101 protein-coding genes and 5 tRNA genes (2 of these 106 running past the window's edge) are annotated in these 115343 nt (G+C 71.6%); 74 read left to right on the top strand and 32 right to left on the bottom strand.

What is annotated here, in order from left to right:
* From AB5J54_RS27875 to AB5J54_RS27910, 8 genes are all read left to right on the top strand, one after another.
* Positions 1 to 719: the 3' portion of an ABC transporter permease gene (locus AB5J54_RS27875; RefSeq protein ID WP_369146648.1), read on the top strand. The gene continues 310 nt to the left of window position 1, outside the view; the window shows 719 of its 1029 coding nt (coding positions 311–1029); its start codon lies off the left edge, out of view; its stop codon occupies positions 717 to 719.
* A 109-nt stretch (positions 720 to 828) separates the two neighbouring features.
* Entirely contained in the window at positions 829 to 2592 is a 1764-nt protein-coding gene (locus AB5J54_RS27880; protein WP_369146649.1) for an ABC transporter substrate-binding protein, read from the top strand.
* A 113-nt stretch (positions 2593 to 2705) separates the two neighbouring features.
* A complete protein-coding gene (locus tag AB5J54_RS27885; protein WP_369146650.1) occupies positions 2706 to 3704 on the top strand; it encodes an ABC transporter permease in 999 nt (332 codons plus the stop codon).
* Positions 3701 to 4807 carry an ABC transporter ATP-binding protein gene (locus AB5J54_RS27890; RefSeq protein WP_369146651.1) on the top strand — a complete coding sequence of 369 codons (1107 nt, stop codon included), beginning with the start codon at positions 3701 to 3703 and terminating at the stop codon, positions 4805 to 4807. Before AB5J54_RS27885 ends, AB5J54_RS27890 begins: the two co-directional genes overlap by 4 nt.
* The gene (locus AB5J54_RS27895; protein WP_369149472.1) at positions 4777 to 5994 is read left to right on the top strand and encodes an ABC transporter ATP-binding protein; all 1218 of its coding nucleotides are present in this window, start codon (positions 4777 to 4779) and stop codon (positions 5992 to 5994) included. Before AB5J54_RS27890 ends, AB5J54_RS27895 begins: the two co-directional genes overlap by 31 nt.
* 77 nt (positions 5995 to 6071) lie before the next feature.
* Complete coding sequence (locus tag AB5J54_RS27900; protein WP_369146652.1) at positions 6072 to 6749, top strand: trimeric intracellular cation channel family protein; 678 nt, start codon at positions 6072 to 6074, stop codon at positions 6747 to 6749.
* 23 nt (positions 6750 to 6772) lie between these two features.
* Entirely contained in the window at positions 6773 to 7618 is an 846-nt protein-coding gene (locus tag AB5J54_RS27905) for a thioesterase family protein (protein WP_369146654.1), read from the top strand.
* A 440-nt stretch (positions 7619 to 8058) separates the two neighbouring features.
* Positions 8059 to 9222, top strand: a complete 1164-nt coding sequence (locus AB5J54_RS27910) for a cysteine desulfurase family protein (RefSeq protein ID WP_369146655.1) — start codon at positions 8059 to 8061, stop codon at positions 9220 to 9222.
* Here the strand turns inward: AB5J54_RS27910 and AB5J54_RS27915 are convergent.
* Complete coding sequence (locus tag AB5J54_RS27915; protein ID WP_369146656.1) at positions 9215 to 9889, bottom strand: N-acetylmuramoyl-L-alanine amidase; 675 nt, start codon at positions 9887 to 9889, stop codon at positions 9215 to 9217. The genes AB5J54_RS27910 and AB5J54_RS27915 overlap by 8 nt on opposite strands.
* A 61-nt stretch (positions 9890 to 9950) precedes the next feature.
* Between AB5J54_RS27915 and mnmA the strand changes: the two genes are divergently transcribed.
* Positions 9951 to 11096, top strand: a complete 1146-nt coding sequence (mnmA, locus tag AB5J54_RS27920) for a tRNA 2-thiouridine(34) synthase MnmA (protein ID WP_369146658.1) — start codon at positions 9951 to 9953, stop codon at positions 11094 to 11096.
* Here the strand turns inward: mnmA and AB5J54_RS27925 are convergent.
* Positions 11093 to 11638, bottom strand: coding sequence for a hypothetical protein (locus tag AB5J54_RS27925; RefSeq protein WP_369146659.1), 546 nt, complete (start codon positions 11636 to 11638; stop codon positions 11093 to 11095). The genes mnmA and AB5J54_RS27925 overlap by 4 nt on opposite strands.
* Before the next feature lie 77 nt (positions 11639 to 11715).
* On the opposite strand from AB5J54_RS27925, the gene AB5J54_RS27930 reads away from it, so the two are divergent.
* The 9 genes from AB5J54_RS27930 (at position 11716) to gatB (ending at position 22267) form a co-directional block, all read left to right on the top strand.
* Positions 11716 to 12255: a TIGR00730 family Rossman fold protein gene (locus AB5J54_RS27930; protein ID WP_369146660.1), complete on the top strand. Its 540-nt coding sequence runs from the start codon at positions 11716 to 11718 to the stop codon at positions 12253 to 12255.
* A gap of 7 nt (positions 12256 to 12262) precedes the next feature.
* Complete coding sequence (locus AB5J54_RS27935; RefSeq protein WP_369146661.1) at positions 12263 to 12961, top strand: SDR family oxidoreductase; 699 nt, start codon at positions 12263 to 12265, stop codon at positions 12959 to 12961.
* Between the two features lie 2 nt (positions 12962 to 12963).
* Complete coding sequence (locus AB5J54_RS27940; RefSeq protein WP_369146662.1) at positions 12964 to 13962, top strand: methionine synthase; 999 nt, start codon at positions 12964 to 12966, stop codon at positions 13960 to 13962.
* Between the two features lie 15 nt (positions 13963 to 13977).
* Positions 13978 to 16158 carry an NAD-dependent DNA ligase LigA gene (ligA, locus tag AB5J54_RS27945; RefSeq protein ID WP_369146663.1) on the top strand — a complete coding sequence of 727 codons (2181 nt, stop codon included), beginning with the start codon at positions 13978 to 13980 and terminating at the stop codon, positions 16156 to 16158.
* A 332-nt stretch (positions 16159 to 16490) separates the two neighbouring features.
* Entirely contained in the window at positions 16491 to 18605 is a 2115-nt protein-coding gene (locus AB5J54_RS27950; RefSeq protein ID WP_369146664.1) for a putative bifunctional diguanylate cyclase/phosphodiesterase, read from the top strand.
* Positions 18606 to 18698: 93 nt separating this feature from the next.
* Positions 18699 to 18995, top strand: coding sequence for an Asp-tRNA(Asn)/Glu-tRNA(Gln) amidotransferase subunit GatC (gatC, locus tag AB5J54_RS27955; RefSeq protein WP_015036350.1), 297 nt, complete (start codon positions 18699 to 18701; stop codon positions 18993 to 18995).
* A 6-nt stretch (positions 18996 to 19001) separates the two neighbouring features.
* On the top strand, positions 19002 to 20501 hold the full coding sequence (gene gatA, locus AB5J54_RS27960) for an Asp-tRNA(Asn)/Glu-tRNA(Gln) amidotransferase subunit GatA (protein ID WP_030693797.1): 1500 nt from the start codon (positions 19002 to 19004) through the stop codon (positions 20499 to 20501).
* A 5-nt stretch (positions 20502 to 20506) separates the two neighbouring features.
* Positions 20507 to 20740: a hypothetical protein gene (locus AB5J54_RS27965; protein WP_041662892.1), complete on the top strand. Its 234-nt coding sequence runs from the start codon at positions 20507 to 20509 to the stop codon at positions 20738 to 20740.
* A gap of 15 nt (positions 20741 to 20755) precedes the next feature.
* A complete protein-coding gene (gene gatB / locus AB5J54_RS27970) occupies positions 20756 to 22267 on the top strand; it encodes an Asp-tRNA(Asn)/Glu-tRNA(Gln) amidotransferase subunit GatB (protein WP_369146665.1) in 1512 nt (503 codons plus the stop codon).
* A gap of 121 nt (positions 22268 to 22388) precedes the next feature.
* Here gatB and AB5J54_RS27975 read toward each other — a convergent pair whose 3' ends face one another.
* Together AB5J54_RS27975 and AB5J54_RS27980 are read right to left on the bottom strand one after the other, a co-directional pair.
* Positions 22389 to 22832: a hypothetical protein gene (locus AB5J54_RS27975; protein ID WP_369146666.1), complete on the bottom strand. Its 444-nt coding sequence runs from the start codon at positions 22830 to 22832 to the stop codon at positions 22389 to 22391.
* Positions 22833 to 22900: 68 nt separating this feature from the next.
* Entirely contained in the window at positions 22901 to 23827 is a 927-nt protein-coding gene (locus tag AB5J54_RS27980; protein WP_369146667.1) for a hypothetical protein, read from the bottom strand.
* 130 nt (positions 23828 to 23957) lie between these two features.
* Between AB5J54_RS27980 and AB5J54_RS27985 the strand changes: the two genes are divergently transcribed.
* Positions 23958 to 24953 carry an ArsR/SmtB family transcription factor gene (locus tag AB5J54_RS27985; protein ID WP_369146668.1) on the top strand — a complete coding sequence of 332 codons (996 nt, stop codon included), beginning with the start codon at positions 23958 to 23960 and terminating at the stop codon, positions 24951 to 24953.
* Between the two features lie 10 nt (positions 24954 to 24963).
* Here the strand turns inward: AB5J54_RS27985 and AB5J54_RS27990 are convergent, their stop codons facing one another.
* On the bottom strand, positions 24964 to 25311 hold the full coding sequence (locus AB5J54_RS27990; RefSeq protein ID WP_369146669.1) for a hypothetical protein: 348 nt from the start codon (positions 25309 to 25311) through the stop codon (positions 24964 to 24966).
* Positions 25295 to 25840 carry a DUF6232 family protein gene (locus AB5J54_RS27995; RefSeq protein WP_369146670.1) on the bottom strand — a complete coding sequence of 182 codons (546 nt, stop codon included), beginning with the start codon at positions 25838 to 25840 and terminating at the stop codon, positions 25295 to 25297. The genes AB5J54_RS27990 and AB5J54_RS27995 overlap by 17 nt, the downstream gene beginning before the upstream one ends.
* A 164-nt stretch (positions 25841 to 26004) precedes the next feature.
* On the opposite strand from AB5J54_RS27995, the gene AB5J54_RS28000 reads away from it, so the two are divergent.
* The 7 genes from AB5J54_RS28000 (at position 26005) to AB5J54_RS28030 (ending at position 36213) form a co-directional block, all read left to right on the top strand.
* A complete protein-coding gene (locus AB5J54_RS28000) occupies positions 26005 to 26925 on the top strand; it encodes a hypothetical protein (RefSeq protein ID WP_369146671.1) in 921 nt (306 codons plus the stop codon).
* Between the two features lie 197 nt (positions 26926 to 27122).
* Complete coding sequence (locus AB5J54_RS28005; RefSeq protein ID WP_369146672.1) at positions 27123 to 29225, top strand: phosphocholine-specific phospholipase C; 2103 nt, start codon at positions 27123 to 27125, stop codon at positions 29223 to 29225.
* Positions 29226 to 29380: 155 nt separating this feature from the next.
* Positions 29381 to 31618 carry an MMPL family transporter gene (locus AB5J54_RS28010; protein WP_369146673.1) on the top strand — a complete coding sequence of 746 codons (2238 nt, stop codon included), beginning with the start codon at positions 29381 to 29383 and terminating at the stop codon, positions 31616 to 31618.
* Positions 31596 to 32153: a GNAT family N-acetyltransferase gene (locus tag AB5J54_RS28015; protein WP_369146674.1), complete on the top strand. Its 558-nt coding sequence runs from the start codon at positions 31596 to 31598 to the stop codon at positions 32151 to 32153. Before AB5J54_RS28010 ends, AB5J54_RS28015 begins: the two co-directional genes overlap by 23 nt.
* Positions 32154 to 32189: 36 nt before the next feature.
* Entirely contained in the window at positions 32190 to 32798 is a 609-nt protein-coding gene (locus AB5J54_RS28020) for a hypothetical protein (protein ID WP_369146675.1), read from the top strand.
* A gap of 162 nt (positions 32799 to 32960) precedes the next feature.
* Positions 32961 to 33149 carry a hypothetical protein gene (locus AB5J54_RS28025; protein ID WP_369146676.1) on the top strand — a complete coding sequence of 63 codons (189 nt, stop codon included), beginning with the start codon at positions 32961 to 32963 and terminating at the stop codon, positions 33147 to 33149.
* A gap of 7 nt (positions 33150 to 33156) precedes the next feature.
* Positions 33157 to 36213, top strand: a complete 3057-nt coding sequence (locus AB5J54_RS28030) for an AAA family ATPase (RefSeq protein ID WP_369146677.1) — start codon at positions 33157 to 33159, stop codon at positions 36211 to 36213.
* Here AB5J54_RS28030 and AB5J54_RS28035 read toward each other — a convergent pair.
* From AB5J54_RS28035 to AB5J54_RS28045, 3 genes are all read right to left on the bottom strand, one after another.
* Positions 36097 to 36399, bottom strand: a complete 303-nt coding sequence (locus AB5J54_RS28035) for a DUF6191 domain-containing protein (RefSeq protein WP_369146678.1) — start codon at positions 36397 to 36399, stop codon at positions 36097 to 36099. The two genes, AB5J54_RS28030 and AB5J54_RS28035, sit on opposite strands and share 117 nt — an antisense overlap.
* A 7-nt stretch (positions 36400 to 36406) precedes the next feature.
* Positions 36407 to 37519, bottom strand: coding sequence for a sorbosone dehydrogenase family protein (locus AB5J54_RS28040; RefSeq protein ID WP_369146679.1), 1113 nt, complete (start codon positions 37517 to 37519; stop codon positions 36407 to 36409).
* Positions 37520 to 37624: 105 nt separating this feature from the next.
* Positions 37625 to 38632, bottom strand: a complete 1008-nt coding sequence (locus AB5J54_RS28045; protein WP_369146680.1) for an aldo/keto reductase — start codon at positions 38630 to 38632, stop codon at positions 37625 to 37627.
* 75 nt (positions 38633 to 38707) lie between these two features.
* Here AB5J54_RS28045 and AB5J54_RS28050 point away from each other — a divergent pair, with 75 nt between their 5' ends.
* The 7 genes from AB5J54_RS28050 to AB5J54_RS28080 all read left to right on the top strand — a co-directional run bounded on the left by AB5J54_RS28050 (position 38708) and on the right by AB5J54_RS28080 (position 49211).
* Positions 38708 to 39673, top strand: coding sequence for a 2-hydroxyacid dehydrogenase (locus AB5J54_RS28050; RefSeq protein WP_369146681.1), 966 nt, complete (start codon positions 38708 to 38710; stop codon positions 39671 to 39673).
* Between the two features lie 575 nt (positions 39674 to 40248).
* Positions 40249 to 42981, top strand: a complete 2733-nt coding sequence (locus AB5J54_RS28055; protein ID WP_369149474.1) for a putative bifunctional diguanylate cyclase/phosphodiesterase — start codon at positions 40249 to 40251, stop codon at positions 42979 to 42981.
* Between the two features lie 222 nt (positions 42982 to 43203).
* The gene (locus AB5J54_RS28060; RefSeq protein ID WP_369146682.1) at positions 43204 to 45048 is read left to right on the top strand and encodes an acetolactate synthase large subunit; all 1845 of its coding nucleotides are present in this window, start codon (positions 43204 to 43206) and stop codon (positions 45046 to 45048) included.
* Between the two features lie 31 nt (positions 45049 to 45079).
* Positions 45080 to 45607, top strand: coding sequence for an acetolactate synthase small subunit (gene ilvN, locus AB5J54_RS28065; RefSeq protein ID WP_030222540.1), 528 nt, complete (start codon positions 45080 to 45082; stop codon positions 45605 to 45607).
* 119 nt (positions 45608 to 45726) lie between these two features.
* Positions 45727 to 46728: a ketol-acid reductoisomerase gene (ilvC, locus tag AB5J54_RS28070; protein ID WP_123455533.1), complete on the top strand. Its 1002-nt coding sequence runs from the start codon at positions 45727 to 45729 to the stop codon at positions 46726 to 46728.
* 237 nt (positions 46729 to 46965) lie between these two features.
* On the top strand, positions 46966 to 48555 hold the full coding sequence (gene serA / locus AB5J54_RS28075) for a phosphoglycerate dehydrogenase (RefSeq protein ID WP_369146683.1): 1590 nt from the start codon (positions 46966 to 46968) through the stop codon (positions 48553 to 48555).
* 77 nt (positions 48556 to 48632) lie between these two features.
* Positions 48633 to 49211, top strand: a complete 579-nt coding sequence (locus AB5J54_RS28080; RefSeq protein WP_369146684.1) for a TetR/AcrR family transcriptional regulator — start codon at positions 48633 to 48635, stop codon at positions 49209 to 49211.
* Here the strand turns inward: AB5J54_RS28080 and AB5J54_RS28085 are convergent.
* Positions 49183 to 50175 carry an NAD(P)-dependent alcohol dehydrogenase gene (locus AB5J54_RS28085; protein WP_369146685.1) on the bottom strand — a complete coding sequence of 331 codons (993 nt, stop codon included), beginning with the start codon at positions 50173 to 50175 and terminating at the stop codon, positions 49183 to 49185. The two genes, AB5J54_RS28080 and AB5J54_RS28085, sit on opposite strands and share 29 nt — an antisense overlap.
* Before the next feature lie 130 nt (positions 50176 to 50305).
* Positions 50306 to 51418, bottom strand: coding sequence for a PucR family transcriptional regulator (locus AB5J54_RS28090; RefSeq protein ID WP_369146687.1), 1113 nt, complete (start codon positions 51416 to 51418; stop codon positions 50306 to 50308).
* A 182-nt stretch (positions 51419 to 51600) separates the two neighbouring features.
* Between AB5J54_RS28090 and AB5J54_RS28095 the strand changes: the two genes are divergently transcribed.
* Both AB5J54_RS28095 and pruA read left to right on the top strand, forming a co-directional pair.
* Positions 51601 to 52527 (top strand): proline dehydrogenase family protein, encoded by a 927-nt coding sequence (locus AB5J54_RS28095; RefSeq protein ID WP_369146688.1) that lies wholly within the window; start codon positions 51601 to 51603, stop codon positions 52525 to 52527.
* Positions 52528 to 52557: 30 nt separating this feature from the next.
* On the top strand, positions 52558 to 54189 hold the full coding sequence (gene pruA, locus AB5J54_RS28100) for an L-glutamate gamma-semialdehyde dehydrogenase (protein WP_369146689.1): 1632 nt from the start codon (positions 52558 to 52560) through the stop codon (positions 54187 to 54189).
* A 66-nt stretch (positions 54190 to 54255) separates the two neighbouring features.
* On the opposite strand, the gene AB5J54_RS28105 is transcribed toward pruA, so the two are convergent.
* A complete protein-coding gene (locus AB5J54_RS28105) occupies positions 54256 to 55131 on the bottom strand; it encodes an alpha/beta fold hydrolase (protein WP_369146691.1) in 876 nt (291 codons plus the stop codon).
* Positions 55132 to 55224: 93 nt separating this feature from the next.
* On the opposite strand from AB5J54_RS28105, the gene AB5J54_RS28110 reads away from it, so the two are divergent.
* Positions 55225 to 55761 carry a GNAT family N-acetyltransferase gene (locus AB5J54_RS28110; RefSeq protein ID WP_369146692.1) on the top strand — a complete coding sequence of 179 codons (537 nt, stop codon included), beginning with the start codon at positions 55225 to 55227 and terminating at the stop codon, positions 55759 to 55761.
* A gap of 7 nt (positions 55762 to 55768) precedes the next feature.
* On the opposite strand, the gene AB5J54_RS28115 is transcribed toward AB5J54_RS28110, so the two are convergent.
* The 3 genes from AB5J54_RS28115 to AB5J54_RS28125 are packed head-to-tail and all read right to left on the bottom strand — an operon-like array spanning position 55769 to position 57893.
* Positions 55769 to 56494: a hypothetical protein gene (locus AB5J54_RS28115; protein ID WP_369146693.1), complete on the bottom strand. Its 726-nt coding sequence runs from the start codon at positions 56492 to 56494 to the stop codon at positions 55769 to 55771.
* Positions 56491 to 56832, bottom strand: coding sequence for a PadR family transcriptional regulator (locus AB5J54_RS28120; protein WP_369146695.1), 342 nt, complete (start codon positions 56830 to 56832; stop codon positions 56491 to 56493). Before AB5J54_RS28120 ends, AB5J54_RS28115 begins: the two co-directional genes overlap by 4 nt.
* A gap of 56 nt (positions 56833 to 56888) precedes the next feature.
* Positions 56889 to 57893, bottom strand: a complete 1005-nt coding sequence (locus AB5J54_RS28125) for a zinc-binding dehydrogenase (RefSeq protein WP_369146696.1) — start codon at positions 57891 to 57893, stop codon at positions 56889 to 56891.
* A gap of 103 nt (positions 57894 to 57996) precedes the next feature.
* Here AB5J54_RS28125 and AB5J54_RS28130 point away from each other — a divergent pair, with 103 nt between their 5' ends.
* From AB5J54_RS28130 to AB5J54_RS28145, 4 genes are all read left to right on the top strand, one after another.
* On the top strand, positions 57997 to 58866 hold the full coding sequence (locus AB5J54_RS28130) for a LysR family transcriptional regulator (protein WP_369146698.1): 870 nt from the start codon (positions 57997 to 57999) through the stop codon (positions 58864 to 58866).
* A 252-nt stretch (positions 58867 to 59118) separates the two neighbouring features.
* Positions 59119 to 59250: a hypothetical protein gene (locus tag AB5J54_RS28135; protein WP_256961924.1), complete on the top strand. Its 132-nt coding sequence runs from the start codon at positions 59119 to 59121 to the stop codon at positions 59248 to 59250.
* Positions 59251 to 59339: 89 nt separating this feature from the next.
* On the top strand, positions 59340 to 60380 hold the full coding sequence (locus AB5J54_RS28140) for a 3-isopropylmalate dehydrogenase (RefSeq protein ID WP_369146699.1): 1041 nt from the start codon (positions 59340 to 59342) through the stop codon (positions 60378 to 60380).
* Between the two features lie 258 nt (positions 60381 to 60638).
* A complete protein-coding gene (locus AB5J54_RS28145) occupies positions 60639 to 61751 on the top strand; it encodes a branched-chain amino acid aminotransferase (RefSeq protein ID WP_369146700.1) in 1113 nt (370 codons plus the stop codon).
* On the opposite strand, the gene AB5J54_RS28150 is transcribed toward AB5J54_RS28145, so the two are convergent.
* Positions 61752 to 63176, bottom strand: a complete 1425-nt coding sequence (locus AB5J54_RS28150) for a cytosine permease (RefSeq protein ID WP_369146701.1) — start codon at positions 63174 to 63176, stop codon at positions 61752 to 61754. It lies immediately after the preceding gene.
* Positions 63177 to 63324: 148 nt separating this feature from the next.
* Here AB5J54_RS28150 and ureA point away from each other — a divergent pair, with 148 nt between their 5' ends.
* The 7 genes from ureA to AB5J54_RS28185 all read left to right on the top strand — a co-directional run bounded on the left by ureA (position 63325) and on the right by AB5J54_RS28185 (position 72096).
* Positions 63325 to 64017 (top strand): urease subunit gamma, encoded by a 693-nt coding sequence (gene ureA, locus AB5J54_RS28155; protein WP_369146703.1) that lies wholly within the window; start codon positions 63325 to 63327, stop codon positions 64015 to 64017.
* Complete coding sequence (locus tag AB5J54_RS28160) at positions 64017 to 65699, top strand: urease subunit alpha (protein WP_369146705.1); 1683 nt, start codon at positions 64017 to 64019, stop codon at positions 65697 to 65699. Before ureA ends, AB5J54_RS28160 begins: the two co-directional genes overlap by 1 nt.
* A 10-nt stretch (positions 65700 to 65709) precedes the next feature.
* Positions 65710 to 66726, top strand: coding sequence for an agmatine/peptidylarginine deiminase (locus AB5J54_RS28165; protein WP_369146707.1), 1017 nt, complete (start codon positions 65710 to 65712; stop codon positions 66724 to 66726).
* Positions 66727 to 66858: 132 nt separating this feature from the next.
* Positions 66859 to 67404, top strand: a complete 546-nt coding sequence (locus AB5J54_RS28170; RefSeq protein WP_369149476.1) for a TetR/AcrR family transcriptional regulator — start codon at positions 66859 to 66861, stop codon at positions 67402 to 67404.
* Positions 67405 to 67479: 75 nt separating this feature from the next.
* Complete coding sequence (locus AB5J54_RS28175) at positions 67480 to 68799, top strand: MFS transporter (RefSeq protein ID WP_369146708.1); 1320 nt, start codon at positions 67480 to 67482, stop codon at positions 68797 to 68799.
* 282 nt (positions 68800 to 69081) lie between these two features.
* Positions 69082 to 70698 (top strand): citramalate synthase, encoded by a 1617-nt coding sequence (cimA, locus tag AB5J54_RS28180; protein ID WP_369146710.1) that lies wholly within the window; start codon positions 69082 to 69084, stop codon positions 70696 to 70698.
* Between the two features lie 42 nt (positions 70699 to 70740).
* Positions 70741 to 72096: a hypothetical protein gene (locus AB5J54_RS28185; RefSeq protein ID WP_369146711.1), complete on the top strand. Its 1356-nt coding sequence runs from the start codon at positions 70741 to 70743 to the stop codon at positions 72094 to 72096.
* A gap of 15 nt (positions 72097 to 72111) precedes the next feature.
* Here the strand turns inward: AB5J54_RS28185 and dnaN are convergent, their stop codons facing one another.
* Positions 72112 to 73215, bottom strand: coding sequence for a DNA polymerase III subunit beta (gene dnaN, locus AB5J54_RS28190; protein WP_369146713.1), 1104 nt, complete (start codon positions 73213 to 73215; stop codon positions 72112 to 72114).
* A 204-nt stretch (positions 73216 to 73419) separates the two neighbouring features.
* On the opposite strand from dnaN, the gene AB5J54_RS28195 reads away from it, so the two are divergent.
* Positions 73420 to 74247, top strand: coding sequence for a hypothetical protein (locus AB5J54_RS28195; protein ID WP_369146715.1), 828 nt, complete (start codon positions 73420 to 73422; stop codon positions 74245 to 74247).
* Positions 74248 to 74379: 132 nt separating this feature from the next.
* On the opposite strand, the gene AB5J54_RS28200 is transcribed toward AB5J54_RS28195, so the two are convergent.
* Positions 74380 to 74991: a YceI family protein gene (locus tag AB5J54_RS28200; RefSeq protein WP_369146717.1), complete on the bottom strand. Its 612-nt coding sequence runs from the start codon at positions 74989 to 74991 to the stop codon at positions 74380 to 74382.
* A 225-nt stretch (positions 74992 to 75216) separates the two neighbouring features.
* Between AB5J54_RS28200 and AB5J54_RS28205 the strand changes: the two genes are divergently transcribed.
* From AB5J54_RS28205 to AB5J54_RS28225, 5 genes are all read left to right on the top strand, one after another.
* A complete protein-coding gene (locus AB5J54_RS28205; RefSeq protein WP_369146718.1) occupies positions 75217 to 75726 on the top strand; it encodes a hypothetical protein in 510 nt (169 codons plus the stop codon).
* Positions 75727 to 75860: 134 nt separating this feature from the next.
* On the top strand, positions 75861 to 79706 hold the full coding sequence (locus AB5J54_RS28210) for an endo-alpha-N-acetylgalactosaminidase family protein (RefSeq protein WP_369146720.1): 3846 nt from the start codon (positions 75861 to 75863) through the stop codon (positions 79704 to 79706).
* Between the two features lie 107 nt (positions 79707 to 79813).
* Positions 79814 to 82132 carry a polysaccharide lyase 8 family protein gene (locus tag AB5J54_RS28215; protein WP_369146722.1) on the top strand — a complete coding sequence of 773 codons (2319 nt, stop codon included), beginning with the start codon at positions 79814 to 79816 and terminating at the stop codon, positions 82130 to 82132.
* 153 nt (positions 82133 to 82285) lie between these two features.
* Complete coding sequence (locus tag AB5J54_RS28220; protein WP_369146723.1) at positions 82286 to 83869, top strand: acyl-CoA carboxylase subunit beta; 1584 nt, start codon at positions 82286 to 82288, stop codon at positions 83867 to 83869.
* Positions 83870 to 83883: 14 nt separating this feature from the next.
* Positions 83884 to 84078 carry an acyl-CoA carboxylase subunit epsilon gene (locus AB5J54_RS28225; RefSeq protein WP_369146724.1) on the top strand — a complete coding sequence of 65 codons (195 nt, stop codon included), beginning with the start codon at positions 83884 to 83886 and terminating at the stop codon, positions 84076 to 84078.
* Between the two features lie 142 nt (positions 84079 to 84220).
* Here AB5J54_RS28225 and AB5J54_RS28230 read toward each other — a convergent pair whose 3' ends face one another.
* From AB5J54_RS28230 to AB5J54_RS28265, 8 genes are all read right to left on the bottom strand, one after another.
* The gene (locus AB5J54_RS28230; RefSeq protein WP_015036414.1) at positions 84221 to 84802 is read right to left on the bottom strand and encodes an ATP/GTP-binding protein; all 582 of its coding nucleotides are present in this window, start codon (positions 84800 to 84802) and stop codon (positions 84221 to 84223) included.
* Positions 84783 to 85334 (bottom strand): DUF742 domain-containing protein, encoded by a 552-nt coding sequence (locus AB5J54_RS28235; RefSeq protein ID WP_369146726.1) that lies wholly within the window; start codon positions 85332 to 85334, stop codon positions 84783 to 84785. Before AB5J54_RS28235 ends, AB5J54_RS28230 begins: the two co-directional genes overlap by 20 nt.
* A 92-nt stretch (positions 85335 to 85426) precedes the next feature.
* Positions 85427 to 85840 carry a roadblock/LC7 domain-containing protein gene (locus AB5J54_RS28240; protein WP_026057603.1) on the bottom strand — a complete coding sequence of 138 codons (414 nt, stop codon included), beginning with the start codon at positions 85838 to 85840 and terminating at the stop codon, positions 85427 to 85429.
* Between the two features lie 7 nt (positions 85841 to 85847).
* The gene (locus AB5J54_RS28245) at positions 85848 to 89099 is read right to left on the bottom strand and encodes a nitrate- and nitrite sensing domain-containing protein (protein ID WP_369146727.1); all 3252 of its coding nucleotides are present in this window, start codon (positions 89097 to 89099) and stop codon (positions 85848 to 85850) included.
* Positions 89100 to 89438: 339 nt separating this feature from the next.
* Positions 89439 to 90020, bottom strand: coding sequence for an ATP/GTP-binding protein (locus AB5J54_RS28250; RefSeq protein ID WP_116158662.1), 582 nt, complete (start codon positions 90018 to 90020; stop codon positions 89439 to 89441).
* The gene (locus AB5J54_RS28255) at positions 90001 to 90405 is read right to left on the bottom strand and encodes a DUF742 domain-containing protein (protein WP_017235980.1); all 405 of its coding nucleotides are present in this window, start codon (positions 90403 to 90405) and stop codon (positions 90001 to 90003) included. The genes AB5J54_RS28250 and AB5J54_RS28255 overlap by 20 nt, the downstream gene beginning before the upstream one ends.
* Before the next feature lie 165 nt (positions 90406 to 90570).
* Positions 90571 to 90984, bottom strand: a complete 414-nt coding sequence (locus AB5J54_RS28260; protein ID WP_030496942.1) for a roadblock/LC7 domain-containing protein — start codon at positions 90982 to 90984, stop codon at positions 90571 to 90573.
* A gap of 9 nt (positions 90985 to 90993) precedes the next feature.
* A complete protein-coding gene (locus AB5J54_RS28265; RefSeq protein WP_369146729.1) occupies positions 90994 to 94821 on the bottom strand; it encodes a nitrate- and nitrite sensing domain-containing protein in 3828 nt (1275 codons plus the stop codon).
* Positions 94822 to 95389: 568 nt separating this feature from the next.
* On the opposite strand from AB5J54_RS28265, the gene AB5J54_RS28270 reads away from it, so the two are divergent.
* The 10 genes from AB5J54_RS28270 (at position 95390) to AB5J54_RS28315 (ending at position 100790) form a co-directional block, all read left to right on the top strand.
* Positions 95390 to 95593, top strand: coding sequence for a hypothetical protein (locus AB5J54_RS28270; protein ID WP_369146730.1), 204 nt, complete (start codon positions 95390 to 95392; stop codon positions 95591 to 95593).
* A 128-nt stretch (positions 95594 to 95721) separates the two neighbouring features.
* Positions 95722 to 96516, top strand: a complete 795-nt coding sequence (locus tag AB5J54_RS28275; RefSeq protein ID WP_369146731.1) for a fumarylacetoacetate hydrolase family protein — start codon at positions 95722 to 95724, stop codon at positions 96514 to 96516.
* The gene (gltX, locus tag AB5J54_RS28280) at positions 96509 to 97984 is read left to right on the top strand and encodes a glutamate--tRNA ligase (protein ID WP_369146733.1); all 1476 of its coding nucleotides are present in this window, start codon (positions 96509 to 96511) and stop codon (positions 97982 to 97984) included. Before AB5J54_RS28275 ends, gltX begins: the two co-directional genes overlap by 8 nt.
* Positions 97985 to 98156: 172 nt before the next feature.
* On the top strand, positions 98157 to 99419 hold the full coding sequence (locus tag AB5J54_RS28285) for a hypothetical protein (protein WP_369149477.1): 1263 nt from the start codon (positions 98157 to 98159) through the stop codon (positions 99417 to 99419).
* 19 nt (positions 99420 to 99438) lie between these two features.
* A complete protein-coding gene (locus tag AB5J54_RS28290; RefSeq protein ID WP_369146734.1) occupies positions 99439 to 100161 on the top strand; it encodes an HAD family hydrolase in 723 nt (240 codons plus the stop codon).
* 95 nt (positions 100162 to 100256) lie between these two features.
* Positions 100257 to 100328, top strand: a tRNA-Gln gene (locus tag AB5J54_RS28295).
* Positions 100329 to 100369: 41 nt separating this feature from the next.
* Positions 100370 to 100442 (top strand) — tRNA-Glu (locus AB5J54_RS28300).
* A gap of 61 nt (positions 100443 to 100503) precedes the next feature.
* Positions 100504 to 100576 (top strand) — tRNA-Glu (locus AB5J54_RS28305).
* A gap of 22 nt (positions 100577 to 100598) precedes the next feature.
* Positions 100599 to 100670, top strand: a tRNA-Gln gene (locus AB5J54_RS28310).
* 44 nt (positions 100671 to 100714) lie between these two features.
* A tRNA-Glu gene (locus AB5J54_RS28315) sits at positions 100715 to 100790 on the top strand.
* Between the two features lie 135 nt (positions 100791 to 100925).
* Here the strand turns inward: AB5J54_RS28315 and ndgR are convergent.
* A complete protein-coding gene (gene ndgR, locus AB5J54_RS28320) occupies positions 100926 to 101642 on the bottom strand; it encodes an IclR family transcriptional regulator NdgR (RefSeq protein ID WP_005311436.1) in 717 nt (238 codons plus the stop codon).
* A 140-nt stretch (positions 101643 to 101782) separates the two neighbouring features.
* Here ndgR and leuC point away from each other — a divergent pair, with 140 nt between their 5' ends.
* From leuC to AB5J54_RS28340, 4 genes are all read left to right on the top strand, one after another.
* Positions 101783 to 103207 (top strand): 3-isopropylmalate dehydratase large subunit, encoded by a 1425-nt coding sequence (gene leuC / locus AB5J54_RS28325; protein WP_369146735.1) that lies wholly within the window; start codon positions 101783 to 101785, stop codon positions 103205 to 103207.
* 6 nt (positions 103208 to 103213) lie between these two features.
* Positions 103214 to 103807 (top strand): 3-isopropylmalate dehydratase small subunit, encoded by a 594-nt coding sequence (leuD, locus tag AB5J54_RS28330; RefSeq protein ID WP_369146737.1) that lies wholly within the window; start codon positions 103214 to 103216, stop codon positions 103805 to 103807.
* Positions 103808 to 103911: 104 nt separating this feature from the next.
* The gene (locus AB5J54_RS28335; protein ID WP_015036430.1) at positions 103912 to 104139 is read left to right on the top strand and encodes a hypothetical protein; all 228 of its coding nucleotides are present in this window, start codon (positions 103912 to 103914) and stop codon (positions 104137 to 104139) included.
* Between the two features lie 143 nt (positions 104140 to 104282).
* Entirely contained in the window at positions 104283 to 104975 is a 693-nt protein-coding gene (locus tag AB5J54_RS28340) for an HU family DNA-binding protein (protein ID WP_369146738.1), read from the top strand.
* 82 nt (positions 104976 to 105057) lie between these two features.
* Here the strand turns inward: AB5J54_RS28340 and AB5J54_RS28345 are convergent, their stop codons facing one another.
* Positions 105058 to 105267, bottom strand: a complete 210-nt coding sequence (locus tag AB5J54_RS28345; RefSeq protein ID WP_030551092.1) for a hypothetical protein — start codon at positions 105265 to 105267, stop codon at positions 105058 to 105060.
* A gap of 10 nt (positions 105268 to 105277) precedes the next feature.
* Entirely contained in the window at positions 105278 to 105943 is a 666-nt protein-coding gene (gene cofC, locus AB5J54_RS28350) for a 2-phospho-L-lactate guanylyltransferase (protein ID WP_369146739.1), read from the bottom strand.
* Positions 105944 to 106070: 127 nt separating this feature from the next.
* Here cofC and AB5J54_RS28355 point away from each other — a divergent pair, with 127 nt between their 5' ends.
* From AB5J54_RS28355 to AB5J54_RS28365, 3 genes are all read left to right on the top strand, one after another.
* Positions 106071 to 106823, top strand: a complete 753-nt coding sequence (locus tag AB5J54_RS28355; RefSeq protein ID WP_369146740.1) for a lysophospholipid acyltransferase family protein — start codon at positions 106071 to 106073, stop codon at positions 106821 to 106823.
* Positions 106820 to 107821: an NAD(P)H-dependent glycerol-3-phosphate dehydrogenase gene (locus AB5J54_RS28360; protein WP_369146741.1), complete on the top strand. Its 1002-nt coding sequence runs from the start codon at positions 106820 to 106822 to the stop codon at positions 107819 to 107821. The genes AB5J54_RS28355 and AB5J54_RS28360 overlap by 4 nt, the downstream gene beginning before the upstream one ends.
* 67 nt (positions 107822 to 107888) lie before the next feature.
* Positions 107889 to 109028, top strand: a complete 1140-nt coding sequence (locus tag AB5J54_RS28365) for a D-alanine--D-alanine ligase family protein (RefSeq protein ID WP_369146743.1) — start codon at positions 107889 to 107891, stop codon at positions 109026 to 109028.
* Positions 109029 to 109057: 29 nt separating this feature from the next.
* On the opposite strand, the gene AB5J54_RS28370 is transcribed toward AB5J54_RS28365, so the two are convergent.
* Positions 109058 to 109540: a DUF3515 domain-containing protein gene (locus tag AB5J54_RS28370; RefSeq protein ID WP_369146745.1), complete on the bottom strand. Its 483-nt coding sequence runs from the start codon at positions 109538 to 109540 to the stop codon at positions 109058 to 109060.
* A gap of 20 nt (positions 109541 to 109560) precedes the next feature.
* The gene (locus AB5J54_RS28375; RefSeq protein ID WP_017947604.1) at positions 109561 to 109794 is read right to left on the bottom strand and encodes an Lrp/AsnC family transcriptional regulator; all 234 of its coding nucleotides are present in this window, start codon (positions 109792 to 109794) and stop codon (positions 109561 to 109563) included.
* A gap of 233 nt (positions 109795 to 110027) precedes the next feature.
* On the opposite strand from AB5J54_RS28375, the gene AB5J54_RS28380 reads away from it, so the two are divergent.
* Together AB5J54_RS28380 and thiD are read left to right on the top strand one after the other, a co-directional pair.
* A complete protein-coding gene (locus tag AB5J54_RS28380; protein ID WP_116158650.1) occupies positions 110028 to 110990 on the top strand; it encodes a thiamine-phosphate kinase in 963 nt (320 codons plus the stop codon).
* On the top strand, positions 110987 to 111781 hold the full coding sequence (gene thiD, locus AB5J54_RS28385; RefSeq protein ID WP_369146747.1) for a bifunctional hydroxymethylpyrimidine kinase/phosphomethylpyrimidine kinase: 795 nt from the start codon (positions 110987 to 110989) through the stop codon (positions 111779 to 111781). Before AB5J54_RS28380 ends, thiD begins: the two co-directional genes overlap by 4 nt.
* A 130-nt stretch (positions 111782 to 111911) precedes the next feature.
* Here thiD and rpmB read toward each other — a convergent pair whose 3' ends face one another.
* Entirely contained in the window at positions 111912 to 112097 is a 186-nt protein-coding gene (rpmB, locus tag AB5J54_RS28390) for a 50S ribosomal protein L28 (protein WP_003957616.1), read from the bottom strand.
* A gap of 273 nt (positions 112098 to 112370) precedes the next feature.
* On the opposite strand from rpmB, the gene AB5J54_RS28395 reads away from it, so the two are divergent.
* The gene (locus AB5J54_RS28395) at positions 112371 to 114104 is read left to right on the top strand and encodes a DAK2 domain-containing protein (RefSeq protein WP_369146748.1); all 1734 of its coding nucleotides are present in this window, start codon (positions 112371 to 112373) and stop codon (positions 114102 to 114104) included.
* 59 nt (positions 114105 to 114163) lie between these two features.
* Positions 114164 to 115343 carry the 5' portion of an ATP-dependent DNA helicase RecG gene (gene recG, locus AB5J54_RS28400; protein WP_369146749.1) on the top strand. It continues 1013 nt past the right edge of the window, so only the first 1180 of its 2193 coding nucleotides appear in the window; the start codon lies at positions 114164 to 114166; its stop codon lies beyond the right edge, outside the window.

A 115343-nucleotide genomic window follows, 5' to 3' on the forward strand; every position in this document is an offset into this window, starting at 1 on the left:
GCGGCGCGAGCAAGGACTTCCTGTTCGGCGTCGAGCCCGTCAACGGCCGCGACGTCTTCAGCCGGATCGTCTACGGCGCCCGGATCTCGCTGCTCGTCGCCTTCCTGGCGGCGGTCTTCGCGGTCTTCCTCGGCACCGTCCTCGGCATCATCGCGGGCTACTTCGGCGGCTGGATCGACGCGGCCCTCAGCCGGGTCATGGACGTCATGCTCGCCTTCCCGCAGCTGCTCTTCACGATCGCCCTGGTCTCGGTGCTTCCGAACCAGTTCATGGGCCTGGACGGATCGGGCGTGCGCATCGCCGCCCTCGTCCTGGTGATCGGCTTCTTCGGCTGGCCGTACGTCGGCCGCATCGTCCGCGGCCAGACCCTCTCGCTGCGCAACCGCGAGTACGTCGAGGCCGCCCAGAGCCTGGGCGCCGGCCGGCTCTACATCCTGCGGCGCGAGCTGCTGCCCAACCTGATCGCCCCGATCATGGTCTACGCGACCCTCATGATCCCCACCAACATCCTCACCGAAGCGGCGCTCAGCTTCCTCGGCGCGGGTGTGAAGCCTCCCACCGCTTCCTGGGGCCAGATGCTGTCGACGGCCATCACCACCTACGAGTCGGACCCCCTCTTCATGGTGATCCCCGGCCTCGCGATCTTCATCACCGTTCTGGCGTTCAACCTCTTCGGCGACGGCGTGCGTGACGCGCTCGACCCGAAGGGCTCCCGCTGACCGTTCGCCGACGACACGCAAGACCCGCCCCTGCCGCTGGCGACAGGAGGCCCACCCCAATCGGCGGACCGCCGTAACGGCCGCCACTATCCCGGAGGTTGCTGGACCCATGCTGAAGAGCTCTCAGCGCAGAATCGCCGCGGGCGCGCTGCTTGCCGCGGCCACGATGGTCGTCACGACCGCCTGTGGCGGCGGCAGCGGCGACGGTGGCGGCAAGGGCACGTCGGGTGCCGCCGGCTTCAACGGCGCCGTGAACAAGGTCGCCAGCCCCTCCACGAAGAAGGGCGGCGAGCTGAAGTTCATCGGCTCGCAGGAGGCCGACTCGTGGGACCCGCAGCGCGGCTACTACGGCTTCGTGTGGGACTTCCAGCGCTACTACACGCGTCAGCTCGTCTCCTTCAAGTCCGAGCCGGGCGCCGCCTCCACCGAGCTGGTCCCGGACCTCGCCACCGACTCCGGCAAGGTCTCGGCGGACGGCCTCACCTACACGTTCACGCTGAAGGACGGCGTGAAGTGGGAGGACGGCAAGCCGATCACCTCCAAGGACATCAAGTACGGCATCGAGCGCATCTGGGCCCAGGACGTCATCTCCGGCGGCCCGATCTACCTCCAGCAGGTCCTCGACCCCAAGGGCGAGTACAAGGGTCCGTACAAGGACACCACCACGGACAAGCTCGGTCTGAAGGCCATCGAGACGCCGGACGACAAGACCATCATCTTCAAGCTGCCGGTCGCCAACGGTGACTTCCTGCAGATGCTGGCCATGCCCGCCGCCTCCCCGGTCCGCCAGGACAAGGACACCAAGGCCAAGTACGGCCTGAACGTCTTCTCCTCCGGCCCGTACAAGTGGCAGTCGTACACGCCGAACAAGTCCATGAAGCTCGTCCGCAACACGAACTGGGACGCCAAGACGGACACCATCCGCAAGGCGCTCCCGGACACCATCAGCGTCACGTTCACCACGAACGCCGACGACATGGACAACCGTCTGGTCGAGGGCGAGTACGACCTCGACATCAACGCGACCGGTGTCGGCGCCGCCGCCCGCCAGAAGGTCCTCCAGCAGCACAAGGACAACGTCGACAACCCGCAGACGGGCTTCATCCGCTACGCGGTCTTCCCGCAGACGGTCATCGACAACATCGAGTGCCGCAAGGCGATCATCTACGCCGCCGACTCGAAGTCCCTCCAGACCGCCCGTGGTGGCCCGCAGGCCGGTGGCGACATCGCCTCCAACATGCTGCCGCCGGCGATCAAGGGTGCCGACCCGAAGGCCGACCCGTACGGCAAGCTCGGTGGCGCCCCGGACCTGGCCAAGGCCAAGGAGGCGCTGAAGAAGTGCGGTAAGCCGAACGGCTTCAAGACCACGATCGCGGTCCGCAACAACAAGAAGATCGAGATCGCGACCGCCGAGTCCCTCCAGCAGTCGCTGAAGGCCGTCGGCATCGACGCCCAGATCGACCAGTTCGACGGCGCCCAGACCTCCGGCATCATCGGTTCGCCGAAGGTGGTCAAGGAGAAGGGCTACGGCATCATCATCATGGGCTGGGGCGCCGACTTCCCGACCGGTCAGGGCTTCCTCCAGCCGCTGGTCGACGGCCGCTTCATCCTCCAGAGCGGCAACAACAACTTCTCCGAGCTGAACGACAAGGCCATCAACGGCCTGTTCGACCAGGCGCTGAAGGAGACCGACCCGACCAAGGCCGGCGAGCTCTACAAGCAGATCAACACGAAGGTGTCGGAGGCCGCGGTCTACCTGCCCTTCACCCACGAGAAGAACATCATCTGGCGCAGCTCCCGGCTGACCAACGTCTACACGGCGGACGCCTACAACGGCCGCTACGACTACGCGTCGCTCGGCGTCGTCAAGTAATCCGACCCGCTTCACCGGCGCACCACCCGCCGCCAGGTCCGAAGGGCAGGTGATGGCCGCCCCGGCGGCCGGGGAATCCGATCGGGTTCCCCGGCCGCCGACCGGCCGACCGCATGCTTGCATACATAATCCGGCGACTCTTCGCGGTCGTCGTGATGCTGCTCGTCGTCACACTGGTGACGCTCAGCATCTTCTTCCTCATCCCCAAGATGACCGGCAGCGATCCTGCCGCGATGTTCGTCGGCAAGCAGGCGGATCCGGCTTCCATCGAGGCCATCCGGCAGAAGCTGGGCCTGGACGAGCCGATCCTGGTGCAGTTCTGGCACTTCGTCTCCGGCATCTTCGTCGGGCGTGACTACACCGGCGGCGGCGACACCATCCACTGCGCCGCGCCCTGCTTCGGCTACTCGTTCCGTACCGAGCAGGACGTCTGGACCATGCTGACCGACGCCTTCCCGGTCACCCTGTCCATGGTTCTCGGTGCCGCCGTGCTGTGGCTGGTCCTCGGTGTCTCCACGGGTGTGGTCTCCGCGCTCAAGCGGGGCACGATGATCGACCGCGCGGCGATGATCACCGCGCTGGCCGGCGTCTCGCTCCCCATCTTCTTCACCGCCATGCTCTCCATGCTCGTCTTCCGCACGCAGCTGGGCTGGCTCAAGTCCTCGTACACCCCGATCACCGATTCCTTCGGCGGCTGGTTCGGCGGCCTGCTCCTTCCCTGGGTCACCCTCGCCTTCCTGTACGCGGCGATGTACGCGCGCCTCACCCGCGCCACCATGCTGGAGGTCCTCGGCGAGGACTACATCCGCACCGCGCGGGCCAAGGGCCTGCCGGAGCCGGTCGTGCTCGGCAAGCACGCCATGCGCTCCACCATGACCCCCATCCTGACCATCTTCGGCATGGACCTCGGCGCCCTCGTCGGCGGCGCGATCCTGACCGAGACCGCGTTCAGCCTTCCCGGCCTCGGCCAGGCGGCCTTCCGGGCCGTCAGCGAGCGGGACCTGCCGCTGATCCTGGCGGTCACGCTCATCACCGCCGCCGCCGTGGTCATCGCCAACCTCGTGGTGGACCTTCTGTACGCGGTGATCGACCCCCGAGTGAGGCTCGCATGACGGACAAGCTGACGAAGACGGGCGCGGCGGTCGGAGAGCCCGTCGACACCGGGAAGTCCGCCCCGTCCGACGCCTTCCTCGACGTACGCGACCTGAAGATCCACTTCCCGACCGACGACGGTCTGGTCAAGTCGGTCGACGGTCTCAGCTTCCAGCTGGAGAAGGGCAAGACCCTCGGCATCGTGGGCGAGTCCGGCTCCGGCAAGTCGGTCACCTCGCTCGGCATCATGGGCCTGCACACCGTCGGCCAGTACGGCCGGCAGAAGGCCCGCATCTCCGGCGAGATCTGGCTGAACGGGCGCGAGCTGCTCTCCGCGGACCCCGAAGAGGTCCGCAAGATGCGCGGCCGCGAGATGGCGATGATCTTCCAGGACCCGCTGTCCGCGATGCACCCGTACTACTCCGTCGGCAACCAGATCGTGGAGGCGTACCGCATCCACAACGACGTCGACAAGAAGACGGCGAAGAAGCGGGCCGTCGAACTCCTCGACCGGGTCGGCATCCCCGAGCCCGCCAAGCGGTTCGACAACTACCCGCACGAGTTCTCCGGCGGTATGCGCCAGCGCGCGATGATCGCCATGGCGCTCGTCAACAACCCCGAGCTCCTCATCGCGGACGAGCCCACCACGGCGCTCGACGTCACCGTGCAGGCCCAGATCCTGGACCTCATGCGGGACCTCCAGAAGGAGTTCGGCTCCGCCGTCGTCATCATCACGCACGACCTCGGCGTCGTCGCCGAGCTCGCCGACGACATCCTCGTGATGTACGGCGGCCGGTGCGTCGAGCGCGGCCCCGCCGAGTCCGTCTTCTACGAGCCGCAGCACCCCTACACCTGGGGCCTGCTCGGCTCGATGCCGCGGATCGACCGCGAGCAGACCGAGCGGCTCATCCCGGTCAAGGGCAACCCGCCCAGCCTCATCAACGTCCCGAGCGGCTGCGCCTTCAACCCGCGGTGCCCGTACGCGGACGTCCCCAAGGGCGGCATCACGCGCACCCAGCGCCCCGAGCTGGCCCTGGCCGGCGAGCGCCACTACTCGGCCTGCCACATGCCGCAGGAGGAGCGCACCCGCATCTGGACCGAAGAGATTGCGCCGAAGCTGTGAGCGACAACAAGAGCACTGAGCCCCTGCTCAAGGTCACCGGCCTGCAGAAGCACTTCCCCATCCGGAAGGGCCTGCTCCAGCGCCAGACCGGTGCGGTCAAGGCGGTCGACGGGCTCGACTTCGAGGTCTACCCCGGTGAGACCCTCGGCGTCGTCGGCGAGTCCGGCTGCGGCAAGTCGACGATGGGCCGGCTCATCACCCGGCTCCTCGAACCGACCGGCGGCACCGTCGAGTTCCAGGGCACGGACATCTCCCACCTCGGCGTGGCGAAGATGCGTCCGCTGCGCCGGGACGTCCAGATGATCTTCCAGGACCCGTACGGCTCGCTGAACCCGCGCCACACGGTCGGCTCGATCGTCTCGGCCCCCTTCCGGCTCCAGGGCGTCGAGCCCGAGGGCGGCGTGAAGAAGGAGGTCCAGCGTCTGCTGGGCCTGGTCGGCCTGAACCCGGAGCACTACAACCGCTACCCGCACGAGTTCTCCGGCGGCCAGCGCCAGCGCATCGGCATCGCCCGCGCCCTGGCCCTGAAGCCGAAGCTGGTCGTCGCGGACGAGCCCGTCTCGGCCCTGGACGTCTCCATCCAGGCGCAGGTGGTGAACCTCCTGGACGACCTCCAGGAGGAGCTGGGCCTCACCTATGTGTTCATCGCCCACGACCTGTCGGTCGTCCGGCACGTCTCGGACCGCATCGCGGTGATGTACCTGGGCAAGATCGTGGAGCTCGCGGACCGCAAGTCCCTCTACGAGGCCCCGATGCACCCGTACACCAAGGCCCTGATGTCCGCGGTGCCGGTCCCGGACCCGCGGCGCCGGGGCGTGAAGAGCGAGCGCATCCTGCTCAAGGGGGACGTGCCCTCGCCGATCGCCCCGCCGGCGGGCTGCCGCTTCCACACCCGCTGCTGGAAGGCCACGGAGCTGTGCAAGACCCAGGAGCCCCCGCTCCTGGAACTCCGGCCGGGCCAGCGGGTGGCCTGCCACCACCCGGAGAACGCGGAGGGAATGACGATCCCGGCGGCCCGCGAGTCCGTGGACGTCACGATCACGAAGGCCCCGGAGCCGAAGGCCCCGGAGGCCGCGGAGGAGCCGGAGCCCGAGGACGCCCCGTCGGCTCCGGAGGAGGCTTCGGAGGCGGCCCCGGAGGCGGCCCCGGCCGAGCCGGCCGCGAAGGACGACACGTCCGGGGAGTAGTGATCCCCGGCGGAGGCCCCCGGCACGGGAACGTGCCGGGGGCCTCCGCCGTCCGCGGTACCGGGACAATGGGGCGCGTGCTCCACGAATTGTTCACCCCCTCCGTTCAACACGCCCTCGACCTCGTCGGCATCTTCGTCTTCGCCATCTCCGGCGCCCTCCTCGCCGTCCGCAAGAACTTCGACGTCTTCGGCATCGCCGTCCTCGCCGAGGTCACGGCCCTCGGCGGCGGTCTCTTCCGCGACCTGATCATCGGCGCCGTGCCCCCCGCCGCCTTCACCGATCTCGGCTACTTCCTGATGCCGCTGATCGCGACGGCCTTCGTCTTCTTCCTCCACCCGGAGGTCGAGCGCACCCAGACCGCGGTGAACGTCTTCGACGCGGCCGGCCTGGGCCTGTTCTGTGTCACCGGCACGACCAAGGCCTACGACTACGGGCTCGGCCTCACCTCCTCCGCCGCGCTCGGCCTCGCCACGGCCGTGGGCGGCGGCGTGCTGCGCGACGTCCTGGCCAACGAGGTGCCGTCGCTGCTGCGCTGGGACCGGGACCTGTACGCCGTCCCGGCGATCGTGGGCGCGACGATGGTCGTGCTCTGCATCCGGTTCGACGTCCTCAACGCGTTCACCAGCGGCGCCGCCGTGCTCACCGCCTTCGCGCTCCGGCTGCTCGCGATGCGCTACCACTGGCGCGCGCCGCGCGCCTGGAACCGCCGCTCGTCCGCGACCGAGGAACCGGAAAAAGCTACCGCTCAGTAGCTACCTGCGGTACCGTCGAAAGCATGAGCACGAGCACGGAAACCGCCGTCACGAGCGAGTTCGACCGCGACACCGCCGTCACCCTCCGGGAACCCGGCGTCTACGACGCCGAGCTCTCCGCCGGCTGGACGATCATCCGCGCCGTCAACGGCGGCTACCTCCTCGCGCTGCTCGGCCGCGCCCTCGGCGACCACCTTCCGCATCCGGACCCGTTCACGATCTCGGCGCACTACCTCACGCCGTCCGAGCCGGGCCCCGCGGTGATCCGGACGCAGACCGTGCGCACGGGCCGGACCCTCTCCACCGGTCAGGCCTCGCTCTTCCAGTACGCCGAGGACGGCACCGAGGTCGAGCGCATCCGGGTCCTCGCCTCGTACGGAGACCTCGACGCCCTCCCGGACGACGTGCGCACCACGGCGACGCCCCCGGCGATGGCGGCGATCGAGAACTGCTTCAGTGCCGCGGACAACCCGGCCCCGAGGATCCCCGGCTCTTCGGCCATCGCCGACCGGCTCGACCTCCGCCTCGACCCGGCCTGCGTGGGCTGGGCGATCGGCGCGCCCTCGGGCAAGGGCGAGATGCGCGCGTGGTTCGGTCTGGCCGACGGCCGCGAGCCCGACGCGCTGTCCGTGCTGCTCGCGGTCGACGCCCTGCCGCCGACCTCCTTCGAGCTCGGCCTCAAGGGCTGGACGCCCACGGTGGAGCTCACCACGCACGTCCGCTGCCGCCCGGCGCCGGGCCCGCTGCGGGTCTCGATCACGACGCGGAACCTGGCGGGCGGCTTCCTGGAGGAGGACGCGGAGGTCTGGGACAGCGCGAACCGCCTGGTAGCCCAATCCCGCCAACTCGCCCGCGCGCCGCGCGACTGAACCCGCCGCCCCGCCCGCGCCCGGCTGGGCGGTGCCCCCGCGCCGTGCGGTCCCGCGCCTGATCGGGCGGTGCCCCCGGCCCGGGGCTTCGCCCGCGCCGCGCGCACCCGCACTCGGGTGGGCGGCGCCCACCCGCCGTGTGGGCAATCGTCCCGCAGGGCGGGACGGGTGGGCACACGGGACGGCGCGCCCAGCGGCGCCTCCGCGTTCCGCGCCCTGACCCGCACCCCGAGCGGCGGCGCACCACGCGGTGCGGGTCCAGGCTCGGGAGCCTCTGGCGCCGGCAAGGGCGCCGTCCGTTGTGCCCACCCGTTCCGCCCCTTGCGGAACGCCTGCCCACAACGGGGTGGGGACCGCCGCGGCCGAGAACCGCCCTTCGGTCCGGCCGGAACAGGCCAGGCGCCGGGCGCCGCCGGACGGGCTCGTAGAATCGACCCACCATGGCTTACCTCGACCACGCCGCGACCACGCCCATGCTCCCCGAGGCGATCGAGGCGATGACCGCCCAGCTCGCCGTCACGGGCAACGCCTCCTCCCTGCACGCCGCCGGACGGCGCGCCCGGCGGACCGTCGAGGAGGGGCGCGAGACGCTCGCCGCCGCGCTCGGCGCGCGGCCGAGCGAGGTCGTCTTCACCTCCGGCGGCACGGAGGCCGACAACCTCGCCGTGAAGGGCCTGTACTGGTCCCGCCGCGACGCCGACCCCCGCCGCACCCGCGTCCTGGCCAGCCCGGTCGAGCACCACGCCGTCCTCGACGCCGTCGACTGGCTCGCCACCCACGAGGGCGCCCAGGTCGAGTACCTGCCCGTGGACCACCACGGCCGCGTCCACCCGGACGCGCTCCGCGAGGCGATCGCCCGCGACCCGGAATCCGTCGCCCTGGCCACCGTCATGTGGGCGAACAACGAGATCGGCACCCTCATGCCGGTCCGTGAACTCGCCGACGTCGCCGCCGAGTTCGGCGTACCCCTGCATGCCGACGCCGTCCAGGCCGTCGGTCAGGTCCCGGTCGACTTCGCCGCCTCCGGCCTCGCCGCGATGACGGTCTCCGGCCACAAGATCGGCGGCCCCTACGGCATCGGCGCCCTGCTCCTGGGCCGCGAGTACACCCCCGTACCCGTCCTGCACGGCGGCGGCCAGGAGCGGCACGTCCGCTCCGGCACCCTCGACGTGCCGGCCGTCGCCGCATTCGCCGTCGCCGCCCGGCTCGCCGCCGAGCGCCAGGAGGAGTTCGCCCGCGAGGTCGGCGCCCTGCGCGACGAACTCGTCACCACCGTCCGGACGCTCGTCCCCGACGCGATCCTCGGCGGCGACCCCGTCGACCGGCTGCCCGCCAACGCCCACTTCACCTTCCCCGGCTGCGAGGGCGACTCCCTGCTCCTGCTGCTCGACGCGGCCGGCATCGCCTGCTCCACCGGCTCCGCCTGCACCGCCGGCATCGCCCAGCCCAGCCACGTCCTGCTCGCCACCGGCACCGACCCGGACCTGGCCCGCGGCACCCTGCGCTTCTCGCTCGGCCACACCTCCAACGAGGAGGACGTGGCGGCGGTGGCCGGGGCCATCGGCCCGGCCGTCGAGCGCGCCAGGACCGCCGGCCTCAGCTGAGCCGGGAGCGCGCCTTCCGCACCAGCGCCATGTACCGCTCCCAGTCCCAGTGCGGGCCGGGATCGGTGTGGTCGGTGCCCTCCACCTCGACGTGCCCGATGATGTGCTCCCGGTCCACGGGTATCCCGTACCGGGCGCATATGTCGGCCGCGAGCCGCGCCGAGCCCTCGTACATCGCCGCCGTGAAGTCCTGCGGCCGGTCGACGAAGCCCTCGTGCTCGATGCCGATGCTCCGCTCGTTCATGTCGCGGTTCCCGGCGTGGAAGGCCACGTCGAGCTCCCGGATCATCTGCGCCACATGACCGTCCTTGCGGACCACGTAGTGCGCGGCGGCCCCGTGCGCCGGGTCCTTGAAGACCTTCAGGGCGGAGGCGTAGCTGCCCTGGACGACATGGATCACGATCCGGTCGATCGTGTAGTCGTCCGGCCGGTCGGCGCGCCGCCAGTTCGCCCGCGCCGCCGACGTCCACTGGGCGCCCTTGTGGTCCAGCTCCCCCTCGACCCGCTTCTTCTCCATCCCCGGCAGCCGCCACCACAGCCGCCCCAGCTCGTCCCTGGCCAGCGCGACCGTGCCCACCGCGGCGGCCGCGCCGCCGATCAGGACGGCCCGCCGCCCCACCCGCCGGCCGTCCGCCCCGCTCCCCGTGCCCTTCGACTTGCTCCCCATGCCCGGGAGAACGCTCACTACCGCGACCGCGGTTCCCGGCGCCCCGTACCCTGGTAGCGCTATGACTCAGACTCCGCCCCAGCGCCCCCACGCCCGCCCCCTCCGGGTACTTGCCGCCATGTCCGGCGGAGTGGACTCCGCCGTCGCCGCCGCCCGCGCGGCCGAAGCCGGTCACGACGTCACCGGCGTGCACCTGGCCCTCTCCGCGAACCCGCAGTCGTTCCGTACCGGAGCGCGCGGCTGCTGCACGATCGAGGACTCGCGCGACGCGCGCCGGGCGGCCGACGTCATCGGCATCCCGTTCTACGTGTGGGACCTCGCCGAGCGGTTCCGCGAGGACGTCGTCGACGACTTCGTCGCCGAGTACGAGGCGGGCCGCACCCCCAACCCCTGCCTGCGCTGCAACGAGAAGATCAAGTTCGCCGCGCTCCTCGACAAGGCGCTCGCCCTCGGCTTCGACGCGGTCTGCACCGGCCACTACGCCACCGTCGTCCTGAACGAGGACGGCACCCGCGAGCTGCACCGGGCCTCCGACATGGCGAAGGACCAGTCGTACGTGCTCGGCGTGCTCGACGAGAAGCAGCTCGCGCACGCGATGTTCCCGCTCGGCGACACCCTCACCACCAAGGACGAGATCCGGGCGGAGGCCGAGCGGCGCGGGCTCGCGGTCGCGAAGAAGCCCGACAGCCACGACATCTGCTTCATCGCCGACGGCGACACCCAGGGCTTCCTCGCCTCCCGCCTGGGCAAGGCGGAGGGCGACATCGTCGACGAGTCGGGCACGAAGATCGGCAGCCACGAGGGCGCGTACGGCTTCACCATCGGCCAGCGCAAGGGCCTGCGGATCGGCCACCCGGCCGCGGACGGCAAGCCCCGCTACGTCCTCGACATCTCGCCCGTGAACAACACGGTCACCGTCGGCCCCGCCGAGGCCCTCGACGTCACCGCCCTCACCGCGATCAAGCCCCGCTGGTGCGGCACCGCCCCCGAGGGCCCGGGCCGCTACACCGCCCAGCTCCGCGCCCACGGCGGCGAGACGCCGGTGAGCGCGGCGATGGAGGACGGCGAGCTGAAGGTCGCCTTCGAGGAACCCGTCCGCGGCGTGGCCCCCGGCCAGGCGATCGTCCTGTACGACGGCACGCGCGTGGTGGGCTCGGCGACGATCGCGTCGACGACCCGGCGCACGGCCGAAGCGGCCACCGCCTAGGGGGCCGGCTCCTCCAGGAACTCCTCCAGGACCGGCGCCAGGACGTGCGGGGCCGCCTCGTGCGTCTGGCCCGTCAGGGTGCGGTGCCGGGCCCGGGGGAGCGCCGCCGCCAGGGCGCGTGCCGTGCTCCGCGTCACCGCCGGGCTCGCGCCCCCGTCGACCACGAGCACGCGCGCGTGGACCGCCGCCACGAGCCCGTCCGCGAGCGGCTCCGGCTCGTACACCGACAGCGCGCCCACCGGGAGCCCGGCCGCCGCCCCCGCGAGCGCAAGGACGCCACCCGTCTCCGTGGCGTGCACGGCCGCGCCCGGCCCGGCCACCTCCAGGACGGCCGCCAGGTCCTCGATCTCCCGCTCCACCGGGGCGGGCCCGCGCCGCTGGTACGTCACGACGGAGAAGCGCCGGGCGAGCAGCCCGGCGAGCGCCCGCCCGCTCCCCTCGGCGCCGCCGACCAGCACGACGGCCCGCCCGCGTCCGTGCCGCTCGTACGCGATCTCCGTACCGTCCCGCGACACGACCCGGCCCCTGCTCATCTCGTCCATGGCAGGGCAGACCGGGGCCGGCGCCGGAACTCATCGCCGCCCGCCGGACTTTTTCCGCGACCGCCTACGGTGGGCCCATGAACATCTGCGTCTTCCTCTCCGCCGCCGACCTCGACGAGCGGTACACGGCCGCCGCACGCGACTTCGCCACCCGTCTCGGCAAGGCCGGCCACACCCTCGTCTGGGGCGGCTCCGACACCGGCCTCATGAAGGTCGTCGCGGACGGGGTCCAGGACGCGGGCGGCCGCCTCGTCGGCGTCTCCGTCGACTTCCTCGCCCACAAGGCCCGCCCGAACGCCGACGAGATGGTCGTCGCCGGGGACCTGGCCGAGCGCAAGGCGCTGCTCCTCGCCAAGTCGGACGCGATCGTGGTCATGGTCGGCGGCACGGGCACCCTCGACGAGGCCACCGAGATCCTGGAGCTGAAGAAGCACGGCAAGCACTCCAAGCCGGTCGTCCTCCTCAACACGGCCGGCTTCTACGACGGCCTGAAGGCCCAGTTCCACCGCATGGAGGCCGAGGGCTTCCTGCCCCGCCCCCTCACCGAGCTCGTTTTCTTCGCGGACGACGGCCCGACGGCCCTCGCCCACCTGGAGGCGGAGATCGCCTCCCGCTGATGCGAGCATGGGGGCCATGGCAACTCATGTGATCACCGGAGCCGGTTCCGGCATCGGCGCGGCCGTCGCGCGCCGCCTTCACGCGCGCGGGGACGAACTCGTGCTCCACGCGCGCGACGCGGGGCGCGCCAAGGAGCTCGCCGCGCAGTTCCCCGGCGCGCGGACGCTCGTCGGGGACCTCGCCGACCCGGACCGGCTGTCCTGGGCCTTCTCCCACCAGAGCCTCCCGGACCGGGTGGACAGCCTGCTGCACATCGCGGGCGTCGTCGACCTCGGCCCGATCGGGGAGCTCACCCCGAAGACCTGGCACCACCAGCTGAACGTCAACCTGGTCGCCCCGGCCGAGCTGACCCGCCACTTCCTGCCCCAGCTGCGGGTCTCCCAGGGCCACGTCGTCTTCGTGAACTCCGGCGCCGGACTCAACGCGCACGCCGAGTGGGCCGCGTACGCCGCCTCCAAGCACGGCCTCAAGGCCCTCGCGGACTCCCTGCGCCACGAGGAGCACGCCAACGGGGTACGGGTGACCTCGGTCTACCCGGGCCGCACCGCCAGCCCCATGCAGGCGAAGGTCCACCAGCAGGAGGGCAAGGAGTACGACCCGTCCCGCTGGATCGACCCCGAGTCGGTCGCGACGGCGATCCTCACCGCGATCGACCTGCCGCGGGACGCGGAGATCAACGACCTCACCGTGCGCCCGGGGCGGTAGACGTGGAAGAGAACAGGCTGTGGGGTTCCGCCACCGGCGTCGGGTCCCTGCCCGGCGGCGACGCCCGTGAGGCCGCCAAGACCGCGACCGGGTCCTTCGAGGACTTCCCCTTCCTTCCGGAGCTGCCCGCGCGCGGCCCCGGCGCCGACATGATCGGCCGGACGATCGGGATGCTCGTCGACCTGTACGCGCACGTGGAGCCGAGCGGCTGGCGGATCAGCGACCGGCCGTGCCGTGACACCAAGCGGGCGCGTTCCTGGCTGGGCGAGGACCTCGACGCCCTGGAGGAGTTCACCCAGGGGTACGAGGGCCCGCTCAAGGTCCAGGCCGTCGGCCCGTGGACGCTCGCCGCGGCCCTGGAGCTGCGCGGCGGCGAGGCCGCCCTCGGGGACGCGGGCGCGTGCAGGGATCTGGCCGGCTCGCTCGCCGAAGGCCTCCACACGCATCTCGCGGAGCTGAGGAAGCGCGTCCCGGGGGCCCGCCCGGTCCTCCAGCTCGACGAGCCCTCGCTCATCGCCGTACTGCGCGGGCAGATCCGTACCGCCAGCGGCTACCGCACCCACCGGGCGGTCGACCGGCAGGTCGTGGAGAGCGCCCTGAGGGACGTGATGGCCGTCCACGACGGCCCGGTGATCGTCCACTCCTGCGCTCCCGACGTGCCGTTCGCGCTGCTGCGGCGGGCCGGGGCGGCGGGCATCTCGTTCGATTTCTCGCTCCTCACCGAACGTGACGAGGAGCCGATCGGCGAGGCCGTGGAGGCCGGGACGAAGCTCTTCGCCGGTGTGGTGCCGTCCACCGACACGGCATTGTCGGACCCGGGCGGTAGCGTCATGGGTGTCAGGACGCTGTGGCGCAGGCTGGGGCTGAATCCGGGGACTCTCGCGGAGTCCGTCGTGGTCACGCCCTCGTGCGGGCTCGCGGGTGCTTCGCCCGCCTATGCCCGGGCGGCGCTCGCCCACTGCGTCAGAGCGGCACGGTCGCTCGCGGACAACCCTGAGTAACGGGAGGACGAAACGGTGGCAGTCGAACAGGGGGCCCTGCCCGCCGAGGCACGGGAGAAGCACGCCGAGCTGGCCGAGCAGGTCGAGGAGCACCGCTTCCGGTACTACGTGAAGGACCAGCCGGTCATCAGCGACGGCGACTTCGACAAGCTCCTGCGCGCGCTGGAGGCGCTGGAGGAGGAGTATCCGGAGCTGCGGACTCCCGACTCGCCGACCCAGAAGGTCGCCGGGCAGTACGAGACCGAGTTCACCTCCGTCGAGCACCGGGAGCGCATGCTCTCCCTGGACAACGCCTTCGACGAGGAGGAGCTCGCCACCTGGGCGGAGCGCGTCGCGCGGGACGTCGGCACCCCCGACTACCACTACCTGTGCGAGCTGAAGGTCGACGGCCTCGCGGTCAACCTCACCTACGAGCACGGGCGGCTGACCCGCGCCGCGACCCGCGGCGACGGCCGCACCGGCGAGGACATCACGCCCAACGTCCGGACGATCGCCGACATCCCGGAGCGCCTCCGGGGCGAGCGCATCCCCGACCTGGTGGAGATCCGCGGCGAGGTCTACTTCCCGATGGAGGCCTTCGAAGGGCTCAACGCCCGGCTCGTGGAGGCCGGCGACAAGCCCTTCGCCAACCCGCGGAACGCGGCCGCGGGTTCGCTGCGGCAGAAGGACCCGAAGGTCACCGCCTCCCGGCCGCTGCACATGGTGGTGCACGGCATCGGCGCCCGTGAGGGCTTCGAGATCTCCCGGCTCTCGGAGACGTACGAGCTGCTGCACGAGTGGGGCCTGCCCACCGCCCGGCACAACAAGGTCGTCGACTCGCTCGACGGGGTACGGGAGTTCATCGCGTACTTCGGGGAGAACCGTCACTCCGTGGAGCACGAGATCGACGGGGTCGTCGTCAAGCTCGACGAGATCCCGCTCCAGGGCCGGCTGGGCTCCACCGCGCGCGCCCCGCGCTGGGCGATCGCCTGGAAGTACGCGCCGGAGGAGGTCAACACCAAGCTGGTCGACATCAAGGTCGGCGTCGGCCGCACCGGGCGCGTGACGCCGTACGCCCAGGTCGAGCCGGTGACCGTGGCCGGCTCCGAGGTCGAGTTCGCGACCCTGCACAACCAGGAGGTCGTGAAGGCCAAGGGCGTGCTCATCGGCGACACCGTCGTGCTGCGCAAGGCCGGCGACGTGATCCCGGAGATCCTCGGGCCCGTCGCCGACCTGCGGGACGGCAGCGAGCGGGAGTTCGTGATGCCCGCCGAGTGCCCCGAGTGCGGGACGCCGCTGAAGGCGATGAAGGAGGGCGACATCGACCTCCGCTGCCCGAACGCCCGGACGTGCCCGGCCCAGCTGCGGGAGCGGCTCTTCTTCCTCGCCGGGCGCCAGTGCCTGGACATCGAGAACTTCGGCAAGGTGGCCGCGGCGGCGCTGACCCGCCCCCTGGAGCCGGCCGAGCCGCCGCTCGTCGACGAGGGCGACCTCTTCGACCTCACCATCGAGCAGCTGCTCCCGATCAAGGCGTACGTCCTCGACGCGGACAGCGGGCTGCCGAAGCGCGACCCGAAGACCGGCGAGGAGAAGATCGTCACGGTCTTCGCCAACCAGAAGGGCGAGCCGAAGAAGAACGCGCTCGCGATGCTGGAGAACATCGCGGCGGCGAAGACCCGCCCGCTCGCCCGCTTCATCAACGGGCTCTCCATCCGGCACGTCGGGCCGGTCGCGGCCGAGGCGCTGGCCCGCGAGTTCCGCTCCCTGGAGCGGATCGAGCAGGCGAGCGAGGAGGAGCTGGCGGCCGTCGACGGCGTCGGCGGGATCATCGCGGCCGCCGTGAAGCTGTGGTTCTCCGAGGAGTGGCACCGCGAGATCGTGGGCAAGTGGCGCGCCGCCGGGGTCTCCCTGGAGGACGAGGGCGCCGGCGAGGACGAGGGACCGCGTCCGCTGGAAGGTCTGACGGTCGTGGTGACCGGCACCCTGGAGAAGTTCACCAGGGATGGCGCAAAAGAGTCGCTCCAGACGCTCGGAGCGAAGGTGACCGGTTCCGTTTCGAAGAAGACCAGCTTCGTGGTGGTCGGTGAAAACCCTGGTTCGAAGTACGACAAGGCGATGCAGCTGAAGGTTCCGGTTCTGAACGAGGAAGGCTTCTCCGTCCTGCTCGAACAGGGGCCCGACGCGGCTCGGGAAGCCGCGGTGCCCGTCGTCGAATAGCCTCACGGGACCCTCCCGTCACCCCGCGGAAGCTCACCCGTTCGGCGCATATCAGATCGTTACGGGTGGCCGGGTCGCATTCGGGCAAGAGAGGGAGAGCGCTGCCCGTCGGAGCCCTCGGCGGCCTAGTGTGGTGACCGTGCGTCCAGTCCTGCACGCCCGCGCGAGGGCTCTGCCGGGTCATGGCGTCAGGACAACGGCACCGTGACTCCGGGACGGCCGCCCGACAGCGGCCGCGCGCCGGACGACGGACGGGGCCGGACGACGTACGGCCGCGGCCACCCGCGGCCCATCGCACACCGACGGCACCGCCGCCTGTGAGAGGGACGGGAATGGAACCGACCGAGAGCGCCGCCCCGGTCCCACGGCCGCACGGCCGTGTGGTCCCCCTGGGCTTCCCCTCCCGGCTGCCCGCAGCCGTGGTGGGCATCGCCGCCGTCGTGCTCGTCGCCGGGCTCCAGCGAGCCCTCAGCGGCGGCCATGGACTCTTCCCCGGCGGCGTCGCCGGCTGGTCCCTCGCCGTCCTCACCGGCCTCATCGTCGGCCACCTGGTCGCCCTCGGCCGGGACCGCTGGTGGGGCGGCACCGGCTCCGGCGCCGCCCTCACCCTCGCCGTCCTCCTGCTCTACGGCTGGGTGCCCGCCGGACTCGTCTCGCTGACCGTCGTCGCCCTGGTCGGCGCCGCCCGCCGGCACCGCTGGCGCCAGGGCCTGCTGCACGGCGCCGCCGACGTCCTCGGTGTCGGCGCCGCCGCCCTCCTCCTGGCCCTCTTCGGAGACGTACCGACCGTCGACCGGCCCTGGCAGCCCCTCGACTGGACGATCGGGGACCTCCCGGAAATCGTCCTCGCCGCCGGCGGCTACCTCGTGGTGACCCGCCTCCTCCTGTGGTACACGCTCGCCCCCCAGAGCCGCGGACTGCCCACCATCGCCCGCACCGCCCTCCTGAGGCAGGGCCTCGTCGCCGTCGCCCTGCTCGGCATCGCCCCGCTCCTCTGCGTCGTCGCCGCCACCCGGCCGGTCCTCCTGCCGCTCTTCGCCGTCCCCCTCATCGCCCTCGACTCCACCCTCTGGATCGCCCGCGCCCGCGCGGAGGAACAGCTCCGCGACCCGCTCACCGGGCTCCCCAACCGCCAGTGGCTCCTGGAGCGGGCCTGGACCGCCCTGGAGGAGGCCGAGGGCGAAGGGGCCCGCGCCGCCCTCGTCCTGATCGACCTCGACCGCTTCCGCTCGGTCAACGACACCCTCGGGCACCTCGCCGGCGACCGGCTGCTCCTCCAGATCGCCGAACGGCTCCGCCTCGCCCTGCCCCGCGGCGCCGAGGCCGCCCGGCTCGGCGGCGACGAGTTCGCCGTCCTGCTGCCCACCGCCGACTCCACCACCAGCGCCCAGCGGGTCGCCCGCCACCTCGTCGCCGAGCTCTCCTCCCCGCTCGACCTCGACGGGCTCACCCTCGTCCTGGAGGCCAGCGCCGGCGTCGCCGTCTTCCCCGACCACGCCCTCGACGCCGAGGGCCTGCTGCGCCGCGCCGACGTCGCCATGTACCAGGCCAAGCGCGACCGCACCGGCGTCGAGGTCTACGAGTCCAAGCGCGACTCCAACACCCCCGACCGGCTCGGCCTGCTCGGCGACCTCCGCCGCGCCCTCGACGCCGGCGAGGTCGAACTCCACTACCAGCCCAAGGTCCGCTTCGACGGCCAGGTCGCCGGCCTCGAAGCCCTCGTCCGCTGGGTCCACCCCGAGCGCGGCAAGGTCCCGCCGGACGAGTTCATCGCCATCGCCGAGTCCTCCGGCCTGATGCCGCACCTCACCGAGTACGTCCTGGAGACCGCGCTCGCCCAGGTCGCCCGCTGGCGCGCCCAGGGCCTCAACGTGCCGGTCGCCGTCAACGTCTCGCCGCGCGACGTCCACACCCCCGGCTTCGCCGGCGCCGTCGCCGCCCGGCTCGCCCGCCACGGCGTCCCCGCCGGCGCGCTCCAGCTGGAGATAACGGAGCACGTGCTCCTGGAGGACCCCCAGCGGGCCGCCGACACGCTGAACGGCCTCACCGGCCACGGCGTCAAGATGTCCCTCGACGACTTCGGCACCGGCTACTCCTCCCTCGTCCATCTGCGCCGGCTGCCCGTCAGCGAACTGAAGATCGACCGCTCGTTCGTGGCCCGGCTCGCCGTCGACACCGAGGACGCCGAGATCGTCCGCTGCACCGTCGACCTCGCCCACTCGCTCGGCCTCCTCGTCGTCGCCGAGGGCGTCGAGGACGACGAGACCTGGGAGCGCCTGCGCGACCTGGGCTGCGACGCCGTCCAGGGCTGGCTGGTCGCCGCCGCGATGCCGCCCGGCGAGGCCACCGCCTGGCTCCTGGCCCGCGGCGAGCACGGCTGGCGCCGCCCCGCCGACATCGCCGCCCAGGTCGACCTCGACCACCCTTCGGGCCAGGTCGTGCAGTGACCCACCCCCTCCTGGGGCAAACCGTTTAACGGGCAGCGGCACCGGCGCCATAGGATGGGCGGACACCATCAAGCTCACCCCGTGAGGATCCGCATGCCTGGCATCACGCGCGAGGAGGTCGCCCACCTCGCACGGCTGGCGCGTCTGGAGCTGAAGGGCGAAGAACTCGATCACTTCGCCGGCCAGCTCGACGACATCATCGGCGCGGTCGCCCGCGTCTCCGAGGTCGCCGACCAAGACGTACCGCCGACCTCCCACCCGCTGCCGCTGACCAATGTCATGCGCGCGGACGAGGTCCGTCCGTCGCTCACCCCCGAGCAGGCGCTCTCCGGCGCCCCGGCCCAGGAGCAGCAGCGTTTCAAGGTGCCGCAGATCCTGGGGGAGGACTAAGAAGTCATGACGGACAACACCATCATCAAGCTCACCGCGGCCGAGATCGCCGGAAAGATCGCCGCCGGCGAGCTGACCGCCGTCGAGGTCACGGAGGCCCACCTCGCCCGCATCGAGGCCGTCGACGAGAAGGTCCACGCCTTCCTGCACGTCGACCGCGAGGGCGCCCTCGCCCAGGCCCGTGCCGTGGACGAGAAGCGTGCCCGGGGCGAGAAGCTCGGCCCGCTCGCCGGTGTGCCGCTCGCGCTCAAGGACATCTTCACCACCGTCGGCATGCCGACCACCGTGGGCTCGAAGATCCTCGAGGGCTGGATCCCGCCGTACGACGCGACCCTGGTCAAGAACCTGAAGGCCGCGGACGTCGTCATCCTCGGCAAGACCAACATGGACGAGTTCGCAATGGGCTCCTCCACGGAGAACAGCGCCTACGGCCCGACCGGCAACCCCTGGGACCTCACCCGGATCCCCGGCGGCTCCGGCGGCGGCTCCTCGGCCGCCCTCGCCGCGTACGAGGCCCCCCTCGCCATCGGCACGGACACCGGCGGCTCCATCCGCCAGCCCGCGGCCGTCACCGGCACCGTCGGCGTCAAGCCGACGTACGGCGGCGTCTCCCGCTTCGGCATGGTGGCCTTCTCCTCCTCCCTCGACCAGGGCGGCCCCTGCGCCCGTACGGTCCTGGACGCGGCCCTCCTCCACGAGGCGATCGCCGGCCACGACCCGCTCGACTCGACGTCCATCGACGCTCCGGTCCCGCCGGTCGTCGAGGCCGCGCGCAACGGCTCGGTGGCCGGCATGCGCGTCGGTGTCGTCAAGCAGTTCCGCGGCGAGGGCTACCAGGCCGGCGTCGTGCAGCGCTTCGACGAGTCCGTCGAGCTGCTCAAGTCGCTGGGCGCCGAGATCGTCGAGCTGGACTGCCCGACCTTCGACCTCGCGCTCTCCGCGTACTACCTGATCGCGCCGTCGGAGTGCTCCTCCAACCTGGCCCGCTTCGACGCCATGCGCTACGGCCTGCGGGTCGGCGACGACGGCACGCGGTCCGCCGAGGACGTCACCGCCCTCACCCGTGAGGCCGGCTTCGGCGACGAGGTCAAGCGCCGCATCATCCTCGGTACGTACGCGCTGAGCTCCGGCTACTACGACGCGTACTACGGCTCGGCGCAGAAGGTCCGCACCCTCATCACCCGCGAGTTCGAGAAGGCCTTCGAGGAGGTGGACGTCATCGTCTCCCCGACGACCCCCACCACCGCCTTCCCGATCGGCGAGCGCGCCGACGACCCGATGGCGATGTACCTCGCGGACCTGTGCACCATCCCGACCAACCTGGCCGGCAACGCCGCCATGTCGCTGCCCTGCGGCCTGGCGCCCGAGGACGGTCTGCCGGTCGGCCTGCAGATCATCGCCCCCGCCATGAAGGACGACCGGCTGTACAAGGTCGGCGCCGCCGTCGAGGCCGCCTTCGTGGAAAAGTGGGGTCACCCGCTGCTTGAGGAGGCTCCGTCGCTGTGAGTGCCATGGCAAAGAAGGCCAAGAACTTCAAGAAGTCGAAGACCGGCGTCTACGTCTCGCTGGCGACCACCGCGTTCGGCGCGATCAGTGTCGCGAAGCAGGCCAAGCTGGCCCGCAACGACCACGACATGCTGCGGCTGATCGACTCCGCCGTGTCCGCCGCCGCCATCGTCACCGGCCTCGCCATCCTGTACCGCGAGCTGAAGCGGCTCGGCGACGACGACGTCCTGCTGGGCTGAGAGGGAAGTTCCACCGTGACTGTCACTGAACTGCTGTCGTACGAGGCGGCGCTCGCCGAGTACGACCCCGTCATGGGCCTTGAGGTCCATGTCGAGCTCGGCACCAAGACGAAGATGTTCTGCGGCTGCTCGACCGAGCTGGGCGCGGAGCCGAACTCGCAGACCTGCCCGACCTGCCTCGGCCTGCCCGGCTCGCTGCCGGTGGTCAACGCGATCGGCGTCGAGTCCGCGATCAAGATCGGTCTCGCGCTGAACTGCGAGATCGCCGAGTGGTGCCGCTTCGCCCGGAAGAACTACTTCTATCCGGACATGCCGAAGAACTTCCAGACCTCCCAGTACGACGAGCCGATCGCCTTCAACGGCTACCTGGACGTCCAGCTGGAGGACGGCGAGGTCTTCCGCGTGGAGATCGAGCGCGCCCACATGGAGGAGGACACCGGCAAGTCCACCCACATCGGTGGCGCGACCGGCCGCATCCACGGCGCCTCGCACTCGCTGCTCGACTACAACCGGGCCGGCATCCCGCTCATCGAGATCGTCACCAAGCCGATCGAGGGCGCGGGCGAGCGGGCCCCCGAGGTCGCCAAGGCGTACGTCGCCGAGCTGCGCGAGCTGATCCGTGCCCTGGGCGTCTCCGAGGCGCGCATGGACAAGGGCCAGATGCGCTGCGACGTGAACCTGTCGCTGCGCCGGAACGGCACCAAGACCTTCGGCACCCGCTCGGAGACGAAGAACGTCAACTCGCTCCGCTCCGTGGAGCGCGCGGCGCGCTTCGAGATCCAGCGCCACGCGGCCGTCCTCTCCTCGGGCGGGACGATCGTGCAGGAGACCCGTCACTTCCACGAGGACGACGGCAGCACCACCTCCGGCCGCATCAAGGACAACGCCGAGGACTACCGGTACTTCCCGGAGCCCGACCTCGTCCCCGTCGCCCCGGCCCGCGAGTGGGTCGAGGAGCTGCGCGCCGGTCTGCCCGAGCTGCCGCGCGTGCGCCGCAACCGGCTCCGCGAGGAGTGGGCCGTCTCCGAGCAGGAGATGCAGTCCATCCTCAACGCCGGCGCGGTCGACGCGATCGTCGCGACCACCGAGGCGGGCGCGGACGCGGCGTCGGCCCGCAAGTGGTGGATGGGCGAGCTCGCCCGCAACGCCAACGAGAAGGGCGTCTCCCTGGAGGAGCTGCCCATCACGCCGGCGGACGTGGCCCGGGTCTCGGCCCTGGTCGCCGGGGGTGACCTCAACGACAAGCTGGCCCGTCAGGTCATCGAGGGCGTCCTCGCCGGCGAGGGCACCCCGGACGAGGTCGTCGAGAAGCGCGGTCTGAAGGTCGTCTCCGACGACGGCGCGCTCGGCACGGCGGTCGACGAGGCCATCGCGGGCAACGCGGCCATCGCGGACAAGATCCGCGGCGGCAAGGTCGCGGCGGTCGGCGCCCTGGTCGGCGCGGTCATGAAGGCCACCCGTGGCCAGGCCGACGCGGCGAAGGTCAAGGACCTGATCCTGGAGAAGCTGGGCGTCAGCGAAGGCTGATCCCGGTCTCGTACGGAGTGCTCGGACCGAGTGCTCGTACGGAGTGCTTGTACGGCTCAAGGGGGCGGCCCCGCACCGGATTTCCGGTGCGGGGCCGCTTTCGTGCAGGGGTGCGTGCGGATCAGAAGCAGGAGACCGACGTGGTCGGCAGCAGCTGCAGGGAGCTGGCCTCGTCGCGCTGGCCGTTGTGGTTGCCGTCCACGAAGTCGTCCGTCAGCCGGTCGTGGCTCACGGAGCTGCCCGGGTTGACGCAGAAGACGAGGCCGCCCTGGAATTCGGTGTCGTAGTAGTAGTGGCTCTCGTAGCCGCCGGTGCTGGAGTTGCTGGCCGACCACGAGTTGTCGTTCACGCCGTGCCCGCTGGAGAACACGTCGTCGGTGAAGTTCCGGTCGCTGTTGAAGTAGTTGTGCACCGAGGACCCGATGCTGCCCTCGAAGAGACAGTGGTAGCCCGAGGGGCAGCTGGGGCCGGCCGACGCGGTCGACGCGGTCGCGATGCCGCCGCCCACGAGGAGGGCGGTCGCGCCGGCCACGGCGGCGAACTTCCGGCGGAGATTCATGGACATGTCAATCTCGCTTTCCTTGCAGGGGTACGTCCGCTCCTGGGCTCAGGAACGGAAGACTGTGGTGGTGGCTACCGGCTGTGCGCGCCCAGCGCCTTCTCGGCGGCCTCGTCCTGGCGGGCCGAGAGCCTCTTCCAGTCCCGGCCGACGTCGGGGTGTCCGTCCAGCCAGCGCTGCTGGACGGCGGCGAGCCGGTGGTACGCCGTGCTCAGATACCCGGTCTCCGCCTTGCAGCGCAGGTCGGTCGCGGCGACCGGGCTGCCCTGCCGCACCTGTACGGGATCCTCGGCCTTGACCTTCGCCCGGTCCATGCACTCCCGCCAGCGCGTGGTCGCCGCACGGAACGCGGGGTCCTTCTCCACGTCCCGGCGCGTCTGCTCCTGCGCCTCGAACAGCAGGATCCGCACCTGGAGCCAGCGCATCCGGCCGTCCCCGAGCAGGCGCGTCTCCGCCTCGGCGAGGCAGCCCTCGCCCGGCCGGGAGACGCTCAGCCGCGCGCCCGTGGCCGTGACCCGTCTGGCCTCGTCACCGAAGAGCGCCCGTGCGTAGGCGGCGGTGCTCTCCGGGCTGCCGGGCTCGGGCGGTGCTTCGGGCGACACCGAGGGGGTTGCGGCCCGCGGGGCCGTGGACTCCGGGCCGAAGGGCTGCGGGCGCTCGTCGGTGCCCCGGGACGGGGGGACGGGGGCGTATCGGTACCCCCGCCCGTTCATGCAGGCGATGGCGATCTTCTGCTGTGCTTGGGTGGCCCGCAGCTGCGGGGTGAAGAGCATGCCCGTGACGGGCGGCAGCCGGTGCAGGGTGGCCAGTTCGGCGGTGTCCACGACCGTCGCGGAGGACGGACCCGTACCCGAACCCGTACCCGTACCCGTACCCGTACCCGAACCCGTACCCGAGCACCCGACGCCGACGGCGAGAACCATCCCGGCGGCGAGGGCGCGAACGAGCCCGCGGGGCACGGCGCGACGGCGATGTCGATGCGTCGCCAGGATCTCGGGCATTTCGCGGCCCCCCGTTCCGTTGGTGAGTGAGCTGATCCGAAAACCGAACGGTTCAGAGTCTGCGATCACCGGGGGAGTTCCGTGAACTTGTGTGCGCTGGAACGCAATTGCCCTGGTCGGAAGGGTTGAGATGTTGCGCATTCACTTCACGGGCGAGGACCTCGGGCGGATCCGGATCGCCACGGGACCCGACCCGATGTGGGAGATGCTGTTGAGCCTGCACCGGCTGCGAAGACGGGACTCGGGCGTGCTCCTGGGCCCGTGGGTGCGCGAGTCGCTGCCCAAGGTGCCTGAGACCACACGGGCGTTGACCGCGCTCGCGCCGCCCTTCGGGTACTCGCCGGACTTCCTGACCCCGGCGGTCGGCGGGGGCCTCGCCGACCGGCTGGAGGCGCTGCGTTCCACCCCTCTGCGTCAAGTGACGAAGGACTTACGGGAGTTCACCGTCCAGAATCCCCGGCGGCGGCTCCCGGCCTGCCATCGTCAGCTGGTCGCGGGGGACCCCGAGGCGGTGGGCAAGCTGGCCGACGCGGCGCACGCCTACGTCGACACCGTGCTCGATCCGTACTGGGAGCGGATCTGGGCACAGGTGAGCCGGGACAGAGCCCGCCGCTCGGCGGTGCTCGCGGAGGGCGGCTGGGACGCCGTCCTCCGCACGCTCCACCCGTCGGCGCACTGGGAGTACCCGGTGCTCCGGGTCGCCTTCCCCGTCGAGCAGGATCTCCACCTCGGCGGCCGCGGGCTGCTGCTCCAGCCGTCCTTCTTCTGCCGCTACGCCCCGACGACGTTCGCCGACCCGGCGCTGCCCCCGGTCCTCGTCCATCCGATCGAGCACGAGCCCCACTGGGCCACGCCGGAGGCGGGGCCGGCGGACGGGCGGTCGCTCGCGGCCCTGATCGGCCCGACGCGGGCCGTCCTGCTGTCCGCCCTCGCGGACGGAGTCACGACGACGGGCGAGCTCGCCCGCCGCGCGGGCACCACCCCGCCCAACGCCAGCCGCCACATCGCGGCCCTGCGGGAGGCGGCGCTGGTCTCCAGCCACCGCCACCGCAACGCGACCCTGCACACGGTCACCGAACTGGGCCGTGCCCTGCTGGAGGGGCGCCACGTCTCTCTGCGCGCCTAGGGGGCGGGTCCTACCCGGCGAGCAGCGCCAGCATCTGGCGGACCGCCTCCGCCACCGGGACGCCGACCTCGCCGACGAGCGCGGCGACTCCGGACACGGTGCCGAGGGCCCGGCGGAAGGCGCCGGGCGGTGCGTCGTCGCCCTGGCGGATGGTCTCCAGGGACGCGTCGAGGACCTCGCGGTCCTCGACGGACACCTGGGTCCGGAGGGTCTCGATCGCACGGATCACGGCCTCGTAGACGGCCTGCGGGTCCTGCGCGGCCTGCTGGTTGTTCTCGATCCGGCCGACGGCCCCCTCTCCGGACGCCTGGTAGAAGTCGCGCATGTTGGTGATGTGGAACTCACCGTGACCGGTCACTGCCCATCCTCCCCACGCTGCCCGGGCCGGACGCGTTGTAGAAGTCCCGCATGCTGCCGATGTTGTAGGTGACCATCTGCTTGACGAAGCCGCTGAAGGCGGGGTCCTCGATGGCCCGCATGATCTCGTGCACGATCTGGTGCACCTCGTCCCGGTCCACGCTGGCCAGCAGCGTGAGCGGATTGCCGGAGGTCTCGATGACCAGCGCGTAGTACGTCTTCTCGAAGAGGGCGACGACCAGCTGGACGAGGAAGGTCACCACGAGCACCGCCGCGGTGACCGTCGCCCCCTGGGTGATCATCTCCCGGTCGCTGCCCGACACCTCGCCGGACTGCGCGACGGCGATCGCGGCGACCGCGAGCAGGCCTGTGATCAGCAGGTATTTCACGAAGCGCCCCACGGCCCTCGCCCGCTGGGGCTTGAACTTGACCGTCGTGGCCCGGGCGATGTTCTGCAGCGGGTACGCCTCGGCCCCGATCCACAGCACCCGCTTGCTGACCTCGACCTTGATGACCTTGCGTCTGGCCATACGACTTCCCCTCATACGCCGTGGCCGTGCGTCGCGCTCAGGATGCTCGCGAACACCGCCGGTGAGCAAGAGGAATCCGCGATGACGGCCCGCGCAGCGATATGAGAGGCTCCGCTCCGCTCCGTCGACCCTGGCGGAGCAGGGGAGGGAACAAGGAAATGTCGGTGGAACCCACGGACTACATCACTCGGCTCCGCGCGCAGGCCGCGGATCCGGGACGCGAGGAGGCGCTGCGGCGCGACCGGACGGCACGGCGCCGCAGGATCGGGCTCGCGGCCGGTGCCGGTGTGCTGCTCCTCGGCGGGTTCGGGTTCTGGCTGGCCGATGTGACGGGGGAGCGGCCGCCGTACGAGCCGTTCGGCGCGGGGGCGCTCCGTGAGGAGAACTGGCCCCTGGAATGGCCGTACTCGGTCAACATGCCGTTCCGGAACTCGCCCGCGGCCGGTTGGGTGCCCGGGGCCGACGGGATCCACCTCCCCGTGGCCGAGCCGTCCGGCGGGCTCACGGCGAACGACATGAACGCCGTGTTCGAGGACGTGAAGACCCTGCTCGCCGAGACCAACGTCTCGGAGCGGACGCTGGCCGGTGCCGAGCCCGCGGCGGCGCTCGCCCTGCTCGATCCGAGCGGGGTCGACGACGCCGTACGGAAGGACATGGTCACCCGCTTCGACCCCGAGGAGGTGTCCGTGGACGCGAGCCGTGTCAGGACGCGGGGCACGATGGACTACGAGGTCTCGGCGGCGGGGGAGTTGGTGGTGCACGCCGACTACACCTTCGTCTATCCGCTGGTCCGGACCGATGTGCGCCACGAAATCGTCCCGGGACTCGCCGAGGTGGCGCGGATCGCCATACGGCGCCGGATGACGTTCACGGCGAGGCACGGGAAGCTCGTCCTGGGCGCCTATGCGAGCGAGGTCGGAAACCAGGACTGCCGGGCGCCGAAGGACGGCTACCTCCACCCGCTCTTCGCCGAGGGGCGGTGGAAGGCGGCCGAGGCGGCGAAGGGGGCCCGGGTCGACCTGTACGACGAGAAGCGCGTCCCGCCGAACGGCCCCGGCCACTGCGTCACCCCGACCCGGACCTGACCGACCGCCACGCGAGGGTGCGGTGGCGGGGCGAGCGCTCATGGCCGGAAATCGATTGGATTTCTGTCGAGTTCTGTTGGACGTTCACCACCGCGCCCCCGCCGGGTCTTCTCGCCGTCACCCCCTCTCACTACCGTCCCCGGCGTACCACCCAATGGCTCGAAGGCGAACCATTGGCCGTCGACTGGAGGTCGGTCTTGTCATCCGAGAAGTCCCCCGAGCTGTCCCGCCGAAGGCTCCTCGCGCTGGGCGGAGGTGCGCTCGGTGTCGCCGCCGCAGGCTCGCTGCTGCCGCCGTCACTGCAGGCGGCGATGGCCGCGGAGCCCCCGGCCGGGGGGATGGCGGCGGTCCGGCACGTGGTGATCCTGATGCAGGAGAACCGTTCCTTCGACCACTACTTCGGCACCCTCCGCGGCGTCCGCGGATTCGGCGACCGCAATGCCATCGAACTTCCCTCCGGCAAGCCGGTGTTCGAGCAGCCGGCCGCGCTCGGCCGGACCGTGCTGCCCTTCCCGATCCGCGGCGCCGCCGAGACCCAGCAGAAGGACCTCCAGTACATCGGCGCCCTCGACCACTCCTGGAGCGGCGGTGCCAAGGCCTGGCACAGCGGCTGGATGGACGGCTGGGTCTCGGCCAAGACCGCCGCCACCATGGCGTACTACGACCGGCAGGACATCCCGCTCCACTACGAGCTCGCCGACACCTTCACCATCTGCGACGCGTACCACTCGTCCATCCACACCTCGACGAGCCCCAACCGCAACCACCTCTGGTCCGGCTGGACCGGCTTCGAGGCCGACGGCAGCCGGGCCGTCACCAACGCCGCGTACGCCGAGGACACCCACCCCGGCTACGGCTGGCCCACCTACGCCGAGCGGCTCGAAGCCGCCGGGCGGAGCTGGAAGACGTACACCGAGTGGGAGAACTTCACCGACAACAACATCGAGTTCTTCACCAGCTTCAAGAAGATCGCCCGCAAGGCCCTCGCCGCCACCGGCGGGCACACCTTCATGGAGTCCTTCTACGCCGCCGTCCGCGACACCGGGGACCTCACGGAGCGGGCGAGGCTGCTCGGGCTCCTGGAGGAGGGTGTGGCGACCCTCACCGCCGCCGAGCGCTCGCTCTTCGAGCGCGGGCTCCGCCGCGTCGAGTCCGGCACCCTCGCCGACGCCTTCCGCGCGGACGTCGCCGCCGGCACCCTCCCCGAGGTCTCCTACCTCGTGCCCTCCGCGATCGACTCCGAGCATCCCGGCTCCTCCTCGCCGGTCGCCTCCGCGACCCTCGTCTACAAGGTCCTCGACGCCCTCGGCGCGCACCCGGACGTCTGGCGCCACACCGTCGTCCTGATCAACTACGACGAGAACGACGGCTTCTTCGACCACGTCCCGCCGCCCGTCCCGCCCGCCGACAACACGGACGAGCGGTGGAAGGGCCTGCCCACCGGCCTCGGCGTCCGCGTCCCGCTGCTCGTCGTCTCCCCCTGGTCGGTCGGCGGCTACGTCTGCTCCGAGACCTTCGACCACACCTCCGTGATCCGCTTCCTGGAGCGGCTCACCGGGATCGAGGAGCCCCAGATCACCCCCTGGCGGCGGGCCGTCACCGGCGACCTCACCTCCGCCTTCGACTTCCACCGGACCCGGTCGCAGCCGCCCGTCGAGCAGCCCGGACCGATCCCGCCCTTCACCGGCCGCTGGCGGCCGCAGCCGCCGGCCGTGCAGCGGATGCCCGTCCAGGAGCCCGGCGTCCGTCCCGCCCGCCCGCTGCCGTACCAGCCGGACGCCTCCGCGACGACCGGTGCCGGTATCGTCACGGTCGCGCTGAGCAACCGGGGCAGGGCGAGCGCGCACTTCGCGCTCTACCCGTACGCGGGCGAGTACGCCGTCCCGCAGCACCAGGACGTCAGGGGGGAGGGGGAGTGGACCGTCCCCGTTCCGGGTGATCACTACCGCTTCACGGTCACCGGCCCCAACGGCTTCCGGCGCGAGTTCGAGGGCCCCGCGGCGGGCGGCGCCGAGCTCGCCACCCGGGTCGACCACCACGACCGTGACCTGCACCTCACCGTCCGGAACACCGGCTCCGCCCCGCTCGCCTTCACCGTCCGCCCGCTCGGGTACGTGGACGAGCACGACCTCGCCGACTGGACCCGCACCGTCACCGTGAAGCCCGGGAAGACCCGTACCGTCGTCCACTCCGCCGCCGACGCGCACGGCTGGTACGACATCGAGGTGACCGCGCCCGACGGTTTCCGCCGCCGGCTCATGGGCCACATCGAGAACGGCCGCCCGAGCGTCTCCGGCTAGAAGTCCCCCGGGGCCGGGGACCCCAGGACCTGCCCGGCAGGCCCTTGGGCCCCGGCCTCCGACGCACCCTGTGAGGATCGCCACGAAACGGGCAAACGATCACGTTTGGCTGCAACAGTGGGGCGCGAGTACAGATCCAGTCAGGAGCACGTCCTTTGGCCGCAATCGCACGGTGGTGCCTCCGGCACCGTCTCGTCGTCGTTCTCCTGTGGCTCCTCGCCCTCGGCGGCACCGCCGCCGGCGCGACGCTCGCCGGCAGCGCGTACTCCAACGACTACGAGGTCCCCGGCACCGAGTCCGGCCGGGCCACCGCCCTCCTCGACCGCGGCTTCCACGGCCTCGGCGGCGACAGCAACACCATCGTCTGGCACAGCGACCGGGGCAGCGTCCGCGCGGACGCCGTCGAGGAGCGCATGACGGCGATGCTCGACGAGGTCGCCGACCTCCCCGGCATCGCCTCCGTCACCTCCCCGTACGGTGACGCACGCGGTCAGGTCAGCGAGAACGGGCACACCGCCTACGCCACCGTCACCTTCGACGCACAGGCCGACGACATCCCCGAGTCGCAGGCCAAGGCCCTCGTCGACACCGCCAAGGCCGCCGCCACCGACGACCTCCAGGTCGAGCTCGGCGGCAGCGCCGTCGCCCTCACCCAGGCCTCCGGCGGGCACATCGCCGAGATCGTCGGCGTCGCCGTCGCTGCCGTCGTCCTCTTCCTCGCCTTCGGCTCGCTCGCCGCCTCCGTGCTCCCGATAGCGACCGCGCTCGTCAGCGTCGGCATCGCGTACTCCGGGATCGTGCTCCTCGGCCATCTGATGACCGTCGCCGACTTCGCCCCCATGCTGGGCATGCTCGTCGGACTCGGCGTCGGCATCGACTACGCCCTCTTCATCGTCACCCGGCACCGCAGAGGCCTCAAACGCGGCCTCTCCGTCGCCGAGGCCGCCGAGACCGCCGTCGCCACCACCGGCCGGGCCGTCGTCTTCGCCGGCGCCACCGTCTGCATCGCCCTCCTCGGCATGCTGATCCTGCGGCTCAGCTTCCTCAACGGCGTCGCCATCGCCGCCTCCCTCACCGTGCTCCTCACGGTCGCCGCCTCCGTCACCCTGCTGCCCGCGCTGCTCTCCTTCATCGGCATGCGGGCGCTCTCCCGGCGCGAACGCCGGACGCTCGCCGAGCGGGGCCCGCAGCCCGAGCTGCCCACCGGCTTCGCCGCCCGCTGGTCCGCCTTCGTCGAGCGGCACCCCAAGCTCCTCGGCGGTCTCGCCGTCCTCGTCATGGGCGTCCTGGCGCTGCCGACCCTCTCGCTCCACCTCGGCACCTCCGACCAGGGCAACAGCCCGGCCACCGCGACCACCCGCAAGGCCTACGACCTGCTGGCCGAGCGCTTCGGGCCGGGCGTCAACGGGCCCCTCACCCTCGTCGCCGGCCTCGACGGCGCCGACGACCGGGTCGCCCTCGACCAGCTGCCGGCCGTGCTCACCGCCACCAAGGGCGTCGCGTCCGTCTCCCCGGTCACGTACAACAGCGCGGGCGACACCGCCGTCCTCGTCGTGGTGCCCGACTCCTCGCCGCAGTCCAAGGCGACCAGCGAGCTCGTCGACCGGCTCCGCGCGGACGTCCTGCCGAAGGCAGAGGCCGGCACCTCCCTCGACGTGCACGTGGGAGGCGTCACCGCCTCGTACGACGACTTCGCCGAGATCATCGTCGGCAAGCTGCCGCTCTTCGTCGGCGTCGTCATCGCGCTCGGCTGTCTGCTCCTCCTGCTCGCCTTCCGCTCGATCGGCATCCCCCTCAAGGCCGCCGCCATGAACGTCGCCGCCGTCGCCGGAGCCTTCGGCATCGTCGTCGCGATCTTCCAGTGGGGCTGGGGGAGCGAGCTCCTCGGCCTCGGCAGCGCCGGACCGATCGAACCCTTCCTCCCCGTGATCATGGTCTCGGTCCTCTTCGGACTCTCCATGGACTACCAGGTCTTCCTGGTCAGCAGGATGTACGAGGAGTGGCTGGAGACCGGCGACAACAGGCGGGCCGTCCGGGTCGGCCTCGCCGAGACCAGCCGCGTGATCAACTCCGCCGCGGTCATCATGATCTCCGTCTTCCTGGCCTTCGTGCTCAGCGGCGACCGGGTCATCGCGATGTTCGGCATCGCGCTCGCGGCCGCCGTCGCCCTCGACGCCTTCGTCCTGCGCACCCTCCTCGTCCCCGCCCTCATGCACCTGCTCGGCGGCGCGAACTGGTGGCTGCCGAAGTGGCTCGACCGGCTCCTGCCCCGGATCAGCATCGAACCCCCCGAGTGCCGCGAGGCCGCCGACGCCCGTGCGAAGATCCCCGTACAGCGTGTGACGGTCCCGACCGCGGAGGAGAACGACGATGTTCGCGATATCGCTGGGTGACGACGGCGCCGAGCTCAGGCCCCTGGAGCCCTGGCAGGCCGAGGAGTTCCTCACCCACATGGACCGGGGCCGGGAGTTCGTCGGGCAGCACATCGGCCTCCCCGACGTCGTCGCCGACCTCGACTCCGCCCGCGCCTACCTCACCTCGTACGCCGAGAAGGCCGCGAGCGACTCCGGCCGCATCTACGGCATCTGGACCGACGGCACCCTCGTCGGCGGCGTCCTCTTCCGGACCTTCGACGCCGCGAACGGCACCGCCGAGGCGGGCTGCTGGCTGGAGCCCTCCGCCGCCGGGAAGGGCCTGATCACCCGGGCCTGCCGGGTCATCATCGACTGGGCGATCGAGGAGCGCGGCATCCACCGCGTCGAGTGGTACGCCTCCACGAAGAACGAGCCCAGCATCGCCGTCGCCCGCCGCCTCGGCATGACGAAGGAGGGCGTCGTGCGCGAGAACTACCTGTACCGCGGCACCCGCGCCGACACCGAGATCTGGGCCGTCCTCGCCCCGGAATGGCGCGCGGCGAAGGCGTCTTAAGCCCCCTCTCATGTGGGCGCCCTAGCGTGCGCCCCCATGGACACCAAGACGACCGAGAAGACCGGGCCCGCCACCGAGGCCGAGACGACGAAGGCCGAGACGGAGCAGGCCGAGACGGAGAAGGACGGTGCGGCGGCGGAGACCGTGACCGCCGCCGACGACTCCGCGGACGGCGCCGCCGACCTGCTCGACGAGACGGACGACGAGCAGGACGACGAGCTCGACGAACTCGACGAGCTCGACGACGAGGAGGCGGCGGCCGGGGAGGCCACCGGCATCGGCGCCGGTGCCGCGGCCGTCGTCTCCGCCGCCCTCTCCGCCGTCGCCCTCACCGGCACCTGGACCGGCAAGGTCGTCGCCGAGCGCGAGACGCTCATCGGGCAGATCAAGACCTCCGGCACCGGCACCCCCGCCCAGCAGATCAGCGAGATCTACGGCGACGCCTGGCACAGCACCGCCCTGGTGAACGGCGTCTTCGCCCTCCTCGCCCTGATCGTCGCCGTCCTCGTGCTCACCCTGCCCCGCCGCCCCGCCTGGGTCCGCGCGGTCGCCCTCGCCGGCGCGGTCCTGGGCGGTCTCGGCCTGCTCCTGTCGGTCGGTACCTACTTCGACCTGTTCCTGAGCCTCCCGACCGCCGGCTCCTGAGACCCCCCGGGGCACGGCCTAAGGCACCCCCAGGACCCTCCTAAGGACCCCCGTACCCCGAACATGCGGCACTCGCCCGATGTGACGGCACCCCCTCGGAAACGAAAGTAGAGGCATCGCAAGAGAGCGATACCGAAACCGAGAAGCCCAGGGGAGCACACCATGTTCGAGTACGAACTCCACACCATGCACCACGCCGAGCTCATCGCCGAGGCCGCCGCCCACCGCCTCGCCCAGGAGGCCGCGGTGACCCGCAAGGGCCTGCACCTCTTCGGCCGCCGCCACGCGGGCCAGGACACGGAGGGGCAGGTGACCGACGGCGGTCGCGGTCGCTTCGTCCGGGCCGCGTGACCCCCGTATGAGCGACGGCAAGGAAGTCTGTGCGATGCTCGGCGCCGTGGAGACCAGGTCAGTCAGCCCCGTCTTCGTCGGCCGCGCCGGCGAACTCACCGCCCTCACCGAGGCGCTCTCCCGCGCGACCGCGGGAGAGCCCCAGGCCCTGCTCATCGGCGGTGAGGCCGGAGTCGGCAAGACGAGGCTCATCGAGGAGTTCCTCGACACGGCCTGCGACCAGGGCGCCGTCGTGGCGCTCGGCGGCTGTGTCGAACTCGGCGCCGACGGTCTGCCCTTCGCACCCTTCGCCGCCGCACTCCGCGCGCTCCGCCGCCGCCTCCCCGACGAACTCACCGCCGCCGCCGACGGCCACGAGGGCGAACTCGCCCGCCTGCTGCCCGAACTGGGCGACCCCGGCAGCCACGAGCCCTCCGACGAGGACTCCACCGCCCGCCTCTTCGAACTGACCGTACGGCTCCTGGAACGGCTCGCCGCCGACCGTACGATCGTGCTCGTCCTGGAAGACCTGCACTGGGCCGACGCCTCCACCCGGCACCTCCTCACCTACCTCCTGCGCACCCTGCGCCGCGGCCGGATCGTGGTCGTCGCCAGCTACCGCGCCGACGACATCCACCGCCGCCACCCGCTGCGCCCCCTCCTCGCCGAGCTCGACCGGCTCCGCACCATCCGCCGCATCGAACTCTCCCGCTTCACCCGCACCGAGGTGCACCGCCAGCTCACCGGCATCCTCGCCGCCGAACCCGACCCCGCTCTCGTCGAGGAGGTCTTCGAACGCTCCGACGGCAACGCCTTCTTCGTCGAGGAACTCGTCGTCTCCCACGAGGCCGGCTGCGCCGTGGGCCAGCTCAGCGACTCCCTGCGCGACCTCCTCCTGGTCCGGGTCGAGGCGCTCCCCGAAGGCGCCCAGCGGGTCGCCAGGATCGTCGCCGAGGGCGGCTCCACCGTCGAGTACGGCCTCCTCGCCGCCGTCGCCCGGCTCTCCGAGGACGAACTCATCGAGGCCCTGCGGGCCGCCGTCGGCGCCAACATCCTGCTCGCCGTCCCCGACGGCGACGGCTACCGCTTCCGCCACTCCCTCGTCCGCGAGGCCGTCAGCGACGACCTGCTGCCCGGCGAACGCTCCCGCCTCAACCGCCGCTACGCCGAGGCCCTGGAGGCCGACCCCGGCCTCGTCCGCCCCCACGAGCGGACCACCCGCCTCGCCACGTACTGGTACCACGCGCACGACCCCGAGAAGGCCCTCCCCACCGTCCTCCGGGCCTCCGTCGAGACCCGCAAGCGCCACGCCTACGCCGAGCAGCTCAGCCTCCTCGAACGCGCCATGGAACTGTGGGACAAGGTGCCCGCCGAGACGCGCGACTCCCTGCGCCCCATCGACTACGCCGACGCCTACCCCGCCTGCGGCTGCGACCCCGAGACCACCTCCCTGCGCTACCTGGACCTGCTCGCCGAGGCCGCCGTCGCCGCCCGGCTGAGCGGCGAACGGGAACGCGCCGCGAAGATCTGCCGGATGGCGCTCCGGATCCTCGACGGCGACGAGAACGACCCGCTGCGCGCCGCCTGGTTCTGGACGGAGATGGCCCGGCTCCAGTCCAACCTCGGCAAGGGCGACGGCTGGCCGGAGATCGCCCGCGCCCAGGAACTCGTCAAGGGCCTCCCGCCGTCCGCCGTCCACGCCACCGTCCTCGTCGGCGCGGCCGGCTGGGGCATGCTCCGCAACCCCGGCCCCGAGGCGCTCGCCGCCGCCGAACGCGCCGTCGAGTACGCCCGGTTCGTCAAGGCCGAACCGATCGAGCTCAACGCCCGGATCACCCTCGGCACCATCATGGTGTCCGCCGGAGACATCGAGGGCGGACTCGCCGCGATGCACGAGGCACGCGAACGGACCACCGCCCTGGGCCAGTTCCACGAGGCCGCCCGCGCCCATGTGAACCTCTCCTCCGCCATGGAGGCGCTCGGCCGCTCCGCCGAGGCCGTGGAGATCGCCGTGACCGGCATCGAACTGGCCCGTTCCCGCGGACTCGTGGACAGCGCCGGCTGGATCCGCGCCAACCTCGCCGAGTCGCTCCTCTCGCTCGGCGCATGGGGCCGGAGCAAGGAGGAGGCCGAGCTGCTGCTCCGCTCCGGGGCGAGCAGCACCAAGCCGGGCGGCACGGCCCTGCTCCAGCTCGCCCACCTCGCCACCTTCCGCGGCGAGCCCGCCAGGGCCGCCGAGCACCTCGTCGAGGCCCGCTCCCGCTACGGCGCCCGCGACCCGATCCCGCAGTACACCCTGCCCACGGCCCAGGCGGAGATCGCCGTCGCGGCCGCCGAGGGACGCCTCGCGGACGTACGGGAACAGCTCGCCACCGTCGCGGAGACCGGCTTCCCGCCCGGCACCCACCGCTACGGCTGGCCGCTCGTCCTCACCGCCGTCACCGCCGAGGCGGACAGCCGGGGGCTGCCCGCCGCCGAGGAGGGCCGCGCCGAGGCGCTCGCCGTGGTCCGTCGCTGCGTCCGCGGGCTCGCCATCCCGGCCCCGGTCTGGGACGCCTACTCCCGGCAGGTGTCCGAGGAGCTCGCCCGCGCCGAGGGCCGGGAGACCGCCGCCCGCTGGAGCGAGGTCGTCGCCGCCTACGAGCCGCTGGAACGCCCGTACCAGCTGGCCCGCGCCCGCCACCGCCTCGCCGACGCCCTGCTCGTCGAGGGCGGGCGCCGCGAGGAGGCCGCGGCCCTGCTCCGCGACGCCCACGCCACCGCCGTCGCCCTCGGCGCCCGGCCGCTCCGCGAGGACGTGGAACTCCTCGCCGCCCGCGCCCGCCTCTCCCTCACCCCGGAGAAGCAGGCTCCGGCACCGGCGGAGCCCGGAGAGGACGGCTTCGGGCTGACGCCCCGGGAGCAGGACGTGCTGCGCCTGGTCGCGGCCGGCCGCACCAACCGTCAGATCGCCGAGGAGCTGTTCATCTCACCGAAGACGGCCAGCGTCCACGTCTCCAACATCCTCGCCAAGCTCGGTGTCGCCGGCCGGGGCGAGGCCGCCGCCCTGGCCCACCGCCTGCACCTCCTCGACGCGCCCCTCTGAGCCGGGGGCCTCGGGCCGGGCCCGGGGGAGTCGTATCGTCACCCGGCCCGAGGACAGGTCCACCGGGCCACGGGCCGGGTCGGCGTCTCCCGGATCCTCCCTGGTCAGGGCCTCCCTGCGGCGCTCCTCCTCGATGTGCCTGCGCGACGGCGCGAAGAACTCGTCAAGTCCGCCGAACACGGTCACCGCCTCCTCACCTCACCTCCAGCCGGAGGATCCGGTCGTCCCCGGGCCCGGGCGTGCCCCGGGTGTCGGTCTCGCTGGTCACCAGCCAGAGCCGGTCGCCGCCCGTGGCGAGGACCGTGCGCAGGCGTCCGTACTCACCCTTCACGAACGCCTCGGGCTCCCCCGATCGTTCCGCGCCGGAGAGCGGGATCCGCCACAGCCGCTCGCCTCTGAGCCCGGCCATCCAGATCGCTCCCCGCGCGTACGCGATCCCGCTCGGGGAGGCCTCCGAGGTCGGCCACTGGGCCACCGGGTCCGTGAAACCGGCCCGGCCGGCCCGCCCCTCGGCCTCCGGCCAGCCGTAGTTCCGCCCGGGCTCGACCAGGTTCAGCTCGTCCCAGGTGTTCTGCCCGAACTCGGCCGCCCACAGTCGTCCCGCCGAGTCCCAGGCGAGCCCCTGCACATTGCGGTGCCCGTACGAATAGACCACCGAGGCCGGGAAGGGATTGCCCGGCGCCGGCCTGCCCTCCGGCGTCATCCGCAGGATCTTGCCGCCCAGCGACGCCCGGTCCTGGGCCAGACCGGTCCGGCCCGTCTCGCCCGTCCCCGCGTAGAGCATCCCGTCCGGCCCGAACGCGATCCGTCCGCCGTTGTGGACGATCCCCTTCGGAATGCCGGTGAGCACCGGCTCCGGCGGGCCGAGCCGGTCCGCCTCCCCGCCGCCGTACCGCATGCGCACGATGCGGTTGTCCGAGGCGGCCGTCAGATACGCGTACACCCAGCCGTCCCGGACCGCGATCCCGAGGAGTCCGCCCTCGCCGCCGGGCACCACCCCCGGCACCTCGCCGAGCGGGGTCTTCGCGCCGGTCCGCCCGTCGATCCGGGTGATCGTCCGCTCGTCCCGCGAGGAGACCAGCAGATCCCCGCCGGGCAGCTCCGCCAGTCCCCAGGGCGACTTCAGTCCCTCGGTGAGCGTGCCCACCACCGAGACCCGCCCGTCGACGGACGGGGACGAGGAGACCGTCGTCGGGGGAGGTGGAGCCGCCCCCGGTCGCTCCTCCGTACTTCCCGAGGAGCACCCCGTCAGCAGCACCAGCGCGACGGCGCCCCACAGGGCCTTCACCACAGCAGGACGGCTCATGGTCCGTTCCCCTTCGACGAGTCGAGCGGCATCCCCACCCCCTTTGATACACCGCTCGCCCCGATCAGGTTCCCGCCCGCCGGGCCCGACTTCTCCGCGAGGCGTTCAGTCCCAGGACCCGCGCGGCGCCGGAAGGCCCGCGATCTCCGCCAGGTCCTGCGCCGTGAGCCGCAGCGCGGCCGCTCCGGCGTTCTCCACCACCCACCGCTCCCGCTTCGCCCCCGGCACCGGCACCACGTGCCGCCCGAGACCGAGCACCCACGCGAGCGCCACCTGCGCCGGGGTGACGTCCTCCCCGTGCCGCGCGGCCACCCGGCGCAGTCCCGCCACGATCGGCTGGTTCGCGGCCATCATCTCGGCCGTGAACCGGGGGTGCCGGGCCCGCGGGTCGTCCGGCTCGAAGCCGCCGCCCGGGGTCAGCGTCCCGGTCAGGTAGCCGTTCCCCAGCGGCATCGCCGCCAGGAAGCCGACGCCGCGCGCCGTGCACCAGGGCAGCAGCCGCACCAGCGCCTCCCGCGACCACACCGACAGCTCGGCCTCCACCGCGGCGACGGGGAACACCTGCTGGATGCGGTCGAGTTGGCGGATCGTTCCCTCGTGCAGATCGGCTCCGCGCCGGACCGCCCGCGCACCCACGGCACACAGGCCGAGCGCCCGCACCTTGCCCGCCGAGACCAGCTCGGCCATGGCGCCCCAGGTCTCCTCGACCGGCACCTCGGGGTCCGCGCGGTGCAGCTGGTAGAGGTCGATGACGTCGGTCTGGAGCCTGCGCAGCGAGGCGTCGCAGGCCCGGCGCACGTACCCCGGCCTGCCGTTGGCGACCACGTGCCGCCGCTCGCCGCCGTCGCCGACCAGCAGTCCGCACTTCGTCGAGACGAAGGCCTCGGAGCGCCGCTCCTTCAACACCCGCCCCACCAGAAGCTCGTTGGTGAAGGGGCCGTACATGTCGGCGGTGTCGAGCAGGCTCACCCCGGCGTCGAGCGCCGCGTGCACGGTCCGCAGCGAGCGGTCCCCCCGCTGTTCCGAACGGCTGTACGCCCAGCTCATCGGCATGCACCCCAGGCCGATCGCACCCACGTCGAGCGCCGTCGCCCCGATAGTCCTGCGCTCCACCTGCCGGTACCCCTCCCTGTGCCGTCTCCCAAAGTAACCAATGGAGCGCGGGATTCTTCGCATAGCCTCCCGCTCATGAGATTCGAAGAGACGACCGCTGACGTGTGGCTTCCCCTTCCGGCGGACGAGATCGAGGGACTCCCCGCGCCGGGCGGGTCGGGCCTGAACTACCGCTTCTGGGACGGCGGTCCCGAGTTCCCCGCCGATCCGGCGCGCTGCGTGTTCTACGTCGTCCCGTACATGAAGGGCTCGGAGATCGCCGTACGGCCGCTGGCCGGGATGACCTCCCTCCGCGTCGTGCAGACCCTCTCCGCCGGCATCGACCACGTCACGCCCGGCATCGACTCCCTGCGGCCGGGGGTCGCCCTCTGCAACGCGAAGGGCGTCCACGAGGCCAGCACCGCCGAGCTCACGCTCGCCCTGATCCTCGCCTCGCTGCGCGGCGTCCCCGGCTTCGTGCGCGGCCAGGACGCCGAGGAGTGGCGGGCCGGCTTCTACCCGGCCCTCGCGGACAAGTCCGTCCTGATCGTCGGGTACGGATCGATCGGCTCCGCCATCGAGGACCGGCTCGCGCCCTTCGAGTGCGCGCGGGTGGCGCGCGTCGCACGCTCCGCGCGCACCACAGAGCGCGGCCCGGTGCACGCCCTGACGGACCTGCCGGCGCTGCTGCCGGAGGCCGACGTGGTCGTGCTGTCCACTCCGCTCACGCCCGCGACCACGGGTCTCGCCGACGCCGGCTTCCTGGGGCGGATGAAGGACGGGGCGCTCCTCGTGAACGTCGCCCGGGGCCCGGTCGTCGACACGACCGCGCTGCTCAAGGAGGTCGAGAGCGGTCGGATCACGGCTGCCCTCGACGTCACCGACCCCGAACCGCTGCCGGCCGGGCACCCTTTGTGGCACGCTCCCGGTGTCCTGATCAGTCCCCATGTGGGAGGTTCCACTTCGGCCTTCATGCCGAGGGCGAAGCGGCTGATCGCGGGACAGCTGCGGCGGTTCGCGGCGGGCGAGGAACTGGCCAACGTCCTCCTCACCACCGGCTGACCGGAGGGGAACGTTCGGCCGGGCGGGTGATGCGCGCCCCCGACACGCGCCGTGCGCAAGCCCCCAGGCCGTCACGGAGAGTACTGCGGCCCTGTCCCTGAGTGACGGTCCTGGTGTATCGTCCCGTGGCGGGGGACTGCGTCGAGAACGGGCTGACGCTGGGGAGCGAAGTGACGGGACATCAGAAGCCGAGGGGGGCGACGGGTGAAGCACGGCCGGAGGACCGACGATCCGACGCGGCGACGCCGCCGGCGGCAAGCCTTCCACGCCTCACCGCCGGCCTCGCGCGCTCGGTGCCGGACCAGGCGGCGCCGCACCGGACGCCCCGCGCCGCCACACCGCCGGACACCGGCGACGGCAGCCACGACCATGACGCCCACGACCGCGACGGGCACGCCCCCGGGGGCGCCGACGAGCCGACGGCGCGGCCGCACGACGCGGCCGGGTGCGGCGGCCCGGCACCGGAGGATCCGGTGAGCGCGCCCGGGGCGGTCCTCACCCGTCGCCCCCTCGGCAGCGGCGACTCCGGCCACCCGGACCCCGGCCGCCCCCGCCTCGGCGGGGCCGTCGCCCAGATCGCCCTCGGGCTCGTCTGCGCGGGCTACACCACCGGCGCGTCCCTCGGCTGGGGCTCACCCCGACTGGCTCTCTTCATGGGCGACTTCGGGCTCAGCGCCGCCGCGCTCACCGCCGCGGTCTCCTGCTTCCTGTACGGCCGAGGCCACCGCGGCAGCGCCCGTCCGGCCTGGCTCCTCTTCGCCTTCTCCTCCTTCATGGCGGCCGCGGGGAACGCCGTGTGGGGCTGGTACGAGGTCGTGCTCCGCACCGACGTGCCCGACTCCTCCGTCGCCGACCTCTGCTTCTTACTCTTCGCGCCGCCCGCCATCGTGGGCCTCCTCGTCCTCGCCAAGAAGCCCGTCACCCGGGCCGGCTGGGTGTGCCTGGGGCTCGACGCCTGGCTCATCGGGGGCTCCCTGCTCACGCTCTCCTGGAGCCTCGCCCTCGCCCGCACCACGCACTTCGAGGGCGAGTCCGTCGCCCAGGCCGCGCTGTCGCTCGCGTACCCGCTGCTCGACATCGTGCTCGTCAGCATGGTCCTCGTCCTGCACTTCCGGCGCTCCCAGGCGAACCGCTCGGCGACGAACACCGCGATCGCCGCGCTCGCCCTCACCGTGCTGTGCGACGCCCTGTTCACCTCGCCGCTGCTCCGCGAGAACTACGCCTCGGGCCAGCTGCTCGACGCCGGCTGGTTCGCCGGCTCGCTGCTGCTCGCCTACGCGCCCTGGGGCGTGCGCCGGCCGCCGGACAGCGCGGCCACCGCACGCGGGCCGTCGCTCCACAGCCGCCCGGTCGCCGGCTCGCTCGCCGCCCTCACCCCGTACCTCGCCGCGGCCGTCTGCACCCTGGGCATCCTGTACAACGTCGTCGAGGGGCGCCGGGTCGACCGCGTCGTCGTCCTCACCGGCTGCACGGTGGTGCTCGCCCTCGTCGTGCGCCAGGGCATCATGCTCCTCGACAACATCGCCCTCACCCACGAACTGGCGCAGAAGGAGAACCACTTCAGGTCGCTCGTGCAGGGATCCAGCGACGTCATCATGATCGCCGCGCCCACCGGGATACTCCGCTACGTCAGCCCGGCCGCCTCCGGTGTGTACGGACGGGACGCCGAGGAGCTCATCGGCTCCGAGCTCGCCTCCCTGATCCATCCCGAGGACCTCGGCGCGGTCGTCCACGAGGTACGGCGCTTCCTGGCCGTCTCGCCCGCCGAGGAGCCCACCACCCGGATCGAATGCCGCTTCCGCTCGGGTCGCGGAGACTGGCTGAACGTCGAGTCGACCGTCAACCGGCACCAGGGCGGCCTGATCTTCAACAGCCGGGACGTCACGGAACGCGTGCGGCTCCAGGCCCAGTTGCAGCACAACGCCGAGCACGACCCGCTCACCGACCTGCCCAACCGGGCCCTGTTCACCCGAAGGGTCCGGCAGGCGCTCAGCGGCCGCCGCTCCTCCGACCCCGGCACCGCCGTGCTCTTCATCGACCTCGACGGCTTCAAGGGGGTCAACGACCGCCTCGGCCACCAGGCCGGGGACGACCTCCTCGTCCAGGCCGCCCGCCGCCTCCACGACTCCGTACGGGCCGGGGACACCGCCGCCCGGCTCGGCGGCGACGAGTTCGCCGCCCTCATCCTCGGCGACGGCGGCCGCGACCGCACGGCCCGCCGGAACCAGGTCCAGGAGATCGCCGACCGGCTCCGGCTCACCCTCTCCCAGCCCTACCGCGTGGACGGCGGCAACGAGGTCCGGGTCGCCGCCTCCATCGGCGTCGCCTTCGCCGAACCCGGCATCGAGGCCGGCGACCTCCTGCGCAACGCCGACCTGGCCATGTACCGGGCCAAGGCCGCCGGCAAGGACCGCGTCGAGCTCTACGCCCCGCAGATGCAGGCCGAGGTCGTCCGACGCACCGAGCTCGCCGCCCGGCTGCGCACCGCCCTCCACGACGGCGAGTTCGCGTTGCTCCACCAGCCGGTCGTCGACCTCGCCACCGGCCGCATCTCCGCCGTCAGCGCCCAGGCGCGCTGGCGCTCCTCCCAGGGCATCCTCTTCACCCCGGCCGAATACCTCCGGGTGACCGACGACGGCGAGCGCACCGCCGAGCTCGGCCGCTGGCTCTTCGAGGAAGCCGTCGAGCAGGCCGCCGAGCGGGCGGGAATCGGCCACCGTACGCCCGTGTCCATCCGGCTCTCCGCCCGGCGCCTCCTCGACCGCTCGCTGCCGCTCGGCTCCGTCGAGTCACTGCTCACCCGGCACGGGCTGCCGTCCGGCTCGCTGATCGTCGAGCTCGCCGACAGCGACCCCCGGACCTCGCTCGACGAGCTGGAACAGCGCCTGGTCACCCTGCGCCGTCTCGGCGTGCGGATCGCGCTCGATGGCTTCGGCAGCGGACACGTGGCGATCAACGCCCTGCGGCGGCTCCCCGTCGACATACTGAAGCTGGACCGGGGACTCGTCGAAGGCGTGGTCGAATCGGCCCGGCTCCGCAAGATCACCCGCGGGGTGCTCCGTATCGCCGGCGAGCTCGGCATGCAGACCGTCGCCGAGGGAGTCGACGTCCCGGAGCAGGTCATCGCCCTGCGCGCGATGGGCTGCAGTCACGCCCAGGGCATGGCCTTCTCGGGCCCGCTGGACGAGTACCGCCTGCGCAGGGCCCTCGTACGGGACGAGTACCCGCTGCCCGGAGCGGTGCCCGTGCGTGTCGGAAACCGTCCCCCGATCCGCTCAAATACTGAGACGCCTGTCCCACCCACTTGACAGTGGTGAGGCCGGAGAGGGAGGGTCAGTGCCATGCGCACCCGAATTCTCGTACTTGGAAAGCGCGTCGGCTGAGGCAGGCCCCAGAGAAGGCCCGCCTGAAACGCACCCGACGCGCTCCCCTCGCTTGCCTCACGGCACGAGGGGTTTTTTGTTGCACCGGCTCACCCCAAAAACATCCCAAACCCTCGCAAAAACCCTCTGCCTCGAGAAGAGATGCTGATGACCGAGCAGGCCACCGGGCACCATCCGCAGCCGCGGCCCCGTAACGGCGCGCAGCCCGCCACCACCGTCGAGCACGTCACGGGTGCGCAGTCCCTCATCCGTTCTCTCGAGGAAGTGGGCGCCGACACCGTCTTCGGCATCCCCGGCGGCGCGATCCTCCCCGCCTACGACCCGATGATGGACTCGCAGCGGGTGCGTCACATCCTCGTCCGTCACGAGCAGGGGGCGGGCCACGCCGCCACCGGTTACGCCCAGGCCACCGGCAAGGTCGGCGTCTGCATGGCGACCTCCGGCCCCGGTGCGACCAACCTGGTCACCCCGATCGCCGACGCGCACATGGACTCGGTCCCGCTCGTCGCGATCACCGGCCAGGTCGCCTCGAAGGCGATCGGCACGGACGCCTTCCAGGAGGCGGACATCTGCGGCATCACGATGCCGATCACCAAGCACAACTTCCTCGTCACCAAGGCCGAGGACATCCCGCGGACGATCGCCGAGGCCTTCCACATCGCCTCCACCGGCCGCCCGGGTCCGGTCCTGGTCGACATCGCCAAGGACGCCCTCCAGGCGAAGACCACCTTCAGCTGGCCGCCCACCACGGACCTGCCCGGCTACCGCCCGGTGACCAAGCCGCACGCCAAGCAGATCCGCGAGGCCGCCAAGCTGATCAGCGCCGCCAAGCGGCCCGTCCTGTACGTCGGCGGCGGCGTCATCAAGGCCGGCGCCACCGCCGAGCTGAAGATCCTCGCCGAGCTCACCGGCGCCCCGGTCACCACCACCCTGATGGCGCTCGGCGCGTTCCCCGACAGCCACCCGCTGCACGTCGGCATGCCCGGCATGCACGGCGCGGTCACCGCCGTCACCGCGCTGCAGAAGGCCGACCTGATCGTCGCCCTCGGCGCCCGCTTCGACGACCGCGTCACCGGCAAGCTCGACAGCTTCGCCCCGTACGCCAAGATCGTCCACGCGGACATCGACCCGGCCGAGATCGGCAAGAACCGCGCCGCCGACGTCCCGATCGTCGGTGACGCCCGCGAGGTCATCGCCGACCTGGTCCAGGCCGTCCAGGCCGAGCACAGCGAGGGCAACAAGGGCGACTACAGCGCCTGGTGGAGCGACCTGAGCCGCTGGCGCGAGACCTACCCGCTCGGCTACGACCTGCCGGAGGACGGCAGCCTCTCGCCGCAGCAGGTCATCCAGCGCGTCGGCCAGCTCGCCCCCGAGGGCACGATCTTCGCCGCGGGCGTCGGCCAGCACCAGATGTGGGCCGCCCACTTCATCGACTACGAGCAGCCGGCCACCTGGCTGAACTCCGGCGGCGCCGGGACGATGGGCTACGCGGTCCCCGCCGCGATGGGCGCCAAGGCCGGCATGCCGGACCGCACCGTCTGGGCGATCGACGGCGACGGCTGCTTCCAGATGACCAACCAGGAGCTCACCACCTGCGCCCTGAACAACATCCCGATCAAGGTCGCCATCATCAACAACGGCGCCCTGGGCATGGTCCGTCAGTGGCAGACGCTCTTCTACAACCAGCGCTACTCGAACACCGTCCTGCACTCCGGTCCGGACGACATCCAGGCGAACAAGGGCACCCGCGTCCCCGACTTCGTCAAGCTCTCCGAGGCCATGGGCTGTGTCGCCCTGCGCTGTGAGGACCCGGCCGACCTGGACAAGGTCATCGCCGAGGCCAACGCCATCAACGACCGCCCGGTCGTGATCGACTTCATCGTCCACGAGGACGCCCAGGTCTGGCCGATGGTCGCCGCCGGCACCTCGAACGACGAGGTCATGGCCGCGCGGGGCGTCCGCCCCGACTTCGGCGACGGCGAAGACGACTGAGCGCGCAGAGCGAAAAGGAAGAGACCCAGACATGTCCACCAAGCACACGCTCTCCGTTCTCGTCGAGAACACGCCCGGCATCCTCGCCCGGATCGCCGCCCTGTTCTCCCGCCGCGGCTTCAACATCGACTCGCTCGCCGTGGGCGTCACCGAGCACCCCGACATCTCCCGCATCACCATCGTGGTCAATGTCGAGGACCTGCCCCTGGAGCAGGTGACCAAGCAGCTCAACAAGCTGGTCAACGTCCTGAAGATCGTCGAACTCGAGCCCAGCGCTGCGATCCAGCGCGAGCTCGTCCTGGTGAAGGTCCGCGCCGACAACGAGACCCGCTCCCAGATCGTCGAGATCGTGCAGCTGTTCCGCGCCAAGACCGTGGACGTCTCGCCCGAGGCGGTCACCATCGAAGCCACCGGTTCGAGTGACAAGCTCGACGCCATGCTCAAGATGCTGGAGCAGTTCGGCGTCAAGGAGCTCGTGCAGTCCGGCACGATCGCCATAGGGCGTGGCGCCCGGTCCATCACGGACCGGTCCCTGCGGGCCCTCGACCGCAGCGCCTGAGAGTCCTCGACGGTCAACCGCCGGTCCGTCCGGCGGTCCGACTGACGAGACCCGAAAACTTTCCTCCCGCTCCCCGCCGTACGGTGGGACGCAACACCAGCACCTCAAGGAGAATCCCAGTGGCCGAGCTGTTCTACGACGACGACGCCGACCTGTCCATCATCCAGGGCCGCAAGGTCGCGGTGATCGGTTACGGCAGCCAGGGCCACGCCCACGCGCTGTCGCTCCGTGACTCCGGTGTCGACGTCCGCGTCGGTCTGCAGGAGGGCTCGAAGTCCAAGGCCAAGGCCGAGGAGCAGGGCCTGCGGGTCGTCTCCGTCGCCCAGGCGGCGGAAGAGGCCGACCTCATCATGATCCTCACCCCGGACCCGATCCAGGCCCAGGTCTACGAGGAGTCCATCAAGGACCACCTGAAGGAGGGCGACGCGCTCTTCTTCGGCCACGGTCTGAACGTCCGCTACGGCTTCATCAAGGTGCCCGAGGGCATCGACGTCGCCCTGGTCGCCCCGAAGGGCCCGGGCCACCTGGTCCGCCGTCAGTACGAGGAGGGCCGCGGCGTTCCGTGCATCGCGGCCGTCGAGCAGGACGCGACGGGCAACGCCTTCGCGCTGGCTCTCTCGTACGCCAAGGGCATCGGCGGCACCCGCGCCGGCGTCATCAAGACGACCTTCACCGAGGAGACCGAGACCGACCTGTTCGGTGAGCAGGCCGTCCTCTGCGGTGGCACCGCGGCTCTGGTCAAGGCGGGCTTCGAGACCCTGACCGAGGCCGGCTACCAGCCGGAGATCGCCTACTTCGAGTGCCTCCACGAGCTGAAGCTCATCGTCGACCTCATGTACGAGGGCGGCCTGGAGAAGATGCGCTGGTCGGTCTCCGAGACCGCCGAGTGGGGCGACTACGTCACCGGCCCGCGGATCATCACCGACGCCACCAAGGCCGAGATGAAGAAGGTCCTCGCGGAGATCCAGGACGGCACCTTCGCCAAGGAGTGGATGGCCGAGTACCACGGCGGCCTGAAGAAGTACAACGAGTACAAGACCCAGGACGCCAACCACCTCCTGGAGACCACCGGCAAGGAGCTGCGCAAGCTCATGAGCTGGGTGAACGACGAGGAGGCGTAAGCCTTCCGGGTGGGGGCCGGACACACTGTCCGGCCCCTTCCCACATCGTTGGACACCCCGTCCAACCACGGACGGGTGATCCTTCCAACGAGGCGCATGAAGTGCGCCGGTGCACCACTACACTTCTCAACAACATACGCGTCAGGCCCACAGCGTCGTGCGCTTTCACGCGGCAAGCCCCCTCCACCGCCTGCGGCCGTCGGGACGGCCGTCCGCACTGGACCTGTGAGGACTCACGTGAGCTCGAAACCTGTCGTACTCATCGCTGAAGAGCTGTCGCCCGCCACCGTCGACGCCCTGGGCCCGGACTTCGAGATCCGGCACTGCAACGGCGCCGACCGGGCCGAGCTGATCCCCGCCATCGCCGATGTGGACGCGATCCTGGTCCGCTCCGCGACCAAGGTCGACGCCGAGGCCATCGCCGCCGCCGAGAAGCTGCGGGTCGTCGCCCGCGCCGGTGTCGGCCTGGACAACGTCGACGTCTCCGCCGCCACCAAGGCCGGCGTGATGGTGGTCAACGCCCCGACCTCGAACATCGTCACCGCGGCCGAGCTCGCCTGCGGTCTGCTCGTCGCCACCGCGCGCAACATCCCGCAGGCCAACACCGCGCTGAAGAACGGCGAGTGGAAGCGCTCGAAGTACACGGGCGTCGAGCTGAGCGAGAAGACCCTCGGCGTCGTCGGCCTCGGCCGCATCGGCGTCCTGGTCGCCCAGCGCATGTCCGCCTTCGGCATGAAGATCGTCGCCTACGACCCCTACGTGCAGCCGGCCCGTGCCGCCCAGATGGGCGTGAAGCTCCTCGCCCTGGACGAGCTCCTCGAGGTCGCCGACTTCATCACCGTCCACCTGCCGAAGACCCCGGAGACCATCGGTCTCATCGGCGACGAGGCCCTGCACAAGGTCAAGCCCTCGGTCCGCATCGTCAACGCCGCGCGCGGCGGGATCGTGGACGAGGCGGCGCTGTACTCGGCGCTCAAGGAGGGCCGGGTCGCCGGCGCGGGCCTCGACGTGTACGCCAAGGAGCCCTGCACGGACTCCCCGCTCTTCGAGCTCGACCAGGTCGTCTGCACCCCGCACCTCGGCGCCTCCACGGACGAGGCCCAGGAGAAGGCCGGTATCGCGGTCGCCAGGTCGGTGCGCCTGGCGCTCGCGGGCGAGCTGGTCCCGGACGCGGTCAACGTCCAGGGCGGTGTCATCGCCGAGGACGTGAAGCCGGGTCTGCCGCTCGCCGAGAAGCTCGGCCGGATCTTCACCGCCCTCGCGGGCGAGGTCGCGGCCCGCCTCGACGTCGAGGTGTACGGCGAGATCACCCAGCACGACGTGAAGGTGCTCGAACTGTCCGCGCTCAAGGGTGTGTTCGAGGACGTGGTCGACGAGACCGTGTCGTACGTCAACGCCCCGCTGTTCGCGCAGGAGCGCGGTGTCGAGGTGCGCCTGACGACGAGCTCCGAGTCGCCCGACCACCGCAACGTGGTCACCGTGCGCGGCACGCTGTCGAACGGCGAGGAGGTCGCGGTCTCCGGCACGCTCGCCGGCCCCAAGCACCTCCAGAAGATCGTCGCGGTCGGCGACTACGACGTGGACGTGGCGCTCGCCGACCACATGGTCGTGCTGCGCTACGAGGACCGCCCGGGCATCGTCGGCACGGTCGGCCGGATCCTCGGCGAGGCCGGTCTGAACATCGCGGGCATGCAGGTGGCGCGCGCGGAGGAGGGCGGCGAGGCGCTCGTCGTCCTGACCGTGGACGACACCGTCCCGGCCGCCGTGCTGACCGAGATCGCGGAGGAGATCGGCGCGGCCTCGGCCCGCTCGGTCAACCTGATCTGACGCTTCCGACGCACTCCGTACCCGGTCGATAGACGCTCGTCTTATACGAGTGTCTATCGGTCGGGTACAGTGCTGTCATGGGACACAAGGAAGACCTCCTCGAAGGCGCCAAGCGCTGCCTCCTGGAGAAGGGGTACGGGCGCACCACGGCGCGCGACATCGTCGCCGCCTCGGGCACCAACCTCGCCTCCATCGGCTACCACTACGGCTCCAAGGACGCCCTGCTCCAGCAGGCCTTCCTGGCCCTCACCGAGGAGTGGGGGGAGCAGGCGGGGGCAGCGGGCGCGGAGGGCGCCCAGGCGCTGCCGGCCGACCCGTACGCGCGCTTCCACGCCGTCTGGGAGCAGGTCATCGCCGCGGCCGGGGCGAGCCGCCCGGTCTGGAAGCTCCAGACCGAGGTCGTCACCCGCATCGACGACGACGAGAAACTCCGCGAGGCCATCAAGGAACCCCAGCGCGAGGGCCGCCTCGGCATGGCCCAGGGCTTCCTCGGCATCGACCCCGAGGCCGACCCGGAGAAGGCCCGGGTCGCCGGACTGCTCTGCCAGGCCCTGGCGACCGGCGTCATGATCCAGTGGATGGTCGACCCGGACACCGCGCCGAGCGCCGACGACCTCACCGCCGGGCTCAAGGTCCTGATGGAGGAAGGCAGCTGAGGACCACCTTGGCGCGGGCGTGGCCCTCCTCGACGTATCGCAGGGCACGGTCCGCCTCGGCCAACGGGTAGGTCCGCCCGATCACCGGCGCGATCACGCCGCTCTCGGCGAACTCCCGCAGCACCGCCAGGTTCTCCCGGCGCGGCTGCGCCGTCAGGACGTGGAGCCGCCGGTCGGAGATCTTGGAGAGCAGCCGGCCCTTGAGAAGCAGCCCCATGGGCCCGAAGACGCTGCCGCCCTCGAAGACGCCCCCGCCGGACAGGACGAGCGCGCCGGTGGGGGAGAGGATCCGGCGGAGCTCGCCGAGCGAGCGGTTGCCCACCAGGTCGAACACGAGGTCGTAGCGGTCCTGCGAGGCGGTGAAGTCCTCCCGGGTGTAGTCGACGACGCGGTCCGCGCCGAGCCCCAGGACCAGCTGCCCGTTCCTGGGGCCGCACACCCCCGTCACCTCGGCGCCGAGAGCCTTCGCGAGCTGCACGGCGAAGGTGCCGACGCCTCCCGAGGCCCCGTTCACCAGCACCCTCGCGCCCGGCCGGGCCCTGCCCAGGTCTCGTACCCCGATCAGGGCGGTGTTCCCCGCCAGCGGTATCGCCGCCGCCTCAGCGAAACCCGTTCGGGCCGGCTTGAGCTCCGTCGCCGCCACCGGGGCGCACACGTACTCGGCGAAGGTGCCGGGAGCCTCCCCGAAGACCTCGTCGCCGGTACGCAGTTCGGTCACCCCATCGCCCACGGCCTCGACCACGCCCGCGAAGTCCCGGCCCCGGATCCGCTCCTTCGGTCTTCTCAGCCCCAGGGCGAACCGCGCCACGTACGGATCGCCGCGCATCAGGTGCCAGTCCGCCGCGTTCACCGCGGCGGCGTGCACCCGGACGAGCACCTCGCGCGCGCCCGGCACCGGCCGCTCGACCTCCGCGAACTCCAGCGCGTCCGCCGATCCGTACCGCTCCTGCGTCCAGGCCCTCATGACGCCCCCTCGCTCCGTCCGGTCCCCTCGGAACGACCGTAGGGCGCCGGGGCGATCCGGACCATCGGGGGCGACCCGGACCGGTCCCCGACCTTCCCCGACGCGCCGTCGGCCGAAAGGCTGAGGGGGGCTACAGCCGGGCCGACTTCAGCGACATGTGGAGCAGCAGCCGGTCCTCGCCGTCGTCCAGATCGAGGCCCGTGAGCGCCTCGACCCGGGAGAGCCGGTAGTAGAGGGTCTGCCGGTGGATGCCCAGGGCCGCCGCCGTCCGGCCCGCCTGGCCCGCGTTGTCGAGGAACACCTCGGCCGTGCGGGCGAGTTCGGCGTGGGCGGGGGCGAGCAGCGGGGCCACGACCGGGTCGACCTCGGGGTGGTAGAGCGCCGCGAGCAGGCGGTACGGGCCGATCCCGGCCCACTCCGCGACCGGGCCGAGCGTCGGCTGCGCCGCCGCCGCGCGCGCCGCCGTGTTCGCCTCGCGCCAGGCCGCCGGGAGCTCGGTGAGGCCCCGGCGCGGGTTGGCGATCCCGGCGGGCGTGGTGCCGCGCAGCCGGTCGGCGACCTTGTGGGCGGGGGAGAGGTCCTCGGCCGTGCGCAGCCGTACGAGCACGGCGAGGGACTGGCTGTCCGGGAGGGTGGCGACCACCGCCGCCCCGGGGACGGCGCGGACCGAGGGGGCCTCGCCCTGCCAGGGGGTCACGCAGACGACCGTGTGGAGGCCGTCCGCGCTGGGGCCGAGGGCCGCCCGGAGGGCCGCGACGGCCATGTCGCTCTGCCAGCCGCGCCCGGCGGTCAGCACCGCGACGAACTCGCGGGAGAGGTCGGCGCCCGCCCGCTCCTCGTCGGCGAGGAGCTCCCCGATCCGGCCGGCGACCTCCATCGCGGCGGCGAGCCGCTCGTCCGAGGGGCCGGGCTCGGCGTCGAGCAGCCAGACGTACCCGAGGACGACCCCCCGATGGCGTACGGGGAGGCAGATCCGGTCCCGGAAGACTCCCGCGTCCGGGGCGGCGGGGATGCGGACCGGGCCGGTCGCCCGGGTGATCCCGAAGCCCTCGAACCAGGCGCGGACGGCCGGGGTGGACTTGCGGGTGAGGATCGAGCGGGTCCTGACCGGGTCCATGGCGGAGTCGTCGTCGCTGTCGTGCGCGCCGAAGGCGATCAGTCCGAAGTCGCGGTTCTCCAGCGTCGCGGGTTCGCCGAGCAGTGCCGAGATCTCGTCGACCAGGTCTTGGTAATCGCCCTTCACGGACCCATTCTCGCACCCCCTCAGACATGTGTATGAGACGCCGCGCACGGATGCGTGACAGCTGTAGATGGCGGAGGATCGGACCGATCCATAGGTTTCACGGTGGTTCTCCGTGCTGTTCCCGGTTCGTTCCCTTGATCCGGTTATGGCCCCGTCCTACCTTTGCCTTTTGGAGGTGCCCCGTGCTGGGTCCCGTGATCCTCGCCGCGTCGCGCAGCGACAAGATGCGCCGTCTCGTGTCGGCCGCCCCCGGGACCAAGCAGGTCGTCGCCCGCTTCATCGCCGGTGAGACGGTCGACGACGTCGTCCCGATCGTCTCCGAGCTGAGCGGCCGCGGCCTGGAGGTCACCCTCGACGTCGTCGGCGAGGACATCACCACGGTCGAGCAGTCGTACGCCGCCCGGGACGCCTACCTGGAGCTCATCGGCCGTCTCAAGGAGCTGGGCCTCGGCGCCCGCGCCGAGATGTCCGTGAAGCTGTCGATGTTCGGCCAGTCCCTGGAGAACGGCCACGAGCTGGCCCTCGCGAACGTCCGCCCGGTCGTCGAGGCCGCCGCCGAGATCGGCACCACCGTCACCCTGGACGCCGAGGACCACACCACCCTCGACTCGATGTTCGCCATCCACGAGGAGCTGCGGAAGGACTTCCCGCAGACCGGCTGCGTCATCCAGGCCTACCTCTTCCGCACCGAGGACGACGCCCGCCGCCTCGCCGCCAACGGCTCCCGCGTGCGCATCGTGAAGGGCGCCTACAAGGAGCCCGCCGAGGTCGCCATCCAGGACAAGCCCGAGATCGACAAGGCGTACGTCCGGATCATGAAGATCCTGATGGACGGCGAGGGCTACCCGATGATCGGCTCGCACGACCCGCGCCTGATCTCCATCGGCCAGGAGCTGGCCCGCCGCGCCGGCCGCAAGCTGGACGAGTACGAGTTCCAGATGCTGTACGGCATCCGCTCCGAGGAGCAGACCCGTCTCGCCGCCGAGGGCCACCGCATGCGCGTCTACACCGCGTACGGCACCGACTGGTACGGCTACTTCATGCGCCGCCTCGCGGAGAAGCCGGCCAACCTCCTCTTCTTCGTCCGCTCCATCCTCACCAAGGGCTGAGCCCACCTCTCACAAGGAGTTACGAGACTCATGGACGCTGTCACCCAGGTCCCCGCTCCGGTCAACGAGCCGGTGCACAGCTACGCCCCCGGTTCCCCGGAGCGCCTCCGCCTGGAGACCAAGCTCAAGGAGCTGGCCGAGAACCCGCGCGAGCTGCCGATGACCATCGGCGGCGTGAAGCGCCTCGGCGGCGGCGAGGAGTTCAAGGTCGTCCAGCCGCACAACCACAAGGCCGTCATCGGCACCTTCCGCGGCGCCACCGAGCAGGACGCCCAGGACGCCATCGACGCCGCCCTGGCCGCCGCCCCGGCCTGGCGCGCGATGTCCTTCGACGACCGCGCCGCGATCATCCTGCGCGCCGCCGAGCTGCTCGCCGGCCCGTGGCGCGAGACGCTGGCCGCGTCGACCATGCTCGGCCAGTCGAAGACCGCCCAGCAGGCCGAGATCGACACCCCGTGCGAGCTCGTCGACTTCTGGCGCTTCAACGTGGCGTACGCCCGCCAGATCCTCGCCGAGCAGCCGCCGGCGAACTCCCCGGGCGTGTGGAACCGTCTGGACCACCGCCCGCTGGAGGGCTTCGTCTACGCGATCACGCCGTTCAACTTCACGGCCATCGCGGGCAACCTGCCCACCGCCCCCGCCCTCATGGGCAACGTGGTGGTCTGGAAGCCGTCCCCGACGCAGACCCACTCCGCCGTGCTCCTCATGGAGCTCCTGGAGGAGGCCGGCCTGCCGAAGGGCGTCATCAACCTGGTGACCGGCGACGGCATCGCCGTCTCCGAGGTGGCCCTGAACCACCGCGACCTGGCCGGCATCCACTTCACCGGCTCGACCAAGACCTTCCAGCACCTGTGGAAGACGGTCGGCAACAACATCGAGAAGTACCGCTCGTACCCGCGGATCGTCGGCGAGACCGGCGGCAAGGACTTCGTCGTCGCCCATCCGAGCGCCGACCGCGCGATCCTGAAGACCGCGCTGACCCGCGGCTCCTTCGAGTTCCAGGGCCAGAAGTGCTCCGCGTCCTCCCGCGCCTACATCCCGGCGTCGATCTGGAACGACGGCTTCAAGGAGGAGTTCGCGGCCGAGATCGACGGCATCACCATGGGTGACGTCACCGACCTGTCGAACTTCATCGGCGCCGTCATCGACGAGCGCGCGTTCGCCAAGAACAAGGCGGCGATCGACCGTGCCGCGGCCGACCCGAGCTGCACGATCATCGCCGGCGGCACGTACGACGACTCGGTGGGCTACTTCGTCCGCCCGACCGTCATCGCCTGCACCGACCCGGAGAACGAGGTCTTCAAGGCCGAGTACTTCGGCCCGATCCTGGCGATCCACGTCTACGAGGACGACACGTACGACGAGATGCTGACCCAGATGGAGTCGGTCTCGGACTACGCCCTCACCGGCTCGGTCATCTCCGGCGACCGCGCGGCCGCCGCGTACACGATGGAGAAGCTCCGCTTCGCCGCGGGCAACTTCTACATCAACGACAAGTCGACCGGCGCCGTCGTCGGCCAGCAGCCCTTCGGCGGCGGCCGCGCCTCCGGCACCAACGACAAGGCCGGTGCCCCGCAGAACCTGATGCGCTGGACGCTGACCCGCGCCATCAAGGAGACGCTGGTCCCGCCGACGGAGTACGGCTACCCGCACATGGGCTGACCTGCCCGTCACTCCCCCTGATCACCGCCCCCCTCCTCTACCCCCAATTGAGGACGGGGGCGGTTCTCATTCCCCGACGTGACGCTTGAGGAAGTCGCCGATGAGCGAGGCGATCCGCGGCGCGTGGGTCTCCAGGGCGAAGTGGCCCGTGGGGAGGAGGTGGATCTCGGCGTCCGGGAGGTCGCGGCGGAAGGCTTCGGCGCCCGCCGGCACGAAGACCTGGTCTCCCTCGCCCCAGACGGCGAGGAGAGGGACCCGGGAGGTGCGGAAGTACTCCTGGAAGGCCGGGTAGAGGGCGAAGTTGGAGCCGTAGTCGGCGATCAGGCCCAGCTGGATCTCGTCCTGGCCCTCTCGGGCCATCAGGGCGGCGTCGTGGTGCCAGGCGTCCGGGCTGAGGAGGTCGCGGTACTCGGCGGGGACGCCCGTCTCGTACTGCCACTTGATGCCGTCCAGGGAGCGGATGGCGCGGACCGCCTCCTCGGTCTCGGGGGTGCGCTCCTCGATGAGGGCGAGGACGGGGGCCCAGGCCTCGGCGCCGAGGCCCTCCTCGTAGGCGTTGCCGTTCTGGGTGACGATCGCGGTGATCCGCTCGGGGTGGGCGAGGGCGAGGCGGAGGCCGATGGGGGCGCCGTAGTCCTGGATGTAGACCGCGAACCGGTCCAGGCCGAGGGCCTCGGTGAACTCGGCGGTGAGCGCGGCCAGTCCGGCGAAGGTGTAGTCGAAGTCCGAGGGCGTCGCGCTGCGGCCGAAGCCCAGGTGGTCGGGGGCGATCAGCCGGTAGGAGTCGGCGAGCAGGGGGATCAGGTCGCGGAACATGTGCGAGCTGGTCGGGAAGCCGTGCAGCAGGAGCAGGACGGGGGCGTCGGCCGGGCCGGCCTCGCGGTAGGCGATCTCGTGGCCCCGGACGGTGACGGTGCGGTGGTGGGTCGGCAGTACGGACATCGTTCCCTAACCCCTCATGTGTCGGTGACTGGTTATGACTCAACCAGGGTGGAGTTAACCTGTCAATGGGGCGTGAGGGGTTAGAGTCGATGCATGACCGTGAGGACCGCGCCCACTTATCGACTCGGAGCCGCCCGGCTCCGCTCCGTACGCGAGATGCTCGACACCGCCTTCGAGGGCGACTTCTCCGACGACGACTGGGACCACACCCTCGGCGGCGTCCACGCCTGGATCGAGGACGAGCGGGGCATCGCCGCCCACGGCGCCGTCGTGCAGCGCCGGGTGCTCCACCGGGGGCGCTCGCTCCGCGTCGGATACGTCGAAGGGGTCGCCGTCCGGGGCGACCGCAGGCGGCAGGGGCTCGGGGGTGCCGTGATGGCCGAGCTGGAGCGGGTCGTCGACGGGACGCACGCCTTCGGGGCGCTCAGCGCCTCCGACGCGGGGGCCGCGCTCTACCGGGCGCGCGGCTGGCGCGTCTGGGAAGGGCGGATCGACGTGCTGGCGCCCGAGGGGATCGCGCGCCTCGCCGAGGAGGAGGGTTCCGTCTTCCTGCGGCCCGCCGCCGGCCGGGCCCTGCCGGACCCCGCCGTCCCGCTGACCTTCGACTGGCGGGACGGCGACGTGATGTGAGGCGGGGTCAGGGACGTCGCCGGGCGTGGCCCGCGGCCGTCTCCAGGTGGGAGGTGTAGATGGCCGAGAACATGGAGGCGAGCGCGATGGTGATCGCGAGGCCGCCGGTGCCGAGCACCCCGATGAAGAAGGCCGCCAGCGCGCCGCCGACCAGGAGGCACCAGGCGGCGAGCACCGCCTTGCCCCGACGGCTCAGGAACAGCCAGCGCTTCGGGGCGGCCGGCGGGGCGCCCACGGTGCCGGCCGGGCCCGCGGTCGCCGCGCGCGGCCGCTTGAAGTAGCCGTACACCAGCCACTCCCCGCACAGCTCCCAGCCCTCCGGGGTGAGCTCGTCGAGGACGCGGCTCCGCCGGCGTCCGGCGATCACCTCGCGGCGGTACTCCCAGCGCAGCGCCGACCCGGGCGTCCGGCGGCAGACGAACCGGCCGATCGCGTCGAGCGACTCCACCTCCCAGCCCTGGTCGCCGTGGACGGCCAGCATTCGGCGGTCGTTGAAGATGTCGGCGGTCCAGGTCCAGTTCTCGGCGCGCTCGTCCGGCTCGCCGGGCGCGGGCGCGAGGCCGCCGAGCTGCGCGGCGAACGCGTCGGCGGGGCCGAACTCCTCCTCCGGGGCCGTGCCCGTCTCCGTGAGGTGGGCCCGCAGGTCCTCCACGGTCGCGGCGATCTGCTCGTCCGGCACGCCGGCCGTGCGCAGCGCGTCCGTCAGGTCGGCGAAGTAGGCGTCGGTGGTCATCGTGTCGTTCCCCCTGGACTGAGCATGGTCTGTACGGCGTGGTGGAAGGTCAGCCACGCCCCGCTCTCGGCGGTGAGCCGCTCGCGCCCGAGGGGCGTGAGCCGGTAGTAGCGCCGGCCGGGGCCGCGCTCGGCGGCGCGGAACTCCGCCTCCACCAGGCCGGCCTCCTCCAGGCGGTTCAGGACGGGGTAGAGCGTCCCGCCCTTGATCTCGCCCAGCCCCGCCTCGGCGAGCGCCTTGGCGATCTCGTACCCGTAGCTCTCGCCGTCGGTCAGGCGGGAGAGGACGAGGAGGTCGAGGACTCCCTTGAGCCAGCTGGATCTGCGGTCTGCGGCCATGGGCTCATCACATCACCACCTAGGTAGGAATGCAACCTAGGTAGTGACGGCGAGCATCAGACGGCGACCAGCATCTTTCCGAGGTTCTCGCCGCGCAGCATCCCCAGGAACGCCTCCACGATGTGCTCGAAGCCCTCCGTCACCGTCACGTCCAGCGGCAGCGCCCCGCTCCGCAGGCGCGGCACGGCGAGCTCGTACAGCTCCTCCTGCGCGTCCATGTGGTTGCGCACCAGGAAGCCCTCGAGCCGGATGCTCTTGCCGACCAGGTCGAAGAGGTTGCGCGGGGCCGGCGGGGGAGTGGAGAGCGAGTGGTACTGGGCGACCGCGCCGACCCAGGCGATCCGGCCGTACTCGCGCAGCGCGTCGATCGACGCCTCCAGGTGCTCGCCGCCCACCCCGTCCAGGACCGCGTCGATCCCCTCGGGAGCGGCCTTCGCGAGCAGCTCCGTCACGGGCCCGTCGTGGTAGTCGAAGGCCGCGTCGAAGCCCACCCGCTCCGTCAGGTACGCGACCTTGCGCGCCGAACCCGCGCTGCCGACCAGCCGCCCGGCGCCGAGGAGTCGCGCGAGCCGCCCGGCCGCCGTGCCCACCCCGCCGGCCGCCGCCGAGACGAACAGGTCCTCGCCCGGCTGGAGCCGGGCGATCCGGGTCAGGCCCACATAGGCCGACAGGCCCGTACCGCCGAGCAGGCTGAGATGCGCGGCGAGCGGGACGCCGGGGCCGAAGTCGGGGACCGGGCGGACCTCGGCCCGGGTGACCAGGGAGTGGGTGCGCCAGCCCTTGCGGTGCAGGACGAGGTCGCCGGGGCGCAGCGACGGGTCGCGGGAGTCGAGCACGCGGCCCAGGGTGCGACCCTCCATCGGCGCGTTCAGGGTCCACAGCAGATCGGAGTCCATCGCCTCGCGGTGGTACGGGTCGACGGACCACAGGAGGTTCTCGACGAGGGCGGTGCCCGGCTCGGGGGAGGGGACCGGCGACTCGACGAAGGCGAAGTCGCCGCGAGAGGGGAAGCCGTGGGGGCGGGCGGTCTGGTGGACGGTGATCACGGTGTCGTTCGTCATGCCGGAGACCGTAGGAAGGAATGCGGCGGCCGGGCAGGGGTTTGCTTTCATGGAACCGACCGATCCATGAAAGCCGCTCATACTCCGAGGTGGGAGCCCCTCCATGACCGATCTCGCGCCCCGCGAGCTCCGCGTCCTCGTCGCCGTCGGCAGCGAGGGCGGCTTCTCGGCCGCCGCCGTGCTGCTCGGCCTGACCCAGTCCGCCGTCTCCCACTCCGTCCGCACGAGCGAACGCAAGCTCGGCGCCGTCCTCTTCGACCGCGGCCGGAACGGCGCGAGCCCGACCCAGGCCGGGGAGCGGGCCCTCGCTCACGCCCGGCGGGTGCTGCGGCTCCTGGAGGTGATGGGCGCGGAGGTCCGGGGCGCGACGAGCGGAACGGCCGCCGGCCCGCTGCGGATCGCCGTCTTCCGCAGCGCCGCCCTGCACCTGCTGCCCAAGGCGCTGGAGCGGCTGACCGCCCGTCACCCGGAGATCGTGCCCGAGGTGCGGATCGTGCGGGAGGTGGGGCGCGGTACGGCGGGCGAAGTCCTCGACGGGCGGGCCGACATCGGCATCGCGACCGTCGGGACCACCTCGCCCGTGCCCCGGGAGCTGGTCGGGGGCGTGCTGCTCCAGGAGGGGTACGCACTCGTCCACCCGGCCGGGCATCCGGCGCCGCGCACGCTCCCGCTGGTCGACTGGGCGGAGAACTGCACCTCGTACACGAGGGAGTGGTGGGCCGCCCAGGAGTGGCTGCCGGCGGCGACGGTGGAGGCGGAGGACGACGGAGCGGTGCTCTCGATGGTGAGCAGCGGTTTCGGGATGGCCGTGATGCCTGAACTGTCGCTGATCGGAGCACCGCCCACGGTGGAGGTCACCGATCTCGGAGCGGCGCGCCCGACCCGGTCCGTGGGCTACGTCACCACCCCTGAGCTGGCGAAATCCCTCGCCGTGCGGTCGCTGATCCGTGAGCTTCGGGCCACGGAGGGCTGAGAGCCGTCTCAGATAGTAGGAAGTCCGAGTAATTGTGGAGACAGATGAGGAGGCCTGCCCTAGCTTTGTAGAAGCCGAACGTCTCGCTTCATCAAGCGAATGGCGGTCGAGAGCGCGACGCCCTGTGCAGGCAACCCCTGCGGCGGCCCCGGGTCACCCCCGCGGCGGCGCTCCCCGCCCTTTCCGGCGCCTTCGATCACCACTGATCTCCGCACATCCGGATCACCACTGATCTCAAGGAGTCGATCCCTCATGGCCGCTCAGACCGCCCGCCGCGTCCGCCACTCCGTCAACCGCCCCAGCGACGAGGCCCGCCAGAACGCCGCCGCCGCCCTCCAGCGCGCCCTCGACCGCCGTGACAACGGCGGCTCCACCGGCCACTGAGGCCTGGTCCGCCACCGTCCTGACATGGCGCTTCGTCCACATGGCGGACGGAACGTGTCAGACGATGGGACGAAGAGTAGGGTGCCGACATGTCTCACAGCATCAATCTCGCAGTCATTCCCGGCGACGGCATCGGCCAGGAGGTCGTGGCCCAGGGCCTCAAGGTCCTCTCGGCCGCCCTTCCCCAGGACGTGAAGCTGGAGACCGAGGAGTACGACTTCGGCGCCAAGCGCTACCACGCCACCGGTGAGACCCTCACCGACGCCGACCTCGCCTCCCTCAAGAAGCACGACGCCATCCTGCTCGGCGCCATCGGCGACCCGTCGGTGCCGTCCGGCGTCCTGGAGCGCGGCTTCCTGCTGAAGCTCCGCTTCGCCTTCGACCACCACGTGAACCTGCGTCCCTCGAAGCTGCTCCCCGGCGTCGCCACCCCGCTCGCCGGGCAGCCCGAGATCGACTTCGTCGTGGTCCGCGAGGGCACCGAGGGCCCGTACACGGGCAACGGCGGCACCATCCGCAAGGGCACCGAGCACGAGGTCGCCACCGAGGTCTCGGTCAACACCGCCTTCGGTGTCGAGCGCGTGGTCCGGGACGCCTTCGCCCGCGCCCAGGCCCGCCCGCGCAAGAAGCTGACGCTGGTCCACAAGAACAACGTGCTGACCTTCGCCGGCCACCTCTGGACGAACATCTTCCACAAGGTCGCGGCCGAGTTCCCCGAGGTCACGACCGACTACCTGCACGTCGACGCCGCGACGATCTTCCTCGTCACCGACCCGGCCCGCTTCGACGTGATCGTCACCGACAACCTCTTCGGCGACATCATCACCGACCTCGCCGCTGCCGTCTCCGGCGGCATCGGCGTCGCCGCCTCCGGCAACATCAACCCGAGCGGCGAGTTCCCGTCCATGTTCGAGCCGGTCCACGGCTCCGCGCCGGACATCGCGGGCCAGGGCAAGGCCGACCCCACGGCCACCGTCCTCTCCGTCGCCCTCCTGCTCCGCCACCTCGGCCACGAGGCCGAGGCCGCCCGGGTCGAGGAGGCCGTCGCCGCCGACCTCACCGAGCGCGGCGACAGCGTCCGCACCACGGACGAGATCGGCGACGCGCTCGCCGCGCGAGTAGCGAGCTGACCCGCGCCGACTGACATCAGCAGCAGCCGCCGGGTCGCACACAGCGCCCGGCGGCTGTCCTTTGCGCGGCCGCGGGGCGCTCCCCCCGAACTCCGGACCGCGCTCACCCGTTTTCCGCAGCGCTCCCCACGGGCGATAATCGAACGTGGGGCCGCGGCATACGGGCATGCCCGGACGCCGCCTCGTCAGGGACAGCCGTCCCCGGCAGCGACGTGCGCGCGCGGTCCTACCCACACAACCGGTGAAGGACACGCACTCATGACGACGCCCACGATCGAGCTCAAGCCCTCCTCCAGCCCGCTGTCCGCCGCGGAGCGCGAGGCGATCCTGGCCAACCCGGGATTCGGCCGCCACTTCACCGACCACATGGTCACCATCCGGTGGACCGAGGGCCGTGGCTGGCACGACGCCCAGCTCGTGCCGTACGGTCCGCTCTCCCTGGACCCCGCCACGAACGTCCTGCACTACGCGCAGGAGATCTTCGAGGGCCTGAAGGCCTACCGCCGCCCCGACGGCTCCGTCGCCACCTTCCGCCCGGATGCCAACGCCCGCCGCTTCCAGTCCTCCGCCCGCCGGCTCGGCATGCCCGAGCTGCCGGTCGAGACCTTCGTCGAGGCCTGTGACGTCCTCGTCCGGCACGACGAGGCCTGGGTTCCGGCGCACGGCGGCGAGGACTCGCTCTACCTGCGCCCGTTCATGATCGCCACCGAGGTCGGCCTGGGCGTCCGCCCGGCCAACGAGTACCTCTTCGTGGTCATCGCCTCGCCGGCCGGCCCGTACTTCCCCGGCGGCGTGAAGCCCGTCTCCATCTGGGCCTCGGAGGACCGCGTCCGCGCCGTCCCCGGCGGCGTCGGCGACGCCAAGACCGGCGGCAACTACGCGGCCTCCCTGCTCGCGCAGGCCGAGGCGGCGGCCAAGGGCTGCGACCAGGTCTGCTACCTCGACGCGGTCGAGCACAAGTGGGTCGAGGAACTCGGCGGCATGAACCTGTACTTCGTGTACGGCGCTGCGTCCAATGAGAAGCCGAAGATCGTCACGCCGACCCTCACCGGTTCGCTGCTCGCCGGTATCACCCGCGACTCGCTCCTCAAGGTCGCCAAGGACCTCGGCTACGAGTCCGAGGAGGCCCGCGTCTCCATCGACCAGTGGCAGGCCGACACCGAGAACGGCACCCTCACCGAGGTCTTCGCCTGCGGCACCGCCGCCGTCATCACCCCGGTCGGCACGGTCAAGTCCGCCCGGGGCGAGTGGCAGCAGTCGGGCGGCGAGCCCGGTGAGGTCACGATGAGGCTGCGCGAGGCGCTGCTCGCCATCCAGACCGGGAAGTCCGAGGACGTCCACGGCTGGATGCACGAACTCGGCAAGGCGTAACTACTCCGCCTGGACCAGGGCTTCCGGGGCCGTCGTCACGGTCTCGGGAGCCCTGTTCGGCGTCAGGACGGCGTACAGCGCGCCGCCCACGATCCCCGAGAACACGAAGCTGCAGTCGATCCCGCCCGTCAGGGCGAGCAGCGGCCCCTCGTAGAGCGGCGTCGACACCGCGGCCAGGCCGACCGCCGCGCCGACCGCCCAGGAGACGGTGGCGCGCGGGTGCCAGCCCGCCGAGTACCAGTAGATCCCGCCGCGCGAGCGGTTGTTGAAGACCTGGAGCGCCTCCGGGTCGTACCGGCCGCCGCAGCGCACGTGCCCGATGAGGGTGATCACCGCCCACGGGGTGCCGATCGCGGTGAGCAGCAGCACGAACGAGGTCATCGCCGTCTGGGCGTCCGAGGCGAAGTGGCCGAGGAAGACGAAGGCCGTCGCCACCGCCGCGACCACGAGGGTGGCACGCGCGCGCGTGGCCTTCGGCAGGATCGCGTCGAGGTCGAGCCCCATCGAGTACAGCATCAGACCGGCGTTGCCGACGGAGCCGGCGGTGGCGGCGATGAGCAGCGGTACGAGGTACCAGACGGGGGACGCCTCGACGAGCGGGCCCGCGTAGTCCAGGCCGCCGCGCGCCGCCAGGGCGGTGAACGTGCCGAAGAGCTGCGGGACGAGCAGGCCCACGGTCAGGCCCAGGCAGGTCGCCCGGAACACGGTCTTCGTGCTGTGCCGCTCGGGGGAGACGTACCGGGTGTAGTCGCCGAGCAGGGTGATGAACGCCACCGGTCCGCTGAGGCCGGCCGCGACGGCCGAGAGCAGCCAGGTCGGCCAGAAGGAGCCGAGCAGGTACGGGGTGTCCGGCACCGCCGCCGTCGTGAAGTCGCCGGAGTAGGCGAACAGGCCGACGGCGAGGAGCACCGTCATGCCGATCGCGAGCGCCTTGCTCAGCCGGAGCAGCAGCCGGTAGCCGTACACCGCGCCCACCACGGTGCAGGCGGCCAGGAGCGCGTAGACGGCGGCGTGGGCCGCGCCGCCGGTCGGCAGGCCGATCAGGCGGGCGAGTGTGCCCACCATCACATCGCCGCCGATCCAGAGGGTCAGCGCGGTGTAGCCGAGCGAGAGCAGCAGCCCGACCACGGAGCCGACGAGCCGGCCGCGGACGCCGAAGAAGGCTCCGGAGGAGGTGGAGAGGTTGGTCGCGGTGCGCAGCGACACGAGTGCGAGCGGGGCGGTGACCGCGACGCCGACGAGGGTTCCGGTGATGACGGAGGTCACCGAGGCCCAGAAACCGAGTCCGAAGGAGACCGGCAGCCAGCCGAAGACGATCACCCCCAGACAGAGGTTGGATCCGAGCAGGATCGACATGAGGTCGCGGGGGCCGCTGGTGCGTTCGGCCTCGGGGATGGTGTCGACTCCGCGCTGTTCAATCGGCATGAGGACTCCCTGCGGGGGCGGACGGGGGACTTTTAGAGCGGCGCTCAATGTGACCTACACCTGTCGGCGACGTCAATGCTTGGAAGCGGGCGACTCAACATTTAGAGTGTCGCTCAAACGTGTCGCAATTGCAGGAGGTGTTTGGGGCGTGAGACTGACCCCTACGGAACGCGACCGGCTGCTTCTCTTCGGTGCCGCCGAGCTCGCCCGCGCTCGCCGGGCCCGTGGCCTGCGGCTCAATGTGCCCGAGGCGACCGCGCTCATCGCGGACACCGTCTGCGAGGCAGCCCGCGACGGCAAGCGACTCGCCGAGGCGATCGAGGCGGCCCGTTCCGTCCTCGGCCCCGACGACGTCCTGCCCGGTGTCGCCGACGTGGTCACCGAGGTCCACGTCGAGGCCGTCTTCGACGACGGCTCACGGCTCGCGGTCGTCTCGAACCCGATCGGCGGGGGCGGCCTGGGCGCCGAGGCGCCGGGCGCGCTGCTGCCCGGTCCCGCGTACGAGGAGGCCGAGCCGGCGCTCGTCGTACGCGTCCGGAACACGGCGACGGTCCCGGTGAGCGTCACGTCCCACTTCCACTTCTTCGAGGCCAACCCGCGCCTCGACTTCGACCGGGCCGCCGCCTACGGCATGCGCCTCGCCATCCCGGCCGGGGCGTCCTTCCGCTTCGACCCGGGCGGCGAGGCCGAGGTCGGGCTCGTGCCGATCGGCGGCGCCCGCGTCGCCATCGGCTTCGCGGGCCTGGTCGACGGTGCGCTGGACGCGCCGGGCGCGAAGGAAGAAGCCCTGCGGCGCGCCGCCGCCTGCGGCTACCTGGGAATCTCGGGAGGAGATGTCTGATGGACCCGTACGAGTACGCATCCGTGCACGGCCCCCGCGCCGGCGACCGGGTCGTCCTGGGCGACTCCGGACTCGTCGTCCGCGTCGAGTCGGACTCCCAGAAGCCCGGCGACGAGTTCCTCGCGGGCTTCGGCAAGACCGCCCGCGACGGCCTCCACCTCAAGGCCGCGGCCGTCCGCGAGACCTGCGACGTCGTCATCAGCAACGTCCTGGTCATCGACGCCGTGCAGGGCATCCGCAAGGTGTCCATCGGCATCCGCGAGGGCCGGATCCACGCGATCGGGCGGGCCGGCAACCCCGACACCCTCGACGGCGTCGACGTCGTCGTCGGCACCGGCACCTCGATCGTCTCCGGCGAGGGCCTCATCGCCACCGCCGGCGCCGTCGACACCCACGTCCACCTGCTGTCGCCCCGGATCATGGAGGCCTCGCTCGCGAGCGGCGTCACCACGATCATCGGCCAGGAGTTCGGGCCCGTCTGGGGTGTCGGAGTCAACTCGCCCTGGGCGCTCAAGCACGCCTTCAGCGCCTTCGACGCGTGGCCGGTCAACATCGGCTTCCTGGCCCGCGGTTCCTCCTCGGACCCGGCGCCGCTCGTCGAGGCGCTCGCCGAGGGCGGAGCGTCGGGCTTCAAGGTCCACGAGGACATGGGCGCCCACACCCGGGCCCTGGACACCGCGCTGCGGGTGGCCGAGGAGCACGACGTCCAGGTCGCGCTGCACTCGGACGGCCTGAACGAGTGCCTGTCCGTCGAGGACACCCTCCGCGTCCTGGAAGGCCGTACGATCCACGCCTTCCACATCGAGGGCTGCGGCGGCGGACACGTCCCCAACGTCCTGAAGATGGCGGGCGTGCCGAACGTCATCGGCTCCTCCACCAACCCCACCCTGCCCTTCGGCCGCGACGCGGTCGCCGAGCACTACGGGATGATCGTCTCCGTCCACGACCTGAAGACCGACCTCCCGGGCGACGCCGCCATGGCGCGCGACCGGATCCGGGCCGGGACGATGGGCGCGGAGGACGTCCTGCACGACCTCGGCGCGATCGGGATCACCTCCTCCGACGCGCAGGGGATGGGAAGGGCCGGCGAGACCGTACGCCGGACCTTCGCCATGGCCGGGAAGATGAAGGCCGAGCTGGGCCCGATGGAGGGCGACGGCGCGCACGACGACAACGCGCGCGTGCTGCGCTACATCGCCAAGCTCACCATCAACCCGGCGATCGCCCACGGCCTCGCCCACGAGATCGGCTCGATCGAGGTCGGGAAGATGGCCGACATCGTGCTGTGGCGGCCGGAGTTCTTCGGCGCCAAGCCGCAGATGGTCATCAAGAACGGCTTCCCCGCGTGGGGGGTCGTGGGCGATCCGAACGCCGCCACCGACACCTGCCAGCCGCTGGTCCTCGGACCGCTGTTCGGCGCCCACGGTGCCGCTCCGGCCGAGCTCTCCGTCGCCTTCGTCGCCCAGGCCGCCGTCGACCTCGGCTCCGACTCCCTGCCGACCCGCCGCCGCCGCGTCGCCGTGCGCGGCACCCGCGGCATCGGCCCCGCCGACCTGGTCTTCAACTCCCGCGTCGGCGACGTGCAGGTCGACGGCCGGACCGGCCTCGTCTCGCTCGACGGCTCCCCGATCCGTTCCGAGGCGGCCGAGTCCGTCTCCCTCAACCGCCTCTACTTCCTCTAGGACCTGACTCATGACCTTCCGCATGCCCGCCGAGTGGATGCCGCACGAGCGCACCTGGATGGCCTGGCCCAGCCCCAACCCCACCTTCACCAACGACGAGGAGCTCGCCGAGGCCCGCGAGGCCTGGGCCTCGGTGGCCCGCGCCGTCCGCCGCTTCGAGCCGGTGACCGTGGTCGTCGCGCCCGGCGACGCCGATTCGGCCCGTGCGCTCCTGGGCCCGGAGATCGACCTGGTCGAGCGCGAGCTCGATGACGCCTGGATGCGGGACATCGGCCCGACCTTCGTCACCAACGGAACCGAACTCGCCGCCGTGGACTGGGTGTTCAACGGCTGGGGTGCCCAGGACTGGGCCCGCTGGGAGCACGACTCCAAGATCGCCCGCCATATCGCGGACGTGGCGGGAGTCCCCGTACTCTCGTCCCCCCTCGTGAACGAGGGCGGCGCGATCCACGTCGACGGCGAGGGCACCGTCCTCCTCACCGACACCGTCCAGCTCGGCCCGGGCCGCAACCCCGAGTGGACCCGCGAGCAGGTTGAGCAGGAGATCCACGCCAAGCTCGGCACGACCAAGGCGATCTGGCTCCCGCACGGCCTCGCCGGCGACTACGGCATGTACGGCACCCAGGGCCACGTCGACATCGTCGCCGCCTTCGCCCGCCCCGGCACGGTCCTCGTCCACAGCCAGCAGGACCCGGCCCACCCCGACTACGTGCGCTCGAAGATGTACGTGGAGATCCTGCGCGGCCAGACGGACGCGCAGGGCCGCCCGCTGGAGGTCATCGAGGTCCCGGCCCCCACCGTCCTGAAGGACGAGGAGGGCGAGTGGGTCGACTACTCGTACATCAACCACTACCTGTGCAACGGCGGCGTGGTCCTGTGCGGCTTCGACGACCCGAACGACGAGGTCGCGGCCGAGATCTTCCGCCGCCTCTTCCCCGAACGCCACGTGGTCCTGGTCGACGCCCGCCCGATCTTCGCGGGCGGCGGCGGCATCCACTGCATCACGCAGCAGCAGCCGGCGGTCTGAGGCGTTCCGCAGGTGCCGGCGGGGGTGAGGTAGAACATACGGGTGAGTCAGAGCAGCAACCCCACCCCCTCCTCCCACCCCCGTCGGCGCAACCAGGCCGCGCCGCCCCGTGAGGACGTGCTCGCCGCGGCGATGGGCACCATCGCCGAGCGGGGGCTCGACGGGCTGACCATGGCCGGGCTCGGGCGTGAGGTCGGGATGAGCAGTGGGCACCTGCTCTACTACTTCCGCACCAAGGACGAGCTCCTGCTGCAGACCCTGGAGTGGAGCGAGGGGCGGCTCGGGGCCGAGCGGAGTGCTCTGCTGTCCCGGCCGGGGACGGTGCGCGACCGGCTCGACGGGTACGTCGAGGTGTACGTGCCCGCCGGTCCCCGGGACCCGCACTGGACGCTCTGGCTGGAGGTCTGGAACCGCTCGCAGAACGCCGACGACGACGCCCGTGCCCGGCAGGCCGCCATCGAGGGGGCCTGGCACCGGGACCTCGTCGCGATCCTCGCCGAGGGCGTCTCGCGCGGGGAGTTCCGGGCCGTCGACCCGGACCGCTTCGCCACCCGGATGCGGGCCCTGCTCGACGGCTTCAGCGTGCACGTCGCCGTCGGCATCCCGGGTACGGGACGGGAGCAAGTCCTCGACCACGTGCGGGAGTTCATCACCGAAACATTGATCTCGCGAACGTAACGCACGCAAGTACTCCCGATCGTTGCCCCTCACCGCCTTGTGACCCGCGGAGCGCTTCCGGCACGGTTCCTGCCCATGGGACGAGAGCACTGGAAGAAGATCTGGGTCGGTTCGGCGGGCAACATGGTCGAGTGGTTCGACTGGTTCGTGTACGCGAGCTTCGCCACCTACTTCGCGGGGGCCTTCTTCCCCGAGGGCGACGACACCGCCAAGCTCATGAACACCGCCGGGATCTTCGCCGTCGGCTTCTTCATGCGCCCCGTCGGCGGCTGGCTCCTCGGCCGGGTCGGCGACCGGAAGGGCCGCAAGGCCGCGCTCACCCTCACCGTGACGCTGATGTCCGCCTCCGCCGTGCTGATCGCGATCGCGCCCACGTACTCCGTCGCCGGATACGGCGGCGCCGTCGTCCTCCTCGTCGCCCGCCTCCTCCAGGGCCTCTCCGTCGGCGGCGAGTACGCGGCCAGCGCCACCTACCTCACCGAGGCCTCCGCGCCCGAGCACCGCGGCTTCGCCTCCAGCTTCCAGTACGTGTCGATGACCGCCGGCCAGATCCTCGGCCTCGGCCTGCTGCTCGTCCTCCAGCACACCCTCTCCGCCGAGGCCCTGCACGGCTGGGGCTGGCGCATCCCCTTCGTCATCGGCGCCCTCGGCGCGGCCGTCGTCTTCTACCTGCGGCGGAACATGCTGGAGACGGAGGTGTACGAGGAGACCGCCGACACCGGGGTCGCCCGCGGCCGGCAGGGCACCCTCAAGGCGCTGTGGGCGCACAAGCGGGAGGCCTTCCTCGTCGTCGCGCTCACCATGGGCGGGACCGTGGCCTACTACACGTACACCACCTACCTCACCAAGTACCTGTCCAACTCCGCCGGGCTCCCCAAGCGGACCGCCACCCTCGTCTCCTTCTGCGCCCTGATCGTCTTCGCCTGTCTGCAGCCGCTGGCCGGCCGGCTCTCCGACCGGATCGGGCGCCGCCCGCTCCTCATCACCTTCGCGGTCGGCTCCACTCTCCTCACCGTCCCGATCCTGACGCTGCTCAAGCGCGCGGGCTCCTTCTGGCCGGCCCTCGGCCTCTCGCTCCTCGCGCTGGTCGTCGTCACCGGCTACACCTCGATCAACGCCTGCGTGAAGGCCGAGCTCTTCCCGACCGGCATCCGCGCCCTCGGCGTCGCCCTGCCGTACGCGATCGCCAACGCCCTCTTCGGCGGCACCGCCGAGTACGTGGCGCTCTGGTTCAAGAACGCCGGCGTCGAGGCGGGCTTCTCCTGGTACGTGGCGGGCTCCGCGGCCGTCTCCCTGGTCGTCTACCTGGCGATGCGGGAGACCCGTGACATCGACCTGGGCCGCGTCGGCGCCGCCGCCCCCGAGCGCAAGGAAGATCAGCTGCCCGTATCGTGAGACCGCCGTCCCGTCGGTCCCGTACCTGTGTCAGACTTCCGGCGTGCTTGCTACCACGATGATTATCGGCAGCGGCGCGCCGGTCCGCAGTGGCCACTGAATCGCGGCAAGACCCCCGCGGCAGTGGACACCGTGCCCCAGACCCGCGCGCAGACCTCTCGCACCCGCGAGGGGTTTTTTCGTTTTCCGGCCCCACCCACGCCGGAAGCGGACGACGCGTGAGAATGGGGGCAAGTGGATCCATACCTTCCGGAGCCACATCCGACAGGAGCCATCACAGCCATGACCACGGAGAACGCCGAGGGCTCGCGCCTCGACGACAGCTTCCATGTCTTCGACACGACGCTGCGCGACGGGGCGCAGCGTGAAGGCATCAACCTCACCGTCGCGGACAAGCTGACCATCGCCCGGCACCTCGACGAGTTCGGCGTCGGCTTCATCGAGGGCGGCTGGCCCGGCGCCAACCCGCGCGACACGGAGTTCTTCGCCCGCGCCCGGCAGGAGATCGCGTTCAAGAACGCGCAGCTCGTCGCCTTCGGCGCCACCCGCAGGGCCGGCGGCAGCGCCGCCGAGGACCCGCAGGTCAAGGCGCTCCTCGACTCCGGCGCCCCGGTGATCACCCTGGTCGCGAAGTCGCACGACCGGCACGTCGAGCTCGCCCTGCGCACCACCCTCGACGAGAACCTGGAGATGGTCCGCGACACCGTCGCCCACCTGGTCTCCCAGGGCCGCAGGGTCTTCGTCGACTGCGAGCACTTCTTCGACGGCTACAAGGCGAACCCGGACTACGCCAAGGCCGTCGTCCGCGCCGCGCACGAGGCCGGCGCCGACGTCGTCATCCTCTGCGACACCAACGGCGGCATGCTGCCCGCGCAGATCCAGGCCGTCGTCGCCACCGTGATCGCCGACACCGGCGCCCGGCTCGGCATCCACGCCCAGGACGACACCGGCTGCGCCGTCGCCAACACCCTCGCCGCCGTGGACGCGGGCGCCACGCACGTCCAGTGCACCGCCAACGGCTACGGCGAGCGGGTCGGCAACGCCAACCTCTTCCCCGTGGTCGCGGCCCTGGAGCTCAAGTACGGCAAGCGGGTCCTCCCCGAGGGCGCGCTCGCCGAGATGACCCGGATCTCGCACGCCATCGCCGAGGTCGTCAACCTCACCCCCTCCACCCACCAGCCGTACGTCGGCGTCTCCGCCTTCGCCCACAAGGCCGGACTGCACGCCTCCGCGATCAAGGTGGACCCCGACCTCTACCAGCACATCGACCCCGAGCTGGTCGGCAACACCATGCGGATGCTCGTCTCCGACATGGCGGGCCGCGCCTCCATCGAGCTCAAGGGCAAGGAGCTCGGCGTCGACCTGGGCGGTGACCGCGAGCTCGTCGCCCGGGTCGTCGAGCGGGTCAAGGAGCGCGAGCTCAAGGGCTACACGTACGAGGCCGCCGACGCCTCCTTCGAGCTGCTGCTCCGCGAGGAGGCCGAGGGCCGGGCCCGCCGCTACTTCCGTACGGAGTCCTGGCGGGCGATCGTCGAGGACCGCCCCGACGGCACCCACGCCAACGAGGCCACGGTGAAGCTCTGGGCCAAGGGTGAGCGGATCGTCGCCACCGCCGAGGGCAACGGCCCGGTCAACGCCCTCGACAAGGCGATCCGGGTCGGCCTGGAGCGGATCTACCCGCAGCTCGCCAAGTTCGAGCTGATCGACTACAAGGTCCGCATCCTGGAGGGCCGCCACGGCACCGAGTCCACGACCCGGGTTCTGATCACCACCAGTGACGGCAACGGCGAGTGGTCCACGGTCGGCGTCGGCGAGAACGTCATCGCGGCGTCCTGGCAGGCCCTGGAGGACGCCTTCACGTACGGGCTGCTGCGGGCCGGGGTCGACCCCGCCGAATAGCCCTGTATGTTCGGTTTGGTCCGGTTCGGGTAGCGTCGAACCATGAGGACCAGGGCGATATCCACAGGGTCGGCCCTCGGCGGGCTGATACTCCTCCTGCTCATGGTCCTGGCGCCCGTCGCGGGCGCCAGGGCCACGGGCGTGTCCGACGCGGCCGCCGCCCTGAAACAGGGCCCGGTGTACGTCGACCCCGGCGCCGCGGGCCAGATCTCCACGGCCGACGCCAAGGCGCTCGCGCAGAAGATCAAGGACGCGGACAAGCCGCTCTTCGTGGCGGTGCTGCCCGCGAACGCGCAGTTCCCGCCGGAGAACCTCTTCCAGAACCTGCGCACACAGACCGGCATCACGGGTCTCTACGCGATCCGTCTCGGCGACGGCTTCGACGCCCGCGCCGACCGCTCGGTGATGTCCCGGGACGCCGTGGACAACCTGGTCACCTCCGTACGCCGGCCCGGCGCCGACGCGGCCACCGAGCTGAACAACTTCGTCGACCAGGCCCTGCCGGTGATGCGCGGCTCCGCCCCGGCCTCCTGGGGCTCCGCGGGCACGAACGACTCCGGGGTCCCCGTCGCCGGGCTCGTCACCCTCGGCGCGGTCGTCGTCGCCGGCGGCGCGGGCGCCTACGCCGTCGTCCGCCGCAACCGCCTCCGCAAGGAGGCCGAGGAGCGCGCCGCGCTCGACCGGCTCCGGGTCGTGGTCGACGAGGACATCACCGCCTTCGGCGAGGAACTCGAACGCCTCGACTTCCACCCCGCCGAGCGCGGCGCCGACGACGCCATGCGCGGCGACTACGAGCGCGCCCTCGACTCCTACGACCGCGCCAAGTCCCTCATGGGCGCGGTCACCAGGCCGCACGAGGTCCGCGGTGTCACCCAGGCCCTGGAGGACGGCCGCTTCTCCCTCGCCGTCCTCGCCGCCCGCCGCGAGTCCCGCCCGCTCCCGGAGCGCCGGCCGCCCTGCTTCTTCGACCCCCGGCACGGGCCGTCCACCACGGACCGCACCTGGAGTCCGCCCGCCGGTTCGGCCCGCGAGGTCCCGGTCTGTGCCGCCGACGCGGCCCGCCTCGACGACGGCCTCGACCCCGCCGCCCGCACCGTCGACACCGACACCGGCCGCCGCCCGTACTGGGAGGCGGGCCCCGCCTACGGCCCCTGGGCCGGCGGCTACTTCGGCGGCGGCATGCTCCCCGGCCTCCTCGTGGGCACCATGCTCGGCTCCATGCTCGCCACCCCGGCGTACGCCTCCGAGTACGGCGGCGGGGACTTCCAGGGCGGCGACTTCTCCGGCGCCGACTTCAGCTCCGGCGACTTCGGTTCGAGCGACTTCGGCGGCGGGGACTTCGGGGGCGGCGGGGACTTCGGCGGGGGCGGCGGTTTCGACGGAGGCGGCGGGTTCTAGGCCGCCCCGAGAGAGTCACACCAGCGGCTTCACCGACATCAGCAGGTGGCGGTGGGTCGCGTCCGGGCCGTCGGTGAGCAGGGCGCGCTGGCCGGGGCCGAGGAGGTGGAAGTGGACCTCGGGGGCGTCCAGGGAGCCCAGGGCGTCCAGGAGGTAGCCCGGGTTGAAGGCGACCGTCAGGGACTCCGCCCCGGTGAGGACGGCCGGGAGGCGCTGGGAGGCCACGTCGTCCTCGTAACCCGCCTGGAGATGGAGGCCGGCGGAGGAGAAGGCCAGCTGGACCGGGCTGTCGCCCTCCGCGACGACCGCGACCCGCTTGACGGCCTCGGCCAGCGGGGCCCGCTCGGTGACGGCGAGGGCGTGCTCGCCGAGGGCGAAGAGCTTGTCGTGGCGGGGGAGCCGGCCGTCGAGCAGCCGGGTGGTCGTGCGGGTGCCGCCGCTCTCGAAGCCGAGGGAGCCGGAGTCGAGGGCGAGGCGGGCCGGGCCCGTGCCCGCGAGGGAGCGGGCGATCTCGGTGAGACGGCGGGCCGGGACGACCACGTCGGCGCCCTCCGCGGGGGCACCGGCCTCCGGCTGCCACTCCAGGGTGCGGACCGCGTACCGGTAGCGGTCGGTGGCGGCCAGCGTCATCCTCGCGCCGTCCAGGGCGAGCCGTATCCCGGTCAGGACGGGCAGCGAGTCGTCACGGCCCGCCGCGACGGCGACCTGGCCGACCGCCACGGCGAAGGCGTCCCCGTCCACGAGCCCGCGGACCTCGGGCAGCGCGGGCGCGGCCGGGTAGTCGTCGAGCGGCAGCAGGGAGAGGCCGAAGCGGGCGTCGCCCGAGGTCACCGAGAGACGGGCGCCCTCCACGGCGAGCTCGGCGGGGCCCTTGGGCAACACCTTGCAGATGTCGAGCAGGCGCCGGCCGAGGACCAGAGCCCGGCCGTCGACGGCGGTGTCGGCCTCGACCTCGACGCGGGCCGAGGCCTCGTGGTCGAGGCCCGAGACGCGCAGTCCGCCGTCCGCCGCCTCCAGCAGCAGGCCGCCGAGGACGGGCATGGGGGAGCGGGCCGGCAGAACGCGCGCGGCCCAGGCCACGGCGTCCGTCAACACGGCGCTGTCGATGCGGAATTCCATGCCGGCGACGCTAGCCGCCCCCACTGACAACGCCGCCGCAGACAAGGGCAGTCGGGCGCCGGACCGACGGTTCCGGGCAGGGGAACGTCTGGTCCCGGCGGTCGTCGAGGCGGCGGCGAAGCTCGTCTGACCTGCGCGATCGTGCTGCCGGGCGATGCGAGATCGTAACCGGCGGGGGCCCGCCGCGCCCCTACGATCCTCGTCATGATCATCCTTGCCGTCGACACCTCCTCGGAGGCCTACGCCCAGGGCCAGGCCATCGGGGCGCTCCTCGTCGCCCTCCTGGCCGCAGCCCTGGTGTGGCGCTTTACCCGCTCCTGGCGCCACGAGACCCCGGGCCCCCGCGCCGCGGCCTCGCCCCTGCCGCTCGCCGAGGCCGCGGTGGCCGACGCGCGCGTCACGGACGGCGGCACCGACGGTTCCTGGGCGCGGGCCCGCCGCCGGCGGACGATCGTCCTCGGGGTGGTCGCGCTGATCGTCGCCCTCGGGGTCACGAAGGCGCTCTCGTACGAGGGGCAGCCCCCGGCCGCGCGGTCGGGCGCCGGTTCCGCCGAGGCGGCCCTGGCCTCGGCGAAGCCGGGCGAGACCGTCCGGGCCCGGGTCGTCGAGGGGCCCGCTCGGGTCGGCGAGTACCGGATCCTCACGGGGGACGACCCGTTGAAGGGGAAGAAGAAGCCGAGCGGCAAGCTGTGGTACTACGACCGGAACGGCGACGGCGCCCCGGACCTGATGCTCGGCATCAACGCCGTCGAATGGGATCCCTCGCTCCTCGCCGAGAAGCAGAAGGACACGCTCGACCAGGAACTGCGGAACTTCTTCGCCGGAGCCAAGGCGGAGGACGTCACCGCCTTCGACGCCGGCCCCTGGGGCGGGAAGCTGAGCTGCGGGACCCTCGCGGCGTCCGGGACGACGCTGTGCGCGTGGACCGATGCCGAGACCTTCGGCAGCGTGCTGGCCGGGGGAGGCGGCGACCTCGCCGGGGCCGCGAAGACCGCCCTCGCCTTCCGGACCGCCTCCGAGAAGCGCGGCTGACGCCCGGTACGCCGGGAAACGCCGAGCGCCCGTCTTCCGCCGAAGCTGCGGAGGACGGGCGCGCTCGTGTGTCCGGGAAGCCGGACGGTGCCGGACGGGGCCCTACGGGCCGGACGGGGTTCCCGGAAGGGATCAGGCGGCGTTCTTGATCGCGGAGATGTCGAAGTTCAGCTTGACCTTGTCGCTGACCATGACGCCACCGGTCTCCAGGGCCGCGTTCCAGGTCAGGCCCCAGGCGGAGCGCAGGATCTCGGCAGAGCCCTCGAAGCCGACGCGCTCGTTGCCGTAGACGTCCGTCGCGGTGCCGTTGAACTCCAGGTCGATGGCGAGCGGCTTGGTGACGTCCTTGATGGTCAGGTCACCGTTGATCCGGTACTTGTCGCCGCCCAGCTGCTCGGCGCTCGTGGAGCGGAAGCTCATCAGCGGGAACTGCTCGGCGTCGAAGAAGTCGCCGCTGCGCAGGTGGCCGTCGCGGTCGCCGATGCCGGTGTCGATGGAGGCGATCTTGACGTCGATCGAGGCGGTGGAGGCGCCCGGGTTCGAGCCGTCGAGCTTCAGCGCGCCCTCGTGCTCGGCGAAGGTGCCGCGGACGTTGGTGACCATCGCGTGACGGACGGTGAAGCCGATGCTGCTGTGGGCCGGGTCGATGGTGTAGTCGCCGGTCAGGGCGGCCAGGGCCGGGTCGACGGGGAGGGTGGCGGTAGCAGTGGCGGACTCGGTGTTCTTGCGGCCGAAGAGACCCATGACGTGCTCCTTGTCGGTGTTTGTTGAACCTTCAACGAGAACGACTGTAGCCCTATTCCGTTCAACATTCAACATCTGCGGAAGAAGTTCACCCGGACGAGATCTGCAGGGCACCGACGCCCTCTGGCGGACGCGCGTAGAACTACGGCACCATCTCCCTGCGCGACGAGCACCACCTGCACAGCCGTCCCCACCCGTCACGGTCACCAGCAGGAGGCAACCCCCGTGAAGCTCCGCTCCGTCCTCACCGCACTCGGCCTCGTCCTGGGCGCGCTCTTCGCCCCCGGATTCGGCGCCCTCTCCACCGCCACCGACGCCCACGCCGTCACCAAGATCAGCCACGCCACCGCGACCTCGATGTTCCGCTCGTCCGGGATCACCTGGTCCTCGTCCGGCAACTGCTCGGACCGCAACAACTCCACCTGCACGTCCTTCGAGCAGCTCAACCTCGCCACCGCCCAGGGCGCCCAGACCCTCAAGAGCGCCAGCGGCTGCGCCCTCAACATCACCGGCGGCACCGAGACCGGCCACGCGAGCGGCACCTACTCGCACTGGAACGGCTACAAGCTCGACTTCAGCAAGTACACCTGCGTCGGGAACTACATCAAGAACACCTTCACCTACATCGGGCTGCGCGGCGACGGGGCCCCGCAGTGGAAGTCCGGCGCGGGCAACGTCTACGCCGACGAGGGCAACCACTGGGACGTGACCTTCTACAACTGCGGCGGCTGCTGACCCGCACCCGCGCCGACGCCGACGAACCCCCTCCGGTGGTCACTTGGACTAACCGAAGGGGGTTCTTGGACTGGAGGGGCCCGCGCGGCGCGATCTCGTTGACGGTGCCGCCGCGGCGCGGCTGACTGGTCCGCATGTCCCTCCCCCTCTCACCCAGACTCCGTGCGGCCTGCGCGCTCGCGGCAGCCTCGGCCACGGTGTTCGCCCTGTCCGGGCCCGCCCTCGCCGAAGGCGCCACGGCCGCCACCGCCACCGCCGACACCGTCATAGGCTCCGACCAGCTCTCCGTCGCCGTCGCCGAGGACTTCCCCCGCGTCCTCTCGTACACCGACCGCGCGAGCGGCGCCCGCCTCCTCGGGAGTACGGCCCCGGTCACGCAGGTCGTGCTCAACGGCACCGCGCACGCCGTCCAGGCCAAGGGCGCCCCCGTCCTGACCGCGACCTCCGCCGCGTACACCCTCGCCTTCCCCGACCTGCCCGGCGTCGAGCTCGACGCCCGGCTGAGCGTCGACGGACGCACCACCACCTTCCGGGTGACCGCCGTCCGCGACACCGAGATCTTCCGCGTCGGCACCATCGACGTCCCCGGCCACGACCTGGTCTCCGTCGGCTCCTCGGACACCGGCGCCGCCACCGCCTTCACCCGGCTCGACCCCGACTCCACCCGTACCGCCGACGTCTTCGCCCAGGTCACCGACGCCACCGCCACCGAGGCGAACCCGGTCGGCGCGAGCTACGCGATCGTCAACACCGGCCGGCTCGCCGCCGCGGTCGAGTCCAACTCCAGCTACGACAAGCCCTCCGGCGCCTCCGCCCGCGACGGCGCCCGCTTCTGGCACCAGGCCCGCAAGACCGGCACCGAGACCCGCGTCGGCGTCTGGTCCGGCCAGTGGACCTACCGCGGAGCCGGCGCCCCCCGGCCCGAGAGCGGCGACAACCTGCCCTGGGCGAAGGTCGTCGTCACCCCCGACGCCAACGCCGACGGCACCACCGACTGGCAGGACGGCGCCGTCGCCTTCCGCACGATCGGGATCAAGGCCCCCGGCAGCGAGCAGACACCCGACCGGGTCGTTGCCCACATCCCGTTCAACTTCGCCTCCCAGGCCACCCACCCCTTCCTGCGCACCCTCGACGACGTCAAACGGATCTCGCTCTCCACCGACGGACTCGGCCAGTTCGCGCTGCTCAAGGGGTACGGCTCCGAGGGCCACGACTCCGCCCACCCCGACTACGGCGGCAACTACAACAAGCGGGCCGGCGGCCTCGCCGACCTCAACACCCTCCTGCGCGAGGGCAGGAAGTGGGGCGCGGGCTTCGGCGTCCACGTGAACGCCACCGAGTCGTACCCCGAGGCCCACCACTTCAGCGAGACCCTCGTCGACAAGACGAAGCCCGGCTGGAACTGGCTCAACCAGAGCTACTACATCGACCAGCGCCGGGACGTGAACAGCGGCGACCTCGCCCGCCGCTTCCAGCAGCTCCGCGACGAGACCGACCCCAACCTGTCGATGCTCTACATCGACGTCTACTACACGCACGGCTGGATCGCCGACAAGACGATGCAGGCCGTCCAGGCGCAGGGCTGGAACGTCGCCACCGAGTGGTCCGAGAAGTTCGAACGGGCCTCCCTCTGGTCCCACTGGGCCAACGACCTCGACTACGGCGGCGCCACCAACAAGGGCCTCAACTCGCAGATCATCCGCTTCATCCGCAACGGCGAGAAGGACGTCTGGAACAACCACCCGGTCCTCGGCCAGACCGCCCTCGTCGACTTCGAGGGCTGGACCGGCGAGACCGACTGGAACGCCTTCTCCGCCAACATCTGGCAGCGCAACCTCCCCGCCAAGTACCTCCAGCAGCAGAAGATCACCCGCTGGAACGGCGACGACATCACCTTCACCGGCGGCGTCCGCGGCACCGTCGAGAACGGCCGGCGCACCTTCTACGAGAACGGCCGCAAGGTCCTCGACGGCGAGAGCTACCTGCTCCCCTGGGACGGCGGAAAGAAGCTCTACCACTACAACAAGTCCGGCGGGAAGACCAGTTGGGCCGTCCCCGGCTCCACGCGCGCGTACACCGTGTACAAGCTCACCGACAACGGGCGCGTGAAGACCGCCACCGTGCGCCCCTCCGGCGGACGGATCACCCTCGACGCGGTCGCCGGACAGCCCTACGTCCTCTACCCGGACAGCGCCCCCGCGCAGACCGCCCCGCGGTGGGGCCAGGGCACCCCGGTGAAGGACCCCGGCTTCAACGACGCGAAGCTCGGCGCCTGGACCAAGGCCGGCACCGTCACCCGTGACACCGACGCGCAGGGCCGCACCGGCGCGAAGCTCGGCGGCACCGCCACCGCCTCGGTCCGGCAGCAGATCACCGGCCTCACTCCCGGCAAGCGGTACACCGCCTCCGCCCTGATCGAGGTCGAACCCGGGAAGACCCGCCCCACCACCCTCTCCGCCGGCGGCGCCTCCGTCACCGTCGAGCGCTCCTCCCTGGAGAACCAGGTCGCCGCCTCCGACTGGAACGGCACCCGGCTCCAGCGCGCCAAGGTCACCTTCACCGCACCCGCCGACGGATCCGTCCCGCTGCGGATCGAGGCCGCGAGCGGCAGCGCGGCGACCGTCCGGATCGACGACGTACGGATCGTCGCGAACGACCCGGCCACGAAGGCGGGCACGGTCGCGTACGAGGACTTCGAGGCCGTCGACCAGGGCTGGGGCCCCTTCCTCAAGGGCGACGCCGGCGGCACCACCGACCCCCGCACCCACATCGCCCAGCTGCACGCCCCGTACACCCAGGCCGGCTGGAACGGAAAGCTGATCGACGACGTCATCGGCGGCGCCGAGAGCCTCAAGTCGCACGACGAGAACAGCGGACTCGTCTACCGGACCGCGCCCTGGACCGTCCCGATGAAGGACGGCCACAGCTACCGCGTGGAGTACGACTACCAGTCCAGCCACGCGGGCGCGTACGAGTGGGTCACCGGCTACGACCGTACGAACGGCAACGGACCGGCCGTCGAGACCCGCCGCACCCCCCTCGGGCTGCAGAGGACCACCGGGCACTTCGCCGAGACCGTCACCGCCGGCTGCGGCGACACCTGGACCGGTCTGCGCAAGCGCGCGGACGCCCCGGAGGGCGCCGACTTCGTCCTCGACGGCTTCACCGTCACCGACCTCGGCCCGGCCGCCGAACGCGCCGCCTGCGGCACGCTCACCGTCACCGCGCCCGAGACCCTGGAGCCCGGCCGCCCGAACCAGGTCACGGCCACCTTCGGCAACGACGAGGCCGCCGACGTCACCGGCGCCCAGGCCGTCCTCGCCCTCCCCGAGGGCTGGACCGCCGAACCCGCCGCGCCCGTCGCCCTCGGCACGGTCGCCCCGGGAGCGAAGGCCACCGCCACCTGGCAGGTGACACCCCCGGTGGACGCGGCCTACCAGCCGTACCCGCTGGGCGCCTCCGTCGCGTACGGCCTGAGCGGCGCCCCCCGGAAGCTGACCGCCGCCACCACCGTCCGCACCCTGCCCCCGCCGCCCACCGCCGACAGCTGGGCCAGCGACCTCGACTGGACCTCGGCCGCCAACGGCTGGGGACCCGTCGAGCGGGACCTCTCCAACGGCGAGACCGGCACCGGCGACGGCTCCCCGCTGCGGATCGGCGGCGTGGCCCACGCCAAGGGCCTGGGCACCCACGCCCCGGCCAGGGTCCGCTACTACCTCGGCGGCCGGTGCACCTCGCTCACCGCCGAGGTCGGCGTGGACGACGTCCAGACCACCCGGGGCAGCGTCCAGTTCAGCGTCCTCGCGGACGGCACGGAGAAGGTGAAGTCCCCGGTCCTCAGGGCCGCGGACCAGGCCTGGCCGCTCACCGCCGACGTCACCGGCGCCTCCTACGTCGACCTGGTGGTCGGCGACGGCGGCGACGGGAACGGCAACGACCACGCGGACTGGGGGAGCGCCCGCTTCCACTGCGGGAGCTGACGCCCCCACCAGGACAGCAAGCGCTTGCCGTGCTCATTGATTGCGTCGGAAAAGGGGTGTTACACCGGGCGCCGACCGGTCTCCACCACTTCCCCCGGGAGGCTCCCGTGTCCCTGCCCCTCTGGTCCCGCCGCACCTTCCTGAGCACGACGGCCGCCGCCGCGGCCGCCCTCGCCCTCGCCCCCTCCGCCCACGCGGCCGACGAGTTCGAGGCGCTGCGGCTCCGCTGGCTCGACCTCCAGCTCGGCTCCGGCTTCGACGCCGGGGCCGAGCCCTACGCCGGCAAGCTCGCCGAGACGGGCACGCTCGCGCGTGCCTTCCGCGCGAGCATGGCCGCCACCCCCACCTCGCTCTGGCCCGACGCCCCCTTCGACCCGCCGGCCGGCATCTCCCAGAGCTACAGCCGCCTGTGGACCATGACCCAGGCGTTCCTCCAGCCCGGCACCGGCCTCACCGGCGACGAGAGCCTGCTCTCCGACGTGCTGCGCGGCCTCGACCACCTCTCCGCCACGGTCTACCGGGCGGGCGCCCCGCGCTACGGCAACTGGTGGGAGTGGCAGATCGGGGCGCCCCGCCTCCTCATGGACATCGTCGCCGCGCTCCACCCCCGCCTCGGCGCCGAGCGCGTCGCCGCCGCCTGCGCCGCCGTCGACCATTTCGTGCCCGACTCGGTCCTCGCGAACTACTCCGGCACCTCCACCGGCGCCAACCGCGTCGACCTCTGCCGCTCGGTCGCCCTGCGGGGCGTCCTCGGCGCGAACCCCGCCAAGATCGCGCTCGCCCGCGACGCCCTCTCGCCCGTCTTCCCGTACGTGACCCAGGGCGACGGCCTCTACGCCGACGGCTCCTTCGTCCAGCACACCTGGGTCGCCTACTCCGGCACCTACGGTCAGGTCATGCTCGACGGCCTCGGCCGGCTCTTCACCCTCCTCGCCGGCTCCACCTGGGCCGTGACCGACCCGAACCGCCAGATCGTCCTGGACAGCGTCGAGAAGGCCTACGCGCCCTTCATCTACGACGGCCTGATGATGGACAGCGTCAACGGACGTGCCATCAGCCGCGGCTACCTCAAGAACGACGACCGCCGGATCATGCGCTCCGACCACTTCCACGGCCAGGGCGTCATCGCGGCCATCGCCCTCCTCGCGGGCGGCGCGTCGGCCGCCGAGCGGGACCGCTGGCACGCGCGCGTGAAGGGGTGGATCGAGCGCGACACCGTCTCCCCGGTCCTGGCGGCCCGCCAGTTCGGCGTCGCCGACCTCGCGCGGCTGCACGCCGTGGCCGCGTCCCCCGTCCCCGCCGCCCCCGAACCGACCGGCCACCGGCTCTTCGCCGCCATGGACCGGGCCGTCCACCGCCGCCCCGGCTGGGCCGCCAACATCTCCATGGCCTCGAACCGGATCACGTACTACGAGTGCGGCAACGGCGAGAACCCGCGCGGCTGGCACACCGGCGCCGGGATGCTCTCCTGGTGGACCCCGGACCTCGGCGACCAGTACACCGACTGGTTCTGGCCCACCGTCGACCCGTACCGCCTCCCCGGCACCACGGTCTCGACCAAGCGCCTCGCGGACCGGGCGGGCGGCGAGTGGGGCGCGCCCCGGCCGGCCGTCCGCTGGGTCGGCGGGGCCACCGACGGCGAGTACGCGGCCGTCGGCCAGCACCTCAAGGGCCTCGGCTCCACCCTGGAGGCCCGAAAGTCCTGGTTCTGCGCGGCGGACGCGGTCGTCTGCCTGGGCGCCGGGATCACCGCGACGGACGGCGTGCCGGTCGAGACGGTCGTCGACAACCGCAACCTCGGCGGGAACGGCCCCGCGGAACTCGCCACCGGCGAGGGCTGGGCCCATCTGGAGGGCCACGGCGGCTGGGTCTTCCCCGAGGGGACCGGGAACCTGCGGACCCTGCGCGAGGACCGCGCCGGCGCGTGGAGCGACATCAACACCACCAGCTCCACCGAGCGAGTGACCCGCCGCTACCAGATTCTCTGGCTGGACCACGGCACGGACCCGGTCGCCGCCTCGTACGTCTACCTCCTGATGCCCGGCGCCTCCCCGCGGACCCTCGCCGCCCGCGCCGCCGACCCCGGCTGGCTGCACGTTCTCGACAACACCGCCGAGCGGCAGGCGGTCGCCGTCCCGTCCCTCGGACTGACCGCGGCGAACTTCTGGCAGGCCGGTACGGTGGGACCCCTCACCGTCACCGCGCCCGCGAGCGTCCTCGTCCGGCGCCGCCGCTCGGTCCTCGACCTGAGGGTCTCCGAGCCGCTCCGCACGGGGCAGCCGCTGGAGCTGCAGTGGAACCGTCCGGTCCGCCGGGTGGTCGCCCACGACCCGTCGGTGGAGGTCCTCGCCACCGGGCCCGCGCTCCGGCTGCGGATCACCCCGGGTACCGGGGGGACGACCCATGGTTGCGAGGTTCTCCTCTAGGTCTATGTCGGAACCCCACAAACACAGGGGGTGCCTGGCTGTTGACTCGGGCTGGACGGGCAAGGGTTCTGTCCAGCCCCACCAGGATTCGACACGCGAGACTGTACGGAGTCGACGGCGGGGTTTTCTTGCGTGACTTCGTAGGGTCGGAACATGACCGTTGTGGACCAGATCCCGAGCGAGCCCGCTGACGCCCGTGGCCGAGTGGCCGAGCTGCACGTCCTGCGCGAGCAGGCGCTCCGTGGCCCGAGTGACCGCGCTACCGAGGCCCAGCACGCGAAGGGCAAGCTGACGGCGCGTGAGCGCATCGAGCTGCTGCTCGACCCTGGTTCCTTCAGCGAGGTCGAGCAGCTGCGCCGGCACCGCGCACAGGGCTTCGGCCTGGAGGCCAGGAAGCCGTACACCGACGGTGTCATCACCGGCTGGGGCACGGTCGAGGGCCGCACGGTCTTCGTCTACGCGCACGACTTCCGGATCTTCGGCGGCGCCCTGGGCGAGGCCCACGCCACGAAGATCCACAAGATCATGGACATGGCCATCGCGGCCGGTGCGCCGCTGGTCTCCCTGAACGACGGCGCCGGCGCCCGTATCCAGGAGGGCGTCTCGGCGCTCGCCGGCTACGGCGGCATCTTCCAGCGCAACACCAAGGCCTCGGGTGTCATCCCGCAGATCTCGGTGATGCTCGGCCCGTGCGCCGGCGGCGCCGCCTACAGCCCGGCGCTCACGGACTTCGTGTTCATGGTCCGTGAGACCTCGCAGATGTTCATCACCGGCCCGGACGTCGTCAAGGCGGTCACCGGCGAGGAGATCACCCAGAACGGCCTCGGCGGCGCCGACGTCCACGCCGAGACCTCCGGCGTCGCGCACTTCGCGTACGACGACGAGGAGACCTGCATCGCGGAGGTCCGCTACCTCCTGTCGATGCTCCCGCAGAACAACCGCGAGAACCCGCCGACCGTCGCCTCCGAGGACCCGGCCGACCGCCGCTCCGACGTCCTCCTCGACCTCGTGCCCGCCGACGGCAACCGCCCGTACGACATGCACAAGGTCATCGAGGAGCTCGTCGACGACGGCGACTACCTGGAGATCCACGAGCGCTGGGCCCGCAACATCATCTGCGCCCTGGCCCGGCTCGACGGCCAGGTCGTCGGCATCGTCGCCAACCAGCCCCAGTCGCTCGCCGGTGTCCTCGACATCGAGGCCTCCGAGAAGGCCGCGCGCTTCGTGCAGATGTGCGACGCCTTCAACATTCCGATCATCACTCTTCTGGACGTCCCCGGCTTCCTTCCCGGCGTCGACCAGGAGCACGGTGGAATCATCAGGCACGGCGCGAAGCTGCTCTACGCCTACTGCAACGCGACCGTGCCCCGGATCTCCCTGATCCTGCGCAAGGCCTACGGCGGCGCCTACATCGTGATGGACTCCCAGTCCATCGGCGCCGACCTGACGTACGCCTGGCCCACCAACGAAATCGCGGTCATGGGCGCCGAAGGCGCCGCCAACGTCATCTTCCGCAAGCAGATCGCGGAGGCCGAGGACCCCGAGGCCATGCGGGCCCGCATGGTCAAGGAGTACAAGGCCGAGCTGATGCACCCGTACTACGCGGCGGAGCGCGGCCTGGTCGACGACGTCATCGACCCCGCCGACACCCGCCAGGTGCTCATCAGGTCCCTCGCGATGCTCCGCACCAAGCACGCCGACCTGCCGTCCCGCAAGCACGGCAACCCGCCTCAGTAAGAGGAGTCATCCACGTGACCACCCCCGCCAACCTTCTCCGCGTCGAGAAGGGCACCGCCGAGCCGGAGGAGCTCGCCGCCATCACGGCGGTGCTGCTCGCCCGCGCGGCCTCCCAGCCCGCCGAGACCGCCCCGCACGGCCGCACCACGGCCGGCTGGCGCCGCCTGGAGCGCGAGCACGGCTTCCGCGCGCCGCACAGCTGGCGCTGACGTAGCTGTACGGAAGGGCCCCGCACCTACATGGGTGCGGGGCCCTTCGGCACGTTGTGGCGGGCGCGTCCGCCCCGTGGCCCCAGCACGAAGGCCCCGCACCATTTCCGGTGCGGGGCCTTTCCCGTGGGTCCGCCAGGGACTACCGCAGCCGCGCCATGAGCGCGTGCTCGACGAGCGTGATGAGGGCGCTCTTGGCGTCGGCGCGGTGGCGGGCGTCGGTGGTGATGATGGGGGTGTCGGGGCCGATCTGGAGGGCCTCGCGGACCTCTTCCGGCTGGTAGGGCTGGTTTCCGTCGAAGCCGTTGAGGGCGATGACGAAGGGGAGGCCCGAGTTCTCGAAGTAGTCGACGGCGGGGAAGCAGTCGGCGAGGCGGCGGGTGTCGACGAGCACGACGGCGCCGATGGCGCCGCGCACGAGGTCGTCCCACATGAACCAGAAGCGGTCCTGACCCGGTGTACCGAAGAGGTACAGGATGAGGTCCTGGTCCAGGGTGATGCGGCCGAAGTCCATGGCGACGGTCGTCGTCGTCTTGTCGCCGGTGTGGGTGAGGTCGTCGATGCCCGCGGAAGCGGAGGTCATGACGGCTTCGGTACGCAGCGGGTTGATCTCCGAGACGGCGCCGACGAACGTGGTCTTGCCCACGCCGAAGCCGCCCGCCACCACGATCTTCGCGCTGGTGGTTGAACGGGCCGCGCCGCCGCTAGAGCTTGCGAAGTCCACTGAGCACCCTTTCGAGCAGTGTCACGTCTGGCTGACCGCCGGCGGCCTCGTCGCCGCCGGGCTGGTGGATGGCGACAAGTCCGGCCTCGGCCAGGTCGGCGACGAGGATTCGGGCGACGCCGAGGGGAATGGAGAGAAGTGCCGAGATCTCCGCGACCGACTTGATCTCGAAGCAGAGCCGGCAGATCCGCTGGTGCTCGGGCAACTGCCCCTGCAGCCGGGCGGGATCGGCCGTCGTACTGACCAGCGCCTCGATGGCGAGCTGGTAGCGCGGCCTGGTCCGGCCGCCGGTCATGGCGTACGGACGCACCAGCGGGTTGTGCCCGCCGGAACCGCCCGCGGCGGACGGGCCGCGCGAGGCGGCCGGCGAACCCGCGGCCGTCGACGGGACCTGAGGCTGCGCGTAGGGCTGGGAGACGCCCTGTCTGCTCGGGGCGGAGGGAAAGTTGAACCGGTTCTGCGCGGCGTCGCCCAGCGGCGCCTGATGCGCGTCGTAACCGTTATAGGGGCTACCGCCCGGGGGTGTACCCACGTCTCCTCCTCCGACTGCCTCGCGGCCCATGTCCCTTGGACCCGCGCCACCGCACCCTACGGTGCGGTGGCACGAAACGCACTGTCTGTCTGTTAGTTGAGAAGACTTCCCTGAAGTTCCGCCCGGAGGTCGGGGGTCAGAACCGTGCCCGCGCGATCCACGAGCAGGGCCATCTCGTAGCCCACGAGACCGATGTCGGCCTCCGGGTGGGCGAGGACGGCCAGCGAGGAGCCGTCCGAGATCGACATGATGAAGAGGAAGCCGCGCTCCATCTCCACCACGGTCTGGTTGACCGCACCGCCCTCGAAGATCCGGGACGCGCCCGCGGTCAGCGAGGTCAGTCCGGAGGCGACGGCCGCCAGCTGGTCGGCGCGGTCACGGGGGAAACCCTCGGACATCGCCAGCAGGAGTCCGTCGGCGGAGACCACCACCGTGTGCGACACCCCGGGGGTGTTGTCCACGAAGTTGGTGATCAACCAGTTCAGATTCTGCGCCGCCTGGCTCATGCTCACACTAACGCTCCTGGTTGTAGGTACTGCCCGGGCCGAGGCCCGATCCGTTCGTGTCCGTTCCCGCGTTGCGTCCCTGCTGGACGCCCCGGCGCAGGTTGCTCAACCTGCCCCGTACGTCCTCGGGCGCGCGGGAGACCTGGGGGCCGCCCTGCGGGGTCTGCTCAGCCGTGCCCTCGACCAGGTTGGCCTTCGGGACCCGCCGGGGGAGACCGGACGAGGTGACCCCGCCCGCCTTGGGGTCCTTGAGCTTCCCGGCCCGCTGCCAGCGCTCGTCGTTGGTCGAGCGCCATTCGTCGGAGCCGTCGGCTGCGTTCTGCTGCTGCGCCGGCTGCGCGGGCTTCGGCTGCTGCGGCGCCTGCTGCGGCACCTGCTGCGTCTGCTGGCCGACGCTGCCGCGGCGCGGCAGACCGGCGTCGGTCAGTGCGTGTCCGGCGTCCGGGGCGGGACTCGCACTCGGACCCGGACGGTCGAAGCCTACGCGCTCGGGGGCCTGTTCGGGAGCGCTCGGAGCAGATTCCGATTCCGCTCCGAAATCCTGTCCGTAGCCGCCCTGGTAAGTGTTCTGCTCAGGCCACTCTGCCTGGTGGGGCTGGGGATCGAACGCATTGCCGTACTGCTGGTGTTCGGTTCCCGGGGTCTCGTACGAAGCTTCCGCATAGCCCTGCTGCGGGTAGGCCTCGTAGCCCTGCTGGCCGTAGCCGTAGCCGTCCTGCTGCGCGTAGTCGGCCGCGTACTCCTGGCCGTACTCCTGCGTCTGCTGGGGCTGCGCGTACTCCTGCGGCGCGTACTGCTCCGCCGGGTACTCCTGGGCCTGCTGCTGCCCGTAGTCCTGACCCTGGTCGTACTCCTGGGCCTGGCCGTACTGCTCCGCCGGCTCCATCTCGTCGCGGAAGAGCGGACGGTCGCCGCCTTGCGCCTGGGCCTCCAGGGCCGCACGGCGCTCCTCGCGCTGCAGCGAGCGGTTGACCGGGTCGAGCTGACGCTCGTCCTCGGCCGGCTGCTCGTAGCGCGAGTCGTCGAAGCCGAGATCGGCCGCGGTGAGCATCGGCTGCGGGGCGACCGCCTCGAAGGCGTTCGGCTGCTGCTGCTGCGGAATGATCTGCGAGACGGTGAAGTCGTCCTGGAGCGGCTGCTCGCCGCCACCGCCGTGCGTGATCGCGTCCGGCAGCATGACCAGCGAGGTCGTTCCGGCCTGCTCGCCCGAGGGGCGGAGCTGGACCCGGATCCCGTGCCGGTCGGCGAGCCGGCCGACCACGAAGAGGCCCATGCGCTGCGAGACGGCGGCGTCGACGGTCGGCGGGTTCGCCAGCTTGTGGTTGATGTCCGCGAAGTCCTCGGCGGTGAGGCCGATGCCCTTGTCGTGGATCTCGACCATGACGCGGCCGTCGGGGAGACGGGTCGCGGTGACGCGGACCTTGGTCTGCGGGGAGGAGAACGTGGTGGCGTTCTCCAGGAGCTCGGCGAGCAGGTGCACGAGGTCGGTCACGGCCTGGCCGTGGATCTCGGCCTCCGGCACGCCCGCGAGCTCGATGCGCTCGTACTGCTCCACCTCGGAGGAGGCGGCGCGCATGACGTCGACCAGCGGGACCGGCTGGTCCCAGCGGCGGCCCGGCTCCTCGCCGGCGAGGACGAGGAGGTTCTCGCCGTTGCGGCGCATACGGGTGGCCAGGTGGTCCAGGCGGAAGAGGTTCTCCAGCTGGTCCGGGTCGGCCTCGTTGTTCTCCAGATCGGTGATGAGGGTCAGCTGGCCCTCGATCAGCGACTGGTTGCGGCGCGAGAGGTTGGTGAAGATCGCGTTGACGTTGCCGCGGAGCATGGCCTGCTCGGCGGCGAGCCGGACGGCCTCGCGGTGGACCTGGTCGAAGGCGCGGGCGACCTCGCCGATCTCGTCCTGCGAGTCGATCGGGATGGGCTGGACGCGGGTGTCGACCCGGCCCGGCTCCGTACGGGAGAGCTGGTCGACCAGCATCGGCAGGCGCTGCTCGGCGATGCCGAAGGCGGCGGTCCGCAGCTGGCGCATCGAGCGGCTCATCTGGCGGGCCATCATCCCGGCGAGGATGAAGGCGGCGAGCAGGGCGACGACGACGATGCCGCCGTTGACCCAGGCGTCGGTCTTGGCCTCGTCGGAGATCCGGGCGGCCTCGGTCACGGCTTTGTCGACGAGGGCCTTCTCGACCTCGCTGTAGCCGTCGAACTTGGCGGTGGAGACGGCCATCCAGGTCTCGGGAGTGATGCCCTGCGGCTTCAGGGCCGCGATGCCCTCGGTGCCCTTGGCCGTGCCGATCTTGGAGGCGACGCCGGAGTAGACGGAGCCGTCCTTGCCCTTGGGGAGCTGGAGGCCGGCCGCGGCCATCTTCTTCTCGCCGTCGGCGGCCTTGCCGGCCATGACCTTCTTGAGCAGCTCGACGTCCTCGGGCAGACCGCCGGAGCTGAACTCGCCGAGGGCGATCTGCTCCAGGTAGTTGTACGAGTTGAACGCCACGGACTGCTGGGCGAAGACCGAGTTCTGCGCGCTGGGGCGGACCAGGAGCTGGGTGCCGATGGAGCGCTGGAGGGACTCCGCGCCCTTCGAGAGCTGGATCGCGTAGACGCTGCGGCCGTAGCTGGTGACGTTGCCGGTGCCCAGGCCGAGCTCGTTGGAGAACTCGGTGAGGTAGTGCTGCACGCCGGTGTAGCCGCGCTGCGTCTCCACCGGGTCCAGGGACCGGGTGTACGCGACCTTGCGGAGCTGCTCCAGCTTGGGCTCCTCGTCCTGGAACAGCCGCAGACGGCGCTCCAGGCCCTGGCCCGAGGGCATGCTCTTGACGGCCTCGTCGAACTTCGCCTTGGCGGCGTCGGTCGCGGCGTACGCCTGCGTGACCTCGTCGACCTTGCGGTCCTCGGGGGTCTTCGCGACGAGCAGCGGGCCTGCGGTGAGGTCACGCTCGTTGAGCAGGGCGGTGCTGTACTCCGAGGCGGCGCGCACGATGAGCGCCGTCTTCTCGGCGTCCTGCGCCTCCTGCCAGGTGTCGATCGCCGCCTTGACCTGGAAGCTGCCCATGACGAGGCCGACGAGCACGGGTATGCAGAGGATCGCGTTCAGGCGGGTGGGCACCCGCCAGTTGCGGGGCGACAGCTTGCTGGAGCTTCCCTTGGGCGCCTCGACGGGCGGCGGCGTCACGGGCACGTCCGCGGGCGACACCGCTGTCCGGGACGGCGGCGTGAAGTTGCCCCGCGTCTCCTGCTCCGCGGAGCTTTCCTTGCTTCGCCTCACTCGACCAACAACCTCTCGGCGTCGGCACCTACGTTGTGCCGGTGTTTCGTTCAGGGCCGTACTACTCGGGAGTTCATGAATTGCAGCACGTGAAGGGGGTCCGTTCCAAACAGTGGGAAGCGGGCCCTTTCAGTGGTCCAGGCCTCACATAAAACGGGCATAAAGAGCGAGCCCCGCCAAATGGCGGGGCTCAGGTGAGCGCAGTGACACCGATCGGATGCGTCGGGTGTCCGGGGCGCCCCAATTCTCTGTCGAAATGTTATGAACGCCCGGGCGGCCGTGTCGAAGGACACAGACCGCCCCTGGCAGCGGCATATGACAACCGCCCTGGCCCGTCCTCTACTTGAGGCGCGCCATGAGCGCGTGCTCGACGAGCGTGATGAGGGCGCTCTTGGCGTCGGCGCGGTGGCGGGCGTCGGTGGTGATGATGGGGGTGTCGGGGCCGATCTGGAGGGCCTCGCGGACCTCTTCCGGCTGGTAGGGCTGGTTGCCGTCGAAGCCGTTGAGGGCGATGACGAAGGGGAGGCCCGAGTTCTCGAAGTAGTCGACGGCGGGGAAGCAGTCGGCGAGGCGGCGGGTGTCGACGAGCACGACGGCGCCGATGGCGCCGCGCACGAGGTCGTCCCACATGAACCAGAAGCGGTCCTGACCCGGCGTACCGAAGAGGTACAGGATGAGGTCCTGGTCCAGGGTGATGCGGCCGAAGTCCATGGCGACGGTCGTCGTCGTCTTGCCACCGGTGTGCGTCAGATCGTCGATGCCGGCCGACGCGGAGGTCATGACGGCTTCGGTACGCAGCGGGTTGATCTCCGAGACGGCGCCGACGAACGTGGTCTTGCCCACGCCGAAGCCGCCCGCCACCACGATCTTCGCGCTGGTGGTCGATCTGGCCGCGCCGCCGCTAGAGCTTGCGAAGTCCACTGAGCACCCTTTCGAGCAGTGTCACGTCCGGCGTGCCGCCGGTCTCTCCGTTGCCCGGCTGGTGGATCGCCACCATGCCGGCCTCCGCCAGGTCGGCCACGAGGATCCGGGCGACACCGAGCGGCATCGACAGGAGGGCCGACACCTCGGCCACCGACTTGACCTCGCGGCAGAGGTGGCAGATCCGCTGGTGCTCCGGCAGGAGCGTCGCGAGGTGTGCCGGGTCGGCCGTGGTGCTGACCAGCGCCTCGATGGCGAGCTGGTAGCGCGGCCGGGTCCGGCCGCCGGTCATCGCGTACGGACGCACCAGCGGCTGGTCGCCCTCGTGTCCGTACTCGTCGACTGAGGCGCCGTACGGATCGTGAGAGGCGGGGGGCGGGGTCATGAATCCTCCGGGCGTGACAGCAAGAGTTCTGCCGTCTGATGGGGCCGGTGGGGGGCCGGGTGGGGCGGCCGGACGATGAACAGTGCCCAGAACGGTACGGAGGGGCGTACCGCCCTGCGGTTCGGTCGGTGCGGACGGATGTGGGGTCCGTCCGCCGTGCGTGACCTAGTGGAGCAGGCTGCCCTGGAGCTCCGCACGGAGATCCGGGGTGAGGACGCTGCCGGCCCGGTCGACCAGCAGCGCCATCTCGTAGCCCACGAGGCCGATGTCGCACTCGGGGTGCGCGAGAACGGCCAGCGAGGAGCCGTCGGAGACGGACATCAGGAAGAGGAAGCCGCGCTCCATCTCCACCACGGTCTGCGCGACGGGTCCGCCCTCGAAGATCCGGGACGCGCCCGCGGTCAGCGAGGTCAGTCCGGATGCGACCGCCGCCAGCTGGTCGGCGCGGTCGCGGGGGAATCCTTCGGACATGGCCAGCAGGAGTCCGTCGGCGGAGACCACCACCGTGTGCGACACCCCGGGGGTGTTGTCCACGAAGTTGGTGATCAACCAGTTCAGATTCTGCGCCGCCTGGCTCATCGCGTTCAACTAACGCTCCTGCTGATGGTTCGGACCGAGGTGGTGGCTACCCGTGGTCGAGTTGCCGGCCTGGCGGCCCTGCTGGATGCCGCGGCGCAGATTCGTGAGCCGGCCGCGGACGTCGTCGGGTGCACGCGAGACCTGGGGGCCGGCCGTGTGGGCCTGCTCCTGTGCGGTCCCGGGTACGAGGTTGGCCTTCGGCACACGGCGCGGAAGACCGGAGGTGGTGACGCCGCCGGCCGCGGGCTTGCGCACCCGCTCCGCCTGGCGCACCAGCTCGTCGTTGGGCGAGGTCCGCCAGGCGGCCCCGCCGTTCTGGCGGCCGTCGGCGGCCGGGTCACCGGCCGGACGGGGCGCGGGAGCGGACGGCTGCGACACGACCGGGGTCGGCATCGTCTGCGTCAGGTCCACCTGCTGCGGAGCCTGCTGCTGCGCCTGCTCCTGCGGGTACCAGTTGGCATCCAGGCTGTCGTACAGCGGGGTACGGGCCTCACCCGCGCCACCGGCCGGCGGCAGGGCCTCCGGACGGCGCGGCTGCTGGAGCTGCGGCTGCTGCGGGCGGACCGGCTCGGCCGGACGCGGGGCACCGAAGTCCTCGCCGGTCCGCTGACGCGGCGCCGGGGGCTGGGCCTGCGGGGCCTGCTGCTGCGCCTGCGGTACGAAGGGCTGCCGGCCGAACTGCTGCTGCTGGCCGCCCTGGTACGCCTGGGGCTGCGGGGCCTGCGGCTGCTGCTGCGGGGCACCGAAGTCCGGGCGCGGGAACTGACCGGTGGAGCCGGGACCCTGCGGGGCACCGAAGTCGGGGCGCGGGAACTGCGCCGTCGACGCCGGGTCCTGCTGGTACGCCTGCGGCTGCTGCGGGGCCTGCTGCTGCGGGGCACCGAAGTCCGGGCGCGGGAACTGGCCCGTGGAACCGGGACCCTGCGGAGCCGCCGGCCCGCCGAACAGGCCCGCCGACTCCGGCTCCTCGTGGCCGCGCGGGGCGTCCAGCGGGGACATCTCCTGCTGCGGGCGCCGGACCGGCTGCTGCTGCGGGTCGTTGCCCCAGCTCGCGGCCTGCGGGCGCTGCGGCTGGGGGTTCCCGCCGGGCAGCTCGGCGCGCGGGAAGTCGTACCCGCCCTGCTGGTTGCCCTGCTGCGGCTGCTGCGGCTGCTGGGCGGCGGGGCCTGACTGGTTGCCCCACACGTCCGTACGGGACGGAATGGCGCTCGCGGCGCCGCCGATGAGGCCGCTCCCGCCGGGGCCCGGACGCAGCGCGTCGGGCGACTGGGGAGCCTGCGGGGCCTGGGGGACCTGCGGCAGCCGGCCGGTCTGGTCCAGCTGCGCGTTCTGCGGCTGCGGGGTGCGGGACTGCGGCGCGCCCTGCGGACCGCCGGCGAGCGGGGCACCGTCACGGGCGGGCAGCGCGGCCCGGGGACCGCTCGCACCGACCTGACCGCGCGCGGCACCGGCGCCGAGACGGCCGGCCGCCGAGGCCGGCGCACCGCCCTGGCCCGGACGCCCGCCGGGGAGACCCGGGGCACCGGGACCACCGGCCGCACCGGGACCGCCGGCCGCGCCGGGGCCGCCGGGGAGACGGCCGCCGGGGGCGGAGGCACCCTGCGGCATCGCGCCCTGGCCGCCCGCGCCCGGCTTGGGCATGGGCTTCTTGCCGCCCTGGGCGACGTCGACGGGGAGCATGACGAGCGCGGTGGTGCCGCCCGAGTCGGACGGGCGCAGCTGGATGCGGATGCCGTGTCGCAGGGACAGGCGGCCGACCACGAACAGACCCATGCGGCGGGAGACCGAGACGTCCACGGTGGGCGGCGAGGCGAGCCGCTCGTTGATCGCGGCGAGGTCCTCGGGGGAGAGGCCGATGCCGGTGTCGTGGATCTCGACGAGCACACGGCCGTCGGGCAGCGCGTGACCGGTGACCCGGACCTTGGTCTGCGGGGAGGAGAACGAGGTGGCGTTCTCGAGCAGCTCGGCGAGGAGGTGGACGAGGTCGTTGACGACGCGGCCGGCGACCTCGGTCGCCGGGACCGCGGCCAGTTCGATGCGCTCGTACTGCTCCACCTCGGAGGCGGCGGCACGGAGGACGTCGACCAGCGGGACCGGGCGGGTCCAGCGGCGGCCGGGCTCTTCACCCGCGAGGACGAGGAGGTTCTCGCCGTTCCGGCGCATACGGGTCGCGAGGTGGTCGAGCTTGAACAGCGAGGAGAGCTGGTCCGGGTCGGCCTCGCGGGACTCCAGCTCGGAGATGAGCGAGAGCTGACGCTGGATGAGGCCCTGGGAACGCCGCGAGAGGTTGGTGAACATCGCGTTGACGTTGCCCCGGAGGAGGGCCTGCTCGGCGGCGAGGCGGACCGCCTCGCGGTGCACGTCGTCGAAGGCCGCGGCCACCTGGCCGATCTCGTCCCGGGAGTGCACACCGACGGACTCGACGGAGGTGTCGACGTCCTGCGGGTCCGACTCGGAGAGCTGCTTGACGAGCTCGGGCAGACGGTCCTGGGCGACCTTGGTCGCGGTGTCCTGGAGCCTGCGCAGCGAGCGGATCATGGACCGGGCCACGACGAAGGCGCCGATGAGCGAGACGCCGAGGACGAGGAGGATCAGCGCACCGTTGATGATGGCGTCGCGCTGCGACTCCTGCTTCAGCTCACGCGCCATGGTCTCCATGTCACCGAGCAGACCTCGCTCGATGCGGTTCATGGCGGCGATCTTGGTGCTGTACTCGTCGGTGAAGTTCAGATAGCCACGCGGGGTGGTGCCCGCCTGCAGGGCGTTGTCCGAGTTCAGCACGCGCTCGGCGTACTTGTTGGCGGCGTTGATCGACGGGTCGCCGCTGTTCAGCGACTCGGTCCGCTCGGCGGCGTCACCGCCGGCCGACTCGTAGATCGACTGGAAGGACTTGAGCTCGACGCCCTCACTGTTGAGGGCGGCCTCGCCGTAGAGACGGTCACCCTGCTCCAGCCGGCCGCGCTTCTGGTCGCTCGGGGGCAGCGCGGCCGCGATGATCGCCTGCTGGATGGAGGCGTACTCCTTGGCGGACGAGAACGCGGCGAGCGCGCGGGTCCGCTTGATCATCTCGGGGTTGCTGGTCGCCTGCGCCATGTCCTGGGACAGGCTGAGGAGCGAGCGGATGAGGCGGCTGTACGCCTCGACCGTCACCGAGTTCGACGCGCTCTTCGAGTAGGCGGTGCCCCGGATCGAGTGGAGCTCGGCCAGCTGCGAGGCGATCTGGCTGACGTTCTGGCGGATGCTGAGCAGCGCCTCGTCGCCCTCGGAGACCGGGATGTCCTCGGTCGCGTCGAGGAAGGCCTTGTACTCGCGGTCCGTCCGGCGGCGCTGGTTGGCGACCGGGTAGTCGCTGACCGGGCGGCCGTTGGCCAGCGGGCCGGCGGACAGGTCGCGCTCGGCCTGCAGGGCCTGCGCGAGGTCCGTCGCCTCTCGGGTCAGCTTGGTGAGCAGCTGCATGTGGTCGAGCTGCTCCATGTCCTGGAGCGAGTCGCTGATGCGGATGCCGCCCAGGGTGGTCGCGGCGACCACGGGGAGGGTGAGGAGTGCGACCAGACGCGTGGAGATGCGCCAGTTGCGCAGGGCTATTCGCGGGCCGACCTCGTTCTCGGCGCGGGCCTTGGCGGGCGCGGCGGCCGGCTCGGCGGACTTGGCCGCGGAGCTCGCGCGCCTGCCGCCGTCACCGCCCTCGCCGGACGGTCCCTGACCCTGGTTCGGGGTGTGCGAGGCCGAGGGACCGCGGTCGGTCCCGGCACGCGGTTCCTGCTCCGCCGGAGCATCCGCTCGGCCCTGGCGGGCCTGGGGAGACCCCGAGCCATCCCTCTTGAAACGTCCCTGCACTAGCGTCGCAACCTCTGGACCAGGCGTCCTTCCGGGTGAACGGAGAGGACGGTGTCGGCGTCGATCGGGGCGCGTGGAGCGCCCCAGGTGGTCGTCGGTGACCGGCGCAGTTCCCCCTTCCCCGCCACTCGGCCGGCGCTGCGTTGCGCCCCCTGCGTGCCGGCTTGAAACCCGCGGCGGTGCGTGGAATTCCAGCACAGTGCCGGATCTCCAACAAGGGCCGCGTGTCGCGGCGTGAGGGCTATGACAACGTGTGCACGGAACGTCACCCCATGTAGAAGATGATCACGGAGGATTCGGACTTTTCCAGCCCAATGGGCGGGCATCCCCGTGTGTCCCAGTCGACATGATCAGGAGCGGAATAGCTCATTCAGTGGCGGAATGTCCCTTTCCGTGGTGACCGGCGACCGTCCGTAATGCCCGGAATATGTAGCGAGTGGTGAGCAAACTCACACCCGAATCGATGCCTCAGCCATGCATTCGAAGGGAATCGCATGTTTAGCCTGACGCTTTACACCCCTTCGCGCCCGTACGGGCGCCCCTCCCGGAACAAGGTCTGATCACCGCGATGAAGACGACGACGCTCCGCAAGACGGCCAACCCCCGCCGCTCCACCCTCGTCCACCTCTCGGACGCCGCAGACCTCGGCCGGGGCGCCCAGCCGGAGTACTCGGTCGAGCTGCCGGGCAACACGGCCAACCCGCGCCGCACGATCCTGATGCAGGCCCCGGCGCCGTACCAGCCCCAGCCGTACGCCACCGCGTCCCGCTGACCCGGGCGGGCCCCGGCCCGCGGCGCCTTCGTCATCACCCCCGGTGATATCGCCGGGCGGCCGCCCCTCGCCGCGTTAGCCTGGAGCGTCAGACTCCAGCCAGTACCAAGTGAGGGGCGACAGCACTCGTGCGCATCGCCAGATTCTCCATCGACGGCAATGTGGCCTTCGGCGCCGTCGAGGGCGAGGACCCCGCCGAGTCCGCCGCGTCCGGCGGCCTCGTCCTCGACATCATCAAGGGCATCCCGTACACCGACTTCGAGCTCAGCGGCACCAAGGTCCCGCTCAGCAAGGTACGGCTCCTGCCGCCCGTGCTCCCCAACAAGGTCGTGGCCATCGGCCGCAACTACGCCGAGCACGCCGCCGAACTCGGCAACGAGGTCCCCGACGTCCCCGTCGCCTTCTTCAAGCCCACCACCTCGGTGATCGGCTCCGGCGACGCCATCGAGTACCCCTCCTTCTCCAACGAGCTGCACCACGAGGCCGAACTGGCCGTGGTCATCGGCCGCATGTGCCGCGAGGTGCCCCGCGAGCGCGTGAAGGACGTCATCTTCGGCTACACCTGCGCCAATGACGTCACCGCCCGCGACGCCCAGCAGCGCGAGAAGCAGTGGGCCCGCGCCAAGGGCTTCGACACCTCCTGCCCCCTGGGTCCCTGGGTGGAGACCGACCTCGACCCGAGCGACCTGACCATCCAGGCGACGGTCAACGGCGAACAACGCCAGCTGGGTCGGACGAGCGACATGATCCGCTCCATCGAGGACCTGGTCGTCCACATCACCGAGGCCATGACGCTGCTCCCGGGCGACGTCATCCTCACCGGCACCCCCGCCGGGGTCGGCCCCCTCAACGTCGGCGACGAGGTCGCCGTCACCATCGAAGGCATCGGCACTCTCACCAATAAGGTGATCAAGCGTGGCTAACGCGAACATCCGCGTCCGTTTCTGTCCCTCGCCGACCGGCAACCCCCACGTGGGTCTGGTCCGCACCGCCCTCTTCAACTGGGCCTTCGCCCGGCACAACCAGGGCACCATGGTCTTCCGCATCGAGGACACGGACGCCGCTCGCGACTCCGAGGAGTCGTACAACCAGCTGCTCGACTCTCTGAAGTGGCTCGGCCTCGACTGGGACGAGGGCCCCGAGGTCGGCGGCCCCCACGCGCCGTACCGCCAGTCGCAGCGGATGGACATCTACAAGGACGTCGCCGACAAGCTGCTCGCCGGCGGGTACGCGTACCACTGCTTCTGCACCGCCGTGGAGCTGGAGGCCCGCCGTGACGCCGCCCGGCTGGCCGGCAAGCCGTCCGGTTACGACGGCACCTGCCGCAACCTGAGCGCCGAGCGCATCGAGCGCTACCGCTCCGAGGGGCGCGAGTCCATCGTCCGCTTCAAGATGCCCGACGAGCCGATCACCTTCACGGACCTGGTCCGCGGCGAGCTCACCTTCACCCCGGACAACGTGCCGGACTACGGCATCCTCCGGGCCAACGGCGCCCCGCTGTACACGCTCGTCAACCCGGTCGACGACGCCCTGATGGAGATCACCCACGTCCTGCGCGGCGAGGACCTGCTCTCCTCCACCCCGCGGCAGATCGCGCTCTACAAGGCGCTCATCGAGCTCGGCGTCGCCAAGGAGATCCCCTCCTTCGGCCACCTGCCGTACGTGATGGGCGAGGGCAACAAGAAGCTCTCCAAGCGCGACCCGCAGGCCTCCCTCAACCTCTACCGGGAGCGCGGCTTCCTCCCCGAGGGCCTCCTGAACTACCTGTCGCTCCTGGGCTGGTCCTTCTCGGCCGACCAGGACCTCTTCACCATCCCCGAGATGGTGGCGAAGTTCGACATCGCCGACGTGAACGCCAACCCGGCGCGCTTCGACCTCAAGAAGGCCGAGTCGATCAATGCCGACCACATCCGCATGCTGGACGTGAAGGCCTTCGCCGAGGCGTGCGAGCCCTGGCTCCAGGCCCCGCACGCCCCCTGGGCGCCCGAGGACTTCGACCGCGAGGCCTGGGAGCGGATCGCCCCGCACGCCCAGACCCGCCTGACCGTCCTCTCGGACATCACGGCCAACGTGGACTTCCTCTTCCTGTCCGAGCCGGTCTTCGACCAGCCCTCGTGGGACAAGGCCATGAAGGGCGAGCCCGCGGCCCTGCTGACCACCGCCCGCGAGAAGCTGGTGGACGCCGACTGGAACGACCCCGAGTCGCTCAAGAACGCCGTCCTGGCCGCCGGCGAGGCCCACGGCCTCAAGCTCGGCAAGGCGCAGGCCCCGGTCCGCGTCGCCGTCACCGGCCGCACGGTCGGCCTGCCGCTCTTCGAGTCCCTGGAGATCCTGGGCAAGGAGAAGACCCTGGCCCGCATCGACGCGGCCCTGGCGAAGCTCGCCGGCTGATCCGCGCCGTACGCCAAGAGGGGCGGTATCCGGAATGCTCCGGGTGCCGCCCCGAGGCGTTGTCGGACCCGCCGCTAGGGACGGCGGTATTGCGCACGATGCCCGAGAGACTCACCGCCATGCCGAGCCTCGCCCCGGACTTCACCCGGAGTGTGCAAAGGCTTGCAAGACTCTGTCTCTCCTCGCCTCTCGGGATCTGGCATGCCGTGTCCGTGACGGGCTCGACCACTCCACCGACACGTGGGCGGCGCGCAAACGGGAGCTGACCGCCCTCTCGTCGTCCCGGTGGGCGGGTTCGGTCACCTCGAACACGCATGACCAGTGGGGCCTGTCCCGGCGCGCCCAGCACGCGCATCTGCGGTCTCTGGACGCGGGTATCGGGATGCTCCGGCACCGGCTGTCGCTGCCGGTCGGGGAGAAGGGATCCCGGGGCAGGCCCGGCGGCGGGAACGAGACGATCCGTGTCACCCCCGACGGCGAGATCAGTATCAGGCTGCCCGCGCCGCTCGCCGGTCTGGCCAACGCGAAACACGGCCGGTACGTCCTGGCCGCGAAGGTTTCGTTCTCGCATCGAGGCGAGGAGTGGCGCGACCGCGTCGCAGAGAACCGGGCTGTCGCTTACCGCATCCACCTGGACGTGGTCCGTGGCCGCTGGTATCTCGACGCCTCCTGGACTCGTAAGGCCCTCCCCGTCGTCCCGCTCGCCACGCTCCGGGCCGGTGGAGTGGCCGGTGTGGACATGAACGCCGATCACCTCGCCGCCTGGCAGTCGGACGCTCATGGCAACCCGACCGGCCAGCCCGGCCGCTTCGACTACGACCTGACGGGTTCCACCGGCCACCGTGACGCCCAGCTCCGCCACGCCCTCACCCGCCTCCTGCACTGGGCTCAGGTGACCGGAGTGCAAGCGGTCGCCATCGAGGACCTCGACTTCACCGACTCCACCACCCGCGAGAAACACGGCCACAGGAAGAGGTTCCGGCAGCTCGTCTCCGGCATCCCCACCGGGAAGCTCCGCGCATGCCTCGTGTCGATGTGCGCGGAAGCCGGTATCGGCGTGATCGCCGTCGACCCGGCCTGCACCTCGAAGTGGGGAGCGGAGCACTGGCAGAAGCCGCTAACTACGAAGAACCGCAAGACCAGCCGACATGCCGCCGCCGCGGTGGCGATCGGCAGACGCGCCCTTGGGCACCGGATCAGGCGACGGACGGCACCGCCCCACGACGACCAGAGCGATCGTCGTGGGCATCGGACCGCCCAGGCCCGACCCGATACCCGAGGACGTGAGGAAACCCGCCCCCGCGTACCCGGACCACGGACACGATCCGTGCAGCCGGACGCGGAGCGAACGCGGGGGACCAGCGCATCCAAAACCGTTCGGGATGCGCCAGTCGACCGGGTGTGGGTCCAAGACCCACTCCTGCTCACTGTTTAGGGACGGTACCGTCGTCTCCATGGCCATCCGCGCGGTGCTCTGGGACATCGACGACACGCTCTTCGACTACGCGAGCGCGGACCGGACCGGGATGCGGGCGCATCTCGCGGCCGAGGGACTGCTCGGGGCGTACGGCTCCGTCGAGGAGGCCCTGCGGCGCTGGAAGGAGCTCACGGAGCTGCACTGGCGCCGGTACGAGGCCCGGGGCGGGGACTTCCGGGACCAGCGGCGCGACCGCGTACGGGACTTCCTCGGCCGGCCGGAGCTCACCGCCGCCGAGGCCGACGACTGGTTCGACCGGTACGTGGTCCATTACGAGGCCGCCTGGGAGCTCTTCCCCGACACCGTGCCCGTCCTCGACCTGCTGGCCCGTGACTACCGTCACGGGGTCCTGTCGAACTCCAGCATCCACAACCAGGACCACAAGCTCCGCGCGCTGGGCGTACGGGACCGCTTCGAGGCCGTCCTGTGCGCCGCCGAGCTCGGCGTGGCCAAGCCCGCCCCCGAGGCCTTCCACGCCGCCTGCACCGCCCTGGACCTGCGCCCCCACCAGGTGGCGTACGTCGGGGACCACCCGGACATCGACGCCCGGGGCGCGGTGGAGGCGGGCCTCCGCGGCATCTGGCTGGACCGCGCGGGGACCGGCGGAAGGCCCGAGCTGACCCGGATCACCGACCTCCGCCAGCTCCCCGCGCTGCTGCGTGCGGATACGCGTTTTGGAGCACCGTCCACCTTCGGGTAATGTTCTTTCTGCGCCGAGGGGAACGGGCCGAAAGGCCGGAAAGCCCCGGAAGCGCAAGCCGAGCAAGATCCCTTCTCGAAGTGATCGCGCCCCGGTGGCCTATGGTGTAATTGGCAGCACGACTGATTCTGGTTCAGTTAGTCTTGGTTCGAGTCCAGGTAGGCCAGCTCGCAGAGCTCATCTGCAAACCGTGGATGGCATCCACAAAGCCCCCGTTGTGTAGCGGCCTAGCACGCCGCCCTCTCAAGGCGGTAGCGCCGGTTCGAATCCGGTCGGGGGTACAGATCCTTCCCGCAGGGTCACCTGGGTAGCTCCCGGTGGTACTGATGCAGGATCGCTAGGGCCCCCGTTGTGTAGCGGCCTAGCACGCCGCCCTCTCAAGGCGGTAGCGCCGGTTCGAATCCGGTCGGGGGTACGACGCTGGTCTAACCACGTATTGGTCTATGGTGTAATTGGCAGCACGACTGATTCTGGTTCAGTTAGTCTAGGTTCGAGTCCTGGTAGACCAGCTCGGATCCGAGGCGGTATTAATTTACCGCTTGTGTGATCCAACGCCCCCGTTGTGTAGCGGCCTAGCACGCCGCCCTCTCAAGGCGGTAGCGCCGGTTCGAATCCGGTCGGGGGTACCAGACGAAGAAGCCCTTCCCTTCGGGGGAGGGCTTCTTCGCTGTTCGCGTCCGCCCTCTGTGCGCGGGAACACAACTCCGGCCCACCGCTGCGGCGTTGGAGCGGTGGGCCGGTACGAACAGGAGGAACGGAGAAGCTCAGCCGTTGCGGCGGAGCGCCTCGGAGAGACGGGCGGCGGCATCGATGACCGCCTGGGCGTGCATACGGCCCGGGTGGCGCGTCAGACGCTCGATCGGCCCGGAGACCGACACGGCGGCCACCACGCGGTTCGAGGGGCCGCGTACGGGCGCGGAGACGGACGCGACGCCCGGCTCCCGCTCACCGATCGACTGGGCCCAGCCACGGCGCCGTACGCCCGACAGGGCCGTCGCCGTGAAGCGGGCGCCCTGGAGGCCGCGGTGCAGCCGCTCGGGCTCCTCCCAGGCCATCAGGATCTGCGCGGACGAGCCGGCCTTCATGGTCAGCGTCGAGCCGACCGGGACCGTGTCCCGCAGGCCCGAGAGCCGCTCGGCCGCCGCCACGCAGATGCGCATGTCGCCCTGGCGCCGGTAGAGCTGGGCGCTCTCGCCGGTGACATCGCGCAGATGCGTCAGAACCGGGCCCGCGGTCGCGAGCAGGCGGTCCTCGCCGGCCGCGGCGGCGAGCTCCGCCAGGCGCGGTCCGAGGATGAACCGGCCCTGCATGTCACGCGCCACCATCCGGTGGTGTTCCAGTGCCACGGCCAGTCGGTGGGCCGTGGGTCGTGCGAGTCCCGTCGCCGCGACCAGTCCTGCGAGGGTGGCCGGACCGGACTCCAGGGCGCTCAGGACAAGGGCTGCCTTGTCGAGAACGCCTACGCCGCTAGAGTTGTCCATGCAACGATATTCGCGTCTCACTCTGTGAAACGCAAGTTCAATTTTTCTCGGAACCTGTGACCCTGGAGATGCGGCCGCACAACGGCCCGCGAAACGGGTCTCTAGTTGTGCCGGCGTAGACGTCGGCCGGAGGGAAAGCGATGGGTAGGACACTCGCGGAGAAGGTCTGGGACGACCACGTCGTCCGGCGCGCCGAGGGCGAGCCCGACCTCCTCTTCATCGATCTGCACCTGCTGCACGAGGTCACCAGCCCGCAGGCCTTCGACGGCCTCCGGCAGAACGGCCGGCAGGTGCGGCGCCTCGACCTCACCATCGCCACCGAGGACCACAACACCCCGACCCTCGACATCGACAAGCCGATCGCGGACCCGGTCTCCCGAGCCCAGCTGGAGACCCTCCGCAAGAACTGTGCCGAGTTCGGCGTCCGGCTGCACCCGCTGGGCGACGTCGAGCAGGGCGTCGTCCACGTCGTGGGACCCCAGCTGGGTCTGACCCAGCCCGGCACCACCGTGGTCTGCGGCGACTCGCACACCTCCACGCACGGCGCCTTCGGCGCGCTGGCGTTCGGCATCGGCACCAGCCAGGTCGAGCACGTGCTGGCCACCCAGACGCTGCCGCTGGCCCGCCCGAAGACCATGGCCATCACGGTCGACGGCGAGCTGCCCGAGGACGTGACCGCCAAGGACCTGATCCTGGCGATCATCGCGAAGATCGGCACCGGCGGCGGCCAGGGCTACATCCTGGAGTACCGCGGCTCCGCCATCGAGAAGCTCTCGATGGAGGCCCGGATGACCATCTGCAACATGTCGATCGAGGCCGGCGCCCGCGCGGGCATGATCGCCCCCGACGAGACCACCTTCGCCTATCTGAAGGGCCGCGCCCACGCCCCCGAGGGCGAGGACTGGGACGCCGCCGTCGCGTACTGGAAGACCCTGAAGTCCGACGAGGACGCGGTCTTCGACGCCGAGGTCGTCATCGACGCCGCCGCGCTGGCGCCGTTCGTCACCTGGGGCACCAACCCCGGCCAGGGCGCGCCGCTTTCGGCGAACGTCCCCGACCCGGCTTCGTACGAAGACGCTTCGGAGCGCCTGGCCGCCGAAAAGGCCCTGGAGTACATGGGGTTGACCGCCGGACAGCCGCTGCGCGACATCAAGGTCGACACCGTCTTCGTAGGCTCCTGCACCAACGGCCGCATCGAGGACCTGCGCAACGCCGCCGCCCTCCTGGAGGGCCGCAAGGTCGCCGACGGCGTCCGCATGCTGGTCGTCCCCGGCTCGGTCCGGGTCGCCCTGCAGGCCGTCGAAGAGGGCCTGGACAAGGTCTTCAAGGAGGCCGGCGCCGAATGGCGGCACGCGGGCTGCTCGATGTGCCTGGGCATGAACCCCGACCAACTGGCGCCCGGTGAGCGCTCCGCGTCCACCTCCAACCGCAACTTCGAGGGCCGGCAGGGCAAGGGCGGCCGGACGCACCTGGTCTCCCCCCAGGTCGCCGCCGCCACCGCCGTCCTGGGCCACCTGGCCTCCCCGGCCGATCTGTCCGACGTCGCCACCACCGCGGGGGTCTGAGGAACCATGGAAGCTTTCACCACGCACACCGGCCGGGCCGTCCCGCTGCGCCGCAGCAACGTCGACACCGACCAGATCATCCCGGCGCACTGGCTGAAGAAGGTCACCCGCGACGGCTTCGAGGACGGTCTCTTCGAGGCCTGGCGCAAGGACTCCGAGTTCGTCCTCAACCGCCCGGAGCGGCAGGGCGCCACGGTCCTGGTCGCCGGCCCCGACTTCGGCACCGGCTCCTCCCGCGAGCACGCCGTCTGGGCGCTCCAGAACTACGGCTTCCAGGCCGTCATCTCCTCCCGCTTCGCCGACATCTTCCGCGGCAACTCGCTGAAGAACGGCCTGCTGACCGTCGTCCTCCCGCAGGAGACGGTGGACGCGCTCTGGGAGCTGACCGAGGCCGACCCGACCGCCGAGATCACCGTCGACCTGGAGGCCCGCAAGGTCCTGGCCGCCGGGATCGACGCCGACTTCGAGCTCGACGAGAACGCCCGCTGGCGTCTGCTGAACGGTCTCGACGACATCAGCCTCACCCTTCAGAACGAAGCCGACATCGCGGCCTACGAGGCGGCTCGACCGGCCTACAAGCCCCGTACAATTACGGTCTGAGCAGCGCTTTTCCACGACTGCGCCCCCCACCGCCCGGTGGGGGGCGCAGTCGCTTGTTGAGACCCTGTCGGGCGACAACTCGCCCTAGATGGCACAATCGGTGCATGGAACGCGACAGCCAACTCGAGCTCTACGAGGCAGTCGCCGCCCGATTGAAGGAAGCGCACACAAGGGTGCGCTCACTGCAAGTCCCGGAGGGCGTAAGGATGGCGCTGTCCCGGAAGCTGCTGGTCGTCACGGCAGCGGCGAAGCACGATCTCAAGGACGCGGCAACGCGTCTCGACCGGTTGATGAAGGACCTCGATGAGGGCCGATTCCCAGAGGACGACTGACACCAGGAACTCCGCAACGGGACTTCCGCGTTGCGGCACTAGGGTGATTAGACCGTTTCGTGTTTGATTTGCGGTATATACATGCCTAACGTGCGAAAAAGCTTGAACACTTTCGTTCTGGCAATGTCTCCGAAGGGGAAGACGTGAACAAGGCGCAGCTCGTAGAAGCGATTGCCGACAAGATGGGCGGTCGTCAGCAGGCCGCCGAAGCCGTCGACCACGTGCTCGACGCCATCGTGCGTGCCGTGGTGGCCGGCGACCGGGTCTCGGTCACGGGTTTCGGCTCGTTCGAGAAGGTCGACCGGCCCGCCCGCTACGCCCGCAACCCGCAGACGGGTGAGCGGGTCCGGGTCAAGAAGACCTCCGTCCCGCGCTTCCGTGCAGGTCAGGGCTTCAAGGACCTGGTCAGCGGCTCGAAGAAGCTCCCCAAGGGCGGCGAGGTCTCCGTCAAGAAGGCCCCCAAGGGCAGCCTCACCGGTGGCGCCTCCGCGACCGTGAAGAAGGCCGCCGCCAAGAAGGCCACCACCGCCAAGAAGGCCGCCGCGAAGAAGGCGACCCCGGCGAAGAAGGCCACCACGGCCGCCGCCAAGAAGGTGACGCCGGCGAAGAAGACCACCGCGGCCGCCAAGAAGGCGACCCCCGCGAAGAAGGCCACCACGGCCGCGGCGAAGAAGACCACCGCCGCCGCCAAGAAGACCACCACGGCCGCCGCGGCCAAGAAGACGGTCGCCAAGAAGACCGCTCCGGCCAAGAAGGCCACGGCGAAGAAGGCGCCCGCCAAGAAGACGACGGCGCGCAAGACCACCGCCGCCAAGAAGACCGCCGCCAAGAAGTAGGACGCGCGGTACCGACCCGCCGGGCCGGGCTTCCCCTCGGGGAGCCCGGCCCGCGGCGCGTCCGGACGCCCCGACGGGCGTCTCAGAACGTCTGCAGCGTCACCAGCGTGATCCGGAGTCCCGCGCCCGAGGTGCCGGGCTCGGCCTCGATCCGCACCCGCTGCCCCGGCCGCAGCAGCCGCAGCCCGCCCGCCTCGAAGGCCTCCGCCCCGAACTCCACGGGGGTGCCGTCGTCGAGCAGCACACTGCCGCTGCGGGTCTCGGGGTCGTACGTGAACGCGGTCGCCTGCATGGACCGCAGCCTATCCGGCCGCCGTCAGCCACCGGGCGGCCGTCCGCGGACCGAGCCCCAGCGCCAGGGCCGCCGCCAGATCCTCCCCGGTGTCCACGTCCCGGCGTACGGAATCCACCCCCGCGAGCCGGATTTCCACCGCGCCCGAAGACAAATGCCGCCGCCTCGACGCGCCCCCGAATGCCGGTTCCAATTCCACCCCCGGAGCCGCCGAGAGGAATGTCGTACCTATTTCGGCGGCATCCGCGAGAAATGCCCGCGGAAAATTGCCGGCCGCGTCCAGGACCCGGGCCAGCTCCGCGGGCCGCAGCGCGGGAAGGTCCGCGTTGAGCGCCGCCACGCGCGCGTGCGGCCGCCCCGCCCGCACCGCACGGGCCCCGTGCGCGAGCGCCGCGTTGAGCCCGGCGGCGGGGGAGTCCGGCACGATACGCGCCCCCAGGGCCGCCAGGGCGGCGGCGGCCACGGGATCGTCCGTGACGACCGCCACATCCCGTACGCGTGCGCAGTTCAGCACCGCCCCCACGGTGTCCTCGGCGAACGCCAGCGCGAGCCGGGGGCGCAGCCGCGCTCCCGCCGCGGCGGCGAGCCTGCTCTTCGCCAGGGCAAGGGGCTTCAGGGGTACGACCAGGGACCAGCCGTCGTCGGCGTCGGTGTGCGTCGGGTGCAGCGGCTTCATCGGGGCCCATTCTGTCCCGCCCACGCGGTCCGCCGGAGTCCCCGGGGCGTACGGTGTCACTCGACAGACCAGGAGCATGGGGCGACACTTGACCCCCTGCCAGCCAGTCCCGGAGAAAGGTGTCCGAGTGCCCCGCCGCAGAATCGGCTTCTGGTACCGCCTCGCGGCGGTCATCGCCAAACCCCCCCTGGTGGTTCTGTTCAAGCGGGACTGGCGCGGTATGGAGCACATTCCGGCCGACGGTGGTTTCATCACCGCCGTCAACCACAACTCCTACCTGGACCCGCTGTCCTACGCGCACTACCAGTACAACACCGGTCGCGTCCCGCGGTTCCTCGCCAAGGCCGGCCTCTTCAAGGGCGGCTTCGTCGCCACCATGCTCCGCAACACGGGCCAGATCCCCGTCTACCGCGAGACGACCAACGCGCTGGACGCCTTCCGCGCCGCCGTCGACGCCATCGAGCGCGGCGAGTGCGTCGCCTTCTACCCCGAGGGCACCCTCACCCGCGACCCCGAGATGTGGCCCATGGCCGGCAAGACCGGCGCCGCCCGCGTCGCGCTGCTCACCAAGGTCCCCGTCATTCCGGTGGCCCAGTGGGGCGCCAACCTCGCGATGCCGCCGTACGCCAAGGAGAACAAGTTCCGGCTGTTCCCCCGCAAGACGCTGATCGTGCAGGCCGGACCGCCCGTCGACCTCTCCCGCTTCGACGGCCTGGAGCCCTCGCCCGAGGTCCTCCGCGAGGCCACCGAGGTCATCATGGCCGCCATCACCGCCCTCCTGGAGGAGGTCCGCGGCGAGAAGGCGCCCGCCGAACCGTACGACCACCGCAAGGCCCGCCTGGAGCAGCGGCGCAAGGCCGCCGGGGAGGGCACCAAGTGACCAAGGCAGCCGTCTTCGGCAACGGATCCTGGGGCACCGCCTTCGCCATGGTGCTCGCCGACGCGGGCTGCGAGGTGAGCCTCTGGGGCCGCCGCGCCGAACTCGCCGAGGCGATCAACACCACCGGCACCAACCCCGACTACCTGCCCGGGGTCGAACTCCCGAAGGGCGTCACGGCCACCGCCGACCCGGCCGAGGCCGCCGCGGACGCCGACTTCACCGTCCTCGTCATCCCCTCGCAGACCCTGCGCGGCAACCTCGCCGCCTGGAAGCCGCTGCTCGCCCGGGACACCGTCCTCGTCTCCCTCATGAAGGGCGTCGAACTCGGCACCGCCAAGCGGATGAGCGAGGTCATCACCGAGGTCGCCGACGTCCCCGCCGACCGCGTCGCCGTCCTCACCGGCCCCAACCTGGCCAAGGAGATCGCCGCCCGGCAGCCCGCCGCGGCCGTCGCCGCCTGCGTGGACGAGACGGTCGCCCAGCGGCTCCAGGCCGCCTGCATGACCCCGTACTTCCGCCCGTACACCAACACCGACGTGGTGGGCTGCGAGCTCGGCGGCGCCGTGAAGAACGTCATCGGCCTCGCCGTCGGCATCGCCAACGGCATGGGCCTCGGCGACAACTCCAAGGCCACGCTCATCACCCGCGGCCTCGCCGAGACCACCCGCCTCGGCCTCGCCATGGGCGCCGACCCGCTCACCTTCTCCGGCCTCGCGGGCCTCGGCGACCTCGTCGCCACCTGCTCCTCGCCGCTCTCCCGGAACAACACCTTCGGCACCAACCTCGGCCGCGGGATGACCCTCCAGGAGACCATCGCGGCCACCAAGCAGACCGCCGAGGGCGTCAAGTCCTGCGAGTCCGTGCTCGATCTGGCCCGCCGCCATGGCGTCGACATGCCCATCACCGAGACCGTGGTCTCGATCGTCCACGACGGCAAGCCGCCGGTCGTCGCCCTCAAGGAACTGATGTCCCGCTCGGCCAAGCCCGAGCGCCGCTGAGCCGTACGCGCGGGGCGGCAGCGGGGCGCTCAGCAGTTCGGGAGTCGCAAGGTACGCTCATCGCGATATGAGCGAGAACACCCAGAGCCCCCGCAAGCCGCGCGTGGCCGTCGTCTTCGGCGGCCGCAGCTCCGAGCACGCCATCTCCGTCGTCACGGCGGGCGCCGTCCTGAGCGCCATCGACCGGGACAAGTACGACGTGCTGCCCATCGGCATCACGACGGACGGGCGCTGGGCGCTCACCGCCGACGCCCCCGAGCGCATGGCCATCGCCGGCCGCGCCCTGCCGAACGTGGCCGACCTGGCCGAGTCCGAGGAGGGCGGTGTCGTCCTCTCCGTCGACCCCGCCAACCGCGAGGTCGTCCTCACCGAGCCCGGCAACGTGCCCAGGGCCCTCGGCGAGGTCGACGTGGTCTTCCCGATGCTCCACGGCCCGTACGGCGAGGACGGCACCCTCCAGGGCCTCCTGGAGCTCTCCGGCGTCCCCTACGTCGGCGCGGGCGTCCTCGCCTCCGCCGTCGGCCAGGACAAGGAGTACATGAAGCGGGTCTTCGTCTCGTTCGGCCTCCCCGTCGGCCCGTACGAGGTCATCCGGCCGCGCGAGTGGGAGCAGAACCCCGCCGCCGCCCGCAAGAAGATCGTCGAGTTCGCCGCCGACCACGGCTGGCCGCTCTTCGTGAAGCCGGCCCGCGGCGGCTCGTCCATGGGCATCACCAAGGTCGACGACCTCTCCGGCCTGGACGAGGCCATCGAGGAGGCCCGCCGCCACGACCCCAAGATCCTCGTCGAGTCGCTGCTGCGCGGCCGCGAGATCGAGTGCGGCGTCCTGGAGTTCGAGGACGGTCCGCGCGCCAGCGTGCCCGCGGAGATCCCGCCGGTCACCGACCACGACTTCTACGACTTCGAGGCCAAGTACATCGACTCGGCCTCCGGCATCGTGCCCGCCCCCATCGGGGACGAGGCCACCGCCGAGGTCCAGCGCCTCGCCGTCGCCGCCTACGAGGCCGTGTCCTGCGAGGGCCTGGTCCGCGCCGACTTCTTCCTCACCGAGGACGGCGAATTCGTCATCAACGAGATCAACACCATGCCGGGCTTCACGCCCATCTCCATGTACCCGCGCATGTGGCAGGAGAGCGGCGTGAGCTACCCCGAGCTCGTCGACCGCCTCATCCAGGCCGCGCTGACCCGCTCGACGGGCCTGCGCTAAGCCGGAACACGGCCGTGCCGCCGCGCCTCTCAGAGGCTCGGCGGCACGGCCTTCCGGACCGGGGCGGCGAGATCGGCGAGCGGCGTGGCGTCATGCGCGTACCGCTCGTCCAGCGTGACCTCGACGTACGTCTTCCGGTACGTCGTGGTGAACCGGGGGCCGCTGCCCTCCGGGCGCTCCAGCATCCAGTTCACGCCGTCGGCCTCGACGGCCTGCGCCCTGGGATCGCTCATCTTTTCGGGCCGGGGGACCCCGCAGCGCAGTACGATCGCACCGTCACCCCAGCCGGCGGTCAACTCGGAGCCGGGCTCCGGGTCACTCCGCTCAAGTCCCGCCACGGATTCGGGCAGCTCCTTCGCCAGGGCCTGGCAGAAGGGCGCCTCCTCCGCCGGCGGGCTCGGGACCACGACGGACGCCGCGGCGTCCGGCGAGGAACACCCGGCGGCGGCCGACAGCAGGACGGCGGCCGCGACGGCGGCGGGCAGGCCGAAGGGCCGGTGGGAAGACGTCACCGGCCAAGCGTAGACGGGGGCTACAGATGAACGACCGGGCAGGTGAGGGTGCGCGTGATGCCGTCCACTTGCTGGACCTTGGCGACCACCATGCGGCCCAGTTCGTCGACGGTGTCCGCCTGCGCGCGCACGATCACGTCGTAAGGACCGGTCACGTCTTCGGCCTGGATGACCCCCGGGATCTTGGAGATGGTGTCGGCGACGGTCGACGCCTTGCCCACCTCGGTCTGGATGAGGATGTACGCCTGAACCACGGAACCTCCAGGGCGACCACGAGGATCTTGTGGGAGAAAGGGACGCCACGGTACCGCGTCGCCGCGGGCCACGGGGAGACCCGCGCGTCCGGAGGCGCTCGGGGTGTGGCGTACGCAGGACAGAAGTTGACGGTCTACTTGACGGTACCCAGCACGGTGACGGCCCGCGACCCGCGGCGCGAGACGACGCGCCCCCGCCCGCCGGCCGGCACGAAGACACGAGGTGAGACGCGGTGAAGGGCACAGTCGGAGAGCTGGGCGAGTTCGGGCTCATCAGAGAGCTCACGTCCCGGCTCACCTCCACCCCGGCGGTACGGATCGGGCCCGGCGACGACGCCGCGGTCGTCTCCGCGCCCGACCGGCGCGTGGTGGCCAGCACGGACATCCTCCTCGAAGGACGTCACTTCCGGCGCGACTGGTCGACGGCGTACGACGTCGGCCGCAAGGCCGCCGCACAGAACCTCGCCGACATCGCCGCCATGGGCGCGGTCCCCACCGCACTCCTCCTCGGCCTCGTCGTCCCCGCCGAACTGCCTGTGACATGGCCCACGGAACTGATGGACGGCCTGCGCGATGAATGTCAGGTCGCGGGCGCCGCGGTGGTCGGCGGCGACGTCGTCCGCGGCGACACGATCATGGTCTCCATCACCGCCCTCGGCGACCTCCGCAACCACGACCCGGTGACCCGGGGCGGCGCGCAGCCCGGCGACGTCGTCGCCTACACCGGCTGGCTCGGCTGGTCCGCCGCCGGATACGCGGTCCTCTCCCGCGGCTTCCGCTCCCCGCGCGCCTTCGTCGAGGCCCACCGCAGGCCCGAGCCGCCCTACCACGCGGGCCCGGCCGCCGCCGGTCTCGGCGCCACCGCCATGTGCGACGTCAGCGACGGCCTCATCGCCGACCTCGGGCACATCGCCGAGGCCAGCAAGGTCCGCATCGACCTGCGCTCCGGCCTCATCGACATCCCCACCCAGATGAACGACATCGGCCAGGCCGTCGGCGTCGACCCCATGCAGTGGGTGCTCACCGGGGGAGAGGACCACGCGATCGTCGCCACCTTCCCGCCGGACGTGAAGCTCCCCGCCCGCTGGAAGGTCATCGGCGAGGTCCTCCACCCCTCGGCCCTGCCGCAGGTCACCGTGGACGGCGCGCCCTGGCACAGCGTGGGCGGCTGGGACCACTTCGGGGAGACCGAGTGAAACCCCCGCTCGTGCTGACCGTCGCCGGATCCGACTCCGGCGGCGGCGCCGGCGTCCAGGCCGACCTGAAGACGATGCTCGCGCTCGGCGTCCACGGCATGAGCGTGCTCACCGCCGTCACCGCCCAGAACTCGCGGGGCGTCCAGGGCGTCTGGGAGCTCCCCGCGGAGGCCGTACGCGCCCAGTACCGGGCGGTCGTCGACGACATCGGCGTCCAGGCCGTGAAGACCGGCATGCTCGCCACGGCCGCGCTCGTGGAGACGGTGGCGGAGCTGCTCGCCGGGACCCCGGGAGTGCCCGTCGTCGTCGACCCGGTCGGCGTCTCCAAGCACGGCGACCCGCTGCTCGCGGAGAGCGCGCTCGACTCCGTCCGTACGAAGCTGCTGCCGGCCGCGACCGTCGCCACCCCGAACCTGGACGAGGTGACGCAGCTCACCGGCGTGCGCGTGGAGGACGAGAGCGACATGCGGCCGGCCGCCGAGGCGGTCCTCTCGTACGGGCCGCGCTGGGTCCTGATCAAGGGCGGCCACCTGCCCACCGGCCGGGAGGCCGTGGACCTGCTCACCGACGGGACCGAGGAGCACTGGCTGCGCGCCCCGCGCCACGACAACCGGCACACCCACGGCACGGGCTGCACGCTCGCCTCGGCGATCGCCTCCGGGCTCGCCAAGGGCCTGACGGTGCCGGAGGCCGTACGGGAGGCGAAGGAGTACGTGACGGGGGCGATCGCCGCCGGATTCGCCCTGGGCTCGGGCATCGGACCGGTCGACCACGGCTGGCGGACGCGCTAGATCCCGGGGGCGGGCCGACCGCTTCCTGGGGCGGGCCGTTTGTCTCCGGGCATGGCAAAAGGCCGGTTCACCGAGGTGAACCGGCCTTTCAAGGCAACCGCAGGGGCTGCGCTACGACAGAACGTCGCGACTAGCGCGAGACCTTGCCGGCCTTGATGCACGAGGTGCAGACGTTGAGCCGCTTCGGCGTCCGACCGACCACGGCACGCACGCGCTGGATGTTCGGGTTCCAGCGACGGGACGTACGGCGGTGCGAGTGCGAAATGTTGTTGCCGAAGCCCGGCCCCTTGCCGCAGACGTCGCAGTTGGCAGCCACGGGTCACTCCAAAGACTTCAGAATTACAGTGAAATCCGGCGCACCGGAATCAGGAGTCTGAAGTGGCTTGCCGGGGAACGGCCCGGTTTGAACCGGGCAACCGAAGCAGCATACAACGCCTGCTTCCGTGGAACGAAACTACCATGGTCTCCGCGGACCTCGCCCCGGGCCCCGGTCACAGGGGGTCCCCCCTGCTCGAGCGAAGCCGAGAGCTTGGGGGAGGCCGATCCCCGGTCTACCCTGCGGTGATCACCGCCGAAGGAGGACCCCCCGTTGTCGCGAGCCCTTCAGCCCGACGAGGAGCTCGTCGAGCTCGACGCCGAAGCGGTCCGGAGCTGGTGCGCAGGGGCCCTGGAGGCCCTCGGACGGGAGCGCGAGGCGATCGACGCGATCAACGTCTACCCGGTCGCGGACGGGGACACCGGCACCAACCTGTACCTGACGGCCGAGGCCGCCCACGAGGCCGTCGAGGCCGTCTTCGCCGCCTCCGCGCCCGACACCGCCGAGACCGTACGGGCCATGGCCCACGGCGCCCTGCTCGGCGCCCGGGGCAACTCCGGCACCATCCTCGCCCAGCTCCTGCGCGGCATGGCCGCCGTCCTCGCCGAAGGACGTGACGGTGATCACCTCGCCCGCGCCCTCGCCGAGGCCGCCGCCGCCGCGCGGCAGGCCGTCGCCCACCCCGTGGAGGGCACCGTCCTCACCGTGGCCTCGGCGGCCGCCGAGGGCTGCGCGGGCGGCGGGACGCTCGCCGACGTGGCCGCACGGGCCCACGACGGGGCCAGGAAGGCCCTGGCGGCCACCCCCGGCCAACTGGACGTGCTCGGCCGCGCCGGAGTCGTGGACGCCGGCGGACGGGGCCTGGTGACCGTCCTCGGAGCACTCCTCCGGACGGTGACGGGCCGGGCGCCGGACCGCGCGGGAGACGCGAGCGCGACGGACCGCACCGGGGACGTGAGCGACCGGGGTCCGGACCGCGCGGCGACCGCACGCGGCGGACCCGACCAGGTCCCGGCCGGCCCGGGCGGGGTACGGCTCCTCGGCGACCCCCGCGCCGTCCCCGCCGCCCCCGACCAACCCTGCGACGGCGAGGCCGGGCCCGCCTACGAGGTGATCTACCTCCTGGAGGCCGAGGACGCGGCCGTGGAACTGCTGCGGGCCCGCCTCGACGCCCTCGGCGACTCCCTCGTCGTCGTCGGCGGCGACGGCCTGTGGAACGTCCACGTCCACGTCGACGACGCGGGCGCCGCCGTCGAGGCGGGCGTCGAGGCCGGCCGGCCCCACCGCATCCGCATCACCCACTTCGCCGCCGACGCGGCGGCCGCCACCGGGCCCGGGGAACGCGCCCAGCGCGCGGTCGTCGCCGTCGTCCCCGGCGAGGGCCTCGCCGGACTCTGCGCCGAGGCCGGCGCGACCACGGTCCGCAGCAGGCCCGGCGAACCGCCCGCCGGCGAGGAACTCGTCGAGGCGATCCGACGGGCGCACGCGCGCGAGGTGGTCCTCCTGCCCAACGACACCGACCTGCGCCAGACCGCGGCCGCCGCCGCCGAACGCGCCAGGGCCGAAGGCATCCGCGTCGCGCTCATCCCGACCCGGGCCGCCGTCCAGGGCATCGCCGCCCTCGCCGTCCATGAACCCGACCGGCGCTTCGACGAGGACGTCGTCGCCATGACCGCCGCCGCCGGAGCCACCCGCTACGCCGAACTCGCCGTCGCCGAACGCCAGTCGTTCACCTCCGCCGGCGTCTGCCAGGCCGGCGACATCCTCGGCCTCATCGAGGGCGACGTCGCCGTCATCGGCAAGGACCTCACCGAGACCGCCCGCACCGTCCTGGACCGGATGCTCTCGGCGGGCGGCGAACTCGTCACCCTCGTCGTCGCCGACGACACCCCGCCCGAGCTCGCCCCCGACCTGGAACGGCACGTCCGGCGCGGCTACCTGGCCGTCGACACCACCACGTACCACGCGGGCGCGGGGGCCCCGCCGCTGCTCATCGGGGTGGAATAGGCGCCGTTCCCGGCGGTTGTCCACAGGCTTCGGCGCGACTGTCGGTCCCGTGGTCTTCAATGGGAGACGTGCCCGCGCTCGACGAACCACTCAAGAAGTCCCTCGGCCCCGCCACCGCCAAGGTCATGGCCGAGGCGCTCGACCTGCACACGGTCGGGGACCTGCTCCACCACTACCCCCGCCGGTACGCCGAGCGCGGGGAGCTCACCACGCTCTCCGACCTGCCGCTCGACGAGCACGTCACGGTGGTCGCACAGGTCGCGGACGCCCGGGTGCACACCTTCAACGGCTCCAAGGGCCGCGGCCAGCGCCTCGAAGTGACCATCACCGACGGCAGCGGCCGGGTGCAGCTGGTCTTCTTCGGCAAGGGCGTGCACAAGCCGCACAAGGACCTGCTGCCCGGCACCCGCGCGATGTTCGCCGGCAAGGTCTCGCTCTTCAACCGGCGCCTCCAGCTCGCCCACCCGTCCTACGAGTTGCTCCGCGGCGAGAGCGACGAGGCCGTCGACACCTGGGCGGCCGCCCTCATCCCGATCTACCCGGCCACCGCCAAGCTGGAGTCCTGGAAGATCGCCAAGGCCGTCGACGCCGTCCTGCCCAGCGCCGGAGACGCCGTCGACCCGCTGCCGCCCGCCCTGCGCGAGGGCCGGGGCCTCAGCGAGCTGCCCGACGCCCTGCGGATGATCCACCGCCCCCGTACCAAGGCGGACATCGCCGACGCCCGCGAGCGGCTCAAGTGGGACGAGGCCTTCGTCCTCCAGGTCGCCCTCGCCCGCCGCCGGCACGCCGACACCCAACTGCCCGCCGTCGCCCGGAAACCGGCCCCCGACGGCCTCCTCGACGCCTTCGACGCCAAGCTGCCCTTCACCCTCACCGAGGGCCAGCAGAAGGTCTCGAAGGAGATCTTCGACGACCTGGCCACCGAGCACCCGATGCACCGCCTCCTCCAGGGAGAGGTGGGCAGCGGCAAGACGATGGTGGCGCTGCGCGCCATGCTCGCCGTCGTCGACTCCGGCGGCCAGGCCGCCATGCTCGCCCCCACCGAGGTCCTCGCCCAGCAGCACCACCGCTCCGTCACCGAGATGATGGGCGAGCTCGCCGAGGGAGGGATGCTCGGCGGCGCCGAGCGGGCCACCAAGGTCGTCCTGCTCACCGGCTCCATGGGCGCCGCCGCCCGCCGCCAGGCCCTGCTCGACCTCGTCACCGGCGAGGCGGGCATCGTCATCGGCACGCACGCGC

Origin of the sequence: Streptomyces sp. R44 (assembly GCF_041053105.1) — a bacterium.
Classification (GTDB): domain Bacteria; phylum Actinomycetota; class Actinomycetes; order Streptomycetales; family Streptomycetaceae; genus Streptomyces.

Coding starts and splice junctions, on each gene's coding strand:
- AB5J54_RS28255 (WP_017235980.1), bottom strand. CDS start 90,405: ATGACCCCGCCCCCCGCCTCTCACGATCCGTACGGCGCCTCAGTCGAC.
- AB5J54_RS27890 (WP_369146651.1), top strand. CDS start 3,701: ATGACGGACAAGCTGACGAAGACGGGCGCGGCGGTCGGAGAGCCCGTC.
- AB5J54_RS27995 (WP_369146670.1), bottom strand. CDS start 25,840: ATGGCCAGACGCAAGGTCATCAAGGTCGAGGTCAGCAAGCGGGTGCTG.
- AB5J54_RS28030 (WP_369146677.1), top strand. CDS start 33,157: ATGAGCGACGGCAAGGAAGTCTGTGCGATGCTCGGCGCCGTGGAGACC.
- AB5J54_RS28015 (WP_369146674.1), top strand. CDS start 31,596: ATGTTCGCGATATCGCTGGGTGACGACGGCGCCGAGCTCAGGCCCCTG.
- AB5J54_RS28060 (WP_369146682.1), top strand. CDS start 43,204: ATGACCGAGCAGGCCACCGGGCACCATCCGCAGCCGCGGCCCCGTAAC.
- AB5J54_RS27935 (WP_369146661.1), top strand. CDS start 12,263: ATGGGGGCCATGGCAACTCATGTGATCACCGGAGCCGGTTCCGGCATC.
- AB5J54_RS28025 (WP_369146676.1), top strand. CDS start 32,961: ATGTTCGAGTACGAACTCCACACCATGCACCACGCCGAGCTCATCGCC.
- AB5J54_RS28105 (WP_369146691.1), bottom strand. CDS start 55,131: ATGTCCGTACTGCCGACCCACCACCGCACCGTCACCGTCCGGGGCCAC.
- AB5J54_RS28170 (WP_369149476.1), top strand. CDS start 66,859: ATGGGCACCATCGCCGAGCGGGGGCTCGACGGGCTGACCATGGCCGGG.
- AB5J54_RS27915 (WP_369146656.1), bottom strand. CDS start 9,889: ATGGGGAGCAAGTCGAAGGGCACGGGGAGCGGGGCGGACGGCCGGCGG.
- AB5J54_RS28335 (WP_015036430.1), top strand. CDS start 103,912: ATGGAACGCGACAGCCAACTCGAGCTCTACGAGGCAGTCGCCGCCCGA.
- ilvN (WP_030222540.1), top strand. CDS start 45,080: ATGTCCACCAAGCACACGCTCTCCGTTCTCGTCGAGAACACGCCCGGC.
- AB5J54_RS28160 (WP_369146705.1), top strand. CDS start 64,017: ATGGACCCGTACGAGTACGCATCCGTGCACGGCCCCCGCGCCGGCGAC.
- gatA (WP_030693797.1), top strand. CDS start 19,002: ATGACGGACAACACCATCATCAAGCTCACCGCGGCCGAGATCGCCGGA.
- AB5J54_RS27880 (WP_369146649.1), top strand. CDS start 829: ATGCTGAAGAGCTCTCAGCGCAGAATCGCCGCGGGCGCGCTGCTTGCC.
- AB5J54_RS27925 (WP_369146659.1), bottom strand. CDS start 11,638: ATGGACGAGATGAGCAGGGGCCGGGTCGTGTCGCGGGACGGTACGGAG.
- AB5J54_RS28240 (WP_026057603.1), bottom strand. CDS start 85,840: ATGAGCCAGGCGGCGCAGAATCTGAACTGGTTGATCACCAACTTCGTG.
- AB5J54_RS27905 (WP_369146654.1), top strand. CDS start 6,773: ATGAGCACGAGCACGGAAACCGCCGTCACGAGCGAGTTCGACCGCGAC.
- leuC (WP_369146735.1), top strand. CDS start 101,783: ATGGGTAGGACACTCGCGGAGAAGGTCTGGGACGACCACGTCGTCCGG.
- AB5J54_RS28365 (WP_369146743.1), top strand. CDS start 107,889: ATGAGCGAGAACACCCAGAGCCCCCGCAAGCCGCGCGTGGCCGTCGTC.
- AB5J54_RS28185 (WP_369146711.1), top strand. CDS start 70,741: ATGAGGACCAGGGCGATATCCACAGGGTCGGCCCTCGGCGGGCTGATA.
- AB5J54_RS27980 (WP_369146667.1), bottom strand. CDS start 23,827: ATGCCCGAGATCCTGGCGACGCATCGACATCGCCGTCGCGCCGTGCCC.
- AB5J54_RS28110 (WP_369146692.1), top strand. CDS start 55,225: ATGACCGTGAGGACCGCGCCCACTTATCGACTCGGAGCCGCCCGGCTC.
- AB5J54_RS27885 (WP_369146650.1), top strand. CDS start 2,706: ATGCTTGCATACATAATCCGGCGACTCTTCGCGGTCGTCGTGATGCTG.
- AB5J54_RS28195 (WP_369146715.1), top strand. CDS start 73,420: ATGATCATCCTTGCCGTCGACACCTCCTCGGAGGCCTACGCCCAGGGC.
- AB5J54_RS28120 (WP_369146695.1), bottom strand. CDS start 56,832: ATGGCCGCAGACCGCAGATCCAGCTGGCTCAAGGGAGTCCTCGACCTC.
- AB5J54_RS28135 (WP_256961924.1), top strand. CDS start 59,119: ATGGCCGCTCAGACCGCCCGCCGCGTCCGCCACTCCGTCAACCGCCCC.
- gatC (WP_015036350.1), top strand. CDS start 18,699: ATGCCTGGCATCACGCGCGAGGAGGTCGCCCACCTCGCACGGCTGGCG.
- AB5J54_RS28175 (WP_369146708.1), top strand. CDS start 67,480: ATGGGACGAGAGCACTGGAAGAAGATCTGGGTCGGTTCGGCGGGCAAC.
- AB5J54_RS28165 (WP_369146707.1), top strand. CDS start 65,710: ATGACCTTCCGCATGCCCGCCGAGTGGATGCCGCACGAGCGCACCTGG.
- AB5J54_RS28200 (WP_369146717.1), bottom strand. CDS start 74,991: ATGGGTCTCTTCGGCCGCAAGAACACCGAGTCCGCCACTGCTACCGCC.
- AB5J54_RS27985 (WP_369146668.1), top strand. CDS start 23,958: ATGTTGCGCATTCACTTCACGGGCGAGGACCTCGGGCGGATCCGGATC.
- AB5J54_RS28345 (WP_030551092.1), bottom strand. CDS start 105,267: ATGCAGGCGACCGCGTTCACGTACGACCCCGAGACCCGCAGCGGCAGT.
- AB5J54_RS28050 (WP_369146681.1), top strand. CDS start 38,708: ATGAGATTCGAAGAGACGACCGCTGACGTGTGGCTTCCCCTTCCGGCG.
- AB5J54_RS28290 (WP_369146734.1), top strand. CDS start 99,439: ATGGCCATCCGCGCGGTGCTCTGGGACATCGACGACACGCTCTTCGAC.
- AB5J54_RS27910 (WP_369146655.1), top strand. CDS start 8,059: ATGGCTTACCTCGACCACGCCGCGACCACGCCCATGCTCCCCGAGGCG.
- AB5J54_RS28210 (WP_369146720.1), top strand. CDS start 75,861: ATGTCCCTCCCCCTCTCACCCAGACTCCGTGCGGCCTGCGCGCTCGCG.
- AB5J54_RS27950 (WP_369146664.1), top strand. CDS start 16,491: ATGGAACCGACCGAGAGCGCCGCCCCGGTCCCACGGCCGCACGGCCGT.
- AB5J54_RS28140 (WP_369146699.1), top strand. CDS start 59,340: ATGTCTCACAGCATCAATCTCGCAGTCATTCCCGGCGACGGCATCGGC.
- AB5J54_RS28130 (WP_369146698.1), top strand. CDS start 57,997: ATGACCGATCTCGCGCCCCGCGAGCTCCGCGTCCTCGTCGCCGTCGGC.
- pruA (WP_369146689.1), top strand. CDS start 52,558: ATGGACGCTGTCACCCAGGTCCCCGCTCCGGTCAACGAGCCGGTGCAC.
- AB5J54_RS28150 (WP_369146701.1), bottom strand. CDS start 63,176: ATGCCGATTGAACAGCGCGGAGTCGACACCATCCCCGAGGCCGAACGC.
- AB5J54_RS28020 (WP_369146675.1), top strand. CDS start 32,190: ATGGACACCAAGACGACCGAGAAGACCGGGCCCGCCACCGAGGCCGAG.
- AB5J54_RS28260 (WP_030496942.1), bottom strand. CDS start 90,984: ATGAGCCAGGCGGCGCAGAATCTGAACTGGTTGATCACCAACTTCGTG.
- cimA (WP_369146710.1), top strand. CDS start 69,082: ATGACCACGGAGAACGCCGAGGGCTCGCGCCTCGACGACAGCTTCCAT.
- AB5J54_RS27965 (WP_041662892.1), top strand. CDS start 20,507: ATGGCAAAGAAGGCCAAGAACTTCAAGAAGTCGAAGACCGGCGTCTAC.
- AB5J54_RS28145 (WP_369146700.1), top strand. CDS start 60,639: ATGACGACGCCCACGATCGAGCTCAAGCCCTCCTCCAGCCCGCTGTCC.
- AB5J54_RS27930 (WP_369146660.1), top strand. CDS start 11,716: ATGAACATCTGCGTCTTCCTCTCCGCCGCCGACCTCGACGAGCGGTAC.
- leuD (WP_369146737.1), top strand. CDS start 103,214: ATGGAAGCTTTCACCACGCACACCGGCCGGGCCGTCCCGCTGCGCCGC.
- AB5J54_RS27975 (WP_369146666.1), bottom strand. CDS start 22,832: ATGTCCATGAATCTCCGCCGGAAGTTCGCCGCCGTGGCCGGCGCGACC.
- AB5J54_RS28080 (WP_369146684.1), top strand. CDS start 48,633: ATGGGACACAAGGAAGACCTCCTCGAAGGCGCCAAGCGCTGCCTCCTG.
- mnmA (WP_369146658.1), top strand. CDS start 9,951: ATGACTCAGACTCCGCCCCAGCGCCCCCACGCCCGCCCCCTCCGGGTA.
- cofC (WP_369146739.1), bottom strand. CDS start 105,943: ATGAAGCCGCTGCACCCGACGCACACCGACGCCGACGACGGCTGGTCC.
- ndgR (WP_005311436.1), bottom strand. CDS start 101,642: ATGGACAACTCTAGCGGCGTAGGCGTTCTCGACAAGGCAGCCCTTGTC.
- AB5J54_RS28085 (WP_369146685.1), bottom strand. CDS start 50,175: ATGAGGGCCTGGACGCAGGAGCGGTACGGATCGGCGGACGCGCTGGAG.
- AB5J54_RS28270 (WP_369146730.1), top strand. CDS start 95,390: ATGAAGACGACGACGCTCCGCAAGACGGCCAACCCCCGCCGCTCCACC.
- AB5J54_RS28125 (WP_369146696.1), bottom strand. CDS start 57,893: ATGACGAACGACACCGTGATCACCGTCCACCAGACCGCCCGCCCCCAC.
- dnaN (WP_369146713.1), bottom strand. CDS start 73,215: ATGGAATTCCGCATCGACAGCGCCGTGTTGACGGACGCCGTGGCCTGG.
- AB5J54_RS28220 (WP_369146723.1), top strand. CDS start 82,286: ATGACCGTTGTGGACCAGATCCCGAGCGAGCCCGCTGACGCCCGTGGC.
- AB5J54_RS28040 (WP_369146679.1), bottom strand. CDS start 37,519: ATGAGCCGTCCTGCTGTGGTGAAGGCCCTGTGGGGCGCCGTCGCGCTG.
- AB5J54_RS28115 (WP_369146693.1), bottom strand. CDS start 56,494: ATGACCACCGACGCCTACTTCGCCGACCTGACGGACGCGCTGCGCACG.